The organism is Marinobacter sp. (genome assembly GCF_048269445.1).
Taxonomy (GTDB): Bacteria; Pseudomonadota; Gammaproteobacteria; order Pseudomonadales; family Oleiphilaceae; genus Marinobacter.
The window spans coordinates 56,648-170,636 of the sequence record NZ_JBLXIQ010000006.1 but is presented as its reverse complement, the minus strand read 5'-3'; the positions used below and the strand labels follow the sequence as shown (position 1 = coordinate 170,636).

109 protein-coding genes and 2 pseudogenes (2 of these 111 cut by a window edge) are annotated in these 113,989 nt (G+C 56.5%); 68 read left to right on the top strand and 43 right to left on the bottom strand.

Annotation, left to right across the window (positions count from 1 at the left end; all coding sequences use genetic code 11):
* Both ACN0XM_RS14090 and ACN0XM_RS14085 read right to left on the bottom strand, forming a co-directional pair.
* A protein-coding gene (locus ACN0XM_RS14090) for a sensor histidine kinase (RefSeq protein WP_417567575.1) crosses the window boundary here: on the bottom strand, positions 1-503 show its beginning. 826 nt of this gene lie to the left of the window's left edge; the window shows 503 of its 1,329 coding nt (coding positions 1-503); the start codon lies at positions 501-503; its stop codon lies off the left edge, out of view.
* Positions 490-1,155: a response regulator transcription factor gene (locus tag ACN0XM_RS14085; protein ID WP_417567574.1), complete on the bottom strand. Its 666-nt coding sequence runs from the start codon at positions 1,153-1,155 to the stop codon at positions 490-492. The genes ACN0XM_RS14090 and ACN0XM_RS14085 overlap by 14 nt, the downstream gene beginning before the upstream one ends.
* Before the next feature lie 202 nt (positions 1,156-1,357).
* Here ACN0XM_RS14085 and ACN0XM_RS14080 point away from each other — a divergent pair, with 202 nt between their 5' ends.
* From ACN0XM_RS14080 to ACN0XM_RS14045, 8 genes are all read left to right on the top strand, one after another.
* Positions 1,358-1,915 carry a cupredoxin domain-containing protein gene (locus tag ACN0XM_RS14080; RefSeq protein ID WP_417567573.1) on the top strand — a complete coding sequence of 186 codons (558 nt, stop codon included), beginning with the start codon at positions 1,358-1,360 and terminating at the stop codon, positions 1,913-1,915.
* Positions 1,916-1,990: 75 nt separating this feature from the next.
* Positions 1,991-3,667: a copper resistance system multicopper oxidase gene (locus ACN0XM_RS14075; protein ID WP_417567572.1), complete on the top strand. Its 1,677-nt coding sequence runs from the start codon at positions 1,991-1,993 to the stop codon at positions 3,665-3,667.
* The gene (locus tag ACN0XM_RS14070) at positions 3,664-4,413 is read left to right on the top strand and encodes a copper resistance protein B (RefSeq protein ID WP_417567571.1); all 750 of its coding nucleotides are present in this window, start codon (positions 3,664-3,666) and stop codon (positions 4,411-4,413) included. Before ACN0XM_RS14075 ends, ACN0XM_RS14070 begins: the two co-directional genes overlap by 4 nt.
* Positions 4,414-4,573: 160 nt before the next feature.
* A complete protein-coding gene (locus ACN0XM_RS14065; protein ID WP_417567570.1) occupies positions 4,574-4,930 on the top strand; it encodes a hypothetical protein in 357 nt (118 codons plus the stop codon).
* Positions 4,931-4,953: 23 nt separating this feature from the next.
* Positions 4,954-6,309: an APC family permease gene (locus ACN0XM_RS14060; RefSeq protein ID WP_417567569.1), complete on the top strand. Its 1,356-nt coding sequence runs from the start codon at positions 4,954-4,956 to the stop codon at positions 6,307-6,309.
* 27 nt (positions 6,310-6,336) lie between these two features.
* Entirely contained in the window at positions 6,337-6,579 is a 243-nt protein-coding gene (locus ACN0XM_RS14055; RefSeq protein ID WP_417567568.1) for a hypothetical protein, read from the top strand.
* On the top strand, positions 6,572-8,932 hold the full coding sequence (locus tag ACN0XM_RS14050) for a heavy metal translocating P-type ATPase (protein ID WP_417567567.1): 2,361 nt from the start codon (positions 6,572-6,574) through the stop codon (positions 8,930-8,932). Before ACN0XM_RS14055 ends, ACN0XM_RS14050 begins: the two co-directional genes overlap by 8 nt.
* Positions 8,933-8,956: 24 nt before the next feature.
* Entirely contained in the window at positions 8,957-9,343 is a 387-nt protein-coding gene (locus ACN0XM_RS14045; protein ID WP_417567566.1) for a DUF302 domain-containing protein, read from the top strand.
* A 39-nt stretch (positions 9,344-9,382) separates the two neighbouring features.
* Here ACN0XM_RS14045 and ACN0XM_RS14040 read toward each other — a convergent pair whose 3' ends face one another.
* A complete protein-coding gene (locus tag ACN0XM_RS14040; protein WP_417567565.1) occupies positions 9,383-10,396 on the bottom strand; it encodes a hypothetical protein in 1,014 nt (337 codons plus the stop codon).
* A gap of 530 nt (positions 10,397-10,926) precedes the next feature.
* On the opposite strand from ACN0XM_RS14040, the gene ACN0XM_RS14035 reads away from it, so the two are divergent.
* The 8 genes and pseudogenes from ACN0XM_RS14035 (at position 10,927) to ACN0XM_RS14000 (ending at position 17,425) form a co-directional block, all read left to right on the top strand.
* Complete coding sequence (locus ACN0XM_RS14035; RefSeq protein WP_417567564.1) at positions 10,927-11,643, top strand: YncE family protein; 717 nt, start codon at positions 10,927-10,929, stop codon at positions 11,641-11,643.
* Positions 11,609-11,998, top strand: a complete 390-nt coding sequence (locus ACN0XM_RS14030; protein WP_417567563.1) for a YncE family protein — start codon at positions 11,609-11,611, stop codon at positions 11,996-11,998. The genes ACN0XM_RS14035 and ACN0XM_RS14030 overlap by 35 nt, the downstream gene beginning before the upstream one ends.
* A 38-nt stretch (positions 11,999-12,036) precedes the next feature.
* Positions 12,037-12,225, top strand: a complete 189-nt coding sequence (locus ACN0XM_RS14025) for a DUF2933 domain-containing protein (RefSeq protein ID WP_417567562.1) — start codon at positions 12,037-12,039, stop codon at positions 12,223-12,225.
* A 376-nt stretch (positions 12,226-12,601) separates the two neighbouring features.
* Positions 12,602-12,760 (top strand): annotated as a pseudogene (locus tag ACN0XM_RS14020) (efflux RND transporter permease subunit); the annotation flags it as partial.
* A 130-nt stretch (positions 12,761-12,890) separates the two neighbouring features.
* Positions 12,891-13,400 carry a hypothetical protein gene (locus ACN0XM_RS14015; protein WP_417567561.1) on the top strand — a complete coding sequence of 170 codons (510 nt, stop codon included), beginning with the start codon at positions 12,891-12,893 and terminating at the stop codon, positions 13,398-13,400.
* A 78-nt stretch (positions 13,401-13,478) separates the two neighbouring features.
* Positions 13,479-15,098: a BCCT family transporter gene (locus ACN0XM_RS14010; RefSeq protein WP_417567560.1), complete on the top strand. Its 1,620-nt coding sequence runs from the start codon at positions 13,479-13,481 to the stop codon at positions 15,096-15,098.
* Positions 15,070-15,534: a universal stress protein gene (locus tag ACN0XM_RS14005; protein WP_417567559.1), complete on the top strand. Its 465-nt coding sequence runs from the start codon at positions 15,070-15,072 to the stop codon at positions 15,532-15,534. The genes ACN0XM_RS14010 and ACN0XM_RS14005 overlap by 29 nt, the downstream gene beginning before the upstream one ends.
* Before the next feature lie 202 nt (positions 15,535-15,736).
* A complete protein-coding gene (locus ACN0XM_RS14000) occupies positions 15,737-17,425 on the top strand; it encodes an HAD family hydrolase (protein WP_417567558.1) in 1,689 nt (562 codons plus the stop codon).
* A gap of 2 nt (positions 17,426-17,427) precedes the next feature.
* On the opposite strand, the gene ACN0XM_RS13995 is transcribed toward ACN0XM_RS14000, so the two are convergent.
* Complete coding sequence (locus ACN0XM_RS13995) at positions 17,428-18,681, bottom strand: hypothetical protein (protein WP_417567557.1); 1,254 nt, start codon at positions 18,679-18,681, stop codon at positions 17,428-17,430.
* Positions 18,682-18,801: 120 nt separating this feature from the next.
* Here ACN0XM_RS13995 and ACN0XM_RS13990 point away from each other — a divergent pair, with 120 nt between their 5' ends.
* The 7 genes from ACN0XM_RS13990 to ACN0XM_RS13960 all read left to right on the top strand — a co-directional run bounded on the left by ACN0XM_RS13990 (position 18,802) and on the right by ACN0XM_RS13960 (position 26,822).
* Positions 18,802-19,518, top strand: a complete 717-nt coding sequence (locus ACN0XM_RS13990) for a response regulator (protein WP_417567556.1) — start codon at positions 18,802-18,804, stop codon at positions 19,516-19,518.
* Positions 19,505-20,989 (top strand): ATP-binding protein, encoded by a 1,485-nt coding sequence (locus tag ACN0XM_RS13985; protein ID WP_417567555.1) that lies wholly within the window; start codon positions 19,505-19,507, stop codon positions 20,987-20,989. Before ACN0XM_RS13990 ends, ACN0XM_RS13985 begins: the two co-directional genes overlap by 14 nt.
* A 110-nt stretch (positions 20,990-21,099) precedes the next feature.
* A complete protein-coding gene (locus tag ACN0XM_RS13980) occupies positions 21,100-22,551 on the top strand; it encodes a carbohydrate porin (RefSeq protein WP_417567554.1) in 1,452 nt (483 codons plus the stop codon).
* Between the two features lie 35 nt (positions 22,552-22,586).
* Positions 22,587-23,846: an ABC transporter substrate-binding protein gene (locus ACN0XM_RS13975; protein WP_417567727.1), complete on the top strand. Its 1,260-nt coding sequence runs from the start codon at positions 22,587-22,589 to the stop codon at positions 23,844-23,846.
* Positions 23,847-23,899: 53 nt separating this feature from the next.
* Positions 23,900-24,826 carry a carbohydrate ABC transporter permease gene (locus ACN0XM_RS13970; protein WP_417567553.1) on the top strand — a complete coding sequence of 309 codons (927 nt, stop codon included), beginning with the start codon at positions 23,900-23,902 and terminating at the stop codon, positions 24,824-24,826.
* Positions 24,819-25,688: a carbohydrate ABC transporter permease gene (locus ACN0XM_RS13965; protein WP_417567552.1), complete on the top strand. Its 870-nt coding sequence runs from the start codon at positions 24,819-24,821 to the stop codon at positions 25,686-25,688. Before ACN0XM_RS13970 ends, ACN0XM_RS13965 begins: the two co-directional genes overlap by 8 nt.
* Before the next feature lie 18 nt (positions 25,689-25,706).
* On the top strand, positions 25,707-26,822 hold the full coding sequence (locus ACN0XM_RS13960) for an ABC transporter ATP-binding protein (protein ID WP_417567551.1): 1,116 nt from the start codon (positions 25,707-25,709) through the stop codon (positions 26,820-26,822).
* Positions 26,823-26,828: 6 nt separating this feature from the next.
* Here the strand turns inward: ACN0XM_RS13960 and ACN0XM_RS13955 are convergent, their stop codons facing one another.
* Complete coding sequence (locus ACN0XM_RS13955; protein WP_417567550.1) at positions 26,829-28,361, bottom strand: cryptochrome/photolyase family protein; 1,533 nt, start codon at positions 28,359-28,361, stop codon at positions 26,829-26,831.
* 273 nt (positions 28,362-28,634) lie between these two features.
* Between ACN0XM_RS13955 and hemN (ACN0XM_RS13950) the strand changes: the two genes are divergently transcribed.
* From hemN (ACN0XM_RS13950) to ACN0XM_RS13930, 5 genes are all read left to right on the top strand, one after another.
* On the top strand, positions 28,635-30,053 hold the full coding sequence (hemN, locus tag ACN0XM_RS13950; RefSeq protein WP_417567549.1) for an oxygen-independent coproporphyrinogen III oxidase: 1,419 nt from the start codon (positions 28,635-28,637) through the stop codon (positions 30,051-30,053).
* A gap of 465 nt (positions 30,054-30,518) precedes the next feature.
* Positions 30,519-30,722 (top strand): CsbD family protein, encoded by a 204-nt coding sequence (locus tag ACN0XM_RS13945; protein ID WP_417567548.1) that lies wholly within the window; start codon positions 30,519-30,521, stop codon positions 30,720-30,722.
* Positions 30,723-30,799: 77 nt separating this feature from the next.
* Positions 30,800-30,946, top strand: a complete 147-nt coding sequence (locus tag ACN0XM_RS13940) for a lmo0937 family membrane protein (RefSeq protein WP_417567547.1) — start codon at positions 30,800-30,802, stop codon at positions 30,944-30,946.
* 86 nt (positions 30,947-31,032) lie between these two features.
* Positions 31,033-32,028 carry a ubiquinone anaerobic biosynthesis protein UbiU gene (ubiU, locus tag ACN0XM_RS13935; RefSeq protein WP_417567546.1) on the top strand — a complete coding sequence of 332 codons (996 nt, stop codon included), beginning with the start codon at positions 31,033-31,035 and terminating at the stop codon, positions 32,026-32,028.
* Positions 32,029-32,041: 13 nt separating this feature from the next.
* Complete coding sequence (locus tag ACN0XM_RS13930) at positions 32,042-32,935, top strand: U32 family peptidase (protein ID WP_417567545.1); 894 nt, start codon at positions 32,042-32,044, stop codon at positions 32,933-32,935.
* 35 nt (positions 32,936-32,970) lie between these two features.
* On the opposite strand, the gene ACN0XM_RS13925 is transcribed toward ACN0XM_RS13930, so the two are convergent.
* From ACN0XM_RS13925 to ACN0XM_RS13915, 3 genes are read right to left on the bottom strand one after another with little or no spacing between them, the layout of a single operon-like run.
* Positions 32,971-36,063, bottom strand: coding sequence for an efflux RND transporter permease subunit (locus ACN0XM_RS13925; RefSeq protein ID WP_417567544.1), 3,093 nt, complete (start codon positions 36,061-36,063; stop codon positions 32,971-32,973).
* On the bottom strand, positions 36,060-37,433 hold the full coding sequence (locus ACN0XM_RS13920; protein ID WP_417567543.1) for an efflux RND transporter periplasmic adaptor subunit: 1,374 nt from the start codon (positions 37,431-37,433) through the stop codon (positions 36,060-36,062). Before ACN0XM_RS13920 ends, ACN0XM_RS13925 begins: the two co-directional genes overlap by 4 nt.
* Positions 37,417-38,055 (bottom strand): TetR/AcrR family transcriptional regulator, encoded by a 639-nt coding sequence (locus ACN0XM_RS13915; protein WP_417567542.1) that lies wholly within the window; start codon positions 38,053-38,055, stop codon positions 37,417-37,419. The genes ACN0XM_RS13920 and ACN0XM_RS13915 overlap by 17 nt, the downstream gene beginning before the upstream one ends.
* A 179-nt stretch (positions 38,056-38,234) precedes the next feature.
* Here ACN0XM_RS13915 and ACN0XM_RS13910 point away from each other — a divergent pair, with 179 nt between their 5' ends.
* The 3 genes from ACN0XM_RS13910 to ACN0XM_RS13900 all read left to right on the top strand — a co-directional run bounded on the left by ACN0XM_RS13910 (position 38,235) and on the right by ACN0XM_RS13900 (position 40,091).
* Positions 38,235-38,438, top strand: a complete 204-nt coding sequence (locus ACN0XM_RS13910; protein ID WP_417567541.1) for a DUF2892 domain-containing protein — start codon at positions 38,235-38,237, stop codon at positions 38,436-38,438.
* An 81-nt stretch (positions 38,439-38,519) separates the two neighbouring features.
* Complete coding sequence (locus ACN0XM_RS13905; RefSeq protein ID WP_417567540.1) at positions 38,520-38,882, top strand: DUF488 domain-containing protein; 363 nt, start codon at positions 38,520-38,522, stop codon at positions 38,880-38,882.
* Positions 38,883-38,996: 114 nt separating this feature from the next.
* The gene (locus tag ACN0XM_RS13900; RefSeq protein WP_417567539.1) at positions 38,997-40,091 is read left to right on the top strand and encodes a methyl-accepting chemotaxis protein; all 1,095 of its coding nucleotides are present in this window, start codon (positions 38,997-38,999) and stop codon (positions 40,089-40,091) included.
* 112 nt (positions 40,092-40,203) lie between these two features.
* Here the strand turns inward: ACN0XM_RS13900 and ACN0XM_RS13895 are convergent, their stop codons facing one another.
* The 10 genes and pseudogenes from ACN0XM_RS13895 to ACN0XM_RS13850 form a co-directional block, all read right to left on the bottom strand.
* Positions 40,204-40,938 (bottom strand): Crp/Fnr family transcriptional regulator, encoded by a 735-nt coding sequence (locus ACN0XM_RS13895; RefSeq protein ID WP_417567538.1) that lies wholly within the window; start codon positions 40,936-40,938, stop codon positions 40,204-40,206.
* A gap of 9 nt (positions 40,939-40,947) precedes the next feature.
* A complete protein-coding gene (locus ACN0XM_RS13890) occupies positions 40,948-41,376 on the bottom strand; it encodes an RrF2 family transcriptional regulator (protein ID WP_417567537.1) in 429 nt (142 codons plus the stop codon).
* 148 nt (positions 41,377-41,524) lie between these two features.
* The gene (locus ACN0XM_RS13885; protein WP_417567536.1) at positions 41,525-42,475 is read right to left on the bottom strand and encodes a multicopper oxidase domain-containing protein; all 951 of its coding nucleotides are present in this window, start codon (positions 42,473-42,475) and stop codon (positions 41,525-41,527) included.
* Positions 42,476-42,500: 25 nt separating this feature from the next.
* Entirely contained in the window at positions 42,501-43,607 is a 1,107-nt protein-coding gene (locus ACN0XM_RS13880; RefSeq protein WP_417567535.1) for a multicopper oxidase domain-containing protein, read from the bottom strand.
* Positions 43,608-43,697: 90 nt separating this feature from the next.
* Positions 43,698-44,057: a c-type cytochrome gene (locus ACN0XM_RS13875; protein WP_417567534.1), complete on the bottom strand. Its 360-nt coding sequence runs from the start codon at positions 44,055-44,057 to the stop codon at positions 43,698-43,700.
* A 4-nt stretch (positions 44,058-44,061) separates the two neighbouring features.
* Entirely contained in the window at positions 44,062-44,766 is a 705-nt protein-coding gene (locus ACN0XM_RS13870) for a c-type cytochrome (protein ID WP_417567533.1), read from the bottom strand.
* Positions 44,767-45,051: 285 nt separating this feature from the next.
* Positions 45,052-46,215: a cytochrome P450 gene (locus tag ACN0XM_RS13865; protein WP_417567532.1), complete on the bottom strand. Its 1,164-nt coding sequence runs from the start codon at positions 46,213-46,215 to the stop codon at positions 45,052-45,054.
* Between the two features lie 97 nt (positions 46,216-46,312).
* Complete coding sequence (locus tag ACN0XM_RS13860) at positions 46,313-46,501, bottom strand: PLP-dependent transferase (RefSeq protein WP_417567531.1); 189 nt, start codon at positions 46,499-46,501, stop codon at positions 46,313-46,315.
* 66 nt (positions 46,502-46,567) lie between these two features.
* Positions 46,568-46,773, bottom strand: a pseudogene (locus ACN0XM_RS13855) (PLP-dependent transferase); the annotation flags it as partial.
* A gap of 6 nt (positions 46,774-46,779) precedes the next feature.
* On the bottom strand, positions 46,780-47,493 hold the full coding sequence (locus ACN0XM_RS13850; RefSeq protein WP_417567530.1) for a succinate dehydrogenase iron-sulfur subunit: 714 nt from the start codon (positions 47,491-47,493) through the stop codon (positions 46,780-46,782).
* A gap of 173 nt (positions 47,494-47,666) precedes the next feature.
* On the opposite strand from ACN0XM_RS13850, the gene ACN0XM_RS13845 reads away from it, so the two are divergent.
* Together ACN0XM_RS13845 and ACN0XM_RS13840 are read left to right on the top strand one after the other, a co-directional pair.
* Entirely contained in the window at positions 47,667-48,734 is a 1,068-nt protein-coding gene (locus tag ACN0XM_RS13845; RefSeq protein ID WP_417567529.1) for a tellurite resistance/C4-dicarboxylate transporter family protein, read from the top strand.
* A gap of 317 nt (positions 48,735-49,051) precedes the next feature.
* Positions 49,052-49,279, top strand: coding sequence for a hypothetical protein (locus ACN0XM_RS13840; protein ID WP_417567528.1), 228 nt, complete (start codon positions 49,052-49,054; stop codon positions 49,277-49,279).
* 40 nt (positions 49,280-49,319) lie between these two features.
* On the opposite strand, the gene ACN0XM_RS13835 is transcribed toward ACN0XM_RS13840, so the two are convergent.
* Both ACN0XM_RS13835 and ACN0XM_RS13830 read right to left on the bottom strand, forming a co-directional pair.
* A complete protein-coding gene (locus ACN0XM_RS13835; protein ID WP_417567527.1) occupies positions 49,320-49,778 on the bottom strand; it encodes a hypothetical protein in 459 nt (152 codons plus the stop codon).
* Positions 49,779-50,336: 558 nt separating this feature from the next.
* Positions 50,337-51,008, bottom strand: coding sequence for a hemerythrin domain-containing protein (locus ACN0XM_RS13830; RefSeq protein ID WP_417567526.1), 672 nt, complete (start codon positions 51,006-51,008; stop codon positions 50,337-50,339).
* Between the two features lie 113 nt (positions 51,009-51,121).
* Here ACN0XM_RS13830 and norR point away from each other — a divergent pair, with 113 nt between their 5' ends.
* Complete coding sequence (norR, locus tag ACN0XM_RS13825; protein ID WP_417567525.1) at positions 51,122-52,699, top strand: nitric oxide reductase transcriptional regulator NorR; 1,578 nt, start codon at positions 51,122-51,124, stop codon at positions 52,697-52,699.
* Positions 52,700-52,715: 16 nt separating this feature from the next.
* Here the strand turns inward: norR and hemN (ACN0XM_RS13820) are convergent, their stop codons facing one another.
* Positions 52,716-54,095, bottom strand: coding sequence for an oxygen-independent coproporphyrinogen III oxidase (hemN, locus tag ACN0XM_RS13820; RefSeq protein WP_417567524.1), 1,380 nt, complete (start codon positions 54,093-54,095; stop codon positions 52,716-52,718).
* Positions 54,096-54,408: 313 nt separating this feature from the next.
* On the opposite strand from hemN (ACN0XM_RS13820), the gene ACN0XM_RS13815 reads away from it, so the two are divergent.
* The 6 genes from ACN0XM_RS13815 to ACN0XM_RS13790 all read left to right on the top strand — a co-directional run bounded on the left by ACN0XM_RS13815 (position 54,409) and on the right by ACN0XM_RS13790 (position 59,923).
* Positions 54,409-54,855 (top strand): c-type cytochrome, encoded by a 447-nt coding sequence (locus ACN0XM_RS13815; RefSeq protein WP_410329589.1) that lies wholly within the window; start codon positions 54,409-54,411, stop codon positions 54,853-54,855.
* A 15-nt stretch (positions 54,856-54,870) separates the two neighbouring features.
* Positions 54,871-56,283 (top strand): cbb3-type cytochrome c oxidase subunit I, encoded by a 1,413-nt coding sequence (locus ACN0XM_RS13810; protein WP_417567726.1) that lies wholly within the window; start codon positions 54,871-54,873, stop codon positions 56,281-56,283.
* Positions 56,284-56,379: 96 nt separating this feature from the next.
* Positions 56,380-58,209, top strand: coding sequence for a nitric oxide reductase activation protein NorD (locus ACN0XM_RS13805; RefSeq protein WP_417567523.1), 1,830 nt, complete (start codon positions 56,380-56,382; stop codon positions 58,207-58,209).
* 13 nt (positions 58,210-58,222) lie between these two features.
* On the top strand, positions 58,223-58,999 hold the full coding sequence (locus tag ACN0XM_RS13800; RefSeq protein WP_417567522.1) for a CbbQ/NirQ/NorQ/GpvN family protein: 777 nt from the start codon (positions 58,223-58,225) through the stop codon (positions 58,997-58,999).
* Positions 59,000-59,010: 11 nt separating this feature from the next.
* On the top strand, positions 59,011-59,610 hold the full coding sequence (locus ACN0XM_RS13795) for a cytochrome c oxidase subunit 3 family protein (protein ID WP_417567521.1): 600 nt from the start codon (positions 59,011-59,013) through the stop codon (positions 59,608-59,610).
* Positions 59,611-59,614: 4 nt separating this feature from the next.
* Positions 59,615-59,923 (top strand): cytochrome C oxidase subunit IV family protein, encoded by a 309-nt coding sequence (locus tag ACN0XM_RS13790; protein WP_417567520.1) that lies wholly within the window; start codon positions 59,615-59,617, stop codon positions 59,921-59,923.
* Here ACN0XM_RS13790 and ACN0XM_RS13785 read toward each other — a convergent pair.
* The 3 genes from ACN0XM_RS13785 to ACN0XM_RS13775 form a co-directional block, all read right to left on the bottom strand.
* Positions 59,907-60,167: a cytochrome C oxidase subunit IV family protein gene (locus tag ACN0XM_RS13785; RefSeq protein WP_417567519.1), complete on the bottom strand. Its 261-nt coding sequence runs from the start codon at positions 60,165-60,167 to the stop codon at positions 59,907-59,909. The two genes, ACN0XM_RS13790 and ACN0XM_RS13785, sit on opposite strands and share 17 nt — an antisense overlap.
* A gap of 24 nt (positions 60,168-60,191) precedes the next feature.
* The gene (locus ACN0XM_RS13780) at positions 60,192-60,791 is read right to left on the bottom strand and encodes a cytochrome c oxidase subunit 3 family protein (protein ID WP_417567518.1); all 600 of its coding nucleotides are present in this window, start codon (positions 60,789-60,791) and stop codon (positions 60,192-60,194) included.
* A 94-nt stretch (positions 60,792-60,885) separates the two neighbouring features.
* Positions 60,886-61,437 carry a Crp/Fnr family transcriptional regulator gene (locus tag ACN0XM_RS13775; protein ID WP_417567517.1) on the bottom strand — a complete coding sequence of 184 codons (552 nt, stop codon included), beginning with the start codon at positions 61,435-61,437 and terminating at the stop codon, positions 60,886-60,888.
* A 571-nt stretch (positions 61,438-62,008) separates the two neighbouring features.
* Here ACN0XM_RS13775 and ACN0XM_RS13770 point away from each other — a divergent pair.
* The 3 genes from ACN0XM_RS13770 (at position 62,009) to ACN0XM_RS13760 (ending at position 64,144) form a co-directional block, all read left to right on the top strand.
* Positions 62,009-62,851 carry an iron-sulfur cluster assembly protein gene (locus tag ACN0XM_RS13770; RefSeq protein ID WP_417567516.1) on the top strand — a complete coding sequence of 281 codons (843 nt, stop codon included), beginning with the start codon at positions 62,009-62,011 and terminating at the stop codon, positions 62,849-62,851.
* 121 nt (positions 62,852-62,972) lie between these two features.
* The gene (locus tag ACN0XM_RS13765) at positions 62,973-63,959 is read left to right on the top strand and encodes a GGDEF domain-containing protein (protein ID WP_417567515.1); all 987 of its coding nucleotides are present in this window, start codon (positions 62,973-62,975) and stop codon (positions 63,957-63,959) included.
* Positions 63,848-64,144, top strand: coding sequence for a diguanylate cyclase domain-containing protein (locus tag ACN0XM_RS13760; RefSeq protein ID WP_417567725.1), 297 nt, complete (start codon positions 63,848-63,850; stop codon positions 64,142-64,144). Before ACN0XM_RS13765 ends, ACN0XM_RS13760 begins: the two co-directional genes overlap by 112 nt.
* 189 nt (positions 64,145-64,333) lie before the next feature.
* Here ACN0XM_RS13760 and ubiT read toward each other — a convergent pair whose 3' ends face one another.
* From ubiT to ACN0XM_RS13745, 3 genes are all read right to left on the bottom strand, one after another.
* On the bottom strand, positions 64,334-64,825 hold the full coding sequence (gene ubiT / locus ACN0XM_RS13755) for a ubiquinone anaerobic biosynthesis accessory factor UbiT (protein ID WP_417567514.1): 492 nt from the start codon (positions 64,823-64,825) through the stop codon (positions 64,334-64,336).
* Positions 64,826-64,893: 68 nt separating this feature from the next.
* Entirely contained in the window at positions 64,894-65,553 is a 660-nt protein-coding gene (gene narL / locus ACN0XM_RS13750; protein ID WP_417567513.1) for a two-component system response regulator NarL, read from the bottom strand.
* A gap of 17 nt (positions 65,554-65,570) precedes the next feature.
* Entirely contained in the window at positions 65,571-67,430 is a 1,860-nt protein-coding gene (locus ACN0XM_RS13745) for a histidine kinase (protein ID WP_417567512.1), read from the bottom strand.
* Between the two features lie 181 nt (positions 67,431-67,611).
* On the opposite strand from ACN0XM_RS13745, the gene ACN0XM_RS13740 reads away from it, so the two are divergent.
* The 15 genes from ACN0XM_RS13740 (at position 67,612) to ACN0XM_RS13670 (ending at position 86,693) form a co-directional block, all read left to right on the top strand.
* The gene (locus ACN0XM_RS13740; RefSeq protein WP_417567511.1) at positions 67,612-68,880 is read left to right on the top strand and encodes an MFS transporter; all 1,269 of its coding nucleotides are present in this window, start codon (positions 67,612-67,614) and stop codon (positions 68,878-68,880) included.
* 141 nt (positions 68,881-69,021) lie between these two features.
* Positions 69,022-72,765 carry a nitrate reductase subunit alpha gene (locus ACN0XM_RS13735; RefSeq protein ID WP_417567510.1) on the top strand — a complete coding sequence of 1,248 codons (3,744 nt, stop codon included), beginning with the start codon at positions 69,022-69,024 and terminating at the stop codon, positions 72,763-72,765.
* The gene (gene narH / locus ACN0XM_RS13730) at positions 72,762-74,336 is read left to right on the top strand and encodes a nitrate reductase subunit beta (protein WP_417567509.1); all 1,575 of its coding nucleotides are present in this window, start codon (positions 72,762-72,764) and stop codon (positions 74,334-74,336) included. Before ACN0XM_RS13735 ends, narH begins: the two co-directional genes overlap by 4 nt.
* Before the next feature lie 10 nt (positions 74,337-74,346).
* The gene (narJ, locus tag ACN0XM_RS13725; protein ID WP_417567508.1) at positions 74,347-75,087 is read left to right on the top strand and encodes a nitrate reductase molybdenum cofactor assembly chaperone; all 741 of its coding nucleotides are present in this window, start codon (positions 74,347-74,349) and stop codon (positions 75,085-75,087) included.
* Between the two features lie 23 nt (positions 75,088-75,110).
* Complete coding sequence (gene narI / locus ACN0XM_RS13720; protein ID WP_417567724.1) at positions 75,111-75,788, top strand: respiratory nitrate reductase subunit gamma; 678 nt, start codon at positions 75,111-75,113, stop codon at positions 75,786-75,788.
* A gap of 64 nt (positions 75,789-75,852) precedes the next feature.
* Positions 75,853-76,659, top strand: a complete 807-nt coding sequence (locus ACN0XM_RS13715; protein WP_417567507.1) for a peptidylprolyl isomerase — start codon at positions 75,853-75,855, stop codon at positions 76,657-76,659.
* A gap of 316 nt (positions 76,660-76,975) precedes the next feature.
* A complete protein-coding gene (locus tag ACN0XM_RS13710; RefSeq protein ID WP_417567506.1) occupies positions 76,976-77,725 on the top strand; it encodes a Crp/Fnr family transcriptional regulator in 750 nt (249 codons plus the stop codon).
* Between the two features lie 42 nt (positions 77,726-77,767).
* Positions 77,768-78,154, top strand: a complete 387-nt coding sequence (locus tag ACN0XM_RS13705; RefSeq protein WP_417567505.1) for a putative zinc-binding protein — start codon at positions 77,768-77,770, stop codon at positions 78,152-78,154.
* Positions 78,155-78,189: 35 nt separating this feature from the next.
* Positions 78,190-78,591, top strand: a complete 402-nt coding sequence (locus ACN0XM_RS13700; RefSeq protein ID WP_417567504.1) for a ribonucleotide reductase subunit alpha — start codon at positions 78,190-78,192, stop codon at positions 78,589-78,591.
* 162 nt (positions 78,592-78,753) lie between these two features.
* The gene (nosR, locus tag ACN0XM_RS13695) at positions 78,754-80,862 is read left to right on the top strand and encodes a transcriptional regulator NosR (protein WP_417567723.1); all 2,109 of its coding nucleotides are present in this window, start codon (positions 78,754-78,756) and stop codon (positions 80,860-80,862) included.
* Between the two features lie 67 nt (positions 80,863-80,929).
* Entirely contained in the window at positions 80,930-82,828 is a 1,899-nt protein-coding gene (gene nosZ / locus ACN0XM_RS13690) for a TAT-dependent nitrous-oxide reductase (RefSeq protein WP_417567503.1), read from the top strand.
* 235 nt (positions 82,829-83,063) lie between these two features.
* Positions 83,064-84,332 carry a nitrous oxide reductase family maturation protein NosD gene (locus tag ACN0XM_RS13685; RefSeq protein ID WP_417567502.1) on the top strand — a complete coding sequence of 423 codons (1,269 nt, stop codon included), beginning with the start codon at positions 83,064-83,066 and terminating at the stop codon, positions 84,330-84,332.
* Positions 84,329-85,261, top strand: coding sequence for an ABC transporter ATP-binding protein (locus tag ACN0XM_RS13680; RefSeq protein WP_417567501.1), 933 nt, complete (start codon positions 84,329-84,331; stop codon positions 85,259-85,261). The genes ACN0XM_RS13685 and ACN0XM_RS13680 overlap by 4 nt, the downstream gene beginning before the upstream one ends.
* Entirely contained in the window at positions 85,258-86,088 is an 831-nt protein-coding gene (locus tag ACN0XM_RS13675) for an ABC transporter permease (RefSeq protein ID WP_417567500.1), read from the top strand. The genes ACN0XM_RS13680 and ACN0XM_RS13675 overlap by 4 nt, the downstream gene beginning before the upstream one ends.
* A 14-nt stretch (positions 86,089-86,102) precedes the next feature.
* A complete protein-coding gene (locus ACN0XM_RS13670) occupies positions 86,103-86,693 on the top strand; it encodes a nitrous oxide reductase accessory protein NosL (RefSeq protein ID WP_417567499.1) in 591 nt (196 codons plus the stop codon).
* Positions 86,694-86,726: 33 nt separating this feature from the next.
* Here the strand turns inward: ACN0XM_RS13670 and ACN0XM_RS13665 are convergent, their stop codons facing one another.
* From ACN0XM_RS13665 to ACN0XM_RS13650, 4 genes are all read right to left on the bottom strand, one after another.
* Positions 86,727-87,308 carry a DUF6448 family protein gene (locus ACN0XM_RS13665; protein ID WP_417567498.1) on the bottom strand — a complete coding sequence of 194 codons (582 nt, stop codon included), beginning with the start codon at positions 87,306-87,308 and terminating at the stop codon, positions 86,727-86,729.
* A 147-nt stretch (positions 87,309-87,455) separates the two neighbouring features.
* Positions 87,456-88,475: a helix-turn-helix domain-containing protein gene (locus tag ACN0XM_RS13660; RefSeq protein WP_417567497.1), complete on the bottom strand. Its 1,020-nt coding sequence runs from the start codon at positions 88,473-88,475 to the stop codon at positions 87,456-87,458.
* Between the two features lie 144 nt (positions 88,476-88,619).
* On the bottom strand, positions 88,620-89,612 hold the full coding sequence (moaA, locus tag ACN0XM_RS13655) for a GTP 3',8-cyclase MoaA (protein ID WP_417567496.1): 993 nt from the start codon (positions 89,610-89,612) through the stop codon (positions 88,620-88,622).
* A 113-nt stretch (positions 89,613-89,725) separates the two neighbouring features.
* Positions 89,726-90,211, bottom strand: coding sequence for a hemerythrin domain-containing protein (locus tag ACN0XM_RS13650; RefSeq protein ID WP_417567495.1), 486 nt, complete (start codon positions 90,209-90,211; stop codon positions 89,726-89,728).
* Positions 90,212-90,378: 167 nt separating this feature from the next.
* On the opposite strand from ACN0XM_RS13650, the gene ACN0XM_RS13645 reads away from it, so the two are divergent.
* The 4 genes from ACN0XM_RS13645 (at position 90,379) to ACN0XM_RS13630 (ending at position 93,424) form a co-directional block, all read left to right on the top strand.
* Positions 90,379-90,594, top strand: a complete 216-nt coding sequence (locus ACN0XM_RS13645; protein WP_417567494.1) for a hypothetical protein — start codon at positions 90,379-90,381, stop codon at positions 90,592-90,594.
* A gap of 23 nt (positions 90,595-90,617) precedes the next feature.
* A complete protein-coding gene (locus ACN0XM_RS13640) occupies positions 90,618-91,010 on the top strand; it encodes a YbaN family protein (RefSeq protein ID WP_417567493.1) in 393 nt (130 codons plus the stop codon).
* A 28-nt stretch (positions 91,011-91,038) separates the two neighbouring features.
* Positions 91,039-91,476, top strand: coding sequence for an RrF2 family transcriptional regulator (locus ACN0XM_RS13635; RefSeq protein ID WP_417567492.1), 438 nt, complete (start codon positions 91,039-91,041; stop codon positions 91,474-91,476).
* A gap of 112 nt (positions 91,477-91,588) precedes the next feature.
* A complete protein-coding gene (locus tag ACN0XM_RS13630) occupies positions 91,589-93,424 on the top strand; it encodes a 7TM diverse intracellular signaling domain-containing protein (RefSeq protein WP_417567491.1) in 1,836 nt (611 codons plus the stop codon).
* Here ACN0XM_RS13630 and ACN0XM_RS13625 read toward each other — a convergent pair.
* Together ACN0XM_RS13625 and ACN0XM_RS13620 are read right to left on the bottom strand one after the other, a co-directional pair.
* On the bottom strand, positions 93,414-94,490 hold the full coding sequence (locus ACN0XM_RS13625; protein ID WP_417567490.1) for a fatty acid desaturase family protein: 1,077 nt from the start codon (positions 94,488-94,490) through the stop codon (positions 93,414-93,416). The genes ACN0XM_RS13630 and ACN0XM_RS13625 overlap by 11 nt on opposite strands.
* A 54-nt stretch (positions 94,491-94,544) precedes the next feature.
* Positions 94,545-95,648: a ferredoxin reductase gene (locus ACN0XM_RS13620; RefSeq protein ID WP_417567489.1), complete on the bottom strand. Its 1,104-nt coding sequence runs from the start codon at positions 95,646-95,648 to the stop codon at positions 94,545-94,547.
* A gap of 194 nt (positions 95,649-95,842) precedes the next feature.
* Between ACN0XM_RS13620 and ACN0XM_RS13615 the strand changes: the two genes are divergently transcribed.
* Complete coding sequence (locus ACN0XM_RS13615) at positions 95,843-96,469, top strand: TetR family transcriptional regulator (protein ID WP_099617329.1); 627 nt, start codon at positions 95,843-95,845, stop codon at positions 96,467-96,469.
* 20 nt (positions 96,470-96,489) lie between these two features.
* Here the strand turns inward: ACN0XM_RS13615 and ACN0XM_RS13610 are convergent, their stop codons facing one another.
* Complete coding sequence (locus ACN0XM_RS13610; RefSeq protein WP_417567488.1) at positions 96,490-97,968, bottom strand: WS/DGAT/MGAT family O-acyltransferase; 1,479 nt, start codon at positions 97,966-97,968, stop codon at positions 96,490-96,492.
* A 311-nt stretch (positions 97,969-98,279) separates the two neighbouring features.
* Between ACN0XM_RS13610 and ACN0XM_RS13605 the strand changes: the two genes are divergently transcribed.
* Genes ACN0XM_RS13605 through ACN0XM_RS13595 form a run of 3 tightly spaced genes read left to right on the top strand, consistent with a single transcriptional unit; the run spans position 98,280 to position 100,780 of the window.
* Entirely contained in the window at positions 98,280-98,660 is a 381-nt protein-coding gene (locus ACN0XM_RS13605; RefSeq protein WP_417567487.1) for a CidA/LrgA family protein, read from the top strand.
* Positions 98,653-99,390, top strand: a complete 738-nt coding sequence (locus ACN0XM_RS13600) for an LrgB family protein (RefSeq protein WP_417567486.1) — start codon at positions 98,653-98,655, stop codon at positions 99,388-99,390. Before ACN0XM_RS13605 ends, ACN0XM_RS13600 begins: the two co-directional genes overlap by 8 nt.
* Before the next feature lie 31 nt (positions 99,391-99,421).
* The gene (locus ACN0XM_RS13595) at positions 99,422-100,780 is read left to right on the top strand and encodes a TrpB-like pyridoxal phosphate-dependent enzyme (protein WP_417567485.1); all 1,359 of its coding nucleotides are present in this window, start codon (positions 99,422-99,424) and stop codon (positions 100,778-100,780) included.
* Here the strand turns inward: ACN0XM_RS13595 and ACN0XM_RS13590 are convergent, their stop codons facing one another.
* The 4 genes from ACN0XM_RS13590 to tmpT all read right to left on the bottom strand — a co-directional run bounded on the left by ACN0XM_RS13590 (position 100,781) and on the right by tmpT (position 106,585).
* On the bottom strand, positions 100,781-102,340 hold the full coding sequence (locus tag ACN0XM_RS13590) for a SpoVR family protein (protein ID WP_417567484.1): 1,560 nt from the start codon (positions 102,338-102,340) through the stop codon (positions 100,781-100,783). It lies immediately after the preceding gene.
* A complete protein-coding gene (locus ACN0XM_RS13585) occupies positions 102,337-103,632 on the bottom strand; it encodes a YeaH/YhbH family protein (protein WP_417567483.1) in 1,296 nt (431 codons plus the stop codon). The genes ACN0XM_RS13590 and ACN0XM_RS13585 overlap by 4 nt, the downstream gene beginning before the upstream one ends.
* 33 nt (positions 103,633-103,665) lie before the next feature.
* Positions 103,666-105,588, bottom strand: coding sequence for a PrkA family serine protein kinase (locus ACN0XM_RS13580; protein ID WP_417567482.1), 1,923 nt, complete (start codon positions 105,586-105,588; stop codon positions 103,666-103,668).
* Positions 105,589-105,931: 343 nt separating this feature from the next.
* Positions 105,932-106,585 carry a thiopurine S-methyltransferase gene (gene tmpT / locus ACN0XM_RS13575; protein WP_417567481.1) on the bottom strand — a complete coding sequence of 218 codons (654 nt, stop codon included), beginning with the start codon at positions 106,583-106,585 and terminating at the stop codon, positions 105,932-105,934.
* A gap of 81 nt (positions 106,586-106,666) precedes the next feature.
* Here tmpT and ACN0XM_RS13570 point away from each other — a divergent pair, with 81 nt between their 5' ends.
* Complete coding sequence (locus tag ACN0XM_RS13570) at positions 106,667-107,602, top strand: D-2-hydroxyacid dehydrogenase (protein WP_417567480.1); 936 nt, start codon at positions 106,667-106,669, stop codon at positions 107,600-107,602.
* Between the two features lie 45 nt (positions 107,603-107,647).
* Here ACN0XM_RS13570 and ACN0XM_RS13565 read toward each other — a convergent pair whose 3' ends face one another.
* Positions 107,648-108,898, bottom strand: a complete 1,251-nt coding sequence (locus ACN0XM_RS13565) for an OmpP1/FadL family transporter (RefSeq protein ID WP_417567479.1) — start codon at positions 108,896-108,898, stop codon at positions 107,648-107,650.
* 201 nt (positions 108,899-109,099) lie between these two features.
* On the opposite strand from ACN0XM_RS13565, the gene ACN0XM_RS13560 reads away from it, so the two are divergent.
* Complete coding sequence (locus tag ACN0XM_RS13560) at positions 109,100-110,461, top strand: YihY/virulence factor BrkB family protein (protein WP_417567478.1); 1,362 nt, start codon at positions 109,100-109,102, stop codon at positions 110,459-110,461.
* Here ACN0XM_RS13560 and ACN0XM_RS13555 read toward each other — a convergent pair.
* The 4 genes from ACN0XM_RS13555 to ACN0XM_RS13540 all read right to left on the bottom strand — a co-directional run.
* On the bottom strand, positions 110,444-111,493 hold the full coding sequence (locus ACN0XM_RS13555) for an HDOD domain-containing protein (RefSeq protein WP_417567477.1): 1,050 nt from the start codon (positions 111,491-111,493) through the stop codon (positions 110,444-110,446). The two genes, ACN0XM_RS13560 and ACN0XM_RS13555, sit on opposite strands and share 18 nt — an antisense overlap.
* Before the next feature lie 108 nt (positions 111,494-111,601).
* Positions 111,602-112,831, bottom strand: a complete 1,230-nt coding sequence (locus ACN0XM_RS13550; RefSeq protein ID WP_417567476.1) for a DUF445 domain-containing protein — start codon at positions 112,829-112,831, stop codon at positions 111,602-111,604.
* A gap of 272 nt (positions 112,832-113,103) precedes the next feature.
* Entirely contained in the window at positions 113,104-113,838 is a 735-nt protein-coding gene (locus ACN0XM_RS13545; RefSeq protein ID WP_417567475.1) for a 16S rRNA (uracil(1498)-N(3))-methyltransferase, read from the bottom strand.
* Between the two features lie 28 nt (positions 113,839-113,866).
* Positions 113,867-113,989, bottom strand: partial view of an adenosylmethionine--8-amino-7-oxononanoate transaminase gene (locus ACN0XM_RS13540; RefSeq protein ID WP_417567474.1) — the final stretch only. It continues 1,230 nt past the right edge of the window; the window shows 123 of its 1,353 coding nt (coding positions 1,231-1,353); its start codon lies off the right edge, out of view; the stop codon is at positions 113,867-113,869.

The window sequence follows — 113,989 nt, the reverse complement described above, 5'->3', positions numbered from 1 at the left end:
ACGATGGCCGTCCAGGCATGCAATTCGGCCTGGCTGCGTTTCAGAGCGCCAAGGTCTTCGGAAACAATAACCACGACGGGTGTAGCGCCCACGCGAAATGACTTCCGGTAGGCGAGAATCTCCGAGGGAGCGTTCGCGGCCCCGGCGTTCCGGACCTGCAGCGTTCCATCCTGGTCGGCGTCAATCAGTGGCATCAATAGCGGTACCCAGGCGTCGGGTGAAATGATCGTCCGGGCCGGTGAGTGTATGGCGAAGGCGTGATGGAAGACCTCCTGGAAGTAATCGCCGGTCTGGAGGCTATCCAGTTTGCCGCCGGAACTGCGAATCTGATGTTCAATAAATGCGACTTCGTCCTTGAGCCGGGTCTCGACAAATTCCCGGGCCATCCGGTCCAGCAACAAGCCATGCACCAGCCACGCCGCGGCCATCAGGGCAATGCCGGCGGGCAACAACAGAACGAGCAATGCTCCCTTGATTGACGCCGGCTTTCTAAACCACGTCATTGAACAGATATCCCTGGCCGCGCCGTGTTGAAATGGTATCACTGCCCACCAGCTTTCTTAGCCTTCGGATGTAGGCCTCGATAACGTTTTCACTCGGATTGTCGTTGAGGTTATAGAGTTGCTCCATCAGCTGCTCTTTGGAAAAGACATGACCAGGGCGGCTCATCAGGCAGCGCAACAGGCGGAATTCGGTGCCGGTCAGGCTGTGCTCGGTGCCGTCGTCCAGTTTCAGGCACTGACGGCTCTCATCCAGCTCAAAGCGGCCGGCTTTGACCAGGGAGTGGACTCGGCCCTCACTTCTGCGCACGATGGCATTGAGGCGGGCAATCAGCTCTTCTGTTTGGAACGGTTTAGCGAGGTAGTCATCTGCGCCGGCTTTCAGGCCATTTACCTTATCCTGCCAGTCGCCTCTTGCCGTCAGGATCAATACCGGAAAGCTGACGCGATTCATGCGCCATTTCCTTAGCACATCCAGACCATTGCCGTCGGGTAAACCCAGGTCCAGAACCACTGCCCGGTAGTCTTCCTGTTCGCCCAGTATCACCGCTTCCTTTGCGGTGTAAGCTGTATCAACGCTGAAGCCGGCTTTCCCTAACTGGCTGGTCAGACCTTCAGCGAGCAAACGGTCATCCTCGACGAGCAGTAAGCGCATGGTTCTATCCTTAATTTGGAGTTCGCACAACGCGTCAGTTTGTCTTATCAACCTGAACCGGGCCTGAACAATAAATAGTTCAATATTTTCAGAAAGGATTCAGGTTAGTGCGAGATGGTAGCAATCGTTTCTGGATATTGCTCAAGTTTCAGGGCACGCCAGCGGGTGTATTAACGCACATTATTTCACAGGAGAAGACGGTATGAATCTATCAAAGCTTATTGTTGCGGCTGCGGCCATGTCGGTTACAGCAACGGTTTTCGCTGCAGGCAGCCATGGTAGTGGTCACGGCAGTACCATTGGTGAGCCGGGCAAGGCGGGCGACGCTTCTCGCACCATCCAAGTGGATATGCACGATAACTACTATGAGCCGGAAGCCATTGAAGTAACTCGCGGTGAGACCGTGCGTTTTATGATCGAGAACAAGGGTAAGCTGGTGCACGAATTCAACATCGGTACCCCCGCCATGCACGAAGCCCATCAGGAGGAGATGCAGATGATGGTCGAGCACGGGGTGATTCAGGGCGGCAAGCTCAACAGGAAGATGATGCAAATGGACATGGGGAATGGCCATTCCATGAAGCATGACGACCCCAACAGCCTGCTGCTTGAGCCGGGGGAGAGCAAGGAAATCGTCTGGACATTCAGCACCGACACCAACATGGAGTTTGCGTGTAACATCCCGGGCCACTACCAATCCGGTATGTATGGCGACGTGAACTTTGATTCCGCGGCTGACACCCAAGCCAGCGCGGACTGACCTGCCCCGAGATGAAATAAAAGGGAGCGCCACCTTCCGGGGCTCCCCTGGCAGTACTTCAGGAGTAACCAGGCAATGAGAAGATTCCTTATGGCAGGGGCCCTTGGGCTCCTTCTGCCCGCGTTGGTGCTGGCCGGTGAATATGATCTGACGGTCGACCGGGTCAGCATTGATACGGGGGATTTTGTAAAAGAAGGTATCGGGTACAACGGGAAATCCCCTGGGCCGGTCCTGCGCTTCAAGGAAGGCGAAAACGTCAGGATCAACGTGACCAACAACCTGGATGAGATGACATCCATTCATTGGCACGGCCTGATTCTCCCCTTTGAGCAGGATGGCGTGCCCGGCATCAGCTTTCCCGGCATCAAACCGGGTGAGACCTTTACCTATGAATTTCCGATTGTCCAGGCTGGTACCTACTGGTTCCACAGCCATTCCGGTTTTCAGGAACCCGACGGCGCTTTTGGTGCCATCGTGATCGAGCCTGAGGGGCGGGAGCCGTTCCGATATGATCGCGAATACGTGGTTCAGCTGACGGACAAACACCCTCATTCCGGTGATCGCATCATGCGGAACCTCAAGATGATGCCCGATTACTACAACCGTCAGCAGCAAACGGTGGGTGAGTTTTTCTCGGACGCTTCACAAAACGGTCTGATGAATACCATTCAGGACCGGATGGCCTGGGGTGACATGCGCATGATGAAGGCTGATGTCGAGGACGTTCAGGGCTTTACCGGCATGATTAACGGTATGGGGCCGGAACAGAACTGGACCGGTTTGTTCGAGCCGGGAGAGCGCATCCGGCTGCGGTTCATCAATTCATCGGCCATGACCTATTTCGATGTCCGGATTCCGGGGCTGGACATGACCGTTGTCCAGGCCGACGGTAATAACGTCCAGCCAGTCAATGTGGACGAGTTCCGGATCGGCGTCGCGGAAACCTATGACGTGATCGTGCGCCCGAGAGACGCGCAGGCTTACACCATCTTCGCCGAGTCTATGGGGCGTTCCGGCTATGCCAGGGCAACACTGGCTCCGGAAGAGGGCATGGCGGCATCGGTGCCTCCAATGCGTGATGCGCCCAGGCTGACCATGGCCGACATGAGTGGAATGCCTGGAATGGACCACGGCGACATGGACCATGGCGATATGACAGCCCAGGGTGATATGGACCACTCCAACATGTCCGATATGGATCACAGTGCCATGATGGAAGGCGGCAGTGACCCATTTTACGCCAAGGGAAGTGGCATAGCCCCGGCCGCGGCGAACGGTGGCAAGTTCCTTTCCTACGCGGACCTGAAGGCCCAGAAGCCTTTGTATGAAGAGCGGGAGCCGACCCGTGAAATCGAACTGCGCCTGACAGGCAACATGGAGCGTTACACCTGGAGCATCAACGGCGTGAAATACGAAGATGCAGATCCGATCCGTCTGAAGTACGGTGAGCGCGTCCGTTTCAAATTCGTTAACGAAACCATGATGACGCACCCCATGCACCTCCATGGCATGTGGTCGATTCTGGATGTGGGTGCCGGTGAGTGGAATCCCATCAAACACACCGTCAGTGTTCAGCCTGGCACGACGGTGTATATGGAAACCGAAGTCGATGCGCCGGGACAGTGGGCTTTCCATTGCCACCTGTCCTACCACGCGGCAGCCGGCATGTTCCGTAAGGTAATCGTTGAAGGCGGTCCTGATACGACTCAGGCAAAGGCAGACGTTGCGACAGAAGAAGGAGGTGATGCATGAGTCGTATCCGAACTTTTATGGCCGTCAGCCTGTTGGGCCCGCTACTGCTTCCGGGTGCTGCAGCGGCTCAGGAAATGATTGCCGACACGTCTGCACGGAAGCAGGCTCTGACCTCCTGGGGTGTGCAGTTTGAGGAGCTTGAATACCGTTACAGTGATGACGATGAGGAACTGGGCGTCTGGAATGCGGACTTCTTCTACGGCACCGACGATCTGAAAGTCCGATGGCTGACCAAAGGGGAGTACGCCATTGAGGAGCAGGCCTACGAGGGGCTGGAAAACCAGTTGGTCGGGCAGATTCCCATTTCCGAATTCTTTGACGCCAAGGCGGGTGTCCGATTCGACACACCCGAGGGGCCAGACCGTACCTACGCCGTTCTGGGCGTTGCCGGGCTTGCACCACAATGGTTCGAGATTGATGCCAACCTTTATGTGAGCGACGAGGGCGACACCTCCGCGGAACTGGATGCCGAATACGAGTTGCTGCTGACCAACTACTGGATACTCTCAGCCACGCTGGATGCCACCGTGGCGTTCAGTGAGGACCGGGAAATTGGCGTTGGCAAGGGACTGGTGTCCACCGAAACCGGCCTCAGGCTGAGTTACGACCTGATCGATCGTGCTTTCTCACCCTATGTCGGGGTGGTGCATGAACGTAAGTATGGTGACACCGCCGACTTTGCCAAAGCAGAGGGGGGTGGTACCGAAGACTGGTTTGCCGTGGTCGGCGCTCGAATCAGTTTCTGATCGAGTTTTTTTGACGGGCCCAGGGCATTCCCTCGGTCCGTTTTTCATCTATGATTTGAGGTAGATCAAATCTATTTGAAATCGCGCCGTGTTTTCAGTCGCAATTCAGGTTGGGGTGTTGTGATACAGGAGAAGTCACCAGGCAAAGAGGTGCAATCCCATGACCAAAGCGCAAAAAGCGACCAACCAGGGCCAGTTTTTACTACGCCGGAAACTGACTGTCGAAGGCCTTGGAGAGAATCAGTGGGACGATTTTATCCAAGAGCTCAACCATCATCCCTGCGTTGATTTTGCCGAGCGTAAACCGGGCAACCGGTTGCACATCACCTACGACGGGACCCATTGGTACATCGACGAGTTAGTGGCGCTTATCAAGGCCCATGGAGGCCGCTTGAAGGCCGGGTGGTGGGCCGGGCGTAAACTGGCCTGGTACCAGTTTACCGATGACAACGTCCGGGCCAATGCCAAACATGAGCCGTTTTGCTGTTCGAAGATCCCACCTATGAAGCGTAAATGAATGTGAAAACAGCAGGAGGTTGAATGAGTAGGGAGCAGGACAGAACTACTCGCTATCAGGAAGGCAGTCTTACCCTGCCGGGAACGGTTATGTTGGGAACCGGCGTCATGATTGGCGCCGGTATCTTTGCGCTGACCGGACAGATGGCACAGATGACGGGGGCTCTTTTTCCGCTGGCGTTCCTGGCTGCAGCGGTGATCGTTGCCTTCAGCGCCTACTCCTACATCAAGATTTCCAATGCATACCCCTCGGCCGGCGGTATCGGCATGTATCTGCACAAGGCCTACGGAAACCGGCTGCCAACCGCGTTCAACGCCCTGCTGATGTATTTTTCCATGGTGATTGCCCAGAGCTTTCTGGCCCGCACCTTCGGCTCCTACAGCATGCAGCTGTTCGGGGGTGACGAAAGCGGCCGTATGGTGCCCATTCTCGGGGTATCGCTCATTCTGGCTGCCTTTCTGATCAACTTGCTGGGCAACCAGATGATTCAGGGGGTGGCGTCCTTCATAGGAATTCTGAAGATCGGGGGCATACTGATTTTCGGGCTGGTGGGTGTCTGGGTTGCCGACGCCATCTCGGTAGACTTTTCGAGCCCGGGGGAGGCCGGAACCATGGGCAACTTTCTCGGTGCGACGGCACTGGGAATACTGGCCTTCAAGGGCTTCACCACCATTACCAACAGCGGCTCCGAAGTAATAGACCCCAAGCGGAATGTAGGGCGGGCCATCGTTATTTCTATTGCGGCCTGCGTGGTTATCTACACTCTGGTCGGTTTTGCCGTTGCCAGCAATCTGTCCCTGGCTGAAATCATCGAGACCCGGGACTACTCTCTTGCCGCTGCAGCACGCCCGGCACTGGGTGAATACGCCGTCTGGTTCACTGTGGCCATTGCCATGATGGCAACGGCCGGTGGCATTCTGGCGAGCATATTTGCAGTTTCCCGAATGTTGGCAATGCTGACGGAAATGAAACTGGTGCCCCACCGGCATTTCGGCATGCCCGGCAGCATCCAGAAGCACACACTGGTCTATACGGTGGTCCTGGGTCTCATTCTGACGGCTTTCTTTGACCTCTCCCGGATTGCCGCGCTGGGCATAGTGTTTTACCTGATAATGGATATTGCCATTCACTGGGGGGTTCTTCGGTATCTTCGCGAGGACGTCAACGCCACAGCCTGGGTGCCAGCAGTGGCCATTTTTCTGGATCTGCTGGTACTTGGGGGCTTTGTCTGGGTCAAGCTCAACACGGACCCGTTTGTCATCGGTGTGGCGGTCGTCACCATGATCATTATTGCAGTGGCTGAGCAGATTTTTCTGAAAAAGTCTGAAATATCCCGGCCACCGGGGCAGGAAGAGGCTCATGCTCATGATCACCACTAACCAGAATTCGACATGGAGGGAAGTGCCATGATGGGAAATGCAACGTTTGGTAATACCATGTTTGGCAACACCATGTGGGCAGGGCACTGGCTGTGGATGCTGGTGATTGCCATTGTCGTGGTGATTCCGGCCTGGCGTATTTGCCAGCGTACGGGCTACCCGGGCTGGATGGGCGTCCTGATACTGATTCCCATCGTCAACCTCATTCTGCTCTATTTCATTGCGTTCGCGGATTGGCCAGCAGACAAAACGGGAGACCGAAATGGCTGAGCACCATCACGCCCATAACCTCCATCATCAGGGCCAGGGAGAATCCGGCGAGCAGACCACCAGGGATCCAGTCTGTGGTATGAGCGTGGATCCGCACACGGCGGAACATCGAAGCCGGCAGGGCGGCAAAACCTGGTACTTTTGCTCGTCACGCTGCCAGTCCAAGTTCGATGAGAACCCGGAACAGTACCTTGGTGAGGAACAGAAGCCGCAGGAGCCGGTAGCGCCGGGCACCATGTACACCTGCCCCATGCATCCGGAGATTCGCCAGCAAGGGCCGGGAGACTGCCCCATCTGCGGCATGGCCCTGGAGCCGGAGCAGGTGAGTCTCGATGAAGGGCCGTCGGAAGAGCTCAGGGATATGACTCGCCGATTCTGGATTGGCCTGGTTCTGACCTTGCCGGTGCTGGTGCTAGAAATGGGGGGCCACCTGACGGGGCTTGATCACATTGTGGCGCCGCAGATGTCCAACTGGATTCAGCTGGTGCTGGCTACGCCCGTGGTGCTCTGGTGCGGCTGGCCGTTCTTTGTCCGGGGCTGGAAGTCCGTGGTCAGCCGTAATCTGAACATGTTCACGCTGATTTCCATTGGTACCGGCGTAGCCTTGGTCTACAGCCTGGTGGCAACATTGGCGCCACAGATTTTCCCCGATGCCTTCCGGCAGGAGGGTGGCTCGGTTGCCGTGTATTTCGAAGCGGCGGCGGTCATCGTGGTGCTGGTGTTGCTTGGACAGGTGCTGGAGCTGCGAGCCCGGGAGAAAACCTCCGGTGCCATCAAGGCCCTTTTGGACCTGGCGCCTGCGACTGCCCGGAGGCTGGATGATGGCGGCGGCGAGGCCGATGTGTCGCTGGATCAGGTCAAGGTCGGTGATCGCCTGCGGGTGCGCCCGGGAGACAAGGTGCCGCTGGACGGTGAGGTGCTTGAGGGCAGTTCGAATGTGGATGAATCCATGGTGACCGGTGAGCCCCTGGCGGTCAGCAAGAAAGCTGGCGATGAGGTGATCGGCGGCAGCATCAATCAGCAGGGCAGCTTCATCATGCGGGCCGACAAGGTGGGCCGGGATACTATGCTGTCCCAGATCGTGCAGATGGTGGCTAGCGCCCAGCGCAGCCGGGCACCGATTCAGGGCCTGGCGGACAAAGTGGCGGGATACTTTGTGCCGGCCGTAATCCTGGTCGCCATAATCGCCTTTATCGCCTGGTCGTTCGTTGGGCCAACACCGCCTATGGCCTTCGGTCTGATCGCTGCCGTGAGTGTGCTGATTATCGCCTGCCCCTGTGCGCTGGGCCTGGCAACCCCAATGTCCATCATGGTGGGTGTCGGCCGGGGTGCCCAAAGCGGAGTGCTGATCCGTGATGCGGAAGCGCTGGAGCGGATGGAAAAGGTGGATACGGTTGTGGTGGACAAGACCGGCACGCTGACTGAAGGCAAACCTCAGGTTACAAAGCTGGTTCCCGCCGAGGGATTCAGTGAGGAAGAGCTGATGCGATTTGCCGGCGGCCTGGAGAAGGGCAGTGAGCACCCGCTGGCTCATGCCGTTCTCGACAAGGCCGCCGTGATGGGGCTTGAACTGCCGGATGCTGAGGGCTTTGACTCTCCGAATGGCAAGGGCGTAACTGGCAAGATCGAGGGACGGCAGGTACTGATCGGTAATCGACTGTTGATGGAATCCGAAAACGTTGATACCTCCGGGTTTGAAACTGAGGCTGACCAACTTCGCAAGGATGGGGCCACGGTAATTTTCGCGGCTGTGGATGGTGAAGTCGCTGGCCTACTTGCCATAGCTGATCCGGTGAAGGAAACCACCGAAGCCGCCATTTCCGCCCTGCAGAAAGATGGCATCCGGGTAGTCATGCTGACCGGCGATAACCGCACCTCTGCCGAAGCGGTTGCCCGCAAACTGCATATTGATGAAGTGGAAGCGGAAGTCCTGCCGGAAGACAAGGGCAAGATTGTCCAGCGCCTGAAAGATGAAGGCCGCATCGTGGCGATGGCCGGCGACGGCGTTAACGATGCGCCAGCCTTGGCGACGGCCGATGTCGGCGTGGCCATGGGCACCGGCACCGATGTGGCCATCGAAAGTGCTGGTATTACATTATTGCGAGGTGATCTGATGGGGATCGTGGAAGCGCGTCGGTTATCTTTGGCGACCATGCGCAACATCCGGCAGAATCTGTTTTTCGCCTTCATCTACAATTCCGCCGGTGTGCCCATTGCCGCCGGGGTACTGTACCCGTTTTTCGGCATACTGCTGTCGCCGATTTTCGCAGCGGCCGCCATGTCGCTGTCCTCGGTCAGCGTGATAGTGAATGCGCTGCGCTTGCGAGTGATCAAACTGGAACCGAAACAATAAACTTCTGAATCATTGGAGAAAGTTATGTCATACACGATCAATCGAATTATCAAGAATGTGGATTTTGAGGCCGTGGACAAGAGGGCGCGTCAGGCACTTGCCGATCACGGTTTCGGAGTGCTGACGGAGATTGACGTCAAGGCCACCATGAAGAAAAAACTGGAAAAGGATATGCCGGCATATCTCATCCTTGGAGCCTGTAACCCTGCGATGGCCTGGGAAGCAATTGGTCTTGAGCCTCGTGTGGGCGCCATGCTGCCTTGCAACGTCATTCTTCGAGAGGTGTCGGAAGGGGTAGAGGTCAGCGCAATAGACCCCGTGGTGTCTATGACCGCCATTGATAATGACGAGCTCAAGCAGGTTGCCGGGAAAGTCAGGGATATGCTTTCTGAGGTGGTTCAGGCGGTCTGAAGCTGTAGAAACCTTATGGATGCCAGTGCCGGGAGGTAGTTACACCTGAAAGACGGGGGCAAAGCCACCTCCGGGCGTTCGAAAGTTGGTGGTCTGCCCCTTGTAGATGCGGGCAGCGGTAAGCAGCGTTTTGCCATTGTAGGTGTACAGACGAATATCGACCTTTCCGGTGGTTACCGTGTCATCAATTTTGAGGCCTCGCTCACCCGGGGGAACGAGGTCCTGCGCAATGTAGTCACCCTCGAGTATGTTTTCGAAAACCCGTCGAGTCAGTTTGTCGCCCCGGTACACACCTTTACTGCCATGGCCTGAAAAGGGCTTGAAGAAGAGCTTGCGGCGATCTCGCCATAGTTCGGTCGCGTCGTCCCTGGAAACCAGCCTGGTCTTTGGAACAGCCCTTTCCAGTAGCTTCACGTTCTCCGTGCCCAGTCCCCATTCGCGAAGAGTCTCGGAGTCTGACAAGAGGGTCAGATTCCGTTTGTCGGCCAGCACTGAGTGGGTTCGCGGGTTGGGCGTTACGACGACAGCGCCGTCGAGATAGGCCCGTCTTAAGGTCGCATGGTTCGGAGCATCCAGTGCGAAATCCACCAGCCTGTTATACACCAGATCAATGCGTTTTCCACCGGCGGTAAGCTCTCCATTGGCATACTCGAACTCAGCAGGGTCAAGGACCAGGGTATCTATTCCCCGGGCCAGAAGAAGTCGCTGGGCCAGTTGGAACTCCGGGAACAGAAACTGACTCTCAGGGGCGTCATCAACGATGGCCAGTCGCTGCGGCATCGACTCCCGGCGCTGCCTTTGCCATTCATGTTTAAACATCTCGAACACGGCATCATCGAACCTGTCAAGCGCCGGGCTGATTGCGGGCGCGTTTTGAGGTGGCTGGCAACATCGGCTTTGAGCCCGGGCGAGCACAGTGTTAAGAAAAGCACCTCCGGCATTGGTGTTGATCTCGATCAGCTGAGGGCCTTCTGGCCCAAGGTGAAAGTCATAGCCCATAAACGCCCCGATGGGGCCGGGATCGAACTGTGCGATGTCTGGAGCCCAGGACAAGACTTGTTTCAGGTAAGACGGAAGCCTGCTTGCTGACTCAATAGCCTGAACGACTCCCTCCATCGTCAAAATATCACTCTCGGGGACAAAAACGGCTGTGTCCGAGAAGAAATGATCAAGCTTCGGGATCGCTGCCGCCGGGAATTCGGTGTCAGCGTTTGAAAATTGATCCCGAAGACTTGAGTTGAGTGCCTCTTGATCAAGGGTAATGCAATAACAATGACGATTGAGTAGAGCTGCATTGGTACTGGCTGTTTGCTGGCTATTTTTGGTTTCGTCGTGCATTCGGCCACCACTGTCAGGGAGTTGCTTTACCAAATGGGTGAAATCTGAGTCCTGGTCTAAAGCCGGGCGTTTGCTGGTGATACTGATCCACGTCAAGTAGATGCATCTTCCGGAATGGTTTTCAGCTCTGTTTCAGCTTGGCATGTTCAACTCGGATTGAAGCAAACTTTTTGTTCGCAAGCGTGCAAACGTCGCTGATCGGGCAATAAAGAGCCATTCCATTGTTCCGATCACAAGGTGATCTTATGAAACATCAGTTGCGCAAGCAGTGGTTTGCAGGCCTTACCGCTTTACTTTTAATGGGTCTGTCACTGGCAGTATCGGCGGGCAGTAGTCGCGCCTTCATTCCAATGGGGACGGCAGACTCCGTAGGTGTTATGGGCCTGGAAAGCCATCGTTTGACGTCCACGATTCCTGGCACGGTCAATACCCATGGTTCCGCACTGACTCCGGATGGCCGCTATCTTATTGTGGGCAGTTTGACGGCCCATGACAATCAGGAACCGCCCGCTCGTCCAGAGAGTGTCACGGAAGATGAGCACGCCTCCCACCACGGGGCACAGGGCGGTGCGGCTTCGAAGCAGCCAGGTACGGGTCGTATCTACGTCGTGGATACCAACACCAATGAAATTGACAGCGTGTTTGAAGTACCGGGACCAGTGCATCATGTTCTGGTCACACAGGATGGTCGCTACGCCGTTTCAACACATCCGATGGGCGGAGGTATCAGCGTTGTGGATCTGGACTCCGGAGAAGTCATTGAAGTGATCGCGACTGGCCCTTCTCCCAACTACATAGCGACGACGGGTGACGGCCAGACATTATTCGTCAGCAATACCGGTAATGGCACAGTTAGCGAGGTGGATACCCGGAACTGGTTCGTTAAGCAAAATGTACGCATAGGCGGGGCACCCGAGCACATGGCTCTTGCCCCCGACGAAGATTATCATTTACATCAATGACGTTGCCGCCGGTGAGGCCGTTGCTCTAAAGCTTTCTGAAGGTGCTGTGACGTCACGGTACGAAATTGGGGAAGCGCCTCATGGCTTGGGCCTGAGTGCCGATGGGAAGGTTCTTTTTGCAACCAGCCAGGGCGATGAAAGGGTCACTCGCATAGAGCTCTACCAAAACGCCAGCAAAAGTGTACAGCTGGCCCCCGCGCCCTACCACCTGGCAGTTTCCCCTGTCGATGGCCGCATACTGGTCACCAGTCGTGGCGAGGCCAGGCTCTGGGTACTTGATCCGGTGAGCCTGGCCATTGTCGATGAAGTTTTGCTGGATGGGATAGGTCATCAGATATCGATTGAGGGCCAGTAACTAATGCAGGTTTGGCTCACTTTATAGAAGGAACAGTGATGGACCGGCGTTCTAAAATTCCACTGGCAATATTTGCGATCGTTGCGCTGTTTTTGTTTTGGGGCGAGCACAGGGGGCATCTTCTCGATGCGTTGCCCTGGCTGATACTTCTCGCGTGTCCCTTAATGCACATGTTTGTGCATGGCCACCACAACCAGAATGGCTCGAAGCGCAGACCTGACCAATGAGACTCTGGATTATTGTTCTTCTCTTGTATGCAATATCGGGTCATCTTTTCGCGGCTACCCCCTCGGCTGTTTCTCTAATCGAAGGTATGGAGCGGCCCCTTTGGTCAGATAGAAACCACGGCCGGTACTTTATGCGTACCAATGGCTCGGAGGTGACGAGGACAGCGAACTCGGGAGATTAGAGCCGCTGGGGCTGAAGGAGATGTAATGGTTTTTCTGCACTTTTTTTAGAAATGGTGGAAGTTGAGAGGAAGTAATTGCTATATATTTAACATGTAATAAATAGCCGAGAACCTTTAATAAAAGGTGACCGACTACTGGTTTAGGTTGTTAATCTTGAAATAGGTTCAGGAATGAGTGTGATTCAGATGTCTGTGGCCTGGTACCTATAATGATTGGTACCGGCACAGGTTCCGAGGTTATGGGGCGTATTGCGGCGCCGATGGCCGGAGGTATGATCAGTGCCGTGATGCTTGCCCTGCTTGTCATTCCTGTACTGTTTTATCTGTGGAAGCAGAGGAGTGTGAGGGCTTGAGCCCAGTTTTCATGATTCAGGTCAACATGCCGTGAATTGACCTCGCTGTAAGCTTAATTTTCAGCCTCGATTCAGTTTCATGGTCTTTACTGAAAGGGATGCAGACGAATGCAGACATAAGGAGAGTCTCATGAACAGATTTACCCGTTTAATCGCGTGCTCCGTTCTCGTTTCTACACCCCTGTTGGTCTTTGCTCATGGTGACGAGGGCGCCTGGCAGGGACACGGTCCGGGCATGATGATGGACCAGGATCAGATGAATCGGAACTGGTCGCAAATGCACGAAATGATGCAAGGCATGTCCGGCGCCAATTCTCCGGAGGACCGCCAACGCCTCCTCAACGAACACTGGAAGGCCATGGAAGAGCAGATGGAGTTGATGCATCAGGGCATGATGGGGCCCGGCATGATGGGCGGTGGTCAGGGCAATATGAATAACCAGGGCATGATGAACAATGAGGGAATGATGAATAATCAGGGCCAGGCCAAGAAACAGCCCGGCAATGCTCAGGGGAAGAACTCAGGTGCTGCGGGCATGGATTATCAGCAGCGGATGGACCTGATGGAGAATCGCATGAACCAGATGCAGCTGATGATGGAACAGATGCTGGAGCACCAGAGGCAACTGAACCGGAATTGATCTCTGTCCCGAAACCGGCAGGCGCGTGTGGTAGCGTAGAGCCTTTCGCCGATCTTTTCGGAACAAACGGAGGCTCATGTGCTGGAACGGCTGCAACGCCGATTGGGATTGCAGACCATACCCGGGGTGTTTTTCACGTCGGCTGGGGTCGCTACGTTGTTTGTTGCCCTGGCAGTCCCATTTGACGAGGTCGTTGCCGACAGTTTTGGGCTGCTGACCGGTTGGGTAGCCTATAATCTGGGCTGGTTCTATATTCTCGCCGTCAGCGCACTGCTGTTCTTTCTGCTCGGTCTGGCGGTCAGTCGCTACGGTAACATTCGTCTGGGCGCCGACGACAGCCGCCCCGATTACTCCAACCTGACCTGGTTCACCATGCTGTTCGCCGCGGGCATCGGCACCATTCTGATGTTCTGGGGTGTGGCAGAGCCGGTTTCCCACTTTGCCAACCCACCGTTTGAAGGCGTTCAACCGGGCTCGGAACGGGCGGCCAGTGACGCCATGACCATCGCGCTCTATCATTTTGGCCTGCACACCTGGACCATTTTTGCTATGCCGGGGCTGGCGATCGGTTACTTTGCCTACCGGCACAACCTGCCCATGCGCATCAGTAGCCTGTTCTATCCGATCCTCGGGGAGCGGGCATTCGGGCCCTGGGGCTGGGCGGTGGATGTGATTGCCGTGCTCGGCACCCTGTTCGGCGTGGCGACCTCCCTGGGGCTGGGGACCCTGCAGCTAAACAGTGGTCTGAACTATCTGTTTGGCACGCCGTCCACCGGCCTGGTCCAGGTTATTCTGATCGCGGTGATTACCAGTATTGCCGCTACTTCAGTGGCTCTTGGGCTGGACAAGGGCGTTCGCCGGCTGTCGCAGCTGAACATTGTGCTGGCCATGGTCTTGCTTGTGTTCGTGCTCACGGTTGGGCCAACTGTGTTTATTGCCGAAGGAATGGTTCAGAGCGTGGGGGATTATCTCGACGCCTTGCCGTGGCTGGCGTTCTGGACTCAAACATATACGGAAACTGACTGGCAGCGGCAGTGGACCCTGTTCTACTGGGCCTGGACCATCTCCTGGGCGCCTTATGTCGGAATCTTTATCGCCCGGATCTCCCGTGGGCGGACCATCCGCGAATTTGTTGCCGGTGTTCTGTTTGCCCCCACAGCCTTCACTCTGGTGTGGTTCGGAATTTTCGGGCTATCTGCCATCCAGGTGGAAATGACCGGTCAGGTAGCTTTGGCTGAACAGGTACAGCAGGATCCCTCCGTGGCCATTTTCGCCTTCCTGGAAGCATTCCCGTTTGCGAACGTGGCGTCGGCCCTGAGCGTGGTCATCATCGTCATTTTCTTTACCACGTCATCGGATTCCGCCTCACTTGTGATCGATATGCTGACCCGGCGGGATGATCAACCATCCCTGGTGCGCCAGCGGATATTCTGGGCGGCGGCCCAGGGTGTTATTGCCGCTACCTTGTTGCTGGCAGGTGGGCTGGATGCGCTGCAGAATGTGATTACCTCTCTGGGGCTCCCCTTCTGCATTTTGCTGATCTTCATGGCGGTGGCTCTGTTTCGGGCACTTCGGGCAGATTACCGCGGCTACAGCATGAACGAACTGGTGCGGGGCCGCGCCTTCCCGGAAGTGGAGGCCACCTCCGAAACCAAACGGGAGAACGACTATGTATCGGAAACTGTTGATCGCAATTGATCCGGAAGACGATGGAGAGGGCAAGCGTGCCCTGGAAGCCGCCATGGATCTTCTGGCCGAGGACGGTGAGCTGCATCTTGCCAGTGTTTACAGTCCGGGCGGGGGTGGATTCTTTCCGCACGTAACGGAAGAGGCGCCAGAGCAGAAGGAGGCCAGGGTTAGGGAGGTGCTGGATCTGCTCGTGCGAAAATATCTGCCTTTGAACCGCAGTGCGAGCCTGCATGTGGTGGCCGGGAGTGCTGGCGAGAAACTGGTCGCGCTGGCCGGGCAGCTCTGTGCCGACCTGATGTTACTGGTTTCCCGGGGCAGCAGTGGTCACTGGCCCCTGCGTAAGGCGACCGTAGAGTATGTTTCGGTAAATGCCCCATGTCCGGTCCTTGTACTGCCGTCGCTGGAAAAGTCGGAACCTGAAAAAGATAACGAAGGTGGCGACTGAATAGTCAAACAGCGATAACTGATCGGAATGGCTCCCGGACGGTAGTCTGGGGCGCTTCTGAATCGGTCCTTTGTGCCGGGCAAGCCGGGCGGCGAGTGCTCGGGCAGGTTTTCTCGGGGAAATGGGGTTTTGTGCATTGGAGCCAAATGGTTTTTACTGATGATGAATACTTGTGCGTTCCTGAAACTCCGAAGGACTGTCCATGGCCCGATTCAGTGACCATTTGCCGGCTCCGGCGGTACTGATCTTTGACTGGCACGGCACGCTGGTAGACACCCACGATGCTATGTTCAGCGCCATGGAAGACATGTTGCCGCAACTGGAGGAGCTGGGTCTGGTGGAGCGGCTGTTGCCAGAGGATCAGTGCCGCACGGCGGACGATGCGCGGCTGGTTCGCTACATCCGGATTTTTCGGCGTCTGCACCCGCGCATCCTTGCTGAGCGCCGGGTTTCAAGGACGGATATCTTCAACGCCATTTTTGGCGACGACAAAGACGCCAAACTGATTGCCCACAAGGCCTACAACGAGGCCTATCGTCGCTATTTCGGTCAAGTGAAACCCTTCCAGTCCGGCGCCTATGAGTACCTCTCGGCGCTAAGGGCCGTGGGTATCCGGCTGGCGGTCTCGACCAACCGGAACCGGGAGTTTCTCGACAAGGAACTGCGCACGGTGGATGAAGGCCGCTGGCAGCATTTGTTTGATACCACGGTCTGTGCCGACGACGTGACCGAATACAAGCCCGATCCTGAGGTCATCCTCAGGGCTCTGGAGAAACTCGGATTACCGGCCGATAAACGGGCCTGGTACGTCGGTGATAGTTATGTTGACATGCTTACCGCCAACAGGGCCGGCGTGTCCGGCGTTTTCTACAACGGTGCCTGCTGGGAATCGGGCCGGATAGACAGCTGGTTCTCACACCGGGATGCGCCGTCAGCTATCCTGGACAGTTTTGAAGACCTTATGGATTTGCTGGCCCTGCTCGAAAGGAGCGAGCCGGAGGCGTTTTATCGGGCCCCGGCGGAGGTCCGGCCAAAACCATTCCCGCCACCGCGGCGTCCGGAACCCCGCATTGAGCCGGACTGGCACCCGGCTGTGGTCAAACTGATCCGGCCGGCGGTTATCCTGTTCGACTGGCACGCCACCCTGGTGGATACCCTGGATGCCATGTACCACGCAGTGGATGACATGCTGCCGGATTTCCACAAGCTCAAACTTATGGACCGGATGGTAGCGCCCGAGGACAGCAAGACACCGGAGGACGTCAAACTGGTGGCCTATGTACGCGAGTTTGCGAGGCTGCATCCGAAGGTAAAGGCTGACCGGAAAATATCCCGGACCGATATTTTCGAAGTGCTGTTTGGGGAGGATCAGGAGGCCAAGCAGGTTGCGCACAAGGCTTTTAATGATCACTATCGAAAGCACTATGGCACCGTCAAGGCGTTCGAGCCGAAGGTGCGCGAGGTGCTGGAGGGGCTGCGACGGCTGGGGATCCAGGTAGGGGTGATTACCAACCGGGACCGTGAGTTTTTTGAAAAAGAGCTGGCTTTGGTGGATGGCGCTTGCTGGGCTCACCTGTTTGATGTGGATGTGTGCGGAGACGACACGCCATTGCGCAAACCTCATCCGGATCAATTGTTGCTGGCGGTGCAGAAACTGGATTACCCGCCGGACCCGAGCGTCTGGTATGTGGGGGACAGCACAACCGATGTGATTGCGGCCAAGCGTGCCGGTATGACCTCGGTGTTCTTTAACGGCGCCCAGTGGGATTTGCCGTGGCTCAACAAGATCTTCCCCGGCACGCACAAGCATCCGGACAAGCCGGATGTGGTGGTCAACGATTTTTCAGAGTTCTGGGCCCTGGTACTGGCGTGCGAGGTGGGACCACCCTGACCTCAGGGGATGTCCTGGCTGTGCAGTGCCTCCTCGGCATTCAGACCCAGCACAATGATGCCTCTCGGTACCCCCTCTTCAATGGGCTCGACCGGGGCGCTGATGGTGACCTGAAACTGCGATGTCGAGGCATCGAAACGAATCGGCGAAATATAGAGCGCTTCCAGTCCCACGAGCCCTCTGCGCGTGTTCTTTACCACTTCCTGGTATTTTGGTTCGTCCCCTTGCCAATAATCAGACGTGAGTTCGCTCATCGCCGCGAGCGTTCCCATATCATTGATCACCATCGCCTCGCTGACCAGGCCATTATGAGCTACCTTCCATCCGTGCAGTGCACGTGACCCGGGTAATTGCAGGACATAGCTGGCAAGTGCCGTGGGCATGTCCGGGGCGAGTACCTGCCACACGCTGTCCTGTGTCATGACATCCGTGAAACTCTGTTGCCGGGGCCCGGCTTCAACAGCCTGGTGGATATTGAGAGTGCCATGCAGTTCTTTGATCAGACGGTCAGCCAGAGCCCGGATCCTGGACTCTTCGGTTTCCGAGAGCGCCAGTTGCCCCGTCATGCAGGCCGGAAGCATACGGTTGAATTCGGGAAGAAATTTCGGATGGAGGGCCACAAACGATTCGGTCAGATAAAGATGCAGAGGTGCGTAACGGACGAAGTGGGCCTTGATGCCCAGGGCGCCTGCCGCGTGGTTTTCCGCCTGCAAATCAGTCATGACTCTCTCATCCATCAGAGCCGTACCAATCCGTCCGCGGCGAAGCAGAGCCAGCAGCTGGGAGGGCGAGGCAACACTCATGAAGATGGTGTAACCGTTGTCTTTCAGCCAGGCTTGCTCATTACTGCCATCCACCACCCCGATCCGGGCATTCCCGTTGAACTTCCCTTCCTCAGTAGTGAAGAAGTACCATTTCTCTAGTGCAACCGGGTCACTGCGCCTGGCAATGTTATCCAGCTCGATGGAAGGATCAATGGCAAAATAGCCATTCACCAGGCTGCGTTTTAGCGAGTGCATGGCGCGATTTTGGGGGGCGACCCGAATGCGGGTTGACCAGCCAGCACGATTTGCGGCGCAAACCACGGTTTCGGTGGTTTCGCCGAATACCGTTCCGCTTCTACCCGGTTCCGTGATTTCGCTGGCAACCTGATAAGGTGGGCTGTCAAAGGTATACAGATTCAGCGTTGGAGCCTGGGCCCGGCAGATGGAAGACGCCAGTATTGTGGTCAGGCCCAGGGTCAGTCGGAGGTTCATCGTGAATGCTGCTTCCGTTTTGTTAACAATCCTGAGTGCAGGCTAGCACTCACTCGGGGCTTCTGCCTCAAAACCATAAGACATATTCTGTCCATCATGAACAACAATAAAGACCAACTCATGAGTGAAAGAAAGCCATCGATTCTGGTTGTGGATGACGACCTGGCCATCCGGGAATTACTGCAAGAACACCTGAGCCGAGTGGGATACGCGGTACTGACTGCCGGAGACGGAGACCAGATGCAATCGCAGCTGGGTTCAGCCCATGTTGATCTGATTGTACTGGATGTCATGCTGCCCGGCGACGACGGTTTCACCCTTTGCCGGCAGATTCGGGAACATTCCCGTGTGCCCATCATCATGCTGACCGCAAGCTCTGACGAAACCGACCGCGTCGTGGGGCTGGAGCTGGGTGCCGATGACTACCTGGCCAAGCCCTTCAGTGCCAGGGAATTGCAGGCCAGGGTCAAGGCGTTGCTGCGGCGGGCCAATTTCACCCAATCTGACAACCCACGATTCGTGCTCTTTGAGCGCTGGCGACTGGACATATTGGCCCATGAACTCCTCAGCGAGAGTGGTCAGGCGATAGCTCTCTCCGGAGCTGATTTTGCACTGCTTCAGCTGTTCCTGAGCCATCCAAACCAGGTGCTGGACCGCGACACGATTTCCGATGTCACCCGCGGCAGAGAATCCATGCCCCTGGACCGCGTGGTGGATGTGGCGGTCAGTCGTCTCCGGCAACGCCTGGGGGACCAGGGGCGCAATCCGAAACTGATCAAGACAGTGCGTGGGGCCGGCTACCTTCTTGCGGCAACGGTGGCTTATGCGTCCGAATAGTTCCGGACAATCCCGGAAGACATCCTGGCGCGGGTTTTCTTTCACGCGTTGGTTTCCGTCATCACTTCTGGGGCGTGTGCTGCTGCTGACACTGCTGGCGATGGCCGGCGCCCAGGTAATTTCCAGTGCTGCCTGGATAGCGACCTTCCGGGCGCAACAGGTTCAGGGGCTGGTGGCCACTACCCGTAACCTGGCCCAGTCGGCCGCAGCAACGGCACAATTCTTCAATTCCCTGCCGCTGGAATACCGACACATTGTGCTGGACCAGCTCCGCGACATGGGCGGCACCCGTTTTTTTGTTTCGCTCAACGACAAACGGATCAATATGGCGCCGTTGCCGGACACTGAACGCAAGCGGCTGGTGACGGAAGAAGTTGAGTTGGTGCTGCGTAAGCGTCTTGGCAACCAGATAAACCTGCATGTCGAGTTTGTGGATCCTGGTAATTTACGGATTCTCAACACCGAGTTGCCGTTGAATGCCCTACCGCAATCCTGGGCCCACTACGCGCTGACGCTGGAACCCCTGAATCCGCCGGTACTGGTCACTCAGTTCGAGGTTACAGACGGCGAGTGGCTGTACCTGGCGGCCGCGCTGCCGGCGCCCTATGTGTCACTGGAGGACGAGGGGATACCGGGGCAACAGATCCTGTTCCTGATCGTGATGACTGCCATCCTTTTTCCGGTGCTTGCCTGGCTGATCCGGCAGCAGACGCGCCCCCTGCGTAAGCTGGCGAAGGCCGCCCGGGATCTGCCCCTGGAAGACGGCCAGCCGCCCCTGGCGGAGCAGGGCAGCGCGGAAATCCTGGCGGTCACCCGGAGCTTCAACACCATGCGGCGGCGGCTGCAAAGTTATATCAGCGACCGGAATCAGTTGTTTCGTGCAATATCTCATGACCTGAAAACACCGATCACCCGGTTACGCCTGCGGGTAGATCTGATTGACGATGATGTAATGCGCGAGCGCCTGGAGGCGGACTTGCAGGAACTGGAGTTGCTGGCGAAAAATGCCCTGCAATCCATGAAAGATACCGATATTCACGAGAATGCCGAGCCCGTTGATGTGGAGCGCATGCTCAAGGGGATGGCAGAGGCCTATCAGGGAGACGCCCCGGGCCGTGTCATGGTGTACGGGCACTGCCGGCGCTACCGCGGCAAGCCGCTCGCCCTCAAGCGGTGTTTTGGAAACCTGGTGGACAACGCGGTCAAATATGGCCACAAGGCTCTGGTCCGCCTTGAGGACGGGCCGGGCCGATTGGTCATTCATGTTGAAGATGAGGGGCCGGGGGTCTCTGAAGACCAGCTGGCCCGCATATTCGAACCCTACTACCGGCTGGATGGTAATCAGCGCCAGGGCTTTGGGCTGGGTCTTGGGATCGCGCGCAACATTGCCCAGAGCCACGGCGGAGAGCTGGAGATCAGCAACCGTCCTGAAGGCGGGCTACACGTGACCCTCACGTTGCCTCGCCATTGAGATGTCAATGTAACAAGGGTGTTACATGGGCCTTTCAGTTTGATACTTAGTGTTTCGGTTTCCTGCCATAGACTCCAACGTTGCCAATACAACAAAAACAAGGAGTCAAAATGTTCAACACTACGTATGGCACCACATCTGTAAAAGCAATCTCCAAGGGACGTCTCTTGTCCGTTGCCGTGAGTCTGGTTTCGCTGGGACTGGTCGCCGGACAGGCGCAAGCCCAGGACCAGGAGGCCCAGAGCGTTGAGGAACGTCTGGAGGCCCTTGAGGCCAGACTGGCCGACGTCGAGCCAAAGGCCAACGGCCTGGAAGGTTTTTCCTTCAACACCTACGCCCGCTCCGGCCTGTTGCTCGGCGGTGACCTGCAAAGCGTACCGGGAGGCCCTTACCTGACGCCTGCCGGTTCAGTGGGCGGCGCAGTAGGCCGCCTTGGAAACGAGCCGGACACCTACCTCGAAGCCATCCTGAACTACAAGCAGGTGGCCGAGAACGGCACCCAATCCCACTACCGGCTGATGATCGCCGATTCCACCACATCATCGAACGACTGGACCGCTGGTGATGGTGCTCTGAATGTGCGCCAGGCTTATGTGGAGTTCAGCAACCTGGCCAGCTTCTCCGGCATTTTCGAGGATGCGTCGATCTGGGCCGGCAAGCGCTTTGACCGCGACCTGAACTTCGACATCCACTGGCTGGACAGCGACATCATTTTTCTCGGGGGGCTGGGCGCCGGCATTTACGACGTCAAATTCGCTGATAACGTGAAATCCAACTTTTCCCTGTACGGCCGCAGTTTTCTGGAGTTCCCGTCTGACATTCAGAACCAGGACATTACCTCGAACACCGATAACCTGATCCTGACCGCCGACAACTATTTCGGCAACGTGCAGTGGACCCTCAGTGGCATGAAGGCCCAGGACAACGATCAGCGTGTGGTGAACGGTTCCAATACCTCGGCGGCCGAGACCGGTGTTCACACCATGCTCGCCTACCATGGCGACAGCTTCTTCGGCATTTCCGATGGCACTTACAAGGTCGCCGTCCTGCACGGGCAGGGCCTGGGTGCGGAAACCAAGAATATCGGTGCCGACGGAAACCTGCATGAGGATGCCATCAGTACCCGCCTGGCGGTCTATGGCACCACCTACCTGAGTGAGAACTGGCGCCTGGCGCCGGCGATTCTGGCGGAAACCAGCGAAGACCGCTACATCAAGGGCGACGACTACCAGTGGCTGACCTTCAACGCCAGACTGGCGAACGAGATAACGTCTAATTTCGAGATGCAGTACGAGGCGTCCTGGCAGACCATGGATCTCAAAACCATGGGTTACGATGGCCGCAATGCCGTGGATGGCGATTACAGCCGCTTTACCATCGCGCCCACCTTCAAGCCCCAGGTCGGTGGGTTCTGGAACCGCCCGGAGATCCGGCTGTTCGCTAGCTACTCCACCTGGGATGACGAGCTTGAAACCTACGCCGCTGGCGACCCGCTTGGCGCTGACAGCGATTTCGAGAGCGCGCAGTGGACCTTTGGCACCCAGATGGAAATCTGGTTCTGAACCTGATCAAGACAACAAAACAGGAAGGAATGACCATGAACCTATTCAAGAAAACCCTTACCGCTGCGGCGGTGACCGCCGCACTTTTGCCAGCCCAGGCCGTCCAGGCCGGTGAAGTGGAAGTGCTGCACTGGTGGACCGCCGGTGGTGAGGCCCGCGCGGCCGCCGCCCTCAAGGAAATGATGGAAGAACAGGGCCACACCTGGAAAGACTTCGCCGTGGCCGGCGGTGGCGGTGAAGCGGCCATGACCGTGCTCAAGACACGTGCGGTTTCCGGCAATCCGCCTGCGGCGGCCCAGATCAAGGGCCTGGATATCCGCGAGTGGGCCAAGCTGGGCTTTCTGGCCAGCCTGGATGATGTGGCCGAGGCCAATAACTGGAACCAGCTGGTCCCGCCGGTGATTGCGGATGTGATGAAATACGAGGGCAGTTACGTAGCCGTGCCGGTCAACGTACACCGGGTAAACTGGCTGTGGGCCAACCCGGAGGTGCTGGAGAAGGTGGGTGTCGCGGTGCCCAAATCCCTCGACGAATTTTATCAGGCTGCCGAGAAGCTGGAGGCAGCCGGTGTTATTCCTCTGGCCCACGGTGGTCAGCCGTGGCAGGACGCCACCGTGTTTGAAGCCGTGGCCCTGGCGGTCATGGGCCCGGATGATTTTGCCAGGGCTTTTGTTGAGCACGATATGGACGTGATCAACAGCGCTCAGATGGAAGAGGTCTTTACCGAGTTTGCCAAGGTGATGAGCTACGTGGACGACAATGCTGCCGGGCGGGACTGGAATACCGCTACCTCCATGGTCATTCGTGGTGAGGCGGCGATGCAGATCATGGGTGACTGGGCCAAGGGCGAGTTTACCGCTGCCGGCCTGACCCCTGGTGAGGATTACATTTGTGCGCCAGCCCCGGGTACCACCGGGCAGTTCACCTTCAATGTTGACTCCTTCGCCATGTTCAGCCTGAGTGATGAGGACAACACCGAAGCCCAGAAGGACCTGGCCCGCACTATCCTGGAGCCCGAGTTCCAGACCGTGTTCAACAAGGCCAAGGGTTCGATCCCGGTCCGTACCGACATGGACATGTCCGGCTTTGATGCCTGCGCCCAGGCGTCCATGGAGACCTTCAAGAGCAGTGCCAAAGGCGGCGGGCTGGTGCCCAGCTTTGCCCACGGCCTGGCCACCACCAGTTATGTCCAGGGCCAGATCTTTGACGTTGTCACCAATTTCGTGAACACCGACAACAAGGATCCGGTCCGGGCCACTGACCAGCTGGCGGCGGCCATCCAGGCAGCACTCTGAGCCGGTAAGGGCCACCCGTTCGGGTGGCCTCCGATCCTTTCGGGAGACTCCTCATGGAACACATTCAACGTCAACCAGCCCGGTTGGCCCGGCCTCGCTCTCGTCTGCTGGACGGTTTGCAGCGCTGGCTGCCGAAGCTGGTTGTGGCCCCGACCTTCGTGTTGGTCGGTGTCGGTATATACGCCTTCATGATCTGGACCGGTGTTCTTTCGTTCACCAGTTCCAGCTTCCTGCCGGTGTACGAGTTCATCGGCTTTGACCAGTACGCCAAGCTGATGGCCAATGACCGCTGGCTCACGGCTTCGATCAACCTGGGTATCTTCGGTGGCCTGTTTATCCTCAGCTGCCTGGTGATTGGCGTGTTGCTGGCCATCTTCCTGGATCAGAAGATTCGCCAGGAAGGCGCCATCCGCACCATTTACCTCTATCCCATGGCCTTGTCCATGATTGTCACCGGCACCGTGTGGAAGTGGATTCTCAACCCCAGTCTGGGGCTGGAGAAACTAATGCACGACTGGGGTTGGAGCTCGTTCAGTTTCGACTGGCTGGTGAGCTCCGACATGGCCATCTACACCATCGTGATGGCCGCTGTCTGGCAGGCCTCCGGATTCGTGATGGCCCTGTTCCTGGCCGGTCTTCGGGGTGTGGATTCGTCCATCATCCGCGCTGCCCGGGTGGATGGCGCCAGCCTGCCGCTGATCTACGGGAAGATCATCCTGCCATCCCTGCGGCCGGTATTCTTCAGTGCGCTGATGGTGCTGGCCCATATCGCGATCAAGAGTTTTGACCTGGTCATGGCCATGACGGCCGGCGGCCCGGGATACTCCACCGACCTGCCGGCGGTCTTCATGTACACCCATACCTTTACCCGTGGCCAGATGGGCCTGGGTTCGGCCAGCGCCATGCTGATGCTGGGGGCTATCCTGGCGTTGCTGGTGCCTTATCTGTACTCGGAACTGAGGGAGAAACGCCATGACTGATCTGGTTCGTACCGGCCTTCGTCCCAGCCGTGTGGCCATCTACGGCGTCCTGCTTCTGGCCGCGCTGGTGTACCTGATTCCGCTGTTTATCATGCTGGTGACCAGCTTCAAGACACCCATGGATATCCGCACCGGCAACCTGATGGCCCTGCCCGCGGACTGGACCATTATCGGCTGGACCAAGGCCTGGTCCGAGGCCTGCACCGGCGTGGACTGCGGTGGTATTCGCGGTTACTTCTGGAACTCGTTCAAGATGACCGTGCCGGCAGTGCTAATTTCAACGCTGTTAGGTGCGTTCAACGGCTACGTTCTGTCAAAGTGGAAGTTCAAGGGCTCCAACCTGTTCTTCGGCATGCTGCTGTTCGGCTGTTTCGTGCCGTTCCAGGTGGTACTGCTGCCCATGGCGGCAACCCTGGGCCAGCTGGGCCTCGCCAACACCACCACTGGCCTGGTGCTTGTGCACGTGATCTACGGGGTGGCGTTTACCACGCTGTTCTTCCGGAACTATTACGTGGCTATTCCAGATGCGCTGATCAAGGCCGCCCGGCTGGATGGCGCCGGCTTTTTCACTATTTTCTTCCGCATCCTGCTGCCCATGTCCACGCCGATTTTCATGGTGTCGCTGATTTGGCAGTTCACCCAGATATGGAACGACTTCCTGTTCGGGGTGGTGTTTGCCAGCGGCGACAGCCAGCCCATTACCGTGGCGCTGAACAACCTGGTCAACACCAGTACCGGCGTGAAGGAATACAACGTGGATATGGCTGCGGCGATGATTGCAGCGCTGCCGACCCTGGTGGTCTATATCGTCGCCGGCAAATACTTCATCCGGGGGCTGACCGCCGGATCTGTCAAAGGTTGACCTGAGAGGATAACAATAATGTCTCAACTGGAACTGCGAAGCATCCGCAAAACCTACCCGGGCGTTGCCGAGGAAACCCTCAAGGGTATCGATATCGACATTGCTTCCGGTGAATTCATGATCCTGGTGGGCCCGTCCGGCTGTGGCAAATCCACCCTGATGAACACCATCGCCGGCCTGGAAACCATTACCGACGGTTCCATTGTGCTGGACGGCAAGGATATCTCTACCATGGAGCCGAAAGACCGGGACATCGCCATGGTGTTTCAGTCCTACGCTTTGTACCCGACCATGTCCGTTCGCGAGAACATCGCCTTCGGCCTGAAAATCCGGGGTAAGCCGAAAGATGAGATCGCGGAGGAAGTGGGGCGGGTTGCTGACCTGCTGCAGATTTCCGATCTTCTGGACAAAAAACCGTCCCGTCTGTCCGGTGGCCAGCAGCAGCGGGTGGCCATGGGCCGGGCCCTGGCCCGCCGCCCGCGCATCTACCTGTTCGACGAGCCACTGTCCAACCTGGACGCCAAGCTGCGGGTGGAGATGCGCACCGAGATCAAGAAGCTGCACCAGCGCCTGAAAACCACCATTGTGTACGTGACCCACGACCAGATCGAAGCCATGACCCTGGCGGACCGGATTGCCGTGCTCAAGGGCGGCGAGTTGCAGCAGCTCGGCACACCGAAAGAGGTCTACAACACGCCGGCCAACCTGTTTGTGGCCGGCTTCATGGGGTCGCCTGCCATGAGCTTTGTGCCGGTCACCGTGGAGCAGGGCGACCATGGATTGCAGGCAGAAGTGCGGGGTAATGATGGTGGAACTATCCGGCTGCCGTTACCGGGCTACCTGGGCGACCGGGTCGGCCGGAAAGTGATCTTGGGCATTCGCCCGGAGCACATCACCCAGCCCCAGGACCAGAAGAACGATCAGGACCTGGTGACGAAAGGCCGGTTCACCATCGAGGTCACCGAGCCCACCGGCCCGGATGTGATTGCGCTGATTCAGCTGAACGACACCAACGTGCACTGCCGGATTGATCCGGAGCACCCGGTGACCTGGGGTGAGACCGCCGAACTGATGTTCGACATGAAAAAAGTAGTGTTTTTTGACCCCGAGACCGAAAAGCGCATCGCCCCATAATCAGCGTTACAGCTGCTCCAGGTTTGCCAGCAGATGCCCGGCGCGCCGGAGCAGCGCCTCCCGCCTCTCCGGCTTCTGCTTGTCCCAGTTGCGGTACATCATGCCCATGCGGGGATTGTTCGCGAAGTCGTCCCGATGCCGGTCGATGAAATGCCAGTACAGGCTATTGAACGGGCAGGCGTCCTCCTCCGTGGCCTTGTTCACCTTGTAATGGCAGTTGGCGCAATGGTCGGACATCCGCTGGATGTACTTACCGCTGGCAGCGTAGGGTTTTGAGCCCAGATAGCCGCCGTCGGCATGCATCACCATGCCCAGCACATTGGGCAGCTCCACCCAGTCATAGGCATCGGCGTAAACCGCCAGGTACCAGTCGCAGATCTCTTCGGGTTTGATGCCGGCGAGCAACGCAAAGTTGCCGGTGACCATAAGCCGCTGGATGTGATGGGCGTAGGCGTTGCGGTGGGTCGCATCGATGGCCTTGTGCATGCAGCGCATCTTCGTCTCGCCGGTCCAGTAGAACCAGGGCAGGGCCCGGATGTTACCCAACCGGTTCTCCCGGGCATACTCCGGCATATTCTTCCAGTAGATCCCCCGCACAAACTCCCGCCAACCCAGGATCTGCCGGATAAATCCCTCCACCGCATTGATCGGCGCCCGCCCTGAATACCATGCCTGGGCAGCCGCTTCGCAAACCACCAGAGGATCCAACAGCCCGGAATTGATGTAGGGGGAAAGAATGGAGTGAAACAGCCAGTCCTCGGTATCGGAAATCGCGTCCTGATAGTCGCCGAAACAGGGTAGGGCAAAATCAATGAAATGTTCCAACGCCGCCTGAGCATCCTCTGCGGTAACCGCAAAGTGGAAATCTTCCGTAATTCCGAAATGATCAGCAAAGTGCTCGTCAACCAATTCAATCACCTCCCGGGTAATCGCATCCGGCTCCACCCGAAAAGGCGCCGGCGCTGGCGGCTTGCCCGTCCATTTCTTCCGGTTATCCGCATCGAAATTCCACTGACCACCCTCGGGGCCGCCGTCGGACGTCATCAGTAACCCGGTCTTCCGACGCATCTCCCGATAAAAAAACTCCATCCGAAGTTGCTTTCGGCCCTCGGCCCAATCGGCGAACTCTTGTTTGGTCGCGATGAAGCGGGTATCGGGCCGGATCTCCACCGGCACCCCTAGACGTTCATGCCAGCGGCTGATCTGCTCATGCAGCCGCCATTCGCCACACTCGGTCGTGATGACCTTGTCCGGTTTTATCCGTTGCGCCTGTTCGGCGACCACCGCCTCAAGGCTCTGGCGCTCGTTGGCCGGATGATAGGCCTGATAATGCACCTGCCAGCCCTCGCTCTCCAGTTGCCTGGCAAAGTGGCGCATGGCGCTGAACAGCAGCACGATTTTCTTCTTGTGGTGATTGGTATAACTCGCCTCGTCGTGAACCTCCGCCATCACCACCAGATCCCGATCTTTGTCGGCGTCTTCGAGTGCGCTGATGTCTCTCGTTAATTGGTCCCCGAGAATCAGAATCAGGTTAGGCATGGTAGATCCTTCGCTCCGTTTATTTTTTGGCGGGTTGGCATCCCCTTCGCCTGCCGGGTGCCCACCACCAAGCCTCCTCAATAAGAGGTACAAGAAGTACGCCAACAGCCCAAGAGTGGTTCATAAACCAGACTGGTAAACTGAAACCAACACTCAGCTGACCCGCATCAAAACGGCACGTATGGGATTGCCCTAAAATGCGTCAGCTTCCCTGAACATGGGGTCAGACGAAATTTTCATCTGACCCCGATTTCATCTGACCCCGAGTTTGCCATGACCGCCACCCCCTCACTCAGCACCCAAGACTCAACACTGCCAGAATTCATCTGGGACGAAGCCCTGATCCGCCGCTACGACCTCAGCGGCCCAAGGTACACCTCCTATCCCACGGCCGTGGAGTTCAACCAGAACTACCCGATCGAAGACATGGTCAAGGCCGCCGCGCGCAGCAAAGCCAGCGGGCGCCCGCTGTCGCTCTACACCCACCTGCCGTTCTGCGCGCACCTGTGCTACTACTGCGCCTGCAACAAGGTGATCACCAAAAAGCGTGACAAGGCCATGCCCTATGTGGAGCGCGTGCTGAAGGAAGCGACCATCCAGTCAAAACTGTTTGGTGCCGATCGCCCCGTTACCCAACTGCACTGGGGCGGTGGTACGCCCACGTTCCTGCCGAAGGATGTCATGGAACACCTGATGGCAGGGTACGGGGAACTGTTCAACCTGCAGACTGGCGATGAGCGGGATTACAGCGTGGAGATCGATCCGCGGGAAGTGGATCAGGACACCCTGCCAACCCTTTGGGACCTCGGCTTTAACCGTATCAGCCTTGGCGTGCAGGATGTGAATCCCCAGGTGCAGAAGGCGGTGAACCGCATCCAGCCAAGAGAGATGACCGAGGCCGTGCTGAATGAGGCGCGTCGGCTGGGCTTCCGCTCCATCAACCTGGACCTGATCTACGGCCTGCCCCATCAGACCCCGGAAAGCTTTGCCGAGACCCTGGAAGCGGTGATCGAGATGTCGCCGGACCGGCTCTCTGTGTTTAGCTACGCGCATCTTCCGGATCGTTTCTACCCGCAGACCCGTATTCTGGCCGATACCCTGCCAAGCCCGCAGCAGAAGCTGGCCATTCTGCACAACACCATCAACCGGTTGCTGGAAGCGGGTTACGAATACATCGGCATGGACCACTTCGCCAAGCCGGACGACAGCCTGGCCGTGGCGCAACGGGAAGGCCGCCTGCACCGGAATTTCCAGGGCTACACGACCCACTCCGAGTGCGACCTGGTATCCCTCGGTGTCTCTGCCATCGGCCAGACCGACGATGCCTATTTCCAGAACAACCACGACCTGCCGTCCTGGGAGGCGGCCATTGATGCCGGCCAGCTGGCGATTACCAAAGGTGTGAACCTGAGCCGGGACGACCGAATCCGCCGCTGGGTGATCGGCCAACTGATCTGCCAGTTTCGGCTGGATCGCCAGCAGTTCGCGGAAGTGTGGCAGCAAGATCTGGACCGCTACTTCGCGGATGAACTACGCCGCCTGAAGCCCATGGTGCAGGATGAACTGATTGCCGATGATGGACATGCACTACAGGTTCAGCCGGCCGGTCGGTTGCTGATTCGGGCCATCTGCCAGATTTTTGATCTGTATCGCAAGGAAGGCGCAAGTCAGCGGTTTTCGCGGATCATCTGACAGACGCCGGTGAAAAGGGATGAAGTAGGGGTCAGATGAAAGTTTTCATCTGACCCCTCTTTCGTTCAACTGTAAGTCGGCACCTTGAACCCTTCGCAAGGTCCTGAAGTACCCTTGTCAGCCGTCTCTGCTCTCCGATTACCAGGGTGATTTCCTGGGAACCGGTGATTGTCAGGATCACCGGTTCACGGACCGATTCCATGCTACCCGCTGAGTCAGGCGATCTGGCGTAGGGTGGGCAGGTCGAAGTTTCCACTGGGGATCAGGGAGGCACCAACCGCGCGGTCCCGCCCTGCTCGCTCTGCCAACTCCACCATGGAACGCAGTTGGCGCATACATCATACATAATGGTGCGTGGAGCACCACCAGAGAGGTCTTTCCAGCCTTTAGTGTGCCAGCGAACAGACAGGTATATGACAATGCGTCAGGTTAAGGTCAACGTGGTAATCAACAGAGGGTATAGCCATGAGTATGTTCAGTGCAGATGAAATGAAAGCCAAATGGAAACAACAGGTCGGCAAAGCAAAGCAATACTGGGGCAAGTTGACGGAAGATGAACTGCTGGAGGCGGAAGGGCGTCAGGACAGACTCGTGGGTCTGGTGCAGGAACGGTATGCCGTTACCCGCGACGAGGCTGAAAAACAGGTCAAAGAATTCTTTGGCAAGTAATCGGATCGCTCAGTTCACTCGGGCTACAAGTTCACACCACCGTGGCTCGACAGTGGGTTGTGCAGGGATATATAGCCATGCTTGAAACAATTGCTGTTATTTTATTGGTGCTTTGGGTTTTGGGATTGGTGACCTCATATTCCATGGGCGGGTTTATCCATATTCTGCTGGTGATCGCGGTTGTGGTAATCCTGCTTCGGGTCATTCGGGGCCGCAGTCTCTGAGACTTTGATACCCACGCTGACAAAGGTCAAGGCGCTCCGGCGGGGAGCCATTGTAAGGTGCTGGCATTCTTGCAGTGGAGAGTGCCATGGAACTTGTGTGCCCGGCCGGTAGCCTGCCAGCCCTGAAAATTGCGGTCGATAACGGTGCCAACGCCGTGTATTTCGGTTTTCGGGATAGCACCAATGCCCGCCAGTTTGCCGGCCTGAATTTCAACGACAAACGTGCCGCCGAGGGCATTGAATACGCCCATCTCCGGGGCAGCCGTGTATTCTGCGCGATCAACACTTACCCTCAGCCGGATGGCTGGGAGCAGTGGAAGGGCGCCGTAGATCGCGCAGCGAGTCTGGGCGTGGACGCCATCATTCTGGCCGATATGGGCCTGCTGGATTACGCGGCCAACAAGTACCCGGACATTCCCCGCCACCTGTCGGTGCAGGGCTCTGCCACCAGCCACGAAGCGCTTTCCTTCTACAAGGATAACTTCGGCATTCGCCGGGCCGTTTTGCCCCGGGTCCTCTCGCTGGATCAGGTGAGAGGTGTGGCGAAACACAGTCCGGTTGAGCTGGAAGTCTTTGCCTTCGGCAGCCTGTGCATCATGGCCGAGGGTCGGTGTTATCTCTCCTCCTATCTGACCGATGAGTCTCCCAATACCCGTGGCGCCTGCTCTCCCGCCAAGGCTGTTCGCTGGCAGGAGACGCCTCAGGGACTGGAATCCCGCCTGAATAATGTACTGATTGACCGATATGGTCATGGTGAATCCGCGGGCTATCCCACCCTGTGTAAAGGCCGTTTCGAAGTGGAGGGCAGTGTCTATCACGCCATTGAGGAACCGGTCAGCCTGAACACCCTGGATCTGCTCCCGGAACTTCAGGAACTGGGTATCAGCGCGGTGAAAATCGAGGGGCGTCAGCGCAGCCCCGCCTATATTGCCGACGTGGCCCGCACCTGGCGCCACGCGCTCGATAACCTCGCGTCCCGGCCCGAAGAATTCACCGTTGAACCCCAGTGGCGCAGCACCTTGGACGGCCTTTCCGAGGGTGGTCTCACAACGCTGGGCGCCTACCATCGCAAGTGGAAATAAGGTTTTACCATTTATGATGAAGCTATCTTTGGGTCCGATCCTGTGGTTCTGGTCCAAGCAAACTGTCTTCGATTTCTATGCCAGCGCCGCCGAGTGGCCGGTGGATACCATTTATCTGGGTGAAGCCGTGTGCAGTCGTCGCCGTGAGCTGAAACCCGATGACTGGCTCGATCTGGCCCGTGATCTGAGAGCCTGCGGGAAGGACGTGGTGCTTTCCACGCAGACGCTGATCGAATCCGAAGCGGATCTACGTCGCCTGCGCCGGATCTGTGACCAGAACGAGTTTGTGGTGGAAGCGAATGACCAGAGCGCTCTGCAGGTAGCTATTCGTAATGACATTCCCTTCATAACCGGCCCGTCCATGAACATCTACAACGTGGCCACGCTCAAGGTGCTGGCAAAACAGGGACTGAAGGGCTGGAATCTGCCGGTTGAGCTGGGCAAGGCAGCCCTGGCTCAGCTGATCAAGGGTTTGAAAGAGGAAGGTCTGGATCTGCCGGCGGAAGTGTTCGGCTGGGGTTTCCTGCCTCTGGCCTGGTCATCCCGCTGTTTCACCGCTCGCCATTACAACCTTCCCAAAGACAACTGCGAGTTCCGTTGCATCGAGCACCCCGCTGGCATGGAGTTGCGCTCCCGGGAATCCCAGGAGCTATTCCGTATCAACGGTGTCTCCACTCTGTCCGGCTCACGCTATGACCTTATGCGGGAACTGCCAGAGATGGAGCGCATGGGCGTGTCGACCGTTCGTCTGAGCCCTGAGTATCAGGGCCTGGAGGAAGTTGTGAAACGTTTCGACCAGGTGCGTAGGGGCGAAACGCCGGCTGCCGATCCGTTGCAGCTGGTGGAGGCACCACCGTGCAACGGGTACTGGTATAGCAAACCTGGGATGGAGCTGGTTAGTCTATGAATCACAGGCCGGGACACGGATCCCGGCGTGTTCGTTCAGGGCTCGACGTTTCTGGCCCACCCCAGATCCGCAAGGATCGAATAGAGCGCTGGCAAGGCAATCAGTATCAGAACAGTGGACACCAACAAGCCGAACACCACCGAAATCACCAATGGAATCACCGCCATGGCCTGGGTGCTGGTTTCGGCCAGCAGGGGCAGCAGGCCGGCAACGGTGGTGCTGGTGGTGATTAGAATGGCCCGGAAACGGGCCCGACTGGCAGCGCCGGCGGCCTCTTGAGTACTCATGCCTTGTTCCCGGAAGCTCTTTATGAACTGAACCAGCAAGATAGCGTTGTTCACGACAATGCCGGCCAATGAGGCAGCGCCGATCAATGAGGGCATGGACAGGTTGTAGCCCATCAGGAGGTGCCCCCAGACCGCGCCCATAAAGGCCACCGGGATCGACAGCATGACAATGACCGGCTCCACGTAACTGCGGAACTGGAACGACAGGATCAGGAAAATCCCCAGCAGGCCGATCAGCAGCCCCTGGGCGATAGACTGGCCGGTTTCCCGGGAGCGGGCGGTCTGGCCTTCCACTTGCAGGCTGATCTCTGGCCATTGCTCGCGAAGCTTCGGAAATGCCCGGTTGTGTAAGTCGGCCACGATAGCATCGGCGTTGGTCTTCCGGCCGTTCACATCGGCCGATACCGTGACGGTGCGCAGACCGTCAATGCGGGTGACCTGTGACCATTGCCGTTCCTCGGCAATGCTGGCCACTTCGCGCAACGGCACCATCTGGCCCTTGCCTGTGGTGATCGCGGCATCTTCCAGGAACTGGCGGGTGTTGCGTTCGGCGCTGGTCTGGCGCACCAGTATTTCGATGTGCTGGTCACCGATCTGTACCGTATCCACAATATCCCCCAGCAGGCCGGTGCGGATCTGGCTGGCCACCTCGGCAGCATTCAGGCCGAGAGACAGGGCGCTGTCATTCAGCGTCAGGATACGCTGAGGCTTGCCGGGGCGGAGGTCATCCAGCACGTTGAACGTGCCGTTATAGCTGGCGACTTCTGCGCTGAGAAAACCGGCGGCGGCTTTAAGCTCATCCAGATCGGTGCCCTGCAGCCGGATTTCGATGGGTATGCCGGCCGGGCCGAAGCCGGGCTCCTGGATATTCAGGGCAATCAGCCCCGGAATCTCGCCGATTTCCTGGTACCAGCGGTCGGTGAGGGTGGCTAGATCCACGGTACGAAGTTCCGCAGTCAGCAAATCGGCCATGACCGTTGCTACATGCGCACCTTTCTCGCCGGCCCCGGCGTGCTGGTTGAAGCGGGTCTGGATGTTTTGCAGCAGTTCTTGCTGGTCTGGCTGTTCCGGCGCGTATTCCTCGTTGAGCCTATACATGGCCTCGGTGATGCGGTTGGTAATGGCCTGGGTCTGCTGCAGGGGTGTGCCCTGGGGCATCAGCACCCGGGCTTCCAGTACGTCACCGTCAATTTCCGGCATGGCTTCCATGCGCACATGACCGCCGGCCATCAGCCCCACCGACCCAAAGAGTATTAGCAGCATGGCCGCCAATACGCCGTAACGGAAGCGGATGGCTTTGTCGGCCAGTCGCCCCACATTTTCACGAATCTTTTCAAAGCCGGTGTCGAACGCGGCGCGGAAGCGGGAAGGCGTATGCTCGCGTTTGTTGCCCAGACCACTTTTAAGGTGGTGGGGCAGTATCCAGAATGCTTCAATCAGCGAGGCGGCCAGGGCGGCAATAAGAACCACCGGCAGGACCTCCAGCACCGCCCCCAACTCTCCGGCCAGAAACGCCAGAGGAATAAACACAGAAACTGTGGTCAGGAATGACGACAGCACCCCGGGCAGGATTTCCTGTGTGCCTTTGACGGCCGCTTCCAACGGGTTGTTGCCTTCGGCGGCCAGCTTGGCGATGTTGTCGGTGACTACCACGGAGTCGTCCATGACAATGCCAATGGCCATGAGCAAAGCCACCAGGGTGATCATGTTCAGGGATAGCCCGGTAAGAGCCATCATCACAAAGGCACCGGCAAAGGCGGCAGGCAGGCCGAACAGGGCCCAGAAGGCGAGGCGGGGGCGGAAGAACAGTCCCATCACCAGGCCCACTAGCAGCAAGCCGGTGATGCCATTGCCTACCAGCATCTGCAACCTATCCCGGACGATAGACGTCATGTCCTGGGTGATTTCCAGTTCCACGGTGCCACCACGGCGGGCTTTTTCCGCCTCGACAAAGGCCTGCAGTGAGTCCATCACCTGCAGGGCATCGTCATGGCGATTCTTGTGAATCTCCAGAATGATGGCGCGCTGGCCGTTGAATTCCACTCGTTCCTCTTCCCGTTCATGGGCCTCGGTAATGCTGGCGAGGTCACCCAGGGTCAGCACAGCACCGGCTTCAGTGCCGACAATCGGAAGTCTGGCCAGGTCCTGCAGCGAGCGCCGCTCATCCACAAACCGTAGCTGGATATCCTGGCTGTCGGTTTCAATGTTGCCCAAAGGCATATCCAGGTTCTGGCGGGTGATGGTGCGGGCAATGTCGCGCACGCCCAGGCCGTACTGGCGGACTAGATCCCGGGAGACTTCAATGTGCCATTGGCGCTGGGACAGGCCAGCGGGGATGACATCGGCCACGCCATCCATGGCGAACAACCGGTCTTCCAACTGGTTGGTGTAAGCCTCCAGGTGGGAGAAGCTCATAGGCCCGTACACCGCGATAGCGGCCACCAGACTGGTTCGGTACAGCTCGCGGATAACGGGATCTTCAGCTTCTTCGGGCAGGTCGGTCAGGGCTTCGATTTCGGTGCGGATATCATCCAGAAATCGGCCCATATCGCCCTGGGCTGCCATGCTGGCGATGGTTTTGGCCTGGTTGTCCCGGGCCGTGCAGGAAACTTCCTTCATGTAGTCCACCCGCTGCAGCGCCTCACCCAGGCGCTGGCAGATGGCCTCTTCCACATCCGCTGCGGTGGCACCCCGGTATTCCATGGTGATGCTGACTTCCGGTGGCAGGTAGTCCGGAAAGGTTTCCCGGGTCAGGTTTGGCGCGGCATACAAACCCACCGCCAGCATCAGAATCAGAAGCAGGTTGCTGGCGGTGGGGTGGCCGGCAAACCAGCGGATCATGGCTGCTCTCCTGCGGCCATTTTCTGCAGCCATTGACGGGTGTTCTCATCGGGTTGAGGGCTCAGCAACGTGCCTTCGATGGCGGGAATCAGATCGTCCAGAATCAGCTGGTCGCCCGGTTTTAGCCCGCCACTGACTACTGCAAGCTCCCCCTGTTGCCAAGCCAGACTGACCGGCTGGCGTTGCAGACGGTCATTGCCATTGGCCAGATACACCTCGCCCTGATGAATGGCGCTGGCCGGCACCACCAACACCGGCTCGTTTGTCAGCGCTGCAATGGTGGCCTGCACAAACATGTTTCGCACCAGTGGTGGCCGGGCGGGCGGGTTGGCGCTGCGGTAAGGTTCGTCCACTGTAATCACCGCCTGGATGGTGCGGGTGGCGGGATCCAGGCTGCCGGTAATCCGGGTCAGCGTGCCGGTCCAGTGGCTGTCGGGAGCACCGGTCGGGTGCACCCGCACGGTCAGCGAATCGAGCGGCAGTTTCTGGTGGAAGTCGGTAAAGCCCGGGGACGCTTCGCCATTGTTTCCCGGATCAGGAGCGCCCGGGATTTGGTACAGCACATTGCGAAGCTCGGACATTTCCAGCTGCACCGTGGCTTCTGCCGCGGTAATGTCGTCTGCCACAAACAGGGTCTGGCCGGGGTTAACCTGTTGACCGGTTTCGATGTCGGACTGGTGCACCCGCAGATCCCAGGGGGCTTCGAACCGGGCGTCCTCAAGGTCTTCCCGGGCACCGGCAAGTGCCGATTCACTCCGGGCCAGGCGGGCATTCAGGGTTTTTTTGCGCACAGGGATCAGGTTGAGCTGGTTTTTGAGGGACTGCACCGCTTGCTGTTGCTGCAGGGTGGCCCGCAGCTGTTCATCCAGCCGGGTCTGGGACAGCGAGCCACTGTCAGCAAGGGTTTTAGCCCGCTGAAGCTCCCGCTGCGCAAGCGCCAACCTACGGTTTTCCAGTTCCAGCAGTGCCTGGGTGTTCTGTTCTTCCTGATCCAGTTGCTGCTGCTCTGCTTCCAGGCCGGCAATGTCGGCCCTGGCCGAAGCCTCAGCCAGTTCATAGCGGGTCGGGTCAATCTGAAGCAAACGGGTGCCTTCGGAAATGAGATTGCCGCTTTCCAGATCCGGATGCTTCCAGGTAATGCGGCCACCCACATTGGCCACCGCCTTCCAGCTTCTGGCCGGTAACACCTGGCCAAAGCCCCGGGTCTCGATGCGCACGGTGAGGGGAGCGACCTCAAGGATTCGGACCGGTGTCGCTGCGACCTGTTCAGCTGCACGCTCTGGTGGTTGTTTCAGTTTAATCATCACCACCACGAAGGCGATGCCGGCGATCAGCGTTAGGGCAAGGATGAATTTATGCCTGCGGTGCATCGGGGATCTCCTGAAAGCTGGCGCTGTAAAGTCTGAAAATTCGGGGTGCGGCCTGTTCAAGACTGTGAATATCACCGCCTATCATGCCCTGAACCACTAACCCCTGGATGGCCCCAAGATAGAGCACTGCGGCAGCCTCGCTGTCGATGGTGGAGGTAATGCGTTGTTGCTTGATACCAAGGTTCAGCAGAGAAATGACTTTCTGGCGGTAGTTGGCCAGAGTCTGCCGAACGATCCGTTTGGCCGCGCTGTTACCCGGCTTCTGCAGTTCTCCCAGCATCAGCCGCGGAATACCCGGGTGGCGGACAATGAAGCCGATATGGGCCAGAAACATGGCTTCCAGCGCCTTGTCGGCCTGTTCATACTGATCGGCTACACTGAAAACATGATCGGTGAGCTGCCCGGATACCCAGCTCGCCACGGATTCCCACAGGCTGTTCTTGTTGGGGAAGTGCTTGAACAGGGCGCCCTGAGATAAACCTATCTCATCGGCGATGCGGGCGGTGGTGAGGGTGGAAGGGTCTTGCTCAGCACACAAATGCACGACAGCCTCAACAGTGGCGGACTGGCGTTGTTCAGTGCTTTGATAAGCGCGCTTGGACGGAAGTTGCCTGTCTGACATGGTTGACCCAAAGAAAGTAATTGATTACTTTATTTTCGGCGTCGAGCATCGAATATGCAAGCCCAACCCCGGTTGCAGTGCTGAGTCGGCCAGAAATCTTCCCTTGACGTGACTTAAATCATGGTCCGGGATTACGATCACAGTAACCGTATAACCTGATTTACTAATGGAGGTGCATCATGACGGTCAATGAAGGTCTTCGCCTGATGGCAGGCGTGTTCACCCTGGTATCCATCCTGCTGGCACACTACGTGAGCCCCTGGTGGCTTCTGTTTACCGGGTTCATTGCAGTGAACCTGATCCAATCTGCATTCACCAAATGGTGCCCGGCCATGGTGATTCTCAGGAAGCTCGGGTTCAAGGAAGAGAAGCCGCTTAGCTAGGCACCGGTTTATTCGTCACGGTAACGGTAATTATCAGTCTGGTTCATAAAGATCAGGCGATGTTTACGGAGGTGAGAAGTCATGGATATCCGCCTGAAACGCGCCTATGAAGAACCCGCACGGTCGGATGGCCCAAGAGTCCTTGTTGACCGCATCTGGCCCCGCGGCGTTGCCAAGGAAGATGCGGATTTAGCCCACTGGCTGAAAGGGCTGGCACCCTCCACCGAGTTGCGAAAGTGGTTTGGTCACGATCCGGATAAATGGTCGGAGTTCCGGGAGCGGTATCTTAAAGAGCTGACATCAGACGCCGCCAGAGACGATCTTGAAGCACTTAAAAAGCTGGTTGAAGCCCATAACCGCATCACGCTGGTGTTTGCCGCGAAAGATACCGAGCACAATAATGCCGTTGCGCTTCGGGACTTTGTTCTGAACGGCCAGTTCTGACCTTTCAGGCCACCGCAGTACCTCTCTCTCAATGAGTAGTTGTTACAAATCCGTACAGCTTCGCCCTTAAACATGGATATAATATGAATCTAAATGGTGAGCCGGAGTAACACTATGAGTTTTTGGCCGTCCACAAAGCGTGCAGAGGCGCTTGAAGCGGAGCTGTCGGCATTGAAGGAGGCGTTTGCTGAGGTCAGTGAACGGAACAGAAGCCTGAACGCAGGGCTGGAAGAGGAGCAGCGTGCGCTGGCGCAGAGCAGCGCGGAACTTCAGCTCAGTCGGCGCTTGATGGCAGGGCTGGGCCAGTTTGGTTCATCACTGACCGAGCTCAAAGGGTCATTTCACGAATTATCGGACCTGTTGGGGTCCCGTCGTACCGAGGCACTGAAAACCCGGGATGAATCCGGCAGCGTTCGTGACAGTATGGCTACGCTGATTCAGAAACTCGGTGGTGCCCGACAAAGAGCGGTGAATTCCGCTGGACAGATCGGAGCACTGGAGGACGAGACCGGCAGCATTACGTCACTTGTGGACGTGATTGACGGTGTTTCCGATCAGACCTCGCTGCTGGCACTGAACGCCAGTATTGAAGCGGCCCGGGCCGGAGAGCATGGCCGGGGGTTCAGCGTGGTGGCAACGGAGGTTCGAAACCTGGCTTTCCGGGCCGGAGAAGCGACCGGGCAAATCGACGATGCCATCAGCCGTATTCGAACCCAGACTGCTGCCGTCTCTGGCGCCAGCAAGGCAAACAGTGAGGAAATGGAAAAGCTTGCAGAGGAGGCTGAAACCGCAAGAAGCCGACTCATGTCGCTGATTGATCTGGCAGGCACTTCGTCGACTGCATTGGGGCGTGCCGCTCTGCTGGCGGAGATTGAGCTGGCAAATCTCGAAGAGCTGGAAATCAAGCTTACGGTCTACCAGATTCTGTCCGGGTTATCCGATCGCAAGGCAGACACCTTGCCGCCGGAAACGGAGTGCCGGCTTGGCCAGTGGTACTATCAGGGTGGTGGCAATGCACAATATGCCGGCCGGCTGGATTTCCGGGCCATTGAGGAACCTCACCGGCTGGTGCATGTTTATGCGATCGAAGCCGTGAGAGCACATCATGAAGATCGGCCCGAGGATGCACTGCAAGCGCTGGAGGCCATGGAAATCAATAATCTGGATGTTATGACGAGGCTGCGCCGGTTGGTTTCAGAACGCCGTTGATGCCCGGACTTAGCGTTGCGCGATATCTCCCAATAATCATCTGTAGATGACTAAAGCCCCTGATGGGGGAAAGTCAGCCAGCTGAACTGTTCGACAATATCAAACGGTCACGTCAGGTCCACATCTCCAAATTTCTATATTCCACTCCTAGTAATTGCTCCAAGGCAGGGCGGTCGAGAATCTCAAGCTGGCCTCCCTTCTGTTTTATGATCCCTCTCTCTTTAAACCGCCCGAAAGCGCGCGAGACTGTCTCGCCCCGTATCCCTAAGCGGGAACCTATTTGTTTTTGGTGGCAAGGAAGGGTCAGTTCTGTACCGTCTTGTAAGTCGCTAAGATACAGAAGGAATGCAGCCAGTCGCTGTTCGGCATTGCTGCCAGTGAAAAAATCGACCTGGTTCATGTAGGCGTGGGCCTTTTGACTCATGTGTTGCAGGAGTCCTCGAGTCAAATCAGGGTTTTTCTGGGCGATCTCCGAAAGTGCTTTTTCATCGAAGCTATAGGCAATTCCATCTTGAGTACCGCGGCCATTCAGGGAAAACACAGGAGTCTTCATAAACATTGAATAGAGTTCAACGAGTTGTCCGTCTCGATAGTAACCAAACAATTTTTCGTCACCCCCGGGTGTAGCGCGGAATACCTCTATTTCGCCTGCAACAATCAGAAAAAAACGGTCCGCCGCCATCCCCTCAGTGAAAATCGTTTCTCCCTGAGAAAACGCATGCCTCCGGACATCTTTCAAAAGAATGGAGAAGTCTTTGTTCCTTAAGTATGCGAATACCGGATCGTCCTGCAAAAGCCGTTTCAGGGTCGGATATTCAAAACTGTTGGGCGCTGCTGCTATATTCATGGTCTACCCTCAAGGTCCCACCATGCGCAGGCGCTCCACCATTTTGGAATCATCCAGCAACATAGCGAGAGTGTATTCATTGAGCGTGGCAACAAAAGCGTCGCGCGCAGCATTGACTGCGCTTTTGATGGTGCACCCCCCCTGGAGCGGGCATTCTTGTTTGTTGCAGTCGATGATTTCCATGTTCTCCTCCATTTCCAGTACGAATTGCCCTAACCGAACCAATCCAGGCGAACGGCTGAGCATAACTCCGCCGGACTTACCCTGGGTCGTTTTTACGTACCCCAGCGTGCTCATACGATGAATGACTTTGCGTAAGTGTTCCGGAGAGATGCCGTAGGCTGTAGCTATTTCCCGTCGGGGAATTGACTTACCTCGTCGGGTTCCGACATAGACCAAGACCCTCAAACCAAAATCCGTATACGTTTTTAGTTGCATCGTTTCACCTGGTTGGCAGTTGCATAAAATAATACGATGCTTTTTGTATACATCAATAAACCTGTGAGAGCAAAAAAGCCGGCCCGGATCGGGGCCGGCGAAAACCTCCTTACTGGCTCTTGAAAGAGTCAGTGAGGGAGGCGAGGGGTCATCGAATCAGAATGTTTCCTTTTTTGCCAAGAGAAGGGTCCGCTCCTTCAGTATTCATCAGGACGCTTATGCCACCATTCAGAGCACCCTTCATCTGGTGATCTACGATGGCGTTGTTGGTGTCACGATCAGAAGGGCTAACCAGATCAAGAGTAGCTCCGGACGCTGCCGGTACGAGATATGTTTGTATCCCTTTTTCGAGGTTGAATGGGTGGCCACTGTTATAAACGCGTTCCCAGATCCCGGCAATCGGATGGAGGGCAACTGATTTATTGACGTGGGCGTTCACGAAATAGAACCGTACCCTTTCCCCGGGCTCGGATTGCAGCATTAAGCTGGCGTTTGGGTCGTGCAAGGGGTCATAGTGAAACGCCTTGCCGTTCACTAAAGTACTGGTCCAACCGTCTCCTTCCAGCATCTGTTCTGCTGTGGTGCCAGGTTCAAACAGATCGCTGTGGACGATGACGTACTCGCGGTCCGGTTTAGGATAGTTTTCCCCATACCCCTCTTTAGGGTCGACAATAATGACGCCATACATACCGCGCCCTATATGCTCAACCATGGGGTCCGCACCGCAATGGTAGATGAACACGCCTGGGCTGGTAGCCGTAAATTTGAAATGCTTTTTCTGCCCAGGTTTCACAGCTGAGAATTCGTCCAGGACGTCAACAGCGGCGGCGTGGAAGTCCATAGAGTGACTTTGTTTGTTGCCCTCCTCATTGATAAGAGTGAAGTCGACGACATCTCCCTCTTTTACGCGAACAACGGGGCCGGGAACGGTTCCCCCGAACGTCCACATGGTTTGCATCGTTCCTTTGTTATCTACAGCGATCTCTTTCTCAATGACCGGGATCTCGACCTTCACCACTTCAGCCATCGCGGGAGACGCCAGTATCGCAGCCGCTGCCATAGCCGCGGTCACCTGTTTAATTGATTTGGAAATAGACATCTTTCTCTCCTTTGGTGTTTAGGTGTTAGTTGGACTCACTTCTGCCGCGGCTCCTGCCACGACCTTTGGACTCATCGTTTTTGATTTTCTGGGCCTCGAAGCCCTTGTGGTTGAAGAGACCACTGCCTTCGGTCAAGCTTTGGGTGTAGTAAAAGTTGGGGTCGTAGACTTTGTCCTTCCAGACATACCAATCATCATCTTCGATGCTGTCGTACTCGACGATCATGACCGCGCCACCAGGTGCTTTTCCGTTGTTACTGACGTGGTGTTCAATGTGGTCATGGGCAATCCAGCGCCCGGGGTTGTTCATCCTGACAATTACGTCGTACCGTTCGCCCTGATTGATATCCACCACATCCGCCCAGAATGGGGAGTCCAATGGCAGGCCATCTTTGTGCGTGACCAGCATGTCGTGTCCATGCAGATGGAAAGCTGTCTCAATACCGGTTGCATAAAGACGCAGGCGGAGAACATCGCCTTCCTTGACTCTTAATGGTTGGGTATTCGGAAACGATTGGCCGTTAATTGAAAAATATGAGAGTTTCTCGGTCGGGTGCCCGCCTTTGCCGAATGTTTGAGCGACGTCTTCGTTCCAGCCGGAAAACATCAGAATGGCTTCTTTGGTGACTTCGTTTTCGATTGCCACTGGTTCTTTGGGGTCAACAATCATGGGCCCCCACATTCCTCGTAATCCAACGTGTTCCGGGACATTTACGTGGCAGTGATACCAGAGGCTTCCGGGCTTATCGGCAACGAACTTATAAGTGAACGAGTCCCCGGGTTGAACGGCTTGTTGAGTCACATCTGGAACACCGTCATTCCGCCACGTACCGGTCTGGTAGGTACCATGCCAGTGGATGGTATGGGCCAGAGTCGTCATATTGGTGAGCTCTACCTCCACTGTATCTCCCTCCTCGACCCGGATAAGCGGCCCAGGGACCTGGCCGTTATAGGCCCAAACCTTTGCTTTGAATCCGGGCGCCACTTCTTTTTCCCCCTCCTCAATCGTCATTTGAAACTGGTGTGTTTCTGACCATGCAGGTCCGACGCCGCCCAGTGAGGCAGTGGCAGCAATGGCAAGAGCAATCCGAGTTCCTGTTGCGGAGCGCGTTTTTCCCATGGTTAAACTCATCGTCTACTCCTTTGATGTAAATTTTGAACATCGTTTTGATCGTTATTAGAAGCTTTATTACCAGCTCGCAGAAGCCCGTCTGGATATGGGTTATGGAGCGTCGCAGTTACAGAGCTCTCGTAAGTAGCGCACCACTCGCTCGATTTCGGCGTCTGACATCGTGGCGTCCCAGTTGGGCATCAGAATAGACTTGTTTACAGCCTGCCCGCCGTGCTTTATCGCCTTGAAGAGTTCCTGATCAGAACGCGCAGACATCTCACCAGAATCTGTATGGTCTCTGGGAAGTACTTCGATATCTCTTGTATTAACACCCCATCCGTCGCCATAGATGCCGTGGCACTGTGTGCAGTATGTGTTGTAAAGCTGCTTTCCCGTTGCTTCGGACTCGGCAAGAGCGACGGTAGGAGCTGAGACCAAAATGATTAATATAATGCGAGTCAGAAAATGCATATGTTCACTCCTTTGACAGTGTGGTAATGAAGTCTGCCAATTTTTGAACCTCACTATCGTCTAAGTGCAGGTTCGACATGAAAGTTTTAGGTGCCCAGGCTTGAGGATTCTTGATGAAGCTGTAGAGAAATTCCGGGTTTAGTCGGGCACCAGCTGTATAAACTTCAGGGCCTGAAATCCCGCCATAACCCTTCTCCAATTCGTGGCAGGCGACGCAGCCCTTGAACTTGGTGAAGTTCATGCGTCCTATGGCTCCAGAAATGGGTTTCGGAACGTAGTCGACATCTGATACCAGATCATCGTGAGGGGTCAGCGACATCAGATAGGATGCTGCGACCTGAGCCTCCGATTCATTGAAGGCAGGGTGCTCCGGCAACTTATCTTTTGGAACGATGTCACGGTCTTCGCCTGCCACCACATTTTGCCCAAAGAAAGTTCCTCCCGGACGAATTCTGGTCGGTGACTGCAACCACTGAATGAGCCAGTCTTCCTGAAATTTGTTTCCCGCGTAGTAAAGGTCGGGCGCCTTGCGTTCACGAATTCGGGTTGTCGTAAAGCTCTCGGGTTTGCTAAGTGCGTGGCAACCGGAACAGTTTGTCTCCACAAATTGCTTTGCAGTTTCTCCAGCCAATGCCGGGCTGGAGATTCCCGATATGGCCCCGACCAGCAATGTCACTTTCGACAGATGGAAGAGTTTTGGTTGAATCATATTCAGTTTCCCTTTCTGTAGTCCGCGGATAGTCAGCAGTAAATTCGGCCTTAAACAATGTATTCTAAATACATTAATATGGGCAATGTCTGAGTATGACTTTTGTCAATGTGAACTGAAATCAGATCGTGTTTGCACTGGTCGGCGATGATGCACCACGGTGATCTGACGGCCGGCCATGTGAGAGTGATGGGGTAAATCGATGAAGTTTTGGCTTGACCCGGGAGAGTGTGAGGTATGGCTCGGACTGCGGATTCTCATCCGTTTTGAACTGGAACTCCCTTCCTATCTTTTTCCAATGATCGTTGGCAGGTAACTGAACCCTCCAGTCGGGAAAATCGCCCGTTCAGGCTGGCCCTCGGGCGCAGGTTCCAGGGTGTCGACAGCGAACAGAAATTCCTCCATCAGCACCCTGAGTTCCATCCTGGCGAGAGGTGCACCCGGGCAAACGTGAATGCCTGCGCCATAGAGCAGATTCTGGTCACGGTTCCTCTGTGGGCAAAACGCATCCGGGTCGCCGAAGACCTTCTCGTCACGGTTGGCGGACGCCCACAGGATAGTGATTTTTTCACCTGCCGGAATACTTCTTCCGCCAACTTCCACATCACGGGTTGTAATCCGGCGGTTAGACATCAGTGGCGCGTCCATACGCAGAATTTCATCGATAGCGTCCGGCAGGGCAACGGTATCGTTGGCAAGGCTCTGTTTGAGGTCGGGGTGTTCAGCGAGGTAGCTCAGAAGAATGGATACGCTGGAGCTGATTGTGCTCAGCTCACCGACAGTCCAGTTTCGCAGCAGGCTGGTGAGCTCTTCATCGGTCATCGCGTGACCATTGACGATTTCCTCCATCAGAGAGGTGGTGACGTCTCGTGGAGCCTTGGCTCCGGCCTGACGTCGGGTTTCCAGCAGGTCGTGAATATAACCGTCGAACTCACGGGCAACTTCAGCCATGGCCTGCCGGTCACGGGCCAGGGTGGCCCGGTGGTTTTTTAACACCCACTCCCTCAGTGGTTCGTGGAGAGAATCAGGCCAGCCCATAAAAGCGCACTGTATCTGCAGGGCAAAGGCTCGGCTAAACTTTTCGACGACATCAAACGGCTGGCCGTCGGGCAAGCTATTGACGAGGTTACGGGCAATGTTGCGACAGGTTGGCTCAAATTCGCTCATTGCCTGTTGCGAGAAGTAGGGCTCGATTACCTGTCGATAGGGCGTGTGTTCAGGTGGGTCCATGCCATTGGGGACTGAAAGATGGCTGGACACCGCACTGCTGAATGTCTGGTGATCTTTCAGCACTCGCATGACATCGTCATGCCGGAACAGTGTCCAGTGCTGAAAATCACTCCAGGCGACCGGGCACTGCGCACGCATGGCATCGTAGGCCGGTATCTGGTTTTTCAGAACCGCTTCGTTTCGGGGGTTCCAGTCAGGCTTGCGGGGGGCGTCTGACATTGCTCATCCTCGGGAAGAAACATGTTCCGTCAGATTATCAGAGCGCCTGGTGGTCTTCTTGAAGATAAGTCAACTGGCGACTGCCAGATGACCTGGGTCAACGCGGTGGGTCATCGTGAGTAGTTGCTCTGTCTGTCGCCTGCCTCAAATCCGCAATCAAATCTCCCGGGTCCTCCAGGCCGATGGACAACCTGAGCATGCCGTCGCTGATCCCTCGTTTTTCCCGCTCTTCCCTGCCAATGGCGTGGTGGCTGGCGGCAGACGGTTGACTGACCAGGCTTTCCACGCCGCCATCCCCGAGGCAAAGGCCAGCCCTGCCTCAGCCTGTTCCAGGGCGGCAAGCCCCTGTTCCAGCTCCTGAATCGTTGGATTGGTGCCCCACCGGGTGTAGAGGTAGCCCGGCTTGCGCGCTTCAATCACGTCGAGCTGTGATTTGGTGTCCGGGAACTGGTAGGTCGTCGTGTTGTAGATGGGCGAATAGGGGCTGCCAAAGGCATCCCGGTGGCGGCGGTTATGGATGATGCGCGTGGATTGCCCTTTGGAATCGTCAGTGGCCATGGTTAGTCAGCTTTGTTCCCGCAGTAACATGGTTTTGATGTGGCCGATGGCCTTCATGGGGTTGAGGCCCTTGGGGCAATAGGCCGTGCAGTTACCTATGCCGCGGCAGCGAAACACGCTGAACGGGTCTTCGAGTTTGGCCAGGCGCTCGCGTGTGGCGGTATCCCGGGAATCCACCAAAAACCGGTACGCCTGCAGCAATCCCGAGGGCCCGATGTATTTTTCCGGGTTCCACCACCAGGAGGGGCAGGCGGAGGTGCAGCAGGCGCAGAGAATGCACTCGTACAGCCCGTCCAGCTTTGCTCGGTCCTCCGGGCTCTGCAGCCTTTCGATCGCCGGGTTTGGCGTGTCGTTGATCAGCCAAGGCTGAACGCGTTCGTACTGTTTGAAGAACAGTGACTGGTCCACCACCAGATCCCGGATGACAGGCATGCCCGGCAGTGGGCGAATCTCCAGCACGTCTTTCTTGCCCAGGGCATCGGCTACCCGGGTAATGCAGCCCAGGCCGTTGCGGCCGTTCATACTGAGACCGTCAGAGCCGCAGACACCTTCCCGGCAGGAGCGACGAAAAGACAGTGTTGGGTCGCGGGTTTTGAGGTGTTCCAGGACATCGAGAACCATGCGGTTACGAAATTCACTGCCGACTTCGATGTCCTGGCTGTAGGGGGCGTTGTCCTGTTCCGGATTGTAACGATACAGGCGAACGGTAAAGGCGGACATTCTGCTACCCTCCTGGAATTTCATTCATTCTCTGTATAGGTTTAATGTCAGTTTAGCAGCTGGTGGCAATTCGATGGGAATAGAGGGCCAGAAAATCCGGTTGTGTTGTTTTGTGCCAAGCTATTGTGCTGGTTGAGTAATCCAGATCCGTTTTATCAACGTGGAGAATTGCTGTGACTGCTGCTGGAAAGTGGTTAGCGTTCCTTGCAGGGCTTGTGCGCGACGCGGCTGCTGGCCTGTTTCCCGGTTATTTCGCAGTAGTGATGGCCACGGGAGCTACCTCCATCGCCTCAAACTTGCTTGGTTACGATCTACTGGCCCTTTTGTTGCTCGTTGCCAACTGCCTGGCTTATGGTGCCCTCTGTCTCCTTACTCTGGTGCGGGTCATCTGGTTTCCGGCGTCGCTGGTCAATGACATGATCAGCCACGCCCGTGGGCCGGGTTTTTTCACCTTGATCGCGGGCACCTGCATACTTGGTTCCCAGTTTTATTTGTTGTTAACTTGGTCTGGTGTTGCAGCCGGGTTCTGGTGGCTGGGCGTCGTTCTATGGGGCGTGATCATGTACCTGTTTTTTATCGCAGTCACTACCCGCAAGGATAAGCCGACGCTGGATACCGGAATCAACGGTGCATGGCTGTTGGCAGCAGTCAGCACCCAGTCTGTGTCGATTCTCTCGGCACTGGTCCCCTGGAGTGGCCCTGAGGATCTTCGCCTTTTCTTTGCCGTGTGTATGTTCATGATCGGCTGCATGCTTTATCTGGCCATTATTACCCTGATCTTCTATCGGCTGACCTTTCTGAAGCTCAATGCAGAAACGCTCAGTCCGCCCTACTGGATCAATATGGGGGCAGTTGCAATAACGACCATGGCTGGTTCCACGTTGATCATCAGAGGGCAGGAGGGATCGCTTCTAGCGGAGTTTCTTCCCTTTCTCCGCGGCTTTACGCTGTTTTTCTGGTCCATCGCCAGTTGGTGGATTCCACTGTTGATTGGCCTGACGTTCTGGCGGCACATTATCCAGAGGCACCGGCTCCGATATGAACCCCAACTCTGGAGTATGGTGTTTCCGCTGGCGATGTATACCACAGGCACCCTCCGCCTGATTGATGCCCTGGATACCGATTTCCTGTTGATTATCCCGTCCGTCACTATCTGGCTGGCACTAGCGGCCTGGGCATTTACCAGCCTGGGAATGTGGCGGCATTTTGCCGGTGTGGTTAGCGAAAAAATGGCCGGTTAGCAATGACTAACCGGCCAAAACCTTACTTCAGGGGGTTATGGGCAATATCCCGTTCTTTGCCTTTGAGCATGTAGTCAAAGTAGAAGGGCGGCAGAGCGCGTTTTTCACATGCCAGTAGAACCGGGATTCCTTGACCGGGCTCAGGGGCAGGGTGGGCGTCACCTTACCGCCATAGATAAACTCGGCCAACATCACCGTGCCGTAGCCGGTTACCACGGGCAGGAGGTGTAGCCATCGTAACTGGCATCGCCCTGGCTGAACACTTTGGCGTAACGGACATGCTGCATGAAGCGGTGAAATAACCCAGGAGGCAACGGATGGATAGCCCGGAGAGTCGAGAGTGGGAACGGCTAGCTTTTGTCGCAAACCGTGATGGTATGGCGGCAGCTCTGATCTTTGCCAGGCAGGGTATTGCCCAATATGAGGCTGCCATTCGGGAATCGGATTCCGGTGGCAATCAGTACGGTGCCGCCTATCGGGAAAGCCTGCTGACCTCCATCCGGGTGTATCGGGAGCACCTGCAGAAACAGGAAACCCCGGCCTGACCGGGGCTTAATGCAGAAGTTAAAAGTTGTTGGTGCTCCACTAATACATCTCCAGCCGTCCAATATCCCTGGATTGCAGGCGGGCCTCGGCCTGCTGGTTGGCGGCCAGCTCCCGGAAAAGCTCGGCTTCCCGGATGTTCTGGGCCAGCTGGGATCTTAACTCGTACATGTCTGTCAGGGTCTTATGGGCTTGCAGGATATTCTTGTGAACATCGTGTATGTCCTCGCAACCAATACATTCCGGTATGTGGGACGAAATTTTCCGACTGTCAAATTCCTGTGAATCCACCAGCCAGCTGTCCATCAGACCGTCATCCGCATCCTGGAGAAAATCCTCCATCATTTCCGCTAGATGATGCTCACGGCTGGCCAGGAAGCTGAGAGCCATCTGCATGCGCTCATCATCCTGGCTGCTGGCCAGGATTTGATACTGTTTTTCCAGCACCTCGTGGTATTCGGTTATCCATTCAATAAGGTCTTTCAGTTGTTTGAATGCCATGATCCTGTCCTCCTCCTGGAACTGAAATCCTGGGGTTAGCACTTCCCGGTTCAGGTAAGGCAGCCCTGTAATATGAGCTCGAGCAGCACGTCTATATCCAGTTCTTCAATCGATGTTTGTCGATAGTTCATTGCTGATCTCCATTTCTTTATATAAGATATATATAGAATGCATCATAAGTGGTGTCAAGAACTGTTCTCATTTTCTTGGTGCATGGAGAGGTAACAATGACGAGCAATAAGCCGGAGCAAACCAAAGACCCGATCTGGGATCAGCACTTGAGGTGGCTGGATCTCATAAGTAACGAATGCAATTCCAACCAGGATAAGCGGGCCCGCAAAAAACGTAGAAAAGAGCCACCAAAGAAAGCCTGATCACATCCTAGATGAAAGAATCACGTGCGGAGAGCAGTAATGCGCGCAGGAGTAATCGGTCTCGGACGAATGGGAGACAATATCGCTCGTCGATGTAGGCACTTCGGGCCGAGTACCGGGGCTGAAACGCGGCTACAATAGAGCCCCCGGCAAATCCGGGAGCTCACGACATATAAATCAATCCTCAGAACTGAAATCTCGGGAATAACACTTCCTTTTCCAGATAGATCTGCTCAGACAACCGGAAATCCAGCGCTTTCAGCTCCCGATAAAATCGCTGCCAGGACCGACAGGCTGAATCCGGAGCCCGGTAGTTCCGGGTCATCTGGCGTAGCTTGTTCAGTTGCCGTTTGATAAGGGAATGCTCTTCGTTCATTTGGGCGATCGGGGTGTCCGGCCGGGGAGGCTGGTCATGCTCCATCCGCGTCAGCACGTAGGCGTTCTCCCGCTCAATGTGGTCGGTGAGCGTGTGCTCCAGCTTTTTGACGGCCAGTGTGATGCCTTTGGGAACATCAGGGTTCGCCCTGTGTACCGCCTCGATCTTGCGGGCGAGCCGGTGAATTTCTGGCAGTTTTTCGATATGCCGGGCATCGTAGCCTCTTGATATGAGCTCGAGCAGCACATCTGTGTCCAGTTCCTCAATCGGTGTCTGTTCCATCACCGTATCAAACAGTTCCTGACACAACCGCTTCGGCTCGACATCGGCAAGGGATGCGACGATGTCGACGGTTGTCTGGCGGTGGGCCTCGATTTCCGGCACGTACTTTCTGAATACGTCCAGAGTTTGGGGGCATCGGCTGACCAACTGGCCGACGGTGGTTTCACTGCAGCTGCCGAGAATGTCCTGATAGTTCATTGCTGATCCTCCTCTCTTGCTTTAAGATATATATAGAATACATTTTAATGGGTGTCAAGAATTGTTCTTATTTTCTCGGCGCCTCATCAGGGGCATAAATCCGGAGGGTGAAAATGATTGATGCATTGCTGGATATCGCTGTCGATCTGACAAAAGATCTGTCAGCACAGGATCGTTACCAGCGGCTGCTGGGCGCGGTGCGCCGGGTTCTGCCATGTGATGCATCCGTGCTGCTCAAGTATGAAAATGACATTTTGGTGCCGGTAGCGATAGATGGGCTGTCAATCGACGTTCTGGGGCGGCGGTTTGATCCTCGCCAGCACCCGCGCTTCCAGCAAATAATCGCATCGGAGCAACCGGTGCGCTTTCCCGCCGATTCCGAGTTGCCTGACCCCTATGACGGTCTGGTGCTGGGGCATGAGGGTAATCTGGAAGTTCACGCCTGCATGGGTTGTGCTCTCTATGTCGACCAACAGCTGATCGGCATTCTGACACTGGATGGCTTGACGCCGGGCATGTTCGATGGCGTCGATGATCAGACCATGTCAGCATTTTCTGCCCTGGCGGCGGCTGCCATGCGCTCGGCTCTGCTGATCGAATGGCTGGAGCAGCAGGCCAGACATAAAAACTTGCTGGCGCAGGAACTGGTTAGTGAGGCGCTGAAACGGGATGGCGGAGAACTCATTGGTAAAAGCGCTGAAATGCAGCACCTCAACAAAGAGCTCGAACTGGTGGCTGCCTCGGATTTGTCTGTCCTGATTGGTGGTGAGACCGGCGTTGGCAAAGAGCTGGTAGCCCGGACCATTCATCTGTTGTCATCGCGGTTGGACCAGCCGCTGGTTCATATCAACTGCGCGGCGCTGCCGGAGTCTCTTGCTGAAAGCGAACTCTTCGGGCATTCCAAAGGCTCCTTCACCGGCGCCACCTCGGATCGGGACGGTAAGTTTGAGCTGGCGGACGGCGGCACCCTGTTCCTCGATGAGATTGGTGAGCTGTCCCCGCTCCTACAAGCCAAAATGTTGAGGGTCCTGCAAAATGGTGAAGTTCAGAGGGTGGGATCGGATAAGACCAGGCATGTGGATGTTCGAATTCTGGCGGCTACCAACCGGGACCTGAAAGAGGATGTCGAAAACGGTCATTTCCGTCGCGACCTCTATCATCGACTCAGTGTTTTTCCGGTGGAAGTGCCACCGCTGCGGCACCGTTATGGGGATATTCCGCTACTGGCAGGTTACTTTGCCGAAAAAATGAGACTCAAGCTTGGTTTGAAGAGCCTCCGTATTGCCCCGGAAGCGCTGAGTCAGATGGGCGCCTATTCCTGGCCGGGTAACGTCCGCGAGCTGGAGCACGTCATCAGCCGGGCATCCCTCAGGGCGAGATCAGAGCAGCAGCGGGGTATTGCCACCATTGAATCGCGGCACTGTGACCTTAACGACGGAGGCCAGGTTGGCCCGGTAGCGGCAAAGCCTGCCCGGGACACCAAGCCAGATGCCGCTACGCCACCGGAATACCCTGCGGATACCGCCATGAACGATGCGCTGGCGGATTTCCAGAGAAACCTTATTTCTGAGCGGTTGGCGGCAAACAACCAGAACTGGTCGCAGGCTGCAAAATCCCTGGGCATGGATCGGGGCAACCTGCACCGGATGGCCAAGCGGCTTGGTCTCAAAAGCTTGACCAGCAGCCCCTGAAGAAACCCTTTATGGATCAGATAACCTTGGAAAACTGATGCTGGCTTTCGGTTGGGTGGAGGTATGCATCGAATACCATGGCAATGTTCCGTAGCAGTAATTGCCCGGTCGGTGTGACAGCGACCCGGTGCGCATTGATAAAAACGAGGTTATCCATGGCCATCCCGGCAAGCTGTCGCATCTCCCTGTAAAAATAATCGAAGAAATCGATGCCATAACGTGCGCTGATTGTCTCGTAAACCACCTCGTTCTGACACATTAACGACTGAATCACATCACGCCGGATCCGGTCGTCAAAAGACAGCTGATAACCTCGGGCGATAGCCAGAGAGCCACTGTCGATGGCCGCAAAATAATCATCCTCCTGTCGCATGTTCTGGCTGAAACTGTGATTCGTTTTACCGATGGAGGTCATGCCAATTCCGATCAGATCCGTGTCAGCGTAGGTGGAATAGCCCTGGAAATTCCTTTGCAGCTGGCCGTTGTGTTTGGCCAGGGTCAGCTCGTCGTCAGGCAGTGCAAAGTGGTCCATGCCAAGATAGACGTAACCGGCCCCCTGGAGCCGCCCAACGGTCATCTCCAGAATGGCCAGCTTGGTTTCGGGCGATGGAAGGTCATCATCATTGATCAGTTTCTGGGCTTTGACCTTGTCAGGCATATGCGCGTAATTGTAGATGGCCAGGCGCTCTGGCCGTTTCGACAGGATGGTATCCAGTGTCCTACTGAAGCTCTCAACCGTCTGGTATGGCAAGCCGTAGATCAAATCCACATTGGTTGACCGGTAGCCCGCTGCGCGCGCTGCATCGATTACAGCGAACGTCTGTTCGACCGACTGAATTCGGTTCACCGCCCTCTGAACCTTGGGGTCAAAATCCTGCACACCCAGACTGATGCGATTGAAACCCAGCTCATACAGCAATGGGATCGTGGTTTTGCGCACCGCCCGTGGGTCGATCTCTATGGAGAACTCCCGTGATTCGGGGGGCGCCAGGGTGAAGTTCCGGCTGATCTCCCATAGCAGCGCCGAGAGTTGTTCATCGTGCAGAAACGTGGGTGTACCGCCTCCGAAATGAAGTTGACTCACTTCCCGATTCGGATCGACAAGCTCCGCCTGCCGGGCAATCTCGGTATGAATGCGCTCAAGATAGGGAATACTGCGTTCTTGCTTGTGGGTAATTATCTTTGCGCAGGCGCAGTAGAAACAGAGGGATTTGCAGAAGGGAATGTGAAAGTAGAGGGACAGGGGTGTCTGCAACTGGTTACTTTGCCCAAGCTCACGCCGATACTCCGCTTCTCCAAAACTGCCAGAAAACTCCACGGCAGTCGGGTAGGAGGTATAGCGTGGGCCATAGGTGTCATATTTCACCAGAAGATCCGCATTGAATTCGACCGTCATTGGGCACTCCTCATTTCCCGGGTGTCTGGACTGCTGCCTGTGTTGCCTGATGCAGTACATGAGCAATTCCGGTGCCAGATATTCAACCAACTGTTTTCTAATAAAAAGATTTCGGTTTACGGGAATTACACAAATACCCGCTGTCACTTTGACACTCGCTATCCCAACAACCTGACTTCGACGTTGTCGTTCTTACCACACGATCCCCGCATGCATCATAAAAAAGCAATTAAAACAATCGCGTAACGCTTTGGCGCGCCAATTGCTTATACGGATTGCAGTTTGAATTACCAATGCACAACAGGAGTCAGCTATGGCTGAGAAATTTACCAAAGGTATGGCCAGGAACATCTACTACGGTGGTAGCTTTTTCTTTCTGTTGCTCCTCCTGGGGTTGACCGTTGATACCGTACGGCAACTCCCGGAGCGAAGCCGCAGTGAGAACATTACCCCGGAAGTCGCCCATGGCAAGGAGTTGTGGGAAACCAACAATTGTATCGGGTGCCACAGCCTGATGGGAGAGGGCGCTTACTATGCGCCGGAGTTGGCTAACGTCTTTGATCGCAGAGGCATGGCGAATGAAGAAGCCTTCAAGGGGTACATGCAGTCGTGGCTTGCGGCTCAACCAATGGATAACCCCCGGCGGCGCAAAATGCCCCAGTTCAATCTCACTCAGGAAGAAGTAGATGCACTGGCGGAATTCCTGATCTGGACGTCCAGAGTCGATGACAACGACTGGCCACCCAATGTTGAAGGTTGAGGCAGGAAGACAATGATGAAGTACACATCTCAACAGGTTGCAAAACCCTATTTTATTTTTGCGCTGGTACTGTTTGCCGCGCAAATTGCCTTTGGCCTTTTGATGGGCATCCAGTATATCAATGGCGATATCGGATTCCCTGCCATCCCCTTCAATGTCGCGCGGATGGTCCACGTAAACCTCTTGATCATCTGGATACTCTTCGGGTTCATGGGGGCCAGTTACTACCTGGTTCCAGAGGAGTCTGAAACCGAGCTGTTCAGCCCTCGGCTAGCCAGAATTACCTTCTGGATTTTTGCTGTGGCCAGTGTTGTAACAGTGCTCGGATATCTTCTCGTCCCCTATGCGGAACTGGCGAGAATCACCAAGAATCACCTGTGGCCAACCATGGGCCGGGAATTCCTGGAACAGCCCACTATCACCAAGATTGGTATTGTGATTGTCTGCCTGTCTTTTGTTTTCAATATCGGAATGACCATTCTTAAAGGGCGGAAGACCGTTATAAACATGGTTCTGATCACCGGTCTGGTCGGGCTGGCGGTTTTCTACCTGTTCTCGTTTTACAACCCGGCCAACCTGACGCTCGACAAGTATTTCTGGTGGTTCGTGGTACACCTTTGGGTAGAAGGTGTGTGGGAATTGATCCTAGGTGCGATTCTGGCCTTTGTACTGATCAAGGTCACCGGCGTCGATCGTGAATACATTGAAAAATGGCTGTACCTGATCATCGCCATGGCCCTGATCTCCGGATTAATCGGGATGGGCCATCACTACTTCTGGATCGGCGCGCCGGAGTACTGGCTTTGGATGGGTTCGGTATTCTCCGCACTGGAACCGGTACCTTTCTTCATGATGGTGCTGTTTGCTTTCAAGGTGGTCAAAGAGCGTCGCCGCACGCACCATAATCAGGTCGCCGTGACCTGGGCCCTGGGTTGTTCGGTGATGGCCTTCCTTGGCGCCGGGGTCTGGGGCTTTCTTCATACCCTGGCTCCGGTCAATTACTACACTCACGGCACGCAGTTAACCGCTGCCCATGGCCACCTGGCGTTCTTTGGTGCCTATGCGATGATCGTGATGTGTATTATTTCCTATGCCATGCCGATTCTGCGGGGCCGCCCTCAGGGGAACCCGCTGGCCGCCCAGAAAGTGGAGAAGTTCGGTTTCTGGGCCATGTGCATCAGCATGGTTGGCATTACCCTGGCGCTGACGGTCGCCGGTGCCTGGCAGGTCGCGCTGCAGCGGGTGCCAGAATCAGGCGAGGCGCTCAGCTTTATGGCCACGCAAGGCGAATTGGTCGGTGTCTATTGGGCTCGACTTGGCTTCGGTGTCGTGTTCGCTCTCGGCTTGGTTGCCTATTTCGCCAGCTTCTTCGTGGGCCGGGAGACTGCTCGCGCTGAAGCCGGCGCAGCCCTGCCGCAAACTTCATAGTGACGTAATCAGGTAAACGGCTGGCGGCCCCTGCCTGCGACCCGGTTGTTTGGGCGGGTTCGGGTGAGGGGCGCCAACATGCCTCGGGGAGCAACTATGGAAGAATTTATCGGCAAGATCTGGGATCGCTGGCTTACCCGGCAGGTGACCTCTGATTTTGCCAGCGCATCGGTCAATCTCACAGATCTACAGGCGGAGCTTACGCTCTATTATCGGGCGCTGGGCGGCGAGCCGGGCAAAACCCTGGAGCCTGCCGATGCCCGAAAGGTCCGGCTCAGGCGAACGGGTATGCAGCGTGTCGCCGGCAGCCATCAGCGTTTTGCCCTGCCATGGCAGGATGACCGAAGTGTGCGTTTGCCGGCGTCACTGGCGGTATTCTCGTCCTCCCGGCTCAATACATCGCTCTATTACTGGCTGGTGGCGATGGCCGCCCGCCTGCCACAGGTCAGTAACTGGTTTCGGGACAATCAGCAGGCCGTCCTGGCATTGACATCGTCTTATCCCGGCCTCGACAGGCAGTATAAGGAGCTTGTGGCCGAACTGATGGCTTTGAGGCCGTCAACGGAGGAACTTCCCGACGATCTCCGGCGCCAGGAACTCGCGGTTGTCCAGGCATTACGAAATCCGGGACTGCTGGCTGATCTGCCATCATCGGCATTTGACTGCTTTCCAGTCTGGCTATGGTTGTACCCCACACCGCCGAACCTGTTCAGCGTGCCCGTCAGCACAGCCAGATCCGGGCCGGACTCTGAAGCGGAAGAACGCTCGTCTGGACAACAAACCCTGCAGCAACGCAAACAGGCGCAGCGAATCGATGATGAGCATGAAACGGATGGCTTGCTGGTGTTTCTGCCCGACAGCCTCATGAGCTGGACCGAGCAGATCAATCTTGATCGCTGTCAGGATGAGGACAGCGATGATGATTTTGAGCAGATCGCCAATGACATCGACCTGATTACGGTTTCACGTCAGCGCAAAGCTACCGCGGCGAAAGTGAAGTTTGATCTGGATCTGCCGGCTGCAGAAAACGATGAACTTTGCCTTGGGCCGGGCATTCGCCTGCCCGAATGGCACTACAGACAGAGTCGGTTGCGTCCTGATGTCTGTCTGTTACAGCCCCTTCTGGCGGACGATCCTGAGCCAGTCACTTTACCGTCACAACTCAGGCAAACCAGTGAGGAAGTCAAGCGGCAGTTCTCTTTGCTGGGGCTCGAGCGCTCCGTACTCCGAGGCCAGCCCGAAGGCCAGGACCTTGATCTGGATGCCTGGCTTGATGACTACAGCAGGCCGTTCAGGGATGCCTCCAGACAGAATTTCTTTCTGGATCGACGGCAAACCCATCGTGATTTTTGTTGTCTGATCCTGGCCGATCTGTCCTTGTCGACTGAGGGCTACGTTAATGATGACTGCCGGGTGATTGATGTAATCCGCGACAGTCTGATGGTATTGGCGGAGGGGCTGAACCAGACACAGGATGAGTTTGCCATCTATGGCTTCTCCTCCGTGCGTAACAACCATGTTCGCTACCAGTTAATGAAAAACTTTGGTGAACCATACAGCGACCTGGTCCGTGGCCGAATTGCGCGAATCAAGCCTGGTTTCTATACCCGTATGGGGGCGGCCATACGACAATCGACCCGTATTCTGGAGATGCAGCATCAGACTCATCGCGTCCTGTTGCTGGTCAGTGACGGCAAGCCTAACGACCTGGATCAATACGAAGGGCGTTACGGAATTGAAGACACCCGACAGGCGATTATTGAAGCCCAACAACTGGGGATAACACCCTACTGCGTTACGGTGGATGAGCGCGGCCATGATTACCTGCCCTACCTGTTTGGCCGCGATGGTTTTGCCGTCGTCAGTGATCCCACCCAGCTCCCGAAAGTATTGCCACGGATTTACCTGAACGTATCAACGCACTGATTTTGAGGTGATCATGAATAGCCAGAATTTTTACCAGGTTCAGAATGATGAATGTGAAATATTTCAATATGCGGTTCAGCATCATTTGCCAGTGTTGATCAAAGGCCCGACAGGCTGTGGCAAGACACGTTTTATTGAGTATATGGCAGAGCAGCTGGAGCGCCCTCTGTATACCGTCTCCTGTCACGATGATCTGACTGCTGCGGATCTGTTGGGGCGGCACCTCATTGGCGCCGAGGGAACGTATTGGCAGGATGGCCCGCTCACCCGGGCTGCTCGTGAGGGCGGGATCTGCTATCTCGATGAAATTATCGAGGCTCGCAAGGACACGACGGTTGCTTTGCATTCGCTGTCGGACCACCGGCGAACCGTTCACCTGGAGCGCACGGGCGAAACCCTGACCGCTCATGAGGATTTTATGCTGGTGGTCTCCTATAACCCTTCGTACCAGAATATGGTCAAGGGCCTGAAACCCAGCACCCGACAACGGTTTGTTGCCATGAGTTTTGATTACCCGGAGCCCTCGGTAGAGGCTTCGATCGTTGCAAATGAAACAGGTATCGATGAGGCAACTGCGGGGCAACTCGTTAAACTGGCGACGGATATTCGCCGGCTGACTGATATCGATCTCACGGCAGCTGTCTCGACCCGGTTACTGATCTACGCCGGTAAGATGCTCAAAAGTGGCTGTCCCGCCCGAAAAGCCTGCCTGTATTGTGTGATCGAACCACTGACAGATGAACCGACAACTCGGCAATCGCTGCTGCGGTTGGTCGACGCGCACTTCTGACGGTTGGCAGAATGACGACAATTGAGTTTTTTAGCGGCCCTGATGTTGCCCGGACAAAGAGCCACACGCCGGGAAGTATCGCGGTATGGATTTTCATTTATGCGGAGCTGACGGAATTCGCTTTTTTCTTTCTCGCATTTCTGATTGCCAAGTTCTACTTTCCCGCGGAATTCCGCGAAGGGCCGCCACAGCTCAACACCCTGGCTGGCTTTCTTAATACCCTTGTGTTGCTCACGAGCAGCCTTTGTGTGGCCCGGGCGGTGCAGGCAATCAAGCGGGACGCACAACGCCAGACCGTGATCTGGCTGCTTTGCACGGTGGGTGCGGGCGTGACCTATTGCCTGATAAAGGCCTGGGAATACCAGTGGAACGAAGCAAGGGGTATCACACCCCGTACCAACTATTTTTTCGCCACTTATTACTATCTGATGTTCAATCACTTCCTTCATGTTGTCATCGGTACCTTTACAATCCTCGGCACCGCTGTATTGGCCGCCCTGGGTCATTATACCGTCGACTCTCACGACGGCCTGGAAGGGGCTGCCAGCTACTGGCACATGATTGATCTGGTCTGGATTCTCATTTTTCCCTTAATCTACGTCCTGAGATAAGTCCATGCTGCAAACACCACAGAACTACGACGGAGGAAAGAAGAAATCGGACAGGGCAAATCTGGTATGGCTGGGATTGGTCGGGCTGACGCTACTTAGTGTTGTGGTTGGCGAGTCTGGCCCTCCTTCTGTTATGGCAACCTTTTTCATCTGTCTGGTTGTTCTTCTTAAGGGGCGTTGGATCATAGGGGACTTTATGGGCCTACGGCACGCTGCGCCGCTCACTCGCTGGATTGTAACGGGCTATTTCTTCGTCATGACATCACTGGTCGGAATTTCCGTGGGCTACCTGCAATTCACAGCCACACAATAACTGCACCGATGATTGCGGGAACCACGATGACGTAGCTGAGCAGGAGCCGGCGCCAGACAACTGGTGCCGTCTTTAGCCCCATGAAAATGTCGACGATACTTTGACCCTTGATGGTCATGGCCAAAACGACCACCAGGATCATCACGGCGGGGTTCTTTACCCATTCGGAGACGGCCAGTGATAGCAATGTCAGGGAGATGAGGAGCAGCCAGGAATTGGTTGCCTTGACAGTCAGTGTACTCATTCAGTCACTCCGATGAACTCAGTTCTAGTGAATCACATAAATGATCGGGAAAAGTATGATCCAGACCAAGTCAACCATGTGCCAGTACGAGGCTCCGGACTCGAAACCCGAATGCTCCCCAGTCGCATAGACGCCCTGGCGGGTGCGGTGCAGCATGTAACCCAGAATCACCATGCCCAGGACAACGTGCATGAGGTGGAAAAACGTAATAAAAAAATAGAGTGTGTAGAAAGTGTTGGTCGACAGATTGTATCCGGCCTCGATCAGTTGCGAGTATTCCCAGAATTTTGTAATCAGATATACCGTTGCTGCCATTAGCGCCGCTGCCAAAAACATGCTGCAGTGCGATTGATGCCCCTGCCGTAACTGGATCCCCGCCAGGGCAACGAAATAGCTGCTGGTAATCAGGGCCAGTGTACAAACCAGGCCCGCCAACGAATGCAATGAGGATTTCCCGGCACCGAACATGTCAGGATAAAAGTTCTGAGTGGTTGCAAAGCTGATGAAGAAGATGGCAAATACGGTTAATTCCATAAGGATAAATAACCACATTGCAAAATCACCGGGCAGGTCTTCACTGCCTGATTTCGCAGTGAGATCGGTTATTGAATACTCATTTAACATTACGATAATCCTGTTAAGACTTCACGCTGGGGCTTCCCATTCGGAGACCTGATACTTTCCGATTATCAGGCTGGGATTCCGGTTACAATATGAGTCAGGCTTTCAATATCCATAAGTTCAATAAGAAATACGCAAGTCGAACGTCTGCCGTGTAATGACCATTAATTACAGACATTCTCCGAGCTTCGGACATTTGGTGGCTGATCATTTCCAGAATGTATTTCTGAAAATCGGAATTTTTATTGAGGGTTTGAAAAAAATCGCTGTAAGGCACCCTGAATAAATGGCCCGTCGCCAACATCTGGTGGGCAACTGACAGGTTCTTGCGGTTTATTCCCTCCAGCCCGAAGACCTCACCAGGAAGATAACATGCAGTGATACACTCATTGCCGCTGGCGTCATAATAAAAGCTTTTTACCGCTCCGCTGCCCACGACATAAAGTGCCCTGGGACTTTCGTTAAACCGTGTAATCAGTTCGCCATTTCGAAAGAATGTTGATAACTCTGAAAGAGAGACCAGGTCCAAGATGCTCCAGGATGACCCGGTTTCATATGATCTGCCCCGGGTATCTTCCAAGCCTTTCGGTCCATCGACCTGGATGCTATCGGCGGTAAGGGCGTCGAGTGTATCTGTTATGTCCAGCATGATCTGAGGACCTCGCACATTTGAGTTTCATAAGCCATAAGAGCTTCTTTGGTGCATGGTCTAGCATTCTGTGTGCCAATTACTAAATAACTGTTAATTAGAGAAAAATAAATGGTTTTTTATTCTCAAGCGAACGTTGTTGTTCCTTGGACACCATTAACTGATGTCATCATGACAATAGCGGTCTGAAAAGGGGTGACATCCCCGCTTTCCAATCCCGAATCTCAATTCTTGTTAGTTGTAATTTCGGAGATTTTTACGATATGGATTAATATTTGCCTATAGTGTGACCAAGCATCTCCGATGAAACAGACGTGTCATTTTGGTGGGGAGGTTACGATGGTTAACAACAAGCGTGAGCCTGTTAAAGACGAAATCTGGGACCAGCACCTTAGGTGGCTGGATCTTATTAGTAATGAATGCAAATCCAATCAGCTTAAACGGGAACGTGAAAAGCGCGCAGAAGAGGCGCGAAGCCGGAACAACCCAGACGGTAATGAATATCGGGCCAATGGCTGACTGGGTTAAGGGTTATTTTTATTTATTCACTGCATCAAGAGGTGGGTAACTCGTGAACATCAATGCTGAAGTCACACCAGAAGCCCGTGACTATCTTGTTTCTTTGCTGGAGAAGCAAGAAGTGCCGGGAATGGCGGCGCGTGTATATGTGGAGAAGGGCGGTACACAACACGCCGAGACCTGCCTGGCCTTCTGTCCGCCGGGTGAAGAGTCGCCGGCTGATGTCAGGAGAGACTTTGACGACCTGGCCCTGTTTTTCGAAGCGGCTAGCATCCCCTATCTCCAGGATATGCAGATCGGCCTTCATGGAGAAGGTAACCTTCAGACCCTGACGATCAAAGCGCCGAATTCGAAAAAGCCTGCGAAACCACCCAAAACGTTCGATTTGGCGGAAGAGTGTAGCGCCTTGCGGGTGCCATCCGGCGAATCCGTGACTCTTCCGGAGGGAGCGACTGTCTCGATAACCCAGGCGCTCGGCGGAAGCTTCACGGTTAACTACCAGGGCAATTTGTATCGTCTGTCTCCGGAGGTTACCCGTCAGCTGGGATTTCAATCGGACGCCATCCTGTTCGAGCCCCCGGGGGATGGACAGATCAGTGATCAGCAATGCTGGGACGCGATGCGGCTGGTCTACGATCCTGAGATTCCTGTCAATGTTGTTAGCCTGGGCCTGATCTACAAACTGGATATTGATCAGGATAGCCATTGCGTGCGCGTGGAAATGACCCTGACGTCACCAGGCTGTGGCATGGGTGACATTATTGCCGGGGACGTGAAAAGCAAATTGTTGCAGGTGCCTCATGTTGAAGACAGTAAGATCAATATCGTGTTTGATCCTCCCTGGAGCTACGACAGTCTTGATGAGGAGGCGCGCCTGGAGCTGGGGCTGATCTGAGCCGTTTACAGCATCGGCCGGGAAATAGTTGTGCTTCTGACATATAGCAAAAGCAGGTCTATTGATTTCAGCTGGGCTGTCAATGTTTGCCCTACCTTTGCAATCGGGAGCAGGTTTAAAGGTGACAACATTCTGGCAGAGCGAGACCGATGCCTTCGAGATCTTCCCATGGAACCGTAATTTTGAGACGGGCCTGAAAGATATTGATGACCAGCACCGGGTGCTGGTGAATATTCTGAATCGTCTGGCGTGGCATATTGCGTCCAGCAACTCTGAGCTGGACGGTTTGCCCCTTCTTGATGAACTTCTTGCTTACGCCTCCTATCACTTCAACTATGACGAGGGCGTCTGGGCGGAGAGCCTCGGCAAGTCAGAGATGGTTCGTAACCATCATGACTCCCACCAGATGTTTTTTGCCCGGATCCAGATGTTTCGCCAGCGGACTGCTCCACAAGAAGATGTTCTGGCAGAGCTTTTCGATTACCTGACCCGTTGGCTTGCTTTTCACATCCTGGAATCAGACCGGCGAATGGCGCTCACTGTAGAAGCCATGAAAACAGGCAAATCTCTGGTGGAGGCCAGAGAGCAGGTTGATTCTGAGCTTAGTGGTTCCGTCTCTGTTCTTGTGACTGCCTTGCTGGAGATTTACGGAAAGCTGTCGACCAGCACGATTCAGCAGATGTGGGAAAAAACGGCCAGAAACAAAGCTGAAGGTAAATTGCAGCGCCTGCAGAGCGAGCGGTTGGACCGCGCTCTGGCGAATCAGGCAAGTGATCATCAAAAACAGATAGAATTCTTGGCCTACGCAGACCCACTCACAGGTTTGTGGAACCGGAATGGCATTACCTGGTTCCTTCGGGAGCTGCTTGAACGCGACGATCTGGACAATGATTCCGCAGCGTTGGTATCCATTGATCTGGACAATTTTCATGAAATTAACGCGCGTTTCGGAAAAGAAGCCGCCGACCGTTTGCTGGGCTACTGGCCCGGCGCTGGCTGGATGCACTGCCATCTGATGCTGCTCTCGCCCGGATCGGTGGAGATGAGTTTGCCCTGCTTCTTCCGGATGCCAGTCAGGTGGAAATCAGGTTGGCTGCGCTGCAGCTGACTGGCCGCCAGCCCTTTGAATTGGGAGGCGGTTCGGCGTTGGTATGTTTTACCGCAGGGATTGCCCTGTTTCCTGATAATGAGCAGGGGCATGTCGATGAAGATGCCGACACGCTTCTACGCCAAGCAGACCATACGCTTTTCCGCGCCAAGCAGGAGCTTAAAGGAAGCTGGCTGCGGCTGTAAGATTGCATCACACGTTCTGGACAGGGTGTTGCTCTGGGATCCCCGACCAGCGGTGACCTGCTGGTCTGTGTTGCCGAAAAGGACCAGGAAGCTTTCGAGGAAAAGGCCAGGGAACAGGGGCTGGCGCTCCACCCGTTCGGCCAGGAGATTGTTTTAATATTTATCAATTTTGAATGTTATTGGTACTGATTAGTTGGAAAACATCTGGGGAAAAGTAAATTTCCACTCCAGACTATCCAGCAGGTTTTTTAACCCCAGCCCCAGCTCGGTGTCTCCTTCGATTATCAGGCGCCGCTGGAAAAACAGCTGGTCGGGATCCTGCCGCCGCTCCGCCAGAGTTTTAAATGCCGCCAATGAGCCACGAATGGTCACCTCTCCGGGGCCATCGATGACGCGCAGGCGGCCGGCCCAAAAGCCAATGGTGATGCCTGGCTGCCCGCCGTTCGCTTCCAGCCGGATACGGCGGCCTTCGAAATCGTCAAATTCTCCGTCACGAATCGCGTGCTCAAACAGGCGGTTCAGGGGCGCTTCGGCGGTCAGCTGTTTGAGCGACACTGGTATCCTGCGATCGATGGCGCCAAGCACCGGTGCGGGCGAGGGCAGGTATTCCCGAAGAACCGACCGTGTTTGCTCCAGCAGAGGGCTTTTGAGGGGAGTAATGGGGGGTAGTGAAAAGGCCATGGTTTACTCCGGGTGGACAGAAACCCACCCAGAGTAAAACAAAGTCAGCCGGAACGATTTGATATAACTCAGCCTTTATGAAGGCCTTCTTCTACCGCCCACACTGCCACTTCGACCCGCGAGCGCAGGTTCAGTTTTTTCAGCAGGTGCTTCACGTGGACCTTCACTGTGCCATCGCTGATATCGAGTTTGCGTCCGATCATCTTGTTGGACAGGCCTTGGGCAATCAGGCGCAGAATGTCCTTTTCCCGGGGCGTCAGGCTGTCGAAATCCGGGCGCGATGCCTGCTGGGGCTTGTTGGAGCGCAGTGCCTCGGCCAGTAGCGTGGTCAGCCGGTCACTGATGACCATCTTGCCAACGGCCGCCTGATGAAGCTGGGCGATCATGTCTTCGGGCTCCATGTCCTTCAGCAGGTAGCCGTCCGCGCCGGCCCGCAGTGCCGCCACCACGTCATCTTCCTGATCGGAGACGGTAAACATTATGATGCGGGAACTGATGTTCTGTTCGCGCAGCTTCTTAAGGGCTTCGATGCCGTCCATTTCCGGCATGTTCAGGTCCATCAAAATCAGGTCTGGTTCCAGTTCTGTCGCCAGGCGAATACCGTCGGCGGCGTTGCTTGCTTCACCGGCAACGACCATGTCGTCTTCCATTTCGATGAGCTGTTTTATGCCCTGCCGCAGAAGGGGATGGTCATCGATCAGTAGAATACTTGCGGGTGATTCAGACATCGGGTTCTCTCTTGTGATCAGGCGTTTGAAGCTTCTGTGGGAATCAGGTTTCGGTTCTTTGGAACAAATACTAGCGTGACCTCCACACCGCCTTCATCCCGGTTTTGTACCTTGACCTGGCCGCCCAGGGTTCTGGCGCGGTCCTGCATGATGATGAGGCCATAGTGATTGACTGGCTGGTCGCCGCCGGGCAGGCCCTTGCCATTATCGCGGATTCTTACCCGCACCTGGGGGGATTCGAACAGCACGTCTACCGTAATGTTGGTGGCATCTGCGTGTTTGACCGCATTGGCGAGACCTTCCCGGACAATCTGCAGGGTATGGATCTCTTCATTGGGAGACAAAGTCTGGGGGGGCAGGTTGTACTGTAACGCAACCGGTTTGCCCAGCCGCTCGGAAAACTCCTCGATGGTTTTTCGCAGGGCCGTGGCCAGGTCTGGCGTGTCCAGCTTCAGTCGGAAAGTGGCCAGCAATTCCCGCAACTGGCGGTAGGCGCTGTTCAGGCCGGTGCTGAGTTCATCAAGAATGGACTCGTGCAGCTCTTTTTGCTCGCCTTCAATGTTCAGGCGCCGCAGCCGGGCGACCTGCATTTTCAGATAGGAGAGTGACTGGGCCAGGGAATCATGGAGTTCCCGGGCGATCACGGTGCGCTCTTCGGCCAGGGTCTGCTGCTGTTCCTCAGTGATCTGCCGCTCAAGGAAAATGGCAGTTGCCAGCTGGTCGCTGAGGGTTTCCAGCAACCGGCGGGCAGTTTTCGACAGGCCTTGTTCGGCGGGATACCAGACTTCAAGCGTTCCCAGGAGTTGCCCGGGGATGCGGATTGGCAGCAGCAGCCGGCGCCCGTCGTTGTTTTCTACCGGAAGCTCGTCATACACCTCAGGGGTTACGAGGCATGCGTTGCAGTGGTGGTCGCGACAATAAAAAGGCCGTTCCAGGGTCGCCGTGGTGATGGCCTGTACCGGCTCCGCGGACCCCTTGTCATGGAGATAAAGGCGGATGGGCCCTATTCCCAGCAACTGCTCCAGCTCCTGCAGCATGGGAATAGCCCCGTTGCATAGATCATGTTTGGCAAACAGGTCACGGCTTGCAGAGTGAAGCAGCTGGAGCGCCGCTTGGCTCTTTTCCAGCTCTTCGGTCTTGAGGCGCACCCTTTCTTCCAGCTCGTAGTAGGTGAGCGCCAGCTCGCTTGTCATCTGGTCAAATGCCTGGCCAAGCTGTGCCAGTTCATCGGCGCCACTCAGGTTTGCCTTACGGGAGAAATCCTGCTCACCCACGGCGATGGCAATGCCGACCAGTTTGCGCAGCGGACGGAGTATCCGGTTTTTGAGATCGATGAACATTGCGACGATGATCAGGATGGAAAAGGCCAGGCTGATAATCTGGATCAGGTGCAACAGGTCGATGCGAGCCTCGGTTCGCTGTTCCAGCATAGTCACCAGTCGGTCCACACCGTCAACATAGCCGTGGGTAACAGCCAGCATGCTGCTCGTTACTGGGGTGCCCTGATTGTGACCCTGTAGTGCCGGCCGGAGCGTAGTTGCCCAGGAGGACAGAATGCTTTGGTACTGGGTGGCCAGAGGATGGTCGCGGTTCTCAGGAATGGCCGTGGTGATGCCATTATCGGTCAACTTCGCGCCGTAACGGTCCAGCCTCTGTTGGATGGAGTTCGGCCCTGATTCCGGTGTTACCGGGCCCGCAGTCGTTGCCAGCAACTGAAATGCGCCCATGCGAAGGGCGCCGGCAAGGTTGATAGCGGTTGCATTGCCCTCAATGCTTTTGGACACCGCAAGTGTAGTAGCCATGCTGACAAGGGCTGTCAGCACCACGGCACCAACGACAATGGCGATTCGATTAACAAGCGGGCTTCTGGATTTCATCAGATCTCGTGTGCATTCGTACGTCTGTGTGGCCGGGTCTGATTATGCCCGGGCTCAGTGTTCCCTGATACCTCCTTGAGGATAGTCAATTACCCCAATGGTTGGTATCCCATCATAATCTTTGACCCTTCAGTGATCAAAACATGAAACTAAAAGGCAGGTTTTGAACAGGGCGACTGTAATGAAGTCAGAGGCGGATCGTGCGGATGACCGGCTGGCGTCACTGGCAGTGGTACTGCCATTGGCAGTGGCAGGTTTTGTCATTGCGGCCGGGTGCTGGACCCTGTTTGCGGTTGCCGGTGTGCACCTGCGCTCGGAGCTGAATCTTGGCAATCTGCAGTTCGGGTTTTTGCTGGCAATGCCCATGGCGGTCAGTGCGGCGCTGGCCATTCCAGCCGGGCTGGCAGCACAGAAATTCGGCGCCCGGCGAGTCATGCTGGTCTGCCTGGCCGGGCTTGCGGTGTGCATGGTGATACTGCTGACCACCGATACCTTCCCGGGTTATCTGGTCGCCGCCGGCGGGCTTGGCCTGGCGGGCGGGTTTTACAGTGCCGGCTTGCAGTTTGTGACCAGCCATTGCGAGTCGCGACGCCTCGGCCTCGTGCTGGGAGTGTTCGGTGCGGGTGTGACAGGTGCGGGTTTCAACTATTACCTGGTGCCGCTGTTCCATGAGGCGTTCTCCTGGCAAGGGGTGCCGCTGGCCTATCTGATTGTGCTGGTGCTGGTGCTTGCGCTGCTGCTGATGCTCACCGACCCCAAAGATGCCGAGGCCGACCCGACTGCCGAAACCGCCGTCACAGTTCTGCTGCGCCGGATGAAGCGGAGGCGTGCGTGGCAGTTGTGCGCCTACTTCGGCGTTGTGGCGGGCAGTTTCTTTGCACTGGCTTTGTGGTTGCCCGATTATCTCTCCGCACAGTTTGAACTGCCGGTCGATTCCGGAGCCCGGCTGGCTCAATGGTTTGTTATTCCTGGTGCCTTGGCCCAGATTGTCGGAGGAAGCCTCTCGGATCGTTTTGGTAGCGCCAGGGTTGTCAGCCGTGCGTTGATAGCGTGCCTTATCGCATTGTTTGTGTTGTCTTACCCACCCATGACCCTGTTTATTCAGGGTGTTGATGCGACGGTCCGAGTGGACTTCGCCTTGCCGATGCGGGTTGAAGGCATTTTCGTGGTGACTCTCGGGCTGGCGATGGGTTGCAGCATGGGTGGCCTCCAGAGACTGGTTATTATTGAAAATCGTCCCATGGCCGCATTCGTTGCCGGTTTGCTGTTGGTGGGCGCCTGTTCCGTGGCCTTTGTCTTGCCGGTAATTTTCAGCAGCGTTAACCACTGGCTGGGGATCCGCAGTGCCGTTTTCATGATTCTCTTCGTGTTGCTCATCGGCTGCCTTTTCCTGTTTGCCCGGGAGAGCCGCCGGCACGAGCGTGAACACCTTCTCCACCCGGGGATATAGGCTACCTACCCCCAGGGTGGTAGAAGCGGGTTATGAGGTAGTAACCACGCAGATTTTGCGGTTTTTCTCACACACAATGGTCTCAAATCGGAGCTGGATCAGAGCAGCGATCCGGTAGACGGGCAGATGGAGAGAGAGACCATGAGTCATTTGATCGACAAACTGAACTACTTCAGGAAGAAGCGCGAGCCGTTCGCGAACGGCCATGGAGAAACCCATGAAGTCAGCCGCGAGTGGGAAGACAGCTACCGCCAGCGCTGGCAGCACGACAAGATTGTGCGCTCCACCCATGGCGTGAACTGTACCGGCTCCTGCAGCTGGAAGATTTACGTCAAGAATGGTCTGGTCACTTGGGAAACCCAGCAGACCGACTACCCCAGAACCCGTCCGGATCTGCCCAACCACGAGCCCCGTGGTTGTCCCCGGGGGGCCAGCTACTCCTGGTACATGTATAGCGCCAACCGCCTGAAGTACCCGCTGATGCGCAAGCACCTGATGAAGCTCTGGCGCGCGGCGAAGGTTGAGCACAAGGATCCAGTGGAAGCCTGGGCTTCCATTGTTGAAGACCCCAAGAAAACCGCTGAATACAAGCCTCGCCGTGGTATGGGTGGGTTCGTGCGTTCCAGCTGGGATGAAGTCAACGAGCTGATTGGCGCCTCCAACGTATACACCGCCAAAAAGCATGGCCCGGACCGCATCCTCGGCTTCTCACCGATCCCTGCCATGTCCATGGTGTCCTACGCTGCTGGCAGCCGCTACCTGTCCATGATAGGTGGCGTTTGCATGAGCTTCTACGACTGGTACTGCGACCTGCCGCCAGCGTCTCCCCAAACCTGGGGTGAGCAGACCGACGTGCCGGAATCCGCAGACTGGTATAACTCTGGCTACATCATTGCCTGGGGCTCCAACGTGCCCCAGACCCGGACCCCGGACGCCCACTTTTTTACCGAAGTCCGTTACAAGGGCACCAAGACCGTTGCTATTACCCCGGATTACGCCGAAGTCTCCAAGCTGTCTGACGAGTGGATGAACCCCAAGCAGGGTACCGATGCCGCTCTGGGCATGGCCATGGGCCACGTGATCCTGAAGGAATTCCACGTCGACAAGCCCAGCGAGTACTTTACTGACTACGTTCGTCGCTACACCGATATGCCGTACCTGGTCATGCTGGAAGAGAAGGATGACGGCAGCTTCGTGCCGGGCCGGTTCCTGCGTGCCAGTGACCTGGTGGACGGCTTGGGTGAAGAGAACAATCCCGAATGGAAAACCATTGCCATCAACGAAGCGTCCGGTGAGCTGACCGCACCTAATGGCTCCATCGGCTATCGCTGGGGCGAGAAGGGCAAGTGGAACCTGAAGCAGACCGCCAAGGGCTCGGATGTGAACCTGCAGCTGTCCATGGTCGATAAGCACGACGACGTCGTTGATGTGGCTTTCCCGTACTTTGGCGGCATCGAGCACGACCATTTCCAGCACGTGGAAATCAAGGACATCCTCAAGCACAAGCTGGGTGCTCGTAAGGTGCAGCTGGCGGATGGCACCGAAGGCCGTGTCGTCACCGTGTACGATCTGATGGTCGCCAACTATGGCATCAGCCGTGGTCTGGGCGAGGATGACGGCGCTACTTCCTATGACGAAGTGAAGCCGTACACGCCTGCCTGGCAGGAAAAGATCACCGGTGTTCCCGCCGAGAAAGTGATCCGCATTGCCCGTGAGTTCGCGGACAACGCAGACAAGACCAAAGGCCGTTCCATGGTCATCGTCGGTGCCGGTATGAACCACTGGTACCACATGGACATGAACTACCGCGGTCTGATCAATATGCTGATCATGTGTGGCTGCGTTGGCCAGAGTGGCGGTGGATGGGCTCACTATGTCGGCCAGGAAAAATTGCGTCCGCAAACTGGCTGGCAGCCATTGGCCTTTGGTCTGGACTGGCAGCGCCCACCGCGCCATATGAATTCTACCTCCTTCTTCTACGCTCACTCCGGTCAGTGGCGTTACGAGAAGCTGGGTGTCGATGAGATATTGTCGCCGCTGGCTGACAAGTCCAAGTTTGGTGGCAGCCTGATCGATTACAACGTGCGCGCCGAACGCATGGGCTGGTTGCCATCAGCGCCGCAGCTGAACCGCAACCCCTTGGGTATTGCTGCGGAAGCTGAAAAAGCCGGCATGGAAGTGTCGGATTACGTGGCCCAGTCCATGAAGGATGGCTCCCTGGCCTTCGCCAGTGAAGATCCGGAAGCCCCCCAGAACCACCCGCGCAACATGTTCATCTGGCGGTCCAACTTGCTGGGTTCCTCCGGCAAGGGCCATGAGTACATGCTCAAGTATTTGCTGGGCACCAAGAGCGGCTTGCAAGGAAAGGATCTCGGTCATGAAGGCGGCGCCAAGCCGAAAGAAGTGAAATGGCATGACGAGGCGCCCGAAGGCAAGCTCGACCTGCTGGTAACCCTGGACTTCCGCATGTCCACCACCTGTCTGTATTCAGACATCGTTCTGCCGACCGCTACCTGGTACGAGAAGAACGATCTGAATACCTCGGACATGCACCCGTTCATTCACCCGCTCACGGCCGCCACGGATCCTGCCTGGGAAGCGCGCAGTGACTGGGAAATCTACAAGGGTATTGCCAAGGCGTTCTCCAAGGCCACCGAAGGCCATCTGGGTGTCGAGAAAGACGTCGTTACCCTGCCGCTGCTGCATGACGCGCCGGCGGAGTTGGGTCAGCCGTTCGATGTGAAGGACTGGAAGCGGGGTGAATGCGATCTGATCCCGGGCAAGACCGCGCCCAGTTTCATCACGGTTGAGCGCGACTACCCGAACACCTACGCTCGCTTTACCTCCCTTGGGCCGCTGCTGGATACGCTGGGTAATGGTGGCAAGGGCATCAACTGGAACACCGAGAAGGAAGTGAAGTTCCTCGGCGAGCTGAACTACAAGCATATCGAGGGTGCCAACGCCGGCCGTCCGAAGATCGAAAGCGCCATTGATGCGGCCGAAGTGATCCTGACCCTGGCGCCGGAAACCAATGGCCAGGTCGCGGTAAAAGCCTGGGCGGCTCTGTCCGAGTTCACAGGGCTTGACCACACCCATCTGGCGAAGAACAAGGAAGAGGAGAAAATCCGCTTCCGGGATGTCGTGGCGCAACCGCGCAAGATCATCTCCAGTCCCACATGGTCTGGGCTGGAAGATGAGCACGTGTCCTACAACGCCGGTTACACCAACGTTCATGAGCTGATCCCCTGGCGCACCCTCACCGGTCGTCAGCAGTTCTACCAGGATCATGAGTGGATGCGTGCCTTTGGTGAGAGCCTGCTGGTCTACCGCCCACCCATCAACACCAAGACGGTCAGTAGCATGCTGAACCAGCGCAGCAACGGTAACCCCGAAAAAGCGCTGAACTGGATTACGCCGCACCAGAAGTGGGGCATCCACAGCACCTACAGCGACAACCTGCTGATGCTGACTCTGTCTCGCGGTGGCCCTATCGTCTGGTTGAGCGAAGACGACGCCAAAGAGATGGAAATCGAGGACAACGACTGGATCGAGCTGTTTAACGCCAACGGTGCCATTGCGGCACGGGCGGTGGTCAGTCAGCGGGTTATGCCCGGCATGGTGATGATGTACCACGCCCAGGAGCGGATCGTGAACATTCCGGGCTCGGAAATTACCGGCACCCGCGGCGGTATCCACAACTCGGTTACCCGGGTGTGCCCGAAGCCGACCCACATGATCGGTGGCTACGCCCAGTATTCTTACGGGTTCAACTACTACGGCACCGTGGGCTCCAACCGGGATGAATTCGTGGTGGTGCGCAAGATGCACAACGTCGACTGGCTCGATGGTGAAGGCAATGACACTGTTCAGGAGGCTGTAAAATGAAAATCCGTTCCCAAGTCGGCATGGTACTGAACCTGGACAAGTGCATTGGTTGCCACACCTGTTCCGTCACCTGCAAAAACGTATGGACCAGCCGCGAAGGCATGGAGTACGCCTGGTTTAACAACGTCGAGACCAAACCCGGTATCGGCTACCCGAAAGAGTGGGAGAACCAGGACAAGTGGAAGGGCGGCTGGATGCGCGACAGCTCCGGCAAGATCCGGCCGAAGATCGGTGGCCGCTTCCGGGTATTGGCGAACATCTTCGCCAACCCGGACCTGCCTGAGATCGACGACTACTACGAGCCGTTCGATTTCGATTACCAGCATTTGCACACCGCCGGCGACAGCAAGCACCAGCCGGTCGCCCGGCCGCGCTCGCTGATCTCCGGTAAGCGCATGCAGAAAATCGAGTGGGGTCCGAACTGGGAAGAAATTCTGGGTACCGAGTTTGCCAAGCGTCGTAAGGACAAGAACTTTGATCAGATCCAGGCGGACATTTACGGGCAGTTCGAAAACACCTTCATGATGTACCTGCCGCGCCTGTGCGAGCACTGCCTGAATCCGGCCTGTGTCGCCAGCTGCCCGAGCGGCGCCATCTACAAGCGTGAGGAAGATGGCATTGTCCTGATCGATCAGGACAAGTGCCGTGGCTGGCGCATGTGTGTCTCCGGCTGCCCCTACAAGAAGATCTACTTCAACTGGAAAACCGGCAAGTCCGAGAAGTGCATCTTCTGCTACCCACGGATTGAAGCCGGCATGCCGACCGTATGCTCCGAGACCTGTGTCGGCCGGATTCGCTACCTGGGCGTGCTGCTGTACGACGCAGACCGCATCGAGGAAGTGGCCAGCGCACCGGGCGAGCACGAGCTCTATGAAAAGCAGTTGGAAATCTTCCTGGACCCGTTCGACCCGGAAGTGATCGAACAGGCGAAGAAAGACGGCATCCCGATGAACGTCATCGAAGCCGCCCAGCGCAGCCCAGTTTATAAGATGGCGGTGGACTGGAAGCTGGCCCTGCCGCTGCACCCGGAATACCGCACCCTGCCGATGGTCTGGTACGTGCCGCCCCTGAGCCCGATCCAGTCTGCGGCGGAAGCCGGCAAGGTCGAGTTCGATGGTGTGCTGCCGAAGATCGAAAGCCTGCGGATCCCGGTCAAGTACCTGGCCAACCTGCTCACCGCCGGCGACGAGAAACCCATCGTCCGGGCTCTCAAGCGGATCATGGCCATGCGTCTGTACAAGCGGGCTGAGACTGTGGAAGGCAAGGAAGACCTGCGCGCCCTTGAGGAGGCAGGCCTGACCAAGGCTCAGGCGGACGAAATGTACCGCTACCTGGCCATCGCCAACTACGAAGACCGCTTCGTGATCCCCACCAGCCACCGCGAACTGGCGAAGGAAGCTTTTCCTGACGCCACCGCCCACGGCGAGCGTAACGGCTGCGGCTTCAGCTTCGGCGACGGCTGCAACGGCGATAGCGAGTTCAACATGTTCGGTGGCCGCAAGCAGACCACCAGCATGGTCCAGAAGTTGTCGACCGTGAAGCAGGTTGACCCGAAACAGCTGCAGGAATAAGGAGGCCAAGATGCAACTTTTAAAAGTACTGGCACGGGTTCTTGAGTACCCGACGGAAGAACTCCAGGCCTCCAAAGACGCTCTGATAGCGGCGGTTCTGGAGGACAGTCGGCTGCCCCTGCAGAACAAGGAGCAACTGCTCCGCTGCGTGGACATGCTGTGCGACGGTGACCTGCTGGACATGCAGGAGAACTACGTGGGCATGTTCGACAAGGGCCGGGCAACGTCACTACTGCTGTTCGAACACGTACACGGCGAATCGCGGGACCGCGGCCAGGCCATGGTGGACCTGATGGAGCAGTACCGCACCAACGGTCTGGAGATTGATGCCAAGGAACTGCCGGACTACCTGCCGCTGTTCCTGGAATACCTCTCTACCCGCCCATGGGATGAAATCCGCAACTGGCTGGAGGATATCCACCATATCCTGGGCCTGCTCGGCGAGCGCCTTTACCAGCGTGAGAGCTTCTATCACGTGGTGATGGATTCGTTGCTGGTGTTGTCTGGGCGCACGGTCAATCGCCAGGAGCTGGCCCGGATCGTGGCCTCGGAAGAGCGCGATGACACCCCGGAGGCCCTGGATAAAGTCTGGGAAGAGGAAATGGTGAAGTTTGTCGACGATCAGGGTAGTTCCTGCAGTACCGGCGGCGTGGTAGGCCAGCGCCGCCGCGAACTGGAACAGACCCAGACCATTCACCTGAGTGATCAGCTGATGACGGATGCAACACCCCGTCAGGCAGGGCGCGCCTGAGGGCGCAGGAGGAAACGGAAATGATGTCCTATCTGAATACACTGATTTTCGGGATTTACCCGTACATCGCCCTGGCCGTAATGGTTATCGGTACCTGGGCACGCTATGACCAGGGCCAGTTCACCTGGAGAGCCCAGTCCAGCCAGATGCTGAGCAAGAAAAACATGGTGATGGCCAGTGTGCTATTCCATGTCGGCGTGCTGGTGATCTTCTTTGGCCACCTGGTGGGCCTGCTCACCCCGCACTGGGCCTACGAGTGGATCATCACCCCGGGCCAGAAACAGGTCATGGCCATCGTGGTTGGCGGCATCGCAGGTGTTATGGCCATCATCGGTGGTGGCATGCTGGCCTGGCGCCGGCTGACCGACCCCCGTGTGAAGGCCAGCAGCACCTTTGCCGACAACATGATCATCGTCATCCTGGTGATCCAACTGGCACTCGGCCTGCTTACCATCCTGCCCACCCTGGGCCATCTGGATGGTAGCACCATGCTCAAGTTTTCTGCCTGGGCCCAGGGTATCTTCACCCTGCAGGGCGGCGTGGCAGACTACCTCGTAGGTGTCCACTGGATCTACAAGACCCATATCTTCCTGGGCCTGACTATCTTCGTGCTGTTCCCGTTCACTCGCCTGGTGCACATGCTTAGCGTGCCGGTGGAGTACTTCGGACGGAAGTACCAGGTGGTACGCAAGCGCGCCTGATGTAAATGAAAACGGGGTCAGATGAAAACTTTCGTCTGACCCCATGTTCACTGAGGTTATTCCTATGCAACTCATCCCCGTCGGCGAAGCCGAAAAGCCCAGAAACCAGTTCCCGCCGGTCACCGTGGGTGAAGCCCTCATCAGCGAAGACGACATTGCCCGAGAAATGCAACACCACCCAGCCGAAGAGGTCGCCGAAGCCTGGCACGAAGCCGCCAAAAGCCTCGTCATCCGCGAACTCCTCCTGCAGCAGGCCAGCCGCCTGAATCTGGACGACATTGCTGATGAGGAAGACCGCATCGCCCGCGTGCTGGAACTGGAACTCAGCGTTCCTGATCCCACCGAGCAGGATTGCGAACGCTTCTACGCCGCCAACCCGGCCCGTTTCCGAAGCCCGACCCTGATGGCCGTCAGCCACATCCTCCTCGCAGCTGCCCCAGACGACGTCCAGGAACGCATCCGCCAGGAAGAGGCCGGCCACCAATTGCTGTCATCCCTGCTCGACGGCCGCGCCCGCTTCGTAGACCTGGCCAAACAATACTCCGCCTGCGAATCCCGCCACCAGGGCGGCAGCCTCGGCCAGATCAGCAAAGGCCAGACCGTGGAAGAGTTCGAACGCCCTGTCCTGTCCCTGCAGGAAGGCCTCAACCCGGAACTGATCGAAACCCGCTACGGCTGGCACATCGTGCGAATCGACCAGCGCATCGATGGCGAGCAACTCCCGTACGAGCACGTCAAGCCCCAGATCCGCCAGTACCTGAGCGAGAGCGTGACCAGAAGGGCATTCCGCCAGTATTTGCAGGTTCTGGCAGCAGAAACTGGTGTGGAAGGAGTGGATCTCGAACTGCCGGATTCGCCTCTGATGCAGTAATGCCGTCTACTCTTCAGCTTGGAGGTCGGCGGGTAGCACTGCTTTCCAAAACTGTGCGGAGCCATGGATGGCGGAGCTCAAGCGTCACATGGACGTGCCGAAGGAGCGTGTTTTGGAAAGCAGTACTACCCGGCGGCCTGCGCTCTATGTTTCCCGGAAAATGTCAAACTAGTTAGTAATCGCAATAATTGAGTTAGATCAATTACTCCCGAATAACCCCCGGACTACCCCCATGGGGGGAGCGATTTTCACCCCTTATCCTTCTACTATGTAAAACATGATTTTGGATGCATGAATATGCAGAGGGGATACATCTATGGCACTCATACAAACGGCCGAAACCCGCTACAGCAAACCCGTTCTCGTCGCTGTGAACAAACCGTTTAACGACGAAGACAGCCTGAAGGCCCTGCGCAGCCATCCATTGTTCTCCGAACTCAGTGGCAAAGACCTGGAACACCTGATCCAGCAGTCCCGCAGGCTCCGCCTCGGGCATCACCAACTGCTGTATCGCCAGGACATGCCGGCTCACCACTTCTTCTTCGTGACCTCCGGCCGCTTGCGCCTTTACCGCCTCGACTCCTCCGGGATAGACCGCACCCTCGACAGCATCGCCCCCGGCGACTGCTTTGCCGAAGTGATGATCTACGCCGATCCGCCCCGGTACGCCTGCTACGCCGAAGCCCTGAAATCCAGCGAGGTGCTGATGATTCCGGTCAAAGCCTACCAGGACCTGATTGAGAGTAATCCGAAGTACGCCCAGGCCGCCCTGCGGCATTACGCCAAGCGGGCCGTCTCCCGGTTTCACGACCTGGAAATTATGACTGTCCAGAATGCCCGTGACCGGCTGATCCGGTACCTGATCGACCTGCTGCCGAATGGCGCAAAAGAGGGCGGGGAAGTAGAGCTGCCATTACCCAAGTGCCTGGTGGCATCGAGACTGGCCATGCAGCCGGAAACCTTCTCCCGGATTCTGGCCGATCTGAAATCCAACGGACTGGTGCGGGTTAACCGCAGCCGACTGTTCATTTCAGACCCCCAGCGGCTTATTGAGATCAGCCAGTAAGCGACGACATTCAAGCCTCCAGGGTTTTGGGAAGGAGGACAAGTGAAAGCAAGAAAGCAACGCCCCCTGATCTATTCATGCTCAGGCTGCTCCGATGTTGCCCAGTTGGCTAATAACGTGGCAGTCCGGCTCGACCACGCCGGTGAGTTCGAAATGTCTTGCATTTCCGGGGTGGGCGGCAAGGTGCCCTCACTGGTGAAAACCGCCCGGTCCGGTCGCCCGATTACGGTCATTGACGGTTGCCCGCTCCACTGCGCCCGGGCCTGCCTTGAGAATATCGGAGTCGCACCCGAGGAGCACGTCCGGCTCTACGAGTTCGGCTTCAAGAAACACTATGGACAGAGCTACGGCGATGACGCTGTGGAAGAAGTGTGTGAAGAAGTTCGCAGGCTCACCTCGTCCGGCCAGCTCATTGCCCGCCAGGCGTAAATCGCAGCGGCTAGATACCAGCAAGGATTTTCCAGATGATCAGTAGTTACAGTGATTTGATTCAGGCTTCCCGCAGTCAACAAGAGGCTCAGCGCTTGTTATTCGTGTTCTGCCGGGCCGAGCTGCCCGACGATGCCTCTCCTGAAGAAAAGGCGGCCTTTGAGCGGGGCGAAGGCGGTGCCCTGACGCCTGTGATCTGCGTTGACAAGACGCCCGGTGAGGCGCCGGATTTCGAGGCCCTCGTCGAAGAGTCCAGGACAACTGGCCAGGCCTGGGATGTGGTGTTTATCGCCGCCATGTCCGGCCGTGGTGGTATGGCGCCGTCTACCGACGAAGCGCAGCAACCCATGACCATGATGGTGGAGTCCATTCGCCTGGGCCATGTCAGTAATTATCTCCCTCTCGATTCACAGGGAAACGCAGTCAATCTGGGCTGACCGCGCGTAACCCCCGATTCCTCAGCATAGCCTATCCAATAGGGGGTATTTGATTTTGGTCAAATCAGACTAAGCTCAAATTCGGCTACGCTAAATTAGTGCCATGTCGTCGCTATGGAGCTTTCAGTGACCACCTTTTTCCGGTTTTCTTTTCTTGTGTTTATGTCGATCATGGCTGCCTCGCTGAGTGCAGCACCTGTGAGCAAATACGAGCCAGTAGCTGCCCGCCAGGTGATCCAGAAGGCGTTCCCGTCGGTCACTGCTGTGATCCCGAGGGAAGGCAACCGCGCCATCCAGGAACTCTATGTCGAAGATGAGCTGAAAGGCTACGCCTATCAGAGCCTCGACTTCGTCCAGACCCCGGCTTATTCCGGTAAGCCGCTTAATATCGTAGTGGTTCTGGATACGAACGGGAAAATCGTGAATACCCGTGTTATCGAGCATCACGAACCGATTCTGCTTGTCGGTATTCCCGAGAGTAAACTCCACGAATTTACCGACCAGTACGTCGGGCTGGCGGCGGACCAGCGGGTTACGGTCGGCGGTACAACTTCGGAGCATAAGGTGGCCGTGGATGGACTGTCGGGCGCTACCGTCACCGTGATGGTGGTGAATGAGGTCATCATGAAATCGGCCCACCGTGTTGGCGCCGAACTGGGGCTGGTTGAGAGCCTGAGCGATGCCCGCCCGCCGGCCGCGAAGATTCAGACCACCAGCTTCCAGGACAAGAGTTGGCAGACACTCCTCGGAGAAGGTTCCGTGCGCCGGCTGAAGCTGACCCGTGGCCAGGCGGACGACGCCTTCAAGGGCACGGATGCGGAAGGGATCGACACAACACCGCAGAAACAGCGCGGCAGGCCCCTGATTGATCTGTACGCCGCCTACCTGGATGTGCCAACCATTGGCCGAAACCTGCTGGGCGAAAGCCAGTTCGAGTGGCTGACTTCGGAGCTCAAGGAGGGCGAACATGCCATTGCCGTGATGGCCAATGGCAAGTACTCGTTCAAGGGTTCCGGTTATGTTCGTGGCGGCATCTTCGACCGCATCCAGATCCGCCAGTTCGGTGATACTTTCAACTTCCGTGACCTTGATTTTTACCGGTTGAGCGACGTTTACGCTGAGGGTATGCCGGACTTCAAAGAGATGGCGATCTTCATTATCCGGCAGCAATATAAATTTGATCCGGGCTCTGAATGGACCCTGGAGCTCACGGTCAAGCGCCAGACCGGCCCGCTGGACAGCGAGTTCCAGGTATTCCCGCTCACTTACCAGCTACCGGATCAGTACTACACTCGCCCCGAACCGGTAATGACAGAAGAGGATATGCTGGCGGATCAACCCATGTGGGTACAGATGTGGTACCAGCGTGAGTTCCAGATTGTGGTGCTGGGCATTGGAATCGGCGTGCTGCTGTTCATCCTGTTTTTCCAGGACTGGCTGGTCAAGAAGCCGAAGATGATGCGCTGGATCCGCCACGCCTTCCTGACTTACACCCTTTTCTTTATTGGCTGGTACGCCCTGGGCCAACTCTCCATTGTGAACGTGCTGACGTTCGTAAACAGCCTGATCAGCGGCTTCAGCTGGAAAACCTTCCTGATCGACCCGGTGATTTTCATACTCTGGGCCGTGGTGGCCGGCATCATCCTGCTGTGGGGGCGGGCGGTATACTGTGGCTGGCTGTGTCCGTTCGGCGCCCTGCAGGAGTTGCTGAACGAAATTGCCCGCAAGTTCAAGGTGCCCCAGTACACCGTTCCGTTTGCCGTGCACGAGCGGTTGTGGGCTATCAAGTACATTATTCTGCTGGTGTTGTTCGGGGTGTCGCTGGACTCCATGGCGACCGCTGAGCGCCTGGCCGAGGTAGAACCCTTCAAAACGGCGATTACCCTCAAGTTTGACCGCAGCTGGCCCTTTGTCACCTACGCCGTCCTGTTGCTGGTGGTCAATCTATTCACCCGCAAGGTGTTCTGCCGGTATCTGTGCCCCCTGGGCGCAGCACTGGCTCTGCCTACCAAGCTGCGGGTGTTTGATTGGCTCAAGCGTCGAAAAGAGTGCGGCAACCCCTGCAGGCTCTGTGACCACGAGTGTGAAGTTCAGGCCATTCACCCGGATGGGCACATCAATTACATGGAATGCCATTACTGCCTGGATTGCCAGATGACCTATTTTGATGACCACAAGTGCCCGCCGCTGATCGTGAAGCGCCGGGGCAAGCGTCGTGGCCATAACGCGCCTGGCCACCCGGAAGAAATTCCCGTGGTTCAGGTGACCTGAGTAGTTCCAAAAAAAATAGAAAGTATGAGAAGCAAAACCGCCATTACCAATAACGGAGTTGGATGCTATGAAAAAACGAGATGATTTGACCAAGGATACGCCAGCGGTACCGGCAACTGACCTGAGCCGTCGCCGGTTCATGGGCGCAGCGGCCATGGCCGGCGTTGCCGGGGCAACCGGTCTTGGTGCAGCAGTGATGTCCCGGGAATCGTTCGCGGCCGCCGCCGAAGAAGCCCGCAATAATTTCACTGTGCATCCGGGCGAGCTGGATGAATACTATGGTTTCTGGAGTGGCGGCCACTCTGGCGAGGTTCGCGTATACGGTGTCCCATCCATGCGTGAACTCATGCGTATTCCTGTTTTCAATGTTGACTCCGCCACGGGCTGGGGTATTACCAATGAAAGCAAGGACGTGTTGGGCCATGACAACACTTTCCTGAACGGCGACTCCCACCACCCGCACATCTCCATGACGGATGGCCGGTACGATGGCAAGTATCTGTTCATTAATGACAAGGCCAACACCCGGGTGGCCCGGATCCGCCTGGACATCATGAAGTGTGACAAGATCACCACGATTCCCAACGTTCAGGCCATTCATGGCCTGCGTCTGCAGAAGGTGCCGAAGACCAAGTATGTCTTCTGCAACGCGGAGTACGTGATACCGCACCCGAATGATGGCACCGATACCAGTCTGGAGAACAGCTTCACCATGTTTAACGCGGTGGACGCGGAGACCATGGAAGTGGCCTTCCAGGTCATCGTGGATGGTAACCTGGATAACACCGATGCCGACTACACCGGCAAGTATGCCTGCTCAACCTGCTACAACTCCGAGAAGGCCCTCGACCTGGCCGGCACCATGCGCAACGATCGCGACTGGGCAGTGGTGTTCAATATCGAGCGCATTGAGCAGGCCGTCAAGAACGGGAACTTCAAGACTCTGGGCGATTCCAAGGTGCCGGTTCTGGATGGTCGTGAAGGCTCTGAGCTGACCCGCTACATTCCGGTTCCGAAGAACCCGCACGGTCTGAACACCTCACCTGATGGCAAGTACTTTATTGCCAACGGCAAGTTGTCCCCGACCTGTACTGTGATCGCCATCGACAAGCTGGATGATCTGTTTGCCGGCAACCTGAAAGATGGGCGTGATGTGGTTGTTGCTGAGCCTGAGCTGGGCCTCGGGCCCCTGCACACCACTTACGATGGCCGTGGCAATGCCTACACCACGCTGTTTATCGACAGTCAGGTGGTGAAGTGGAACGTTGCCGATGCCATCAAGCACTACAACGGCGAAGATGTGAACTACATCCGTCAGAAGCTGGATGTTCACTATCAGCCGGGCCACAACCACGCATCGCTGACCGAGTCCCGGGACGCAGATGGCAAGTGGCTGGTGGTGCTGTCGAAGTTTTCCAAGGACCGTTTCCTGCCGGTAGGGCCGCTGCATCCGGAAAATGACCAGTTGATCGATATTTCCGGTGAGGAAATGAAGCTGGTGCATGATGGTCCGACTTTCGCGGAGCCCCATGACTGCATTCTGGTGCGTCGTGATCAGATCAAGACCAAGAAGATCTATGATCGCGACGATCCTTACTTTGCGTCGGCCGTTGAGCAGGCGAAGAAGGACGGCATTACCCTCGAAACCGACAACAAGGTTATCCGCGACGGCAACAAGGTGCGAGTCTATATGACATCTGTGGCGCCGATGTACGGGATGACCGAGTTCAAGGTGAAGCAGGGTGATGAGGTGACAGTGTATGTGTCGAACCAGGACACGATTGAGGACGTGACGCACGGTTTCTGTATGGTAAACCATGGTGTCAGCATGGAGATCAGCCCGCAGCAGACGTCTTCGGTGACTTTTGTGGCGGATAAGCCGGGGGTTCACTGGTACTACTGCAACTGGTTCTGTCATGCGCTGCATATGGAGATGCGTGGGCGTATGCTTGTCGAGAAGGCCTGATAGGTCTCTCTTTCGCCGGGACCCATGAGTAGTGGGTCCCGGCATTCCGTTCACCGACTTCGGAGAAGCAAACCAAGAGAGAAGCCCTTTCCAAAACACGCTCCTGACGGCCCATCCCTGGGGTGCTTGGGCTCCGCCATCCATGGCTCCGCACAGTTTTGGAAAGGGCTTCACTCTTGGCTTGCCAAGCCTGAGTGCAGTCCTCTGCAACTTTTCGTTTTCTAGAGAGACATTGATGTATTCACTTTTGCGTTATGGGGTGGCCCTGACAGTCGCTCTGTTATCGCTGACCGCGAACGCGGACCTGCAAGATCGGCTTGATGCCCTGGAACCGGGCGTGGCCTTTGAGCTTCCTCCTGAGCAAGTTTCGTCCCTGGCCCTTCGGGTGCCCGGGGTGATGGTGTCTTGCCATCCGGACACGGTGATTGACGCCGGCGGGCGGGGCAATGCGGTGGATATTGTCGCCGAGCAGGTGACGCTGTCTGGTTGTGCGGTGCGCAACTGGGGCAGGAATCTGAATGAGCTGGATGCGGGGATTTTTGTGGCCCGGGAGGCCCGGGGGGCGGTGGTTGCGGATAACCGCCTGCAGGGGCCGGCGTTCGGGGTCTGGCTGGATGCGACGCCGGATGTGACGGTTCGCAATAATACAATTCGCGGCGATGCCAGCATGCGTCCGAATGACCGGGGCAACGGGATTCATCTGTTCAATACCACCGGGGCGCTGATTGAAGGCAATGATATCAGTCAGACCCGGGATGCGATTTATATCGAGACGGCGAATAACAATACGATCCGGGGCAATGAGATGTCGGATCTGCGTTATGGCATCCACTACATGTATTCGATGAATAACCTGCTGGAGAACAATGTCACCCGGGGTACGCGGACGGGTTATGCGCTGATGCAGAGTAAGCGCCTGAAGGTGATCAATAACCGGTCGGTGAATGATGAGAATTACGGGATTCTGATGAACTTCATTACTCAGTCGGAGCTGCGGGGCAATGTGGTGACCGGCGTTTCCCAGGGCCGGACCGGTGGGGTGGTGATCGATGGCGCCGAGGGCAAGGCGGTGTTTATCTATAACTCACTGTACAACGTCTTTGAGGGTAACCTGTTTGCGGATAGTAACATCGGGATTCATCTGACTGCTGGTTCCGAGGATAACGAGGTATCCGGAAATGCGTTTGTGAACAACCAGAGGCAGGTGAAGTATGTGGCCACACGCACCCAGGAGTGGTCGAAAGACGGTCGGGGGAATTACTGGAGTGACTACCTGGGCTGGGACCGCAACCAGGACGGGGTTGGGGATGTGCCCTATGAGCCAAATGACAATGTCGACCGGCTGCTTTGGAAATATCCGGAGGCGAAGATCCTGATGTTCAGTCCGGCGGTGGATACCCTGCGCTGGGTGCAGGATGCCTTCCCGGTGGTCAAGGGCGCCGGGGTTGCCGATTCCTACCCGTTGATGCGATTTCCTTCCGATCTGAAACCGGAGATCCGATGAGCTGTTTTCGTCTTGAGAATGTGAGTTACCGGTACGACAAGAGCCCGGTACTGCAAGGGATTGATCTACGCCTGGAGCCGGGTGAAATTCTTGGGCTGTTCGGGCACAACGGGGCGGGCAAGACCACATCCATCAAGCTGATTTTGGGGCTGATGCAGCCCACCCAGGGCAGAGTGTCGGTGCTCGGTGGCCACGCCGGAGATCCTCAGGTTACCCAGCACATCGGTTACCTGCCGGAGAATGTGATGTTCTACCCGCAGCTGACCGGCCGGGAAATCCTGAGTCATTTTGCGCGGCTGAAGGGGGCTTCGCTGCGGCAGGTGCCTGAGTTGCTCAATCAGGTGGGCCTGGACGATGCCATGGATGCCCGGACCAAGACATACTCGAAAGGCATGCGCCAGCGTCTGGGCCTGGCCCAGGCATTGTTGGGCAAGCCGAAGCTGCTGATGTTGGATGAGCCTACTGTGGGTCTGGATCCGGTCGCCACAGCCGACCTGTATCGGCTACTCCGTGAACTGCGGGATGAGGGCACGGGCATTGTGTTGTGTTCCCATGTTCTGCCCGGTGTCGAGCCTTACATCGACCGCGCTGCCATTCTCACGGAAGGTTCCTTGCAAGCGGTCGGAGATCTGGCAGCGCTGAGGCGCCAGGCCAATATGCCGGTGACCCTGTCGCTGGACCCCGCCAACAGTATTTCTGCGCTGGAGAGGGTCATTGATAAAGCGTCCACCAATAGCGGGCTGATGATCAAGGCCGATAACGGACGCCTGCGGGTGGACGTACAACCCAGGGAGAAAATGGCCTTTCTGAAAGCGGTGATAGCATCGGGCGAGGTGGCGGATATCAGCATCCACCAGCCTAGCCTGGAAGATATTTACGTGCATTTCATCGGCTCGGGCGGCCTGGCTCATCGCGGAGGCAACCAATGAACAGCATCTGGACCATTGCCCGTAAAGAACTTAGCGACAGCCTGCGAAACCGTTGGCTGATGGCCATTTCGCTGGTCTTTGCCACCCTGGCCCTGGGTATTGCCTGGTTTGGCGCCGCCGCTTCCGGCCAGGTGGGCTATGCCTCGACGCCTGCCACCATGGCCAGCCTTGCCAGTCTGGGAATCTTTCTGATTCCCCTGATCGCACTGTTACTGGCATACGACGCCATCGTTGGGGAAGAAGAGGGCGGTACCCTGCTGCTGCTGATGACCTATCCACTCAGCCGCAGTCAACTACTGCTCGGCAAGTTCCTGGGCCACGGCCTGACCCTCGCCTTCGCCACCCTGATTGGCTTCGGCGTTGCGGGTGTGGCCATCGCCCTGCTGGTTGAGGACGTGGCCATTACCAGTCTGGCGGTCGCCATGATTCGCTTTATTGTCTCCACCATCCTGCTGGGCTGGGGCTTTATTGCACTTGCCTACGTGATCAGCGTAAGGGTCAGTGAAAAACCTATCGCCGCCGGCCTGGCCCTGGCCATCTGGTTCTTCTTTGTACTGATTTTCGACCTCATGCTGCTCGGCACCCTCGTAGCGAGCGAGGGAAAATTCAGCGCCGAGGTGCTGCCCTGGCTGCTGATGCTCAACCCCACCGACATCTACCGTCTGCTCAACATTGTGGCCTTCGATGGCGCAGCGCAACTCAGCGGCGTCCTCAGCCTCGGCGCCGACCTGCCTTTCGGTGCCTTAGGTCTCTGGGTTGGCCTCGTGCTCTGGTGTGCCATCCCGCTGGCGGGGGCCCTGTTACTTTTCCGAAATCGTCGTATCTGAATGGAGTTGTCCCGATGAAAACAATTAAACTGAACTGGTTCCTCGCCGCCCTGGCAGTCCTTACACTGACGGCCTGCTCGGAAAATGAAGAACAAACGACCGCCAAACCCGCCCCGGTGCATTTTGATAGCGGTGACGAATGCCATGTCTGCGGCATGATCATCGAGGGCTTTCCCGGCCCCAAAGGCCAGGCCATCACCGAAAAAGACCAGCAGGTCCGCAAGTTCTGCTCCACCAGGGACATGTTCGCCTGGATGCTACAGCCGGAAAACATCCACCGCGACCACACCCTCTACGTCCACGACATGGCCCAGACCGGCTGGCAAAGCCCGGACGACACCGCCCTGATCGACGCCAGGGCAGCATTCTACGTAGTCGGCTCCAATCGAACCGGTGCCATGGGCCCAACACTGGCCTCATTCGCCACCGAAAGCTCTGCCCATGAGTTCATGAAGGAATATGGCGGACAGGTTCTGAAATACAGCGAAATCACCCTGGATCACCTGAATACAGGTGACCCAATGGGTGGAATGAGCGGGATGAGTGGAGTGCACGAGATGAATGAGCCGGAGGGTTCACAGGCTGCGCACTCCACAGATCACTGATTTCGAAAATGGCGTCCAACCCCGGGACGGGATTCAGTGTTCGTCGTGAGCGCCCGCGACGATGTTGTGGATCTCCTCAATCGAGTGGACATAACGAACGTAGTTGTCGACGAATTGGCGTCCATCCGAAACTGACTCGGCGTTGACGCCTTGCATGGTTTCGTGGAACTGTTTTGTGACAAAGCCGGTGACCTTTTCTCCCAGTTTCCGTGCCAGGACGTCCACATTGCCTTCAGCCAGGGCCTTGTCAGCGGCCTTGGCTGCGGCGGACGCGCTGCCAGCCGGCTTTAACCCTGTGTAGGGTGCACCTTCAGTGGCCCGGTGCAGTCGCACCAGTGTCTCGAAGAAATACTTGTCAGCCAGTTCTCGGGCCCGTGGGTTTCCCTTTCGGACTTCCAGGGTATCGTTGAAGGCGGCTGCCAGATCTTTTTCATCGGCGGGGCCGATCCACTTAAGAACCGGTTTCAGGGACTGTTCGTTTAAAGCTGTCCGGGCGTCTCCGATAACAGGGCCGTCCATTGAGTCGCAATGAGCAAAGCTGGCGGAACTCCAGAGCAGTGTTCCGCTGATCAGGGCAAGCGTGGCAATTCGTTGGGTTTTGCGGAATGATTTCATGGTGAACCTCTCGGTATTGTCAGGATTTCTTTGGCGCCCCGGGAAAAGTCCCGAAGCCGCCGGTTGCAAATCCACTTTGTCCGAAAGGAGGAGCCTTGGCGTTCGGATACAGGAATCCGAACGTTCGAATGCGTCGCCGAACGGCGACTAGCCGTTGTTAGCGAAAGAGCGGCGATACTGTGAAGGTGTCTTGCCGGTTGTTTTACGGAAAAGTGTGTTAAAGACTGACTTAGAATTGAATCCGGATTCGTACATGATATCGGTGATGGTCGTTGTCTCTGCCGGATCTGCAAGTCGCCGTCGGGCATGCTCGATCCGATAACTGTTCACGAACTCGTAAAAGTTCTTGCCCATCTGTTGGTTCAGGAATTGGGACAGCTCCCGGGGCGCCACGTCCGACAGACGAGCCAGTCGGTCCACAGTGAGGTTCGAGTGTAGATAGGGTTGGTGTTGCTCCATCACTTGCTGTATTCGGCTGGTTAGTGGCTCCGGGGATCGGTCTTTGGCGTTGGCGCCAGAGGATGCTTTGGTATCCAGCAAGGTCGGGGCAATACCCGCAAATAGAGTGGGTTGCCTGAATGCCAGCACCGACATTGGTAGCAGGACGACAACGCTGACCATCGTCGTGGCAATGGTTAGCGACTGATGGATGCCAGGTACCCGCATCACATGGGCGAGCAGGCAGTAGACAAGACTGAGTGACCAGGCCGTCCCGTAGGCTAGAAGCAAATTCCGGAGCCAGCTCAGCTCCTTGTTGCCGAGATCCGAGAAAATATTCCTCAGTTCGACGCCAAAGCGCGAGATTTTCTTGAGTGTCGCTACCAAATACCCGAGTACGATGCCGTGAAGGACAATTGCTAGGACAACAGAGTCCATGACGCCGGGGTAGTGACTGTCTGACAGCATTTTGGCCTGGGCTTTCGCGGGAAGGCTGTAGTAACCCAGAGTGAACACCACAATGGCTCCGAGAACAGGGAGAAGGTGGGCCAGATGCCGCAGCCTCAATCGGAAATCGCGATACATAACCGACTGGGCGTACACAAAAATGGCCCCGGGCTGGAGCATTCCGAGGATGGTTCCCGTAAAGGCAGTGTCCGGATAACTGAAGGCAAGGCCGGTTGTATGTAGGAAAACCTCGAGCAGGGTGCCGACCAAGCCTGCAAGCATGAGTGCCAGGAGCAGCCGCGGTAGGCGTCGGGTTTTCGAAGGCGCAATACATAGCAGAATCAGAAACAGGAACTGCGAAATGACGCCGAATAATACAAGTTGGGGCAGTGTCAGGAACACGGTGGGATCAACGCGTGAGTATCATCAGCCGCCGGTCATATTCATGAACCGCAGGATCTGCACATCCCCATTGGCGGAGAAGTGATGGCGCTCCGGCTTCAGGTCCATGGCGTTGATAATGGTCTGGCGCAGTTTGTCATCCGTCACCGGATTGCCGCGAAGAACCCGGCGCAGATCCACCGAGTGTTCATTGCCCAGGCACAGCAGAAGCCGCCCCTCAACGGTCACTCTTACACGGTTACAGGTCGAGCAGAAATTATGGGAGTGGGGTGAGATGAAGCCCACCTTCGTGGCACTGTCCGGCATGCGATAGTAGCGCGCCGGACCACCGGAATCTTCAGTGGCGGGCACCAGTTCGTGGTGCTGGCGGATGATATTCCGCACTTCTTCGCTGGTGCACAGTGCAAGGCCCCGGTCATGTTCAGAAATTTCACCCAGTGGCATTTCCTCAATGAAACTGATATCGACCCGTTTCTTTCTGGCGAATTCAATCAGCTCCGGGATCTCTTCATCGTTGCGGCCCTTCATGACCACGGTATTGAGTTTGATGCCACGGAAGCCGGCCTCGCGGGCGGCATCAATACCATCCAGCACCTGGCCGAGGTTGCCTGTGCGAGTGATGTTGCGGAATTTTTCGGCATCCAGAGAATCGAGGCTGATGTTCAGCCGGTGCATTCCGGCCTTGCGCAGGGGCTCGGCCATGGTGGTCAACTTACTGCCGTTGGTGGTCATGGCAAAATCACGCAACCCGTAGGTGCCGATTTCCTTGACCAGTTCCAGGATGTCCTTGCGTACCAGCGGCTCACCGCCCGTCAGACGGATTTTTTCGGTACCCAGCGAAACGAAGTTGCGGGCAACCCGGGCAATCTCTTCCAGAGTTAGAACCTGCTGACGAGGCAGGAACGTCATGTCCTCCGCCATGCAGTACACGCAGCGGAAATCGCAGCGATCAGTGACGGACAGCCGCACATAGTTGACGGTACGGCCAAAACGGTCTGTCAGCTTGCTCTGGAGCATCGGGTTGATCCTGTTACCGCTTGTTTTTTGATCTGAGTATAGGCCAAGTATTGCAGATTGGATCAATTATTCCGATACCCCTCGGGAGGTAAGTGAATGATCCAGGCATGACACTAAGTGGTCAGGCCGTCTATCCGCGTAAACAGAACGCTGTTTTCCAGGGCGATATGTGCATTCAGGTCTTCCCGGAAAGTGGCAATCTGTTCATAGAGCTTCCGCCAGGTATTACAGGCATCCTCCGGCAGATCCAGGTGGTTGGTGTAGGTGTCAAGCCGGGCAAGGGCGCTACCGTGATCCTCATGCTCAGCGCGCATCACCGAGATAGGGCCCCGGGCCATGCCGGAAATTCCCCGCACAATCATTGGAAACAGAATCTGCTCCTCCTTGGCCATATGGCTTTCGAGCTCTGCCTGCATCGTTTCAAGGTGAGCGCTGAGGCCAGAAGGACATTCAGGATGACTGCCATGCACTCGTTCGACTCTCTGGGCCAGCCGAATCAATTCGGGTAGCTGGTCCCGGTGGGTGTCGTGATAGCGGTTGAGAATGTGTTCAATCAGTTCTTCCTCTGAGGCTTTTTCAAGCCAGGTTTGTGGGGACATTGCATTTCTCCTTTAGATGTACAAAAAATAGATGTTAGATGACCTGGTCTTGCTCATCTTCGGTCTGATTTGTGTTTAATGCCTTATAGGTTGGGTGTGTCAGGGTTGAAATTCCAAGAAAAGGAGTCTATAAAAGATATATTAAAGATGTATGCAGGAGGTTTCAAATGGAAAATATGTTATTCAGGGCGAACAGCGCGATAGTCTGGTCACTGCTGGGGCTGGTGCTGACGATATTAGTGGCTTACCCGCTGGCGCAGTACTTTTCCATGGCCGTTCAGATTCTGGCGCACGTTGGAACTCTGCTATTCGCTGTGGGTATCAAGGTTGCTTACGTTGCCAGGCTGGTATTTCTCAGCCGTTTGGGCAGACCTGTTCATTGAATCCCGGTAGAATAGATGCAGATATGAACCTTGGTGAGAACCCCGTGATGGGCGATCGTATTGGCAAAACCGGATTTCGTATTCTTGCGTATACATCAATGATGCTGGCTGCAGTGGGAGTGGTTTTGCCACTGTTGCCAACAACGCCATTTGTTCTGCTGGCTGCCTTTTTTGCCAGCAGGGGCTCGCCAGCTTTTGCCCAATGGCTTGAGGGCCATCCCAGGTTTGGTCCTGCTATTGATCAGTGGCGCACCCGCAGAGCGATTCCGGTGCGGGCCAAGGTGCTGGCCTGCAGCATGATGGCCTTCAGTTGGGGGCTACTGTTTCTTCTGGGGACGCCGGGTGTGCTGGTGGCGACAGCAGGCGTATTTCTTTGCGGCACCGCGTATTACCTGGTGACGCGTCCATCATACTGACCGACTGTATTAGAAACTGGAGTACTGAATGCATATCACCCGTTACACCGATTATTCACTTCGCGTTCTGATTTATCTCGCAGTGCAGGGTGATCGCCTGGCAACCATTCAGGAAATTGCCGACAGCTATGATATCTCCAAAAACCATCTCATGAAGGTGGTTCACCAGCTGAACAAAAAGGGATACATCGAAACGGTTCGGGGCAAGAAAGGCGGCATGCGTCTTCATATGACGCCGTCGGATATCAATATTGGCATTCTGGTTCGGGAAACCGAGCAGGACCTGAGCATTGTGGAGTGCTTTTCGTCGAAAAATGCCTGCAAGATAACCCCTGTGTGTGGCTTGAAATCCATGTTCGGGGAGGCACTGCAAGCGTTTCTGGAAGCGCTCGATAAATATACCCTGGCCGATATTATTCAGGACCAGCACAGGCCCCAGTTACTGAGACTGCTCCAGATCGCCTGATGGGGCGATACAGAAACTTACGAATCAAATCCATTTAAAACTGCCGATGAATCCGCGGGTCCGATAACATTGATCCTGATTCATAAATAACAACAAAGTTATTGGGGCCGGTTTGATTCATATCGCTTTGCTGGTGTTGCTGGCGCTGTGTTCGGCAGGCTCGTCTGCAACCGGAATACCGGACACTTTTCCCGTTGTGTTGGACGAGGACAGCGCGAGGCTCGATATATCCCGGCATTTAACCTACTACGAAGATCCTTCCTCCAGCCTGAACATCGTCCAGATAGTCCGGCGCTGGCCGAAAATTGCATCCGATGGCATTCCGGATGAAGCGTATAACTTCGGCTTTACCGATTCGACCTACTGGTTCCACACCCGCGTAGTGAACAACTCCAGCCCGAATGACCGATGGGTGATTGAAGGCCTGTATCCGATCATTGATGAAATGGAAGTTTTCTTCGTCCTGGCGGACGGGAGCATTAGTCGCCAGATAGCGGGAGACGCGATTCCCTTTCGGCAGCGTCCCAAGGACCACCACAATATCAATTTTCTCCTGAAGCTGCCGACCGGTCAGAGCGTCGATCTGTTTTTCCGGGTCAGGACCTCCGGGGCTGTGCAGATGCGGACCCTGCTGTGGCACTCGGATGACTTCAGTTCGGCGGATCACCAGGAGCGGTTCCTGCTGGGGCTCTATTATGGACTCCTGGTTTGCATGGCGATCTTCAATTTTCTGATCTTCGTGTCGTTCCGGGACACCAACTACCTGTGGTACGTGTCCTATATCCTGTCCTATGGCTTGCTCCAGTTCACCCTGAATGGTCTGGCATTCGAGCACCTCTGGCCGGAGTCGCCCTGGTGGAACAATCGCGCAGTGGCGTTCCTGATCGCCGCTGGCATGTTCTGTGTTCTCGGGTTTTCGCGCTCGTTCCTGGCACTCAGGGATAATGCTCCCAGGCTTGAGAAGGTGTTTCTCTCGCTGATGGCCTTCTTTGTGATAGCTGGCGCGGCGGCCTTGTTCTGGCCCGCGTACGGCCCGGTCATTCGAGTGAACACCTTTATGGCAGCGGTATCGGTGGGGTTTGTCATCCTTGCAGGTGGAATTTGCCTGTATCGCAGGTTCCGGCCGGCCCGATATTTCATGGTGGCCTGGACCGCGTTGTTGTCCGGGATGCTTCTTTACACGCTCAAGACGTTTGCCATCGTACCCGCCAACTTTGTCACCGAGTTCGGTATCCAGATTGGCTCCGCTTTCGAAGTCATTCTGCTGTCCATTGCCCTGGCTGACCGCTTGAGGCACATGTCGCTCAAGAACCAGCAGATCCAGCAGGAAATGAACGAAAAGCTGGAGTCCCGGGTTGCCGCGCGAACATCAGAGCTGGAGGCCGCCAACCGGCAGCTGGAAGCCCTGAGTTCAACGGACGGGTTAACCGGGGTATTCAACCGTCGCTATTTCGATGCCCGCCTGGCGGAAGAAGCGGCCCGCTGCCGGCGTCAGGGTCCGATGGCACTGATTATGATCGACGTGGATCACTTCAAATCGTTTAACGACAATCTGGGGCACCAGGCTGGGGATGCGTGCCTGCAGCGCCTTGCTGATACCCTGGCAGTGGTTGTCCGCCGGGAAACCGACATTGTCGCGCGTTATGGCGGAGAAGAGTTTGCCATTATCCTGCCCTATACCGATGCCATCGGAGCCAGGACACTGGCGGAAAAGGTTCGTGCGACGGTTGAGCGTGATCTGCGATTTGAATGGGAAGGGCAGCCGGTTCCGGTAACCGTCAGTCTCGGCGTGGCGACGGCTCCCGGTGGTGCTTCCGTGGAGCCGTGCGAGCTGATTTCGGCGGCAGACGGGGCCCTCTATGCCTCCAAGCAGGCTGGCCGGAACCGGGTGACGGTCCATGCGCCCGGCAACCTGCATTCCGGAACCTTTGAGCCCGTTATGCCGTAGTGGCGGAGCCTCCTCCAAGACGCTCGGGCAGGGAGTGCCGGAGAACCCGCTTCAATACTGTGCCGTACTGCCGGGCGAAGCTGCCGGTGTTGTAGTGAATGCCATGCTTCTGACAGACCGCCTGTACTCTTCCGGAGATTTCCGGGTAGCGGTGTGCGGGCAGGTCGGGGAACACATGGTGTTCTACCTGGTAGCTCAGGTGTCCGCTCAGGATATGCAGCCAGCGGCTGCCGGTAAAGTTTGAGGAGCCGGTTAGCTGGCGCCGGTACCAGTGGCCCTTGCTCTCACCTTCGCATTCTTCCTCGCTGAAGGTTTCGGCGTCCTGGGTAAAGTGGCCGCAGAAAATCACCGTTGACGACCAGAGGTTGCGTATCAGGTTTGCGCCCACGTTGCCGGCCAGAACGATGGGCGCCACCGGGAAGGTGACCAATGGGAAGAACACATAGTCCTTGAACGCCTGCCGGCCGCCCTTGCGGGCAAACTCTTTCAGGAACGGCAGCTTTTCGCGTAAGCTGATCTCCCTGCGCTGAAGCTTCTCTGTTTCCAGTTCGTGCAGTCCCACACCCCACTGGAAGAACACGCTGAGCAGAATGTAGTTGATGAACTGCAGGGAATGCCGCGGCCTCCAGGGTTCATCATCGCTTAGCCGCAGAACCGCGTACCCGTAATCCCGATCTTTGCCGATGATATTGGTGTAGGTGTGGTGCTCATAATTATGGGTACGGCGCCAGGAATCACCGGTGCAGACGGTGTCCCACTCGTAGGTTTGAGAATGCAGGCTTGGGTCGTTCATCCAGTCGTACTGGCCATGCATCACGTTGTGGCCGATCTCCATGTTCTCCAGAATCTTGGCAATGCCCAGGGTTGCCGTTGCCGCGACGAAGACCGGCGGAATGAAGCCAAACGGCATCATCACCCGGCCACCGGCTTCGAGCATTCGATGCAGGCGTACCATCCGGCGGATGTAATGGGCATCTCGCTCGCCGAGATCGGCGATAACCTCATCCCGAATGGCGTTGAGATCCTGTTCGAGTTCCGAGAGCTGTGCTTCGGTCATCTGTTTCATGGTGGTGCTCCTTGCGGAGATTTCAGACTCCGCGATGTAATTGGATGTCGGATCTTAGATGTCGATGGAGACCGGGCCCTTGGGCACCGAAATGCAAATCTGAATGTTTTCCTCACCCGGGCCGGACGTTTGACCGGTCAGGCGATTGACCACGGTGCCGGCGGTTTTTCGGCAGCTGCACTGGTGGCAGATGCCCATACGGCAGCCATTGCGCGGTGACAGGCCGGCGGCTTCGGCAATGTCCAGCAAGGTGGCATCGCCCTCGGACGCTATGTCCTGCTTGCTTTCGGCAAACCGGACTTGCCCGCCCAGTGCCTCGTTGCCCAGGTCGGCCTGTGGCACCGAAAAGAAAGTGCTGTGAATGTCTGTGTCGGTAATGCCCCGCTGATGCAGAAGATTCCGGGCCAGGTCCATCAGCCCTGTCGGACCGCAAAGGAAGGCCTGCCGCGCCTTGATTCCGGGTATGGCATCAAGATCCTCGTCGCACAGGTAACGGGGTGCCTCTGTTTCATGGGTTGCGATGATGTTCAGGGTCAGCGCACTGTAGCGAGCTGACAGGGCCTGAAGTTTTTCCCTGGCGATGACGTCGTCTCCGGTTCGAACGAAGTAAAGCAGCGTCACGGGTGCCCGGTAGTCGGTGGCAGCCATGGTTTCAAGCTGGCTCAAAACCGGCGTGATCCCGCTGCCTCCGGTAATGAAGAGCAATGGTTGGGCCGGCTCGGGAACAAGAAAATCACCGAAGGCCTCGCCCATTCCGATCACGGTGCCGGTCTGGAGTGCATCATGTATCCATTTAGTCACCCGACCACCCGGTAGACGTTTGATGGTGAGCGTCACCCGTCCCTGTTCCTGCCAGAGAATCGGGGAGCTCGAAAGACTGAAAGTGCGGTTACGCCGGATGCCACCCACATCAACACAGATGTTTACATGCTGACCGGCCCTGAATCCGGACCACCTACGGGACGGCTTCAGTACCAGGGTTTTGGTGTCCGGGGTTTCCTGGATGATCTGTTCCACTCGTGCCGGTGTGTACTCTTGTACCCACATCGGATTGATGCGCTCAAGCAGAGGATCGAAAAATGCAGCCGGGTCATCCCGGTTGAATAGCTGCCTGCCAAGCCAATGCAGCGCTCCGCTCTGAGTCTGTTTCGCTAGCATGGTGGTTGTCTCCCGTGAATATCCTGATCTTTGTGCACATTTGTACACTTATGTGTACGAATGTACACAGGGATATTGGAGGAGACAATGGGTACTTGTGCATTGGCGTAAAATGACAAACATTCTGTACTTTTATTTTTCCGGGTGTGTACACTTGTTAACCATTGATCAACGGTAGGCAGTACGGGCAGGCGATGGCGGAAAAACAGCGAAGAAAGCCCGGTGAAACCCGCGAGAAATTGATGAATGCGGCGTTAACACTGGTGGGGAAGGGACGGCATTTTGCCAGTCTTGGCATCCGGGAAGTAACGCGACAGGCTGGGGTGGTGCCAACCTCGTTCTATCGCCATTTCCGCAATATGGATGACCTGGGCTTGCAGCTGGTGGATGAGCTGGGACTGGTATTGCGCCGGATGATGCGTGAGGCCCGGGCCAATGTGCTGCAGGCGGACAAGCTGATTGAGGAATCCGTGGCGATCTTCATCAGCCACGCTCGGGCCAACCGGAGCTTTTTTATGTTCATGGCCCAGGGGCTTGCCGGAGAGAGCCGGGCAGTGCAGGAGGGCATTCGCAGCGAAATGCGGTATTTCGCCAGTGAGCTGGCCAACGACTTGCGCAGACTGAGACTGGTGGATCATCTTAACGACCAGGATCTGGATATGACCTCTGATCTGGTGGTGCGAAGTGTCGCTTTCAGCCTGACCGATCTGCTGGGAGTTTCACCGGATGATGATTACCAGATTGAGCAGATCAGGAAGCGGACCACCCGCTTCCTTCAGTTGATCTTCGTGGGCGCGGCGAACTGGAAAAGCCCGGGCTAAGCGGGCCCGGGCATACGCCTTTACGTTTTCGGTGCGGCTTTCTTTCGCGGTTTCCGCGGTTTCGGGGCCGCTTCCGTTTTTTCAACGGCTTCTGGTTTCGCCGGTGGCGGCAAAATTAGGCTTTCCAGCTCATCCAGTGCCTCTCCCGTATACACCGCCAGTTTCTGCATGCTTGGCAGGGTATCCCGACAACCGGTGAAGCCAAAATTCAGAGATCCCGCATAACTCAGGCAGGTAATGTTGAGAGCGCCGCCATGGGTGATCAATGACACCGGGTACATGGCCTCCAACCTGGCACCCTCATAGTAAAGCGTTCTCTGGGGGCCGGGTACGTTGGAGATGGTGACGTTGAACACCGGGCGCATTCGCCCGCCCAGCCCGGACATCAGCTGGAGGATGTAGGGAGACATCAGCAGCATGGTGTACTGGGTCAGTGCGCTCTTGGGCAGCTTCTGCAGATGTTCTTTCGCCCGCCGGCTTGAGGTCTTGATATTTTGCAGGCGTGTCAGCGGGTCCGCTTCGTCGGTCGCCAGGGACGCAATAATAAAGCTGATCTGGGTACCGGTGCCCTCATCATCGGATGGCCGGATATTGACCGGTATGCCCGCGGTAAGGGGAGTGTCGGGTAGCTCATCCTGCTCAAGCAGAAAGCGCCGGAGGGCGGTCCCGCACAGGTACAGCACGATATCGTTCAGGGAGCCGCCGGATACTCGTGCGACCTCTTTGATGCGGTCGAGCTGGTAATGCTGGGTGGCGAACCGGCGTTGGCCGGTTACCCGGTGATTGATCTTCGATACCGGCCCGGTGAAAGGCGCGGTGAGGCCATCCTCCGGATGGCGGACCGAATGGACCAGCCGGTTTCCCGCCTGCCAGAGCCGTGGCGCCATGTCCGCCTGCAACTTCAGGGCATCCATGGCCTGTGAGAAAGCACCCGGTACGCTGGCTTCGGAATCGGTTTTGCTGCCCCGGCGGCGTTCTGGCCGAACCGACCAGGGGGGAGCCATGTTCTTTTTATCCGGGTCGGTGGTCAGCACCCGTTGCATCAGGCGAACACCGCTGATGCCATCAATCATCGAATGATGCATCTTGGTGTAAAGGGCAAAGCGGTTGTTTTCCAGTCCCTCGATAACATGGCACTCCCAGAGCGGGCGGGCAAAATCGAGGGGGTTGGAGTGCAGTCGCGAAACCAGGATGCCCAGTTCACGTTCACCGCCAGGGCGGGGCAGGGCAGAGTGGCGGACGTGGTAATCCAGATCGATGTCCTTATCGACTTTCCAGGCCGGCGCCAGAACCCGGCCCAGGAAGCCGGACCAGGCAAGCTTGTAGCACCACGGAGGCGCTACGTCGCCGGTTTCTTTCATGCGGGTGATCATGTCCCGAAGAAAGGTTTCAGAGGCTCCTTCCGGTAGCGAAAAGATCTGCAGATTTCCCACGTGCATGGGGGTATCTTCAGATTCTACGGCCAGCCAAGAGGCATCCAGGGTTCCCAGGCGTTTCATTCCTTGTGTGTCTCCACGAGTGTCCAGGTATTTTATTTGTCTGTTGCAAGTATACTGATAACCGGTTCAGGACACGATGCTCCCGGCCAGAAAGTTCTCCGGTTTTGCGCTGTTTCACTATTCCAGGAGCTTGCCGCGGAAGGCTCACGCAAGTGCACAGTCTGTGCTACTTTTCATCGGTTGGTTGCAGTAAAAACAAGAACGTCCGGAGGCACTGTGGAATCCAGTCCCGTGCCCATACCGGCAGAGATTTATGGGGTACTGATGTTCCCAATACAAAAGTCCAGACTCACTGACAGGAATACTTACCGATGCAGTTTCTGAATGGCATTACCCTGCTACTGGTGTACCAGTTGGTGGGTGAAATTACGGTTCGTCTGTTGGGCCTGCCGATCCCCGGGCCGGTGCTTGGCATGGTCATGTTGTTTATTACCCTGATGATCCGTGGCCGAACCCCGGAATCGGTAGACCAAGCGTCTAGCGCATTGCTGAGCCATCTCTCTTTGCTGTTCGTGCCTGCGGGTGTGGGCATGATCGCGCATTTTGGTCGCATTGCCGACGAGTGGGTGCCGATCACTCTGGCTTTGCTTCTGAGTACCGTAATCACGATGGTTGCCACCGCCCTGATCATGCAGGTGACGACCCGCTGGTTTACCAAACCACTGGCCGGGAAGGGTGAGCAAGATGAATGAGCCGGGCCTCAAGGATATCTGGGTCTACCTGTCTGCCTCTCCGCTGCTGGGGCTAACCATTACCCTGATGGCCTACGGGCTGGCCTACCGGTTGTACCTGAAAACCAACTCCAACCCCCTGGCCAATCCGGTGGTCACCTCGGTCGCGATGCTTATCATCCTGCTGTTGGCCACCGGTACTTCTTACAGTGACTACTTTGAAGGCGGCCAGTTTGTTCACTTCCTGCTGGGGCCCGCCACGGTTGCCCTGGCCGTTCCCCTGTATCAACAATTTTCCAGACTGCGTCAACTCTGGTTGCCGGTAATGATCTCCCTGTTCTGCGGTGTGGTGATTGCTGCCGGAAGCTCCATTGGCCTGGCCCGGCTGCTTGGTGGCTCTATGGAAATCCAGATGTCGCTCGCTCCCAAATCTGCCACGGCGCCCGTGGCTATGGGTATTTCGGAAAAAATTGGCGGGCTGCCGTCGCTTACCGCAGTGCTGGTGGTGATCACGGGGATCACTGGAGCTGTTCTCGGCACCAAGCTGTTCGAATGGGTCGGGGTGCGGGATGATACCGCCAAAGGCATCGCCATGGGCGTCGCGGCGCACGGCATCGGGACTGCCCGGGCCTTCCAGGTAAGTTCCCAGATGGGGGCGTTCTCCGGGCTGGCGATGGCGCTTTCGGCCTTCGCTACGGCGCTACTGGTGCCCTGGCTGGTCGATCTGCTTGAAGCCTGGCTACCGGTATGACAAAAAAGCAAATATAGAGGAATCCAGAACCATGCAAACGAAGTACCTTCTCGAAGAAAGCCAGATGCCGAAGTACTGGTACAACCTGCAGGCGGATCTGCCAGAGCCGTTACCGGCGGTGCTACATCCGGGAACTCAACAGCCGGTAGGACCTTCCGATCTTGAGCCTCTGTTTCCGATGGCGCTGATCGAACAGGAAGTGACCACCGAGCGGGAAATCGAGATTCCCGAGCCGGTGCGCGACGTATACAAACTCTGGCGCCCGGCTCCGTTATACCGGGCTCATCGTCTCGAGAAGGCACTTGGTACACCGGCGAAAATTTTCTACAAGTACGAAGGTGTAAGCCCGGCGGGCAGCCACAAGCCCAATACCGCCATTCCTCAGGCGTTCTACAACCGTGAAGCGGGCATTCGTAACCTCACCACAGAAACCGGCGCCGGGCAGTGGGGTACGTCGCTGTCCTTCGCGGGTTCACTGTTTGATATTGACGTTACCGTGTTCCAGGTACGGGTTTCCTACAACCAGAAACCCTATCGCCGGGCGGTGATGGAAACCTATGGCGCGAAATGCGTAGCCTCGCCCTCGGAGCTGACCGAATTCGGACGCAAGGTGCTGGCGGAGAATCCGGACCACAACGGCAGCCTCGGCATTGCCATTTCCGAAGCGGTGGAACTGGCTGTGCAGGATCCGAATACCAAGTACGCTCTGGGCTCCGTGCTGAATCATGTGTTGCTGCACCAGAGCATTATTGGTATGGAATGCATGCAACAGATGGAAATGGCGGACTGTTGGCCCGATGTCATCGTGGGCTGCACCGGCGGTGGTTCCAACTTTGCCGGCATTGCCTTTCCGTTTATGGGCCATGCGCTCCGGGGCGGGCAAAAATCCAGGATCGTTGCCGTGGAACCCTCGGCCTGTCCGACCCTGACCCGTGGCAAGTACGCCTACGATTACGGCGATACTGCACACATGACGCCGCTCACCAAGATGCACACCCTGGGCTCCGGCTTTACGCCGCCGGGTTTCCATGCTGGAGGGCTGCGTTACCATGGCATGGCGCCTATGGTTTCCCATGCCAAGGAGCTGGGTCTGTTTGAGGCTGTGTCCTACACCCAACGCGAATGCTTTGAGGCTGGCGTGCTGTTTGCCCGGAACGAGGGCATCGTGCCTGCGCCGGAAGCCAACCACGCGGTCAAGGGCGCCATTGACGAAGCCCTGCGCTGCAAGCGGGAGGGCAAGGAAGAGGTCATTCTGTTCAACCTCTGTGGCCATGGTCACTTCGATATGGCGGCCTACACGTCCTATTTCGCCGGTGACCTGAGTGACCACGAATACGACGAACAGGAATTGGCAATGGCCCTTTCCGGGCTGCCGTCCATCAATGCCTGATCAGTCCTCCTCGAATTCCTGAGGTGGGCAATGGTATTCCTGGACAGTTGCGCCGTCGTCCACGCTCTCCAGGTGCACATCAAAGCCCCATAACCGGTGTGCGTGGCGCAGTACTTCGCTGGTTTCCTTGCCCAACGGCACCCGATCGACCGGAACGTGCCGCAGGGTCAGTGAGCGGTCACCGCGCACATCCACGTTCCAAACCTGAATGTTCGGCTCACGGTAGCTGAGGTTGTACTGGCGGGCCAGTTTTTCTCGCAGTTCCCGATAGCCCGGCTCGTCGTGAATGGCGGTTACCCGGTAGACATCTTCCTGGTCGTCGTTCTGGATCGCGAACAGCTTCAGGTCCCGCATCACCTTGGGCGAGAGAAACTGCTGGATAAAACTCTCGTCCTTGAAGTTCTTCATCGCGAAATGCAGGGTTTCCAGCCAATCACTGCCGGCGATGTCCGGGAACCAGTGGCGGTCTTCCTCCGTTGGCTTCTCACAAATCCGGCGAAGGTCCGTGAAGATCGAGAAGCCCAGGGTGTAGGGGTTGATGCCCGAGTACCAGGGGCTGTTGAATGGCGGCTGATAGACCACGGCCGAGTGGCTCTGGAGGAATTCGAGCATGAAACCGTCGTTCACCAGGCCCTTGTCGTACATGCGGTGCAGCAAGGTATAGTGCCAGAAGGTGGCCCAGCCCTCGTTCATTACCTGGGTCTGGCGCTGCGGATAGAAATACTGGGCCAGTTTGCGCACGATGCGGATGATCTCGCGCTGCCAGGTCTCCAGCAGTGGGGCGTTTTTCTCGATGAAATAGAGAATGTTTTCCTGCGGTTCCTCGGGGTAGCGCTTGCGCCGATTCACCGGGTCATCATCCTCGTCCATTTTCGGGATGGTACGCCACAGGTCGTTGATGCGCCGTTGCTGGTATTCCTCCCGCTCCTTCTGCCGCCGCAATTCTTCCGAGGCAGAGATGGGGGCGGGCCGCTTGTAGCGGTCTACGCCATAGTTCATCAGGGCGTGGCAGGAATCCAGAATCTCTTCCACCGCGTCAACGCCGTAACGCTCTTCACACTCAGCCACGTAATTCCGGGCAAACACCAGGTAATCAATAATAGCGCTGGCGTCTGTCCAAGTGCGGAACAGGTAATTGCCTTTGAAGAAGGAATTGTGGCCATAGGAGGCATGGGCAATCACCAGCGCCTGCATGGGCAGGGTATTTTCCTCCATCAGGTAAGCGATGCAGGGATTGGAGTTGATGACGATCTCATAGGCCAGACCCATCTGGCCCCGTTGGTATCCCTTTGAAGTACTGAGAAACTGCTTACCGAAGGACCAGTGGTGGTAGCCAACGGGCATGCCCACAGAGCTATAGGCGTCCATCATCTGTTCGGCGCTGATCACCTCAACCTGGTTGGGGTAGGTGTCCAGACCGAACTCGGCGGCGCATTTGGCGATTTCGTCGTCGTATTTCTGGACCAGCTCGAAGGTCCATTCAGAGCCTGTGGAAATCGGTTCCCGGGCTCGGGGCTGGTCACTTCCCGGCAGATTCGGGCGGTCCATCAGGTTGGTCATGCGGCTTTCCTCTCAAACAACTGGCGGAACACCGGGTAGATGTCGCCGGGGTCAGCGATCTGCTGTAACGCAAAGCTCTGGGGGAAACGTTCGTGAATCTTTTCGTATTCATACCAGAGCATCTGGTGATCCTGTGGCGTGATTTCCACATAGGCGAAGTACTGCACCAGCGGCAAAATGCTGTCAGCGAGAATCTTGCCGCAGACCGGGGAGTCATCATTCCAGTTGTCGCCGTCTGATGCCTGTGCCGCATAGATATTCCACTCGGACGGGGAATAGCGGGATTCAACAATCTTGTGCATCAGTTTGAGCGCGCTGGAGACGATGGTGCCGCCGGTTTCCCGGGAATAGAAGAACTCCTCCTCGTCCACTTCCTTAGCGCTGGTGTGGTGGCGGATGAAGACTACTTCGATCTTCTTGTAGTTCTTCTTCAGGAACAGGTACAGCAGGATGAAGAAGCGCTTGGCGATGTCCTTGTGCATCTGGGTCATCGACCCGGACACATCCATGAGGCAGAACATGACAGCACTGGTGGCTGGTTGCGGCTGCTTCAGGTGCTGGCGGTAGCGCAGGTCGATTTCATCAATGAACGGGATTCGTTTTACATTCGCTTTCAGGCGGGCAATTTCTTCCTCCAGAACCTGAATCTGGTCCTCATGGCTGAACGCCGGATCCAGATCGTCTGGGGCCGATTTCAGGGCTTCCAGTTGTTTTTCCAGATCCCGGATTTTCTTCTTGCGGGCACCGCCAAGACCCAGGCGCCGAGCATGGGCGCCGCGCAGGGAGCGCACGACATCCAGCTTGGCTGGCACTCCCTGGGTGCTGAAGCCAGAGCGAACGTATTTGAACGCTTCGGTATCCTTCAGTTTTTTTCGGGCAAGATTGGGGAGTTCCAGGTCGTCGAACAGGAAATCCAGGAACTCTTCCTGGGTAATCTGGAAGGCGAATTCGTCCATGCCTTCGCCATCCGGGCTGGCCTGCCCCTTTCCGGAGCCCTGGCCTCCCCCGCCTTCGGGTTTGGGGATGGTGTCCCCGGCCACAAACTCCTGGTTGCCAGGGTGAACCACCTCCCGCCGGCCGCCCTGGCCATGATGGAAGATGGGTTCTTCAATGTCCCGGGACGGAATGCTGACTTTCTCACCCCGTTCTATGTCTGTTATCGAGCGCTTCTGCACCGCATCCGCCACGGCACGTTTAATGTGATGGCGGTAGCGGCGCAGGAACCGTTCCCGGTTCACCGCGCTTTTGTTCTTACCGTTCAGTCGCCGGTCGACTATGTGGGTCATTCCCATGGCGTAACTCCAGCTCAGTGAGTGGTCACTGACTTAGTGAGACTTGCGAACCCGCAGATACCATTCGGCCAATAGCCGTACCTGCTTCTCCGTGTAGCCTCGATCGACCATCCGCTCGACGAACTGCTTGTGCTTGTTCTGATCTTCCTGACTCGCTTTCGGGTTGAAGGAGATCACTGGCAACAGGTCTTCTGTGTTCGAGAACATCTTCTTCTCGATCACGCTGCGCAGCTTTTCATAGCTGAGCCAGGACGGGTTTCGGCCCTGGTTGTTGGCCCGTGCCCGCAGTACGAAATTAACCACTTCGTTTCGGAAATCCTTCGGATTGCTGATGCCTGCCGGCTTCTCGATTTTCTCAAGCTCATCATTGATGGATGAGCGGTCGAGAATTTCGCCAGTCTCCGGATCCCGGTATTCCTGATCCTGAATCCAGAAATCGGCATAGGTCACATACCGGTCGAACAGGTTCTGGCCATATTCGCTGTAGCTTTCCAGGTACGCAGTCTGGATTTCCTTGCCAATAAACTGGACATAGTGCGGTGCCAGGAATTCCTTGATAAACCTGAGGTATTTCTCATGGGTTTCGGACTGGAACTGCTCCTGTTCAATCTGCTTTTCCAGAACATAGAGCAGGTGCACCGGGTTGGCAGCCACTTCGGTTGTGTCGAAGTTGAATACCTTGGACAGGATCTTGAAGGCAAACCGGGTCGAGAGACCGTCCATGCCTTCCATTACGCCCGCAGCATCCCGGTACTCCTGAATGGACTTGGCTTTCGGATCGGTGTCCTTGATGTTCTGGCCGTCGTAGACCCGCATCTTGGAGAAAATGCTGGAGTTTTCCGGTTCCTTTATTCGCGAGAGCACAGAGAACTGGGCAAGCATGTCGAGAGTATCCGGCGCGCAGGGGGCACCTTCCAGAGAGCTGTTGCTCAGAAGTTTCTTGTAGATCTCAATTTCTTCGGTCACCCGCACACAATAAGGCACCTTGACGATATAAACCCGGTCAAGGAAGGCTTCGTTGTGCTTGTTGTTGCGGAAGGTCTGCCACTCGGATTCGTTGGAGTGGGCCAGGATGACGCCGTCGAAGGGCACGGAACCCATGCCTTCGGTGGTGTTGTAGTTGCCTTCCTGGGTAGCCGTCAGCAGTGGATGCAGCACCTTGATCGGTGCCTTGAACATTTCCACGAACTCCATGAGGCCCTGGTTGGCTTTACAAAGGCCGCCGCTGAAGCTGTAGGCATCCGGATCATCCTGGGAGAAGTCTTCCAGCATGCGGATGTTGACCTTGCCCACGAGGGCGGAAATGTCCTGGTTGTTGTCATCGCCGGGCTCGGTCTTGGAGACGCCGATCTGGTCGAGTACCGAGGGGTATTTCTTGACCACCCGGAACTGGCTGATATCGCCGCCGTATTCGTGCAGGCGTTTGACAGCCCAGGGAGACATGATGGTTTTCAGGTAGCGGGCCGGGATGCCATATTCCTCTTCCAGAATCTGGGCATCCTCCGCCGGGTCGAACAGGCCAAGCGGAGATTCGTTCACCGGCGAGCCCTTAATGGCGTAGAAAGGCACCTTTTGCATCAGGAACTTGAGCTTTTCCGCCAGGGAGGACTTACCGCCGCCGACCGGGCCGAGCAGGTAAAGAATCTGTTTCTTCTCTTCCAGGCCCTGGGCCGCATGACGGAAGAAGGACACGATGTTTTCGACGGCATCTTCCATGCCGTAAAACTCGGAAAATTCCGGGTAACGCTTGATGACCTTGTTGGAAAAGATGCGTGACAGCCTCTGGTCACGAGAGGTATCGACGAGTTCTGGTTCGCCGATGGCAATTAACATTCTCTCAGCGGCCGTGGCGTAGGCCGTTGGATCCTTTTTGCAGATCTCCAGGTATTCCTCCAGGCTGTATTCTTCTTCCTGGGTACTCTCATACCGGTCTTTGAAGTGCTGCAGTATGCTCATAGATTGCCCCTCGCTCGCTGTTCTTCAGCTTTCAGTTCACGCAATTTCCCCGTTGCAGTTGGCTCCGCCCGTCCGGGCGGTCTGTCTAGTTATGGGTGGAAGAAATGGATACTTACAAGCCGGTAAACGGTCGGGCCGTGGTCGGCTTGCTTATTTTGAGCTTAGTTCACGGTCGCGAAGTTGGACAGTGGGGGAGTGGTTAAGGTTCATTAAATTATGTTAGACGGGTGTGGTGTTTTTGTAGCTTACCGGAGTTGGGGGTAGGTTTAAGCGGCCGAACTCGAAGGCGGGAGTGCACCCCGGTGTACTCCAGTCAGGCCATGGTGCAGCCGCCCGGGCAAGGCTAAAGTTTGGTTAGCCGAAACACGCTTTCTGATGCGCCTTCCAGGCCCTTTCGTTTTGTAAACGGATGATCCTTGGCCAGAGTGTTGGTCAGAATATGTTCGATTTTGTAGTCGTCCTGGTAGAGCTCGCGGACTTCTTCGTCGCTGACGTTGAAGGGCGGACCCTTGATCTCGGTGTCGTAGTCCAGGGTGATCAGCAGGATTCGGGTGCCATCCGGGACGATGGCTGTCAGGTGTTCCACATAGCCCTTGCGCATAGTCGGGGGCAGGGCGATGAGGGCAGCGCGGTCATAGACGAGGCGGACGTGTTTGAGGTCGTCGGGGACCAACTGAAAGAAGTCGCCGCACCAGAGCTGAAGGTCGTCGTGTTTGAAGGTAGTGAAGGGTTCGCCGGGGTGGATCGTGGCTTTCTCTCCGGCTTCCTCGAAAAAGTCCTTGCAGGCGATGTCGCTCAGCTCCACGCCGATGATGGGGTGGCCGCGGTCGTGGAGCCACCACATGTCGTGGGCTTTTCCGCAGAGGGGGACGAAGACCGTGTCCGTGCCCTTGCCGGCGAGTTCGGGCCAGTGGTCGTAGAGATACTGGTTGACGGTACCCTCGTGAAAGCCGATTTCCTTCTTGGACCAACGTTCATGCCAGAATTCGTGCTCCATGGTTTCCACCCCGTTATTTGATGCTTGGACGTTTGTTTCAGTCTACCTTAATCTGTTCAGATCTGGATTCAGGAGAAATGTATGAAAGCGGTGTTCCTAGATGCGAAAACGCTCGGCGATGATGTCGATCTCTCGCCGATTGAATCGGTGACTGGCGGGCTTGAAAAGTATGACCGGACTGCTCCGGAGCAAGTATTGGAGCGGATTCGGGGCTTTGATACGGTTCTTGTTAACAAGGTGGTGCTTGGCCGGGAGCATTTCGAGGCCTGTCCGGAGCTGAAGGCCATTGCGGTGGTAGCCACGGGCCTGAACAATATCGACCAGGCGGCGGCGAAGGATCATGGCATCAAGGTTGTGAATGTCACTAACTACGGCCGCTCCACGGTGGCACAGCACACCATGGCGCTGATGCTGGCCCTGGCGACACGGTTGCTGGATTACAGCCGGGATGTTCAGGCAGGACGTTGGGGGCAGAGTGATATGTTCTGCCTGATGGATCACCCGATCATGGAGCTGGAGGGGAAAACCCTAGGGATCGTCGGCTACGGCGACCTGGGCCAGGGTGTGGCAGAGCGTGCGGCTGCATTCGGAATGAAGGTTGTACTGGGCGCCCGGCCCGGCCAGGAAGCGGGAACAGTAGATGGTTATCCCCGGATACCCCTGGATAAACTGCTGCCGAAGGTGGACGTATTGTCAATGCATTGTCTGCTCACGGATGAAACCCGTGATCTGATCGGTGCCCGTGAACTGAAGCTGATGAAGCCCGATTCATTGCTGATCAACACCAGCCGAGGCGGTCTGGTGAACGAGCAGGCGCTGGCGGATGCCCTGAGGGCCGGGGAAATTGGTGGCGCCGGTTTCGATGTGCTTACTGAAGAGCCACCCCGAAATGGCAATCCCTTGCTGGCGGATGACATCCCGAACCTGATCATTACCCCGCACTCTGCCTGGGCCAGCCGGGAAGCGCGGCAGAGGATTGTAGGTATTACGGCAGCCAATCTGGCCTCAATCGAATGAGAAAAGCCCGGGCTCACCCGGGCATTTTTCTGAAACCTGTGAGGCTCAGTATTTCCAGCCGACGCTGACGGACGCGCCCAGCTGATACATCTCCAGAGCAATGGTCTGGTTTGGCGCCAGCGGGTTAGGCCCGGAAACCTGCTTGGCCGGGGAGTAAAACGCCATGCCGGACACGTCCAGGTTTTCGTTAAAGTTGTGGGTGAAGCCACCGGTGAAGTGCCATTCCTGAATCCCGGGAGCGAGAATGTTGAACAGCACGTCTTCACCGGAGATCGGGCTTTCACCGTAGCTTACGCCGGCCCGCCAGGCCTGGGAGGGTGTCTGCTGCCATTGCCAGCCCAGCTTGACAATGGTCATATCATCCCAGCCGAAGCCCGGACCTTGATCCGTGCCGAGAGAGCCCGGGGTAATGGGCATGACCGGATTGCCGACGCTGTTAATCTCGCTGTACCGGATGTGCTGGATATCCAGCAGAATCCAGTGATCCTGAATGCCGGACCAGGCAACGCCGGCATTGAACATCTGCGGGATATCGAAGTCACCCTGTTCGGCGAACAGCCCGCTGTATTTGTCAAACTCATTCATTTTCAGAATGTTGCGCCAGCTCACGCCGCCACGAAGGGTGTTAGTAATCTCGCCCTGCCAGCCAATCTGGTAGCCATAACCCCAGGCATCATCAGTGCCCTTGTTGGAAAGTGCGCTGGCATCGGAAGAAAAGGGCGCAAAGTTCTGGAGCCCTTTTGCTTCAAAGCGCTGATAGGCAATCACCGGTGAAATTCCGATGGCCTGGTTGTCAGAAAACTCCCAGGACCAGGTGGGGGCAATGAAGAGTTGCTCCAGGTTGACGCCGGTCCGGCCGCCGTAGAAGGGGCCACCATTTTCACCTGAGAAATCGGTGCTCATGCCACCGTTGGCGAAAACAGATACACCGAAACTTGTGGTATCGGACAGTTTGCGGTTAAAGCCCAGGTGCGGAATAACGAACCCGTTGCGGCTGCTCTTATAGGTTCCCCGTTGAAGGGGGAATGCGGGAGGTGGCGACATAGGGCCGTCCACCGTGTATTTCCGCCGGGGAGAAAAGAGCTCCAGCCCGCCATCGATCCGATTGCCCACAAATGCCATGCCCGCCGGGTTGGTGGCTGCGGCAATACTGTCCTGAGAGAGCGCAGAGCCGGCGCCGGCCAGGCCCTTGCTGATGGTGCCATAGCCATGGCTGAAATAACCGTTGGTTGCCAGGGCCGTAGCCGGGAGAAGGGCTGTCAGGGCGGTAACGCCCAAAGCAAGTCTGGTTTTCATGATTTAACACCCGTTCGGGAAGTCGTTATATCGTTGATGACGGTCCTTTTACAGAAATGAGGTTATAAGAGGAAGTAACAAAAGCTGATATGGTTATATTATGAGCGCGGGCCTCGCAAACCGCAGCGAATCAGCCATACTTGGTTGAGGTCGGATATCTGACTGATAACCTGAATAAAACACGGAACGACAGGACCTAAAGTGGCTTCATTCCAATTGAAAGAGCGACTCCAGGCTGCAGAGAGCTGGATTCTGGCCAACCCCAATCCGCCCCAGAGCTGGCCATGGACCTGGTTGTATAAGGTCGGGCGCACGACGTATGCAATGGCCCGGGACGTTCTCAGCGGGCAGTTGACCCTCCATGCCATGAGTCTGGTTTACACCACGTTGCTGAGTATTGTGCCGTTGCTCGCGCTGAGCTTCTCGGTGCTGAAGGCACTTGGCGTGCACCAAAAAATGGAGCCCTTTCTGTTTCAGTTTTTTCAGCCCCTCGGGCCTCAGGGCATCGAACTCGCGGAACAGATTCTGGGGTTTGTCGACAACATGAAGGTGGGGGTGCTGGGGTCGGTAGGCCTCGCCCTGCTTGTCTACACCGTCGTTTCCCTGCTGCAGAAAATAGAGCGTTCCTTCAACATGATCTGGCGGGTGCCAGACATGCGCTCCATGGCACAGCGCTTCAGCAACTATCTGAGTGTCATCATGGTGGGGCCGCTTCTGATGGTGTCGGCAATCGGTGTCAGTGCCACCATATTCTCATCGACGTTTGTCCAGGCATTGATTGAAATCGAACCCCTTGGCTCTCTGATACTTGTCGTCAGTCGGTTTACCCCTTTCTTCCTGGTGGTTGGCGCCTTCACCTTTGTTTATGTATTTATGCCTAATACCCGGGTCAAGTTACGTTATGCCGCTATTGGTGGCCTGGTGGCCGGGGTTTCCTGGCAGGCGGCCGGAATGCTGTTTGCCTCGTTTGTGGCGGGGTCCGCAAAGTATGCCGCCATCTACTCCAGTTTCGCCATCGGCATTATTCTGCTGATCTGGATCTACCTGAACTGGATGATTCTTCTGCTGGGTGCCAGTCTGGCGTTCTATCTGCAAAATCCGGGAAACGTGGCCAAGCGACGTGAGGTACAAATGGCGCCAGAGTTGCAGGAGAAGGTTGCACTGGCAACCATGTGGCTGGTGGCCAAACCTTTCAGCGAGGGCAAGCCGGCGCCGCAACAGGAGGCGCTTGAGCTTCAGTTGAGAGTGCCGGGCGAGGTGACCCGAGCCATGAGCGACAAGCTTATTCGGGCTGGGTTGTTGACGCTGGCGGGGCGCCAGGGCGATCAGCTCGCGCCCGGGCGGGCACTCGATCTGATTACTGTGGGCGAGGTGCTGAGGGTCGTTCGCAAGGATGAAGACCGGGTGGTCGACCGGCTCCCAGGCCTCGTACCTGCTGGCCTGCTGGGGCCAGACAGAGTCATTGAAACCCGAACGTTTGCCGAGCTGCTGCGCGAGGGCGGGGCCGAGGAAAAAGTCAGCCCAAGGCCCGAGCCGGAGCCCGAATCAGTTTCTGACAGTTGAGCGTCCGCCCTCCCGGAGCATGGCTTGAAGTGCACTGCGGACGGTGCTGATCTGGCTGTCTGTCAGCCGGACCACCTTGGCCAGGTCCTGTTCGGCGAGGTTGCGCTGATGACCGTGCCTGAGGACTTCCCGGGTCCCGATGACCATGCCATCGGTCAGGGGCGTATGTTTCTGCTTGGGTGCAGGCCGCTCGGCGGCCATAAGGTAGGCATGGTACTTGGGCGGCAGGTTCCACTCGTTGGCCAGCAACTGGCAGGTGGTCCACTGATAACGGGCCAGGGCATGACGAATCAAGGCCGGCCCTGGCTCTCCGGCCGTTGTGCGGGACCGGCAGATCCGCTGGAGTTCACGCCGAATGGTAATGTAGGCCAGCGAAGGCAGTAACCCCACCATGAAATGGGCGCTGGTGTCCTCTCCATGTATTTTTGCAATAAGTTCCGCGGCTCGTGCACAGGTCAGTCCCCAGCGCCATGCACGCTGGCCGAAAAGCGCTTCCCGGCTGTTCCTTGCGGCCATCATCGGGCGCATCACGGCAGCGGCGATGACATTTCGGATACCATTCATTCCCAACACGAACACTGCCTGGTCCACGGAGTCAATGGAATGGTCACCTGGACGGAAATAGGGGCTATTGGCAATCTGAAGCAGCTGATCGGTGAGGGAGGGGTCCCCTAGGATTATCTCCGTGAGCCGCTGGCGATCCGTGGATTCGTCAGATAGCGCCCGCATCAGCATTGGCAGGCTCATGGGCTGCCTGGGGAGTTCATCCATCTGGTTGTTGGAAAGGCGCCGGTGCAGTTCGTCCAGAACATCGCTGGAGGATGAGAGGTCAGCCTTGAGGACAGCCGGGTCCGCGTCGAGCAGCCAGCAAAACAGGTGGTCTTCCAGTTGTTGAGCGAGCAGGGGGCTGATGTCTGGGGTATCGTCCGCCGGATGTTCCGGTGACGGATTAAACAGTCGCGCTTCCGGGGCCGGTGGTGAGGGCTGTGGCGTCGTAAATAATCCTGAAATCCAGGAGAAAAAACCTGGCATCCGTTGCCTCCGGGTCGAACCTGCTCGAAGTAGTGAATCTCCGTTTCGGTGAGTATAGAGGTGCGACGCTTTTTTGCACAGGTTAGGACCGTGAATGAAAGCGGGAATTTACAGAAACGACTCCCCGAACACGAAGACCAGCTGGCAGACACCCGCGCCGAAACCAAGGAAGGCCCCCACCAGGATCAATTTGATTTCATCTTCCTGGAAACAGGGGCGGAGCAGGTCCTGGAACTCTTCTGAGGAGAGCGCGATCATCCGCTCCACCATAATGGACTCGACAGCGCGGGCCCGGTCTTTCTCGAACACCGGGTTGTTGAAAGACGTCTGTGATATTTCGATGGCTTTCTCGCCTACCTGGTTTTTCAGGGTGGCGAAACCCGTTGGGCCAAAGGCCATCTGGGTCAGTGCCTTGCCCATGCCAGCGGTTTCATCCACCAGTGGCTTGATGTGTTTCTTCACCATGTTGCGGGCCCGGTCGCCTTTGGGGCCGTCGAGAATCGCGTTAATGATGTTGCCGACGGTCAGGATTTCATGGGTAACAATGTGACAGAAGGACTCGGCCACCGCCGGCTGGCGTTTGAGAAACAGACCCTGAATGCGGAGCGGCCCGATTTTTTTGGCGTGCAGCGGCCGGAAGATGACGTTGAGGGCAATCCAGTTGGTGGCCCAGCCCACCAGCAAGCCGAAGAATGGCAGCACCCACCAGCTTGGGTAAAGGTACCAGACGGCCATCTGGATCAAGCCGAACAGGAAGCCGAAGTAAAGGCCGGAGTTGATGATGAATCGGAACTCCACTTCGCCGCATTCAAGAAAGATCCGGTTGAGCAGTTTTTTGTCGCTGGCCAGACGTTCGATCACCATGCCCTTGATGTCGAGAAGGTCTTCGATGTTGTCGGAAACGTCTTCCACGAGATTGTCTACCAGCTGCGGCGTGGACTTGCGTACCCGGTCGTAAACCATTTTCCGGGCGGAGGCGGGCAGGTTCTCCCAGAAAGTGGGGTGTTCTTTCAGCATCATTTCGTCTACGTATTCTTCGATACGTGGATCGACCGAGTGAACGATGTGGGTGGCGAGAACTTTCGGATCGATCTGCTGGAAAATTTCCCGCACGGTGCCGATTTTGGAGATGGTGGCGTCGACGCTGATGGCGGCCATTTTACGGGCTTTGGAGGGGATGATGCCCTGCCAGCCAAGGAGCGGTGGCTTGCCGATGAATTCCAGGGGGTAGAAGGTCATTTTGATGGCAAGCCAGTTGGTGCTCCAGCCAATCAGGGCGGCAATTACCGGGATGCTGAGATATTGCCAGAATTCTTGGGTGCTTAGCAGGCTTGTCATCCTGATACTCGCGTTTTTCGGTTGTTATGCTCTGGAGGTTGCTGCGCTGAGGGGAGGCCTTTCCAAAACACGCTCCTTGCGGCACATCCATGTGACGCTTGGGCTCCGCCATCCATGGCTCCGCACAGTTTTGGAAAGGCCTCCCCTCAGCGCAGCCCATACTATCGAAATAAGATCGGATTCGTTTTCGGACGCAATGGATAATGTTGCCGCCCCCTCCCCATGTCAATGACTTGGGTGCCGACATGAGACGGCGACACGGTCGGTGAAGGTCAGCCGCCGATATCACCCCAAAGCCATTGGCACAGCGCCATAGCCGCCACCGGAGCGGTTTCGGTGCGTAGTACCCGTGGGCCGAGGGCGACCGGCAGGAAGCCTTCGTCTTCGGCCTGGGCGATTTCCTCGGGGGAGAGACCGCCTTCGGGGCCGATCATGAGGGCCACGCGTTCCGGCGGGATGATGGATTTGAGGGCATGTTCGGTGCGGTGGTGCAATACCAGGCGAACGTCGCAATCCCGGGTGTGTTCCAGCCACTCGGCGATTGTCATTACTGGCAGGATGTCAGGCACCCGGGCGCGGCCGCATTGTTCGGCGGCGCTGATGGCGACAGATTGCCAGTGGCGCAGGCGCTTGTCTTCCCGGTCGCCCTTGAGCTTTACGTCGCAGCGTTCGGTGGTAAGCGGGGCGATGCGGGTGACGCCCATTTCCACCGCTTTCTGGACGGCATAATCCATGCGGTCGCCCTTGGAGAGCGTCTGGCCGAGGACGATTTCCAGGGGCGATTCAGTGGCGTTGGCTTCCGGGGTGCCTACCTGGACTTCCACGTTCTTTTTGCTGGCGCTGGTGATGGTCGCGGGGTAGTCGTTGCCGTCGCCATTAAATAGCCGCAGTTCCTGCCCCGGCTGCATGCGCAATACCCGGCCTACGTGCTGGGCAGCGTTTTCATCCAGTTCAGCGGTTGCGCCCTCGCTGAGGGCTGAATTGGTGTAGATGCGGGGCATGCGCATTAGAGTCTCCGGGTTCAGGGGGCGGCTCTTAATCCCGAACCGCAATCTCTATGCCTTCTGTTGCGACCTGTGCGAGGTGGCGGATCTGTTCTTCGGTGATCACGTAAGGCGGCATGAAGTAAACCACATTACCCAGGGGGCGAAGCAAGGC

Coding starts and splice junctions, on each gene's coding strand:
- ACN0XM_RS14085 (WP_417567574.1), bottom strand. CDS start 1,155: ATGCGCTTACTGCTCGTCGAGGATGACCGTTTGCTCGCTGAAGGTCTG.
- ACN0XM_RS14080 (WP_417567573.1), top strand. CDS start 1,358: ATGAATCTATCAAAGCTTATTGTTGCGGCTGCGGCCATGTCGGTTACA.
- ACN0XM_RS14075 (WP_417567572.1), top strand. CDS start 1,991: ATGAGAAGATTCCTTATGGCAGGGGCCCTTGGGCTCCTTCTGCCCGCG.
- ACN0XM_RS14070 (WP_417567571.1), top strand. CDS start 3,664: ATGAGTCGTATCCGAACTTTTATGGCCGTCAGCCTGTTGGGCCCGCTA.
- ACN0XM_RS14065 (WP_417567570.1), top strand. CDS start 4,574: ATGACCAAAGCGCAAAAAGCGACCAACCAGGGCCAGTTTTTACTACGC.
- ACN0XM_RS14060 (WP_417567569.1), top strand. CDS start 4,954: ATGAGTAGGGAGCAGGACAGAACTACTCGCTATCAGGAAGGCAGTCTT.
- ACN0XM_RS14055 (WP_417567568.1), top strand. CDS start 6,337: ATGATGGGAAATGCAACGTTTGGTAATACCATGTTTGGCAACACCATG.
- ACN0XM_RS14050 (WP_417567567.1), top strand. CDS start 6,572: ATGGCTGAGCACCATCACGCCCATAACCTCCATCATCAGGGCCAGGGA.
- ACN0XM_RS14045 (WP_417567566.1), top strand. CDS start 8,957: ATGTCATACACGATCAATCGAATTATCAAGAATGTGGATTTTGAGGCC.
- ACN0XM_RS14035 (WP_417567564.1), top strand. CDS start 10,927: ATGAAACATCAGTTGCGCAAGCAGTGGTTTGCAGGCCTTACCGCTTTA.
- ACN0XM_RS14025 (WP_417567562.1), top strand. CDS start 12,037: ATGGACCGGCGTTCTAAAATTCCACTGGCAATATTTGCGATCGTTGCG.
- ACN0XM_RS14015 (WP_417567561.1), top strand. CDS start 12,891: ATGAACAGATTTACCCGTTTAATCGCGTGCTCCGTTCTCGTTTCTACA.
- ACN0XM_RS14005 (WP_417567559.1), top strand. CDS start 15,070: ATGTATCGGAAACTGTTGATCGCAATTGATCCGGAAGACGATGGAGAG.
- ACN0XM_RS14000 (WP_417567558.1), top strand. CDS start 15,737: ATGGCCCGATTCAGTGACCATTTGCCGGCTCCGGCGGTACTGATCTTT.
- ACN0XM_RS13995 (WP_417567557.1), bottom strand. CDS start 18,681: ATGAACCTCCGACTGACCCTGGGCCTGACCACAATACTGGCGTCTTCC.
- ACN0XM_RS13990 (WP_417567556.1), top strand. CDS start 18,802: ATGAGTGAAAGAAAGCCATCGATTCTGGTTGTGGATGACGACCTGGCC.
- ACN0XM_RS13985 (WP_417567555.1), top strand. CDS start 19,505: ATGCGTCCGAATAGTTCCGGACAATCCCGGAAGACATCCTGGCGCGGG.
- ACN0XM_RS13980 (WP_417567554.1), top strand. CDS start 21,100: ATGTTCAACACTACGTATGGCACCACATCTGTAAAAGCAATCTCCAAG.
- ACN0XM_RS13975 (WP_417567727.1), top strand. CDS start 22,587: ATGAACCTATTCAAGAAAACCCTTACCGCTGCGGCGGTGACCGCCGCA.
- ACN0XM_RS13970 (WP_417567553.1), top strand. CDS start 23,900: ATGGAACACATTCAACGTCAACCAGCCCGGTTGGCCCGGCCTCGCTCT.
- ACN0XM_RS13965 (WP_417567552.1), top strand. CDS start 24,819: ATGACTGATCTGGTTCGTACCGGCCTTCGTCCCAGCCGTGTGGCCATC.
- ACN0XM_RS13960 (WP_417567551.1), top strand. CDS start 25,707: ATGTCTCAACTGGAACTGCGAAGCATCCGCAAAACCTACCCGGGCGTT.
- ACN0XM_RS13955 (WP_417567550.1), bottom strand. CDS start 28,361: ATGCCTAACCTGATTCTGATTCTCGGGGACCAATTAACGAGAGACATC.
- hemN (WP_417567549.1), top strand. CDS start 28,635: ATGACCGCCACCCCCTCACTCAGCACCCAAGACTCAACACTGCCAGAA.
- ACN0XM_RS13945 (WP_417567548.1), top strand. CDS start 30,519: ATGAGTATGTTCAGTGCAGATGAAATGAAAGCCAAATGGAAACAACAG.
- ACN0XM_RS13940 (WP_417567547.1), top strand. CDS start 30,800: ATGCTTGAAACAATTGCTGTTATTTTATTGGTGCTTTGGGTTTTGGGA.
- ubiU (WP_417567546.1), top strand. CDS start 31,033: ATGGAACTTGTGTGCCCGGCCGGTAGCCTGCCAGCCCTGAAAATTGCG.
- ACN0XM_RS13930 (WP_417567545.1), top strand. CDS start 32,042: ATGATGAAGCTATCTTTGGGTCCGATCCTGTGGTTCTGGTCCAAGCAA.
- ACN0XM_RS13925 (WP_417567544.1), bottom strand. CDS start 36,063: ATGATCCGCTGGTTTGCCGGCCACCCCACCGCCAGCAACCTGCTTCTG.
- ACN0XM_RS13920 (WP_417567543.1), bottom strand. CDS start 37,433: ATGCACCGCAGGCATAAATTCATCCTTGCCCTAACGCTGATCGCCGGC.
- ACN0XM_RS13915 (WP_417567542.1), bottom strand. CDS start 38,055: ATGTCAGACAGGCAACTTCCGTCCAAGCGCGCTTATCAAAGCACTGAA.
- ACN0XM_RS13910 (WP_417567541.1), top strand. CDS start 38,235: ATGACGGTCAATGAAGGTCTTCGCCTGATGGCAGGCGTGTTCACCCTG.
- ACN0XM_RS13905 (WP_417567540.1), top strand. CDS start 38,520: ATGGATATCCGCCTGAAACGCGCCTATGAAGAACCCGCACGGTCGGAT.
- ACN0XM_RS13900 (WP_417567539.1), top strand. CDS start 38,997: ATGAGTTTTTGGCCGTCCACAAAGCGTGCAGAGGCGCTTGAAGCGGAG.
- ACN0XM_RS13895 (WP_417567538.1), bottom strand. CDS start 40,938: ATGAATATAGCAGCAGCGCCCAACAGTTTTGAATATCCGACCCTGAAA.
- ACN0XM_RS13890 (WP_417567537.1), bottom strand. CDS start 41,376: ATGCAACTAAAAACGTATACGGATTTTGGTTTGAGGGTCTTGGTCTAT.
- ACN0XM_RS13885 (WP_417567536.1), bottom strand. CDS start 42,475: ATGTCTATTTCCAAATCAATTAAACAGGTGACCGCGGCTATGGCAGCG.
- ACN0XM_RS13880 (WP_417567535.1), bottom strand. CDS start 43,607: ATGAGTTTAACCATGGGAAAAACGCGCTCCGCAACAGGAACTCGGATT.
- ACN0XM_RS13875 (WP_417567534.1), bottom strand. CDS start 44,057: ATGCATTTTCTGACTCGCATTATATTAATCATTTTGGTCTCAGCTCCT.
- ACN0XM_RS13870 (WP_417567533.1), bottom strand. CDS start 44,766: ATGATTCAACCAAAACTCTTCCATCTGTCGAAAGTGACATTGCTGGTC.
- ACN0XM_RS13865 (WP_417567532.1), bottom strand. CDS start 46,215: ATGTCAGACGCCCCCCGCAAGCCTGACTGGAACCCCCGAAACGAAGCG.
- ACN0XM_RS13850 (WP_417567530.1), bottom strand. CDS start 47,493: ATGTCCGCCTTTACCGTTCGCCTGTATCGTTACAATCCGGAACAGGAC.
- ACN0XM_RS13840 (WP_417567528.1), top strand. CDS start 49,052: ATGGATAGCCCGGAGAGTCGAGAGTGGGAACGGCTAGCTTTTGTCGCA.
- ACN0XM_RS13835 (WP_417567527.1), bottom strand. CDS start 49,778: ATGGCATTCAAACAACTGAAAGACCTTATTGAATGGATAACCGAATAC.
- ACN0XM_RS13830 (WP_417567526.1), bottom strand. CDS start 51,008: ATGAACTATCAGGACATTCTCGGCAGCTGCAGTGAAACCACCGTCGGC.
- norR (WP_417567525.1), top strand. CDS start 51,122: ATGATTGATGCATTGCTGGATATCGCTGTCGATCTGACAAAAGATCTG.
- hemN (WP_417567524.1), bottom strand. CDS start 54,095: ATGACGGTCGAATTCAATGCGGATCTTCTGGTGAAATATGACACCTAT.
- ACN0XM_RS13815 (WP_410329589.1), top strand. CDS start 54,409: ATGGCTGAGAAATTTACCAAAGGTATGGCCAGGAACATCTACTACGGT.
- ACN0XM_RS13810 (WP_417567726.1), top strand. CDS start 54,871: ATGAAGTACACATCTCAACAGGTTGCAAAACCCTATTTTATTTTTGCG.
- ACN0XM_RS13805 (WP_417567523.1), top strand. CDS start 56,380: ATGGAAGAATTTATCGGCAAGATCTGGGATCGCTGGCTTACCCGGCAG.
- ACN0XM_RS13800 (WP_417567522.1), top strand. CDS start 58,223: ATGAATAGCCAGAATTTTTACCAGGTTCAGAATGATGAATGTGAAATA.
- ACN0XM_RS13795 (WP_417567521.1), top strand. CDS start 59,011: ATGACGACAATTGAGTTTTTTAGCGGCCCTGATGTTGCCCGGACAAAG.
- ACN0XM_RS13790 (WP_417567520.1), top strand. CDS start 59,615: ATGCTGCAAACACCACAGAACTACGACGGAGGAAAGAAGAAATCGGAC.
- ACN0XM_RS13785 (WP_417567519.1), bottom strand. CDS start 60,167: ATGAGTACACTGACTGTCAAGGCAACCAATTCCTGGCTGCTCCTCATC.
- ACN0XM_RS13780 (WP_417567518.1), bottom strand. CDS start 60,791: ATGTTAAATGAGTATTCAATAACCGATCTCACTGCGAAATCAGGCAGT.
- ACN0XM_RS13775 (WP_417567517.1), bottom strand. CDS start 61,437: ATGCTGGACATAACAGATACACTCGACGCCCTTACCGCCGATAGCATC.
- ubiT (WP_417567514.1), bottom strand. CDS start 64,825: ATGGCCTTTTCACTACCCCCCATTACTCCCCTCAAAAGCCCTCTGCTG.
- narL (WP_417567513.1), bottom strand. CDS start 65,553: ATGTCTGAATCACCCGCAAGTATTCTACTGATCGATGACCATCCCCTT.
- ACN0XM_RS13745 (WP_417567512.1), bottom strand. CDS start 67,430: ATGAAATCCAGAAGCCCGCTTGTTAATCGAATCGCCATTGTCGTTGGT.
- ACN0XM_RS13740 (WP_417567511.1), top strand. CDS start 67,612: ATGAAGTCAGAGGCGGATCGTGCGGATGACCGGCTGGCGTCACTGGCA.
- ACN0XM_RS13735 (WP_417567510.1), top strand. CDS start 69,022: ATGAGTCATTTGATCGACAAACTGAACTACTTCAGGAAGAAGCGCGAG.
- narH (WP_417567509.1), top strand. CDS start 72,762: ATGAAAATCCGTTCCCAAGTCGGCATGGTACTGAACCTGGACAAGTGC.
- narJ (WP_417567508.1), top strand. CDS start 74,347: ATGCAACTTTTAAAAGTACTGGCACGGGTTCTTGAGTACCCGACGGAA.
- narI (WP_417567724.1), top strand. CDS start 75,111: ATGTCCTATCTGAATACACTGATTTTCGGGATTTACCCGTACATCGCC.
- ACN0XM_RS13715 (WP_417567507.1), top strand. CDS start 75,853: ATGCAACTCATCCCCGTCGGCGAAGCCGAAAAGCCCAGAAACCAGTTC.
- ACN0XM_RS13710 (WP_417567506.1), top strand. CDS start 76,976: ATGGCACTCATACAAACGGCCGAAACCCGCTACAGCAAACCCGTTCTC.
- ACN0XM_RS13700 (WP_417567504.1), top strand. CDS start 78,190: ATGATCAGTAGTTACAGTGATTTGATTCAGGCTTCCCGCAGTCAACAA.
- nosR (WP_417567723.1), top strand. CDS start 78,754: ATGTCGATCATGGCTGCCTCGCTGAGTGCAGCACCTGTGAGCAAATAC.
- nosZ (WP_417567503.1), top strand. CDS start 80,930: ATGAAAAAACGAGATGATTTGACCAAGGATACGCCAGCGGTACCGGCA.
- ACN0XM_RS13685 (WP_417567502.1), top strand. CDS start 83,064: ATGTATTCACTTTTGCGTTATGGGGTGGCCCTGACAGTCGCTCTGTTA.
- ACN0XM_RS13680 (WP_417567501.1), top strand. CDS start 84,329: ATGAGCTGTTTTCGTCTTGAGAATGTGAGTTACCGGTACGACAAGAGC.
- ACN0XM_RS13675 (WP_417567500.1), top strand. CDS start 85,258: ATGAACAGCATCTGGACCATTGCCCGTAAAGAACTTAGCGACAGCCTG.
- ACN0XM_RS13670 (WP_417567499.1), top strand. CDS start 86,103: ATGAAAACAATTAAACTGAACTGGTTCCTCGCCGCCCTGGCAGTCCTT.
- ACN0XM_RS13665 (WP_417567498.1), bottom strand. CDS start 87,308: ATGAAATCATTCCGCAAAACCCAACGAATTGCCACGCTTGCCCTGATC.
- ACN0XM_RS13660 (WP_417567497.1), bottom strand. CDS start 88,475: ATGCTTGCAGGCTTGGTCGGCACCCTGCTCGAGGTTTTCCTACATACA.
- moaA (WP_417567496.1), bottom strand. CDS start 89,612: ATGCTCCAGAGCAAGCTGACAGACCGTTTTGGCCGTACCGTCAACTAT.
- ACN0XM_RS13650 (WP_417567495.1), bottom strand. CDS start 90,211: ATGTCCCCACAAACCTGGCTTGAAAAAGCCTCAGAGGAAGAACTGATT.
- ACN0XM_RS13645 (WP_417567494.1), top strand. CDS start 90,379: ATGGAAAATATGTTATTCAGGGCGAACAGCGCGATAGTCTGGTCACTG.
- ACN0XM_RS13640 (WP_417567493.1), top strand. CDS start 90,618: ATGAACCTTGGTGAGAACCCCGTGATGGGCGATCGTATTGGCAAAACC.
- ACN0XM_RS13635 (WP_417567492.1), top strand. CDS start 91,039: ATGCATATCACCCGTTACACCGATTATTCACTTCGCGTTCTGATTTAT.
- ACN0XM_RS13625 (WP_417567490.1), bottom strand. CDS start 94,490: ATGAAACAGATGACCGAAGCACAGCTCTCGGAACTCGAACAGGATCTC.
- ACN0XM_RS13620 (WP_417567489.1), bottom strand. CDS start 95,648: ATGCTAGCGAAACAGACTCAGAGCGGAGCGCTGCATTGGCTTGGCAGG.
- ACN0XM_RS13615 (WP_099617329.1), top strand. CDS start 95,843: ATGGCGGAAAAACAGCGAAGAAAGCCCGGTGAAACCCGCGAGAAATTG.
- ACN0XM_RS13610 (WP_417567488.1), bottom strand. CDS start 97,968: ATGAAACGCCTGGGAACCCTGGATGCCTCTTGGCTGGCCGTAGAATCT.
- ACN0XM_RS13605 (WP_417567487.1), top strand. CDS start 98,280: ATGCAGTTTCTGAATGGCATTACCCTGCTACTGGTGTACCAGTTGGTG.
- ACN0XM_RS13600 (WP_417567486.1), top strand. CDS start 98,653: ATGAATGAGCCGGGCCTCAAGGATATCTGGGTCTACCTGTCTGCCTCT.
- ACN0XM_RS13595 (WP_417567485.1), top strand. CDS start 99,422: ATGCAAACGAAGTACCTTCTCGAAGAAAGCCAGATGCCGAAGTACTGG.
- ACN0XM_RS13590 (WP_417567484.1), bottom strand. CDS start 102,340: ATGACCAACCTGATGGACCGCCCGAATCTGCCGGGAAGTGACCAGCCC.
- ACN0XM_RS13585 (WP_417567483.1), bottom strand. CDS start 103,632: ATGGGAATGACCCACATAGTCGACCGGCGACTGAACGGTAAGAACAAA.
- ACN0XM_RS13580 (WP_417567482.1), bottom strand. CDS start 105,588: ATGAGCATACTGCAGCACTTCAAAGACCGGTATGAGAGTACCCAGGAA.
- tmpT (WP_417567481.1), bottom strand. CDS start 106,585: ATGGAGCACGAATTCTGGCATGAACGTTGGTCCAAGAAGGAAATCGGC.
- ACN0XM_RS13570 (WP_417567480.1), top strand. CDS start 106,667: ATGAAAGCGGTGTTCCTAGATGCGAAAACGCTCGGCGATGATGTCGAT.
- ACN0XM_RS13565 (WP_417567479.1), bottom strand. CDS start 108,898: ATGAAAACCAGACTTGCTTTGGGCGTTACCGCCCTGACAGCCCTTCTC.
- ACN0XM_RS13555 (WP_417567477.1), bottom strand. CDS start 111,493: ATGCCAGGTTTTTTCTCCTGGATTTCAGGATTATTTACGACGCCACAG.
- ACN0XM_RS13550 (WP_417567476.1), bottom strand. CDS start 112,831: ATGACAAGCCTGCTAAGCACCCAAGAATTCTGGCAATATCTCAGCATC.
- ACN0XM_RS13545 (WP_417567475.1), bottom strand. CDS start 113,838: ATGCGCATGCCCCGCATCTACACCAATTCAGCCCTCAGCGAGGGCGCA.